The sequence below is a fragment of the Rhodopseudomonas sp. BR0G17 genome (assembly GCF_010907025.1).
Taxonomy (GTDB): domain Bacteria; phylum Pseudomonadota; class Alphaproteobacteria; order Rhizobiales; family Xanthobacteraceae; genus Rhodopseudomonas; species Rhodopseudomonas palustris_H.
Map to the genome: position 1 here is coordinate 1 of NZ_QUML01000015.1, position 115,343 is coordinate 115,343.

At 65.4% G+C, this 115,343-nt stretch carries 94 protein-coding genes and 2 pseudogenes (1 of these 96 running past the window's edge); 34 read left to right on the forward strand and 62 right to left on the reverse strand.

The window, feature by feature from the left end:
- Both DY467_RS26880 and fliP read left to right on the forward strand, forming a co-directional pair.
- Window positions 1–125, forward strand: a pseudogene (locus DY467_RS26880) (flagellar biosynthetic protein FliO); the annotation flags it as partial.
- On the forward strand, window positions 122–886 hold the full coding sequence (gene fliP / locus DY467_RS13500) for a flagellar type III secretion system pore protein FliP (protein WP_164636644.1): 765 nt from the start codon (window positions 122–124) through the stop codon (window positions 884–886). The pseudogene DY467_RS26880 and the gene fliP, both read left to right, overlap by 4 nt.
- Before the next feature lie 166 nt (window positions 887–1,052).
- Here fliP and DY467_RS13505 read toward each other — a convergent pair whose 3' ends face one another.
- Window positions 1,053–4,796 carry a tetratricopeptide repeat protein gene (locus tag DY467_RS13505; protein ID WP_164636646.1) on the reverse strand — a complete coding sequence of 1,248 codons (3,744 nt, stop codon included), beginning with the start codon at window positions 4,794–4,796 and terminating at the stop codon, window positions 1,053–1,055.
- Between the two features lie 474 nt (window positions 4,797–5,270).
- On the opposite strand from DY467_RS13505, the gene DY467_RS13510 reads away from it, so the two are divergent.
- Entirely contained in the window at window positions 5,271–5,600 is a 330-nt protein-coding gene (locus DY467_RS13510; RefSeq protein WP_107345601.1) for a GrlR family regulatory protein, read from the forward strand.
- A 10-nt stretch (window positions 5,601–5,610) separates the two neighbouring features.
- Here DY467_RS13510 and DY467_RS13515 read toward each other — a convergent pair whose 3' ends face one another.
- The 4 genes from DY467_RS13515 to fliL are packed head-to-tail and all read right to left on the reverse strand — an operon-like array spanning window position 5,611 to window position 8,509.
- Window positions 5,611–6,375: a MotE family protein gene (locus DY467_RS13515; RefSeq protein ID WP_107345602.1), complete on the reverse strand. Its 765-nt coding sequence runs from the start codon at window positions 6,373–6,375 to the stop codon at window positions 5,611–5,613.
- The gene (locus DY467_RS13520; protein WP_107345603.1) at window positions 6,372–6,803 is read right to left on the reverse strand and encodes a DUF6468 domain-containing protein; all 432 of its coding nucleotides are present in this window, start codon (window positions 6,801–6,803) and stop codon (window positions 6,372–6,374) included. The genes DY467_RS13515 and DY467_RS13520 overlap by 4 nt, the downstream gene beginning before the upstream one ends.
- Window positions 6,800–8,002 (reverse strand): flagellar motor switch protein FliM, encoded by a 1,203-nt coding sequence (gene fliM / locus DY467_RS13525; RefSeq protein WP_011159433.1) that lies wholly within the window; start codon window positions 8,000–8,002, stop codon window positions 6,800–6,802. Before fliM ends, DY467_RS13520 begins: the two co-directional genes overlap by 4 nt.
- 6 nt (window positions 8,003–8,008) lie before the next feature.
- Window positions 8,009–8,509, reverse strand: a complete 501-nt coding sequence (gene fliL / locus DY467_RS13530) for a flagellar basal body-associated protein FliL (protein ID WP_107345604.1) — start codon at window positions 8,507–8,509, stop codon at window positions 8,009–8,011.
- Between the two features lie 364 nt (window positions 8,510–8,873).
- Here fliL and flgF point away from each other — a divergent pair, with 364 nt between their 5' ends.
- From flgF to flgH, 4 genes are read left to right on the forward strand one after another with little or no spacing between them, the layout of a single operon-like run.
- Window positions 8,874–9,635 carry a flagellar basal-body rod protein FlgF gene (flgF, locus tag DY467_RS13535; protein WP_107345605.1) on the forward strand — a complete coding sequence of 254 codons (762 nt, stop codon included), beginning with the start codon at window positions 8,874–8,876 and terminating at the stop codon, window positions 9,633–9,635.
- A gap of 12 nt (window positions 9,636–9,647) precedes the next feature.
- Entirely contained in the window at window positions 9,648–10,436 is a 789-nt protein-coding gene (flgG, locus tag DY467_RS13540) for a flagellar basal-body rod protein FlgG (RefSeq protein ID WP_011159436.1), read from the forward strand.
- Window positions 10,437–10,447: 11 nt separating this feature from the next.
- On the forward strand, window positions 10,448–11,476 hold the full coding sequence (flgA, locus tag DY467_RS13545) for a flagellar basal body P-ring formation chaperone FlgA (protein WP_164636648.1): 1,029 nt from the start codon (window positions 10,448–10,450) through the stop codon (window positions 11,474–11,476).
- A gap of 5 nt (window positions 11,477–11,481) precedes the next feature.
- Window positions 11,482–12,240, forward strand: coding sequence for a flagellar basal body L-ring protein FlgH (flgH, locus tag DY467_RS13550; RefSeq protein ID WP_107345607.1), 759 nt, complete (start codon window positions 11,482–11,484; stop codon window positions 12,238–12,240).
- 264 nt (window positions 12,241–12,504) lie between these two features.
- Here the strand turns inward: flgH and DY467_RS13555 are convergent, their stop codons facing one another.
- Both DY467_RS13555 and DY467_RS13560 read right to left on the reverse strand, forming a co-directional pair.
- On the reverse strand, window positions 12,505–15,651 hold the full coding sequence (locus DY467_RS13555; protein WP_164636650.1) for a multidrug efflux RND transporter permease subunit: 3,147 nt from the start codon (window positions 15,649–15,651) through the stop codon (window positions 12,505–12,507).
- Window positions 15,652–15,663: 12 nt separating this feature from the next.
- Window positions 15,664–16,851 carry an efflux RND transporter periplasmic adaptor subunit gene (locus DY467_RS13560; RefSeq protein WP_349627637.1) on the reverse strand — a complete coding sequence of 396 codons (1,188 nt, stop codon included), beginning with the start codon at window positions 16,849–16,851 and terminating at the stop codon, window positions 15,664–15,666.
- A 154-nt stretch (window positions 16,852–17,005) separates the two neighbouring features.
- Between DY467_RS13560 and DY467_RS13565 the strand changes: the two genes are divergently transcribed.
- The gene (locus DY467_RS13565; protein ID WP_107345610.1) at window positions 17,006–17,569 is read left to right on the forward strand and encodes a TetR family transcriptional regulator; all 564 of its coding nucleotides are present in this window, start codon (window positions 17,006–17,008) and stop codon (window positions 17,567–17,569) included.
- Window positions 17,570–17,766: 197 nt separating this feature from the next.
- Window positions 17,767–18,048 (forward strand): DUF3551 domain-containing protein, encoded by a 282-nt coding sequence (locus tag DY467_RS13570; RefSeq protein WP_164571951.1) that lies wholly within the window; start codon window positions 17,767–17,769, stop codon window positions 18,046–18,048.
- Window positions 18,049–18,158: 110 nt separating this feature from the next.
- On the opposite strand, the gene dksA is transcribed toward DY467_RS13570, so the two are convergent.
- Window positions 18,159–18,569: an RNA polymerase-binding protein DksA gene (dksA, locus tag DY467_RS13575; RefSeq protein WP_107345612.1), complete on the reverse strand. Its 411-nt coding sequence runs from the start codon at window positions 18,567–18,569 to the stop codon at window positions 18,159–18,161.
- Between the two features lie 138 nt (window positions 18,570–18,707).
- Complete coding sequence (locus DY467_RS13580) at window positions 18,708–19,118, reverse strand: flagellar assembly protein FliX (protein WP_011159444.1); 411 nt, start codon at window positions 19,116–19,118, stop codon at window positions 18,708–18,710.
- Between the two features lie 297 nt (window positions 19,119–19,415).
- Here DY467_RS13580 and DY467_RS13585 point away from each other — a divergent pair, with 297 nt between their 5' ends.
- The 4 genes from DY467_RS13585 (at window position 19,416) to DY467_RS13600 (ending at window position 21,932) form a co-directional block, all read left to right on the forward strand.
- On the forward strand, window positions 19,416–20,537 hold the full coding sequence (locus DY467_RS13585) for a flagellar basal body P-ring protein FlgI (protein WP_107345613.1): 1,122 nt from the start codon (window positions 19,416–19,418) through the stop codon (window positions 20,535–20,537).
- Complete coding sequence (flgJ, locus tag DY467_RS13590) at window positions 20,537–20,872, forward strand: flagellar assembly peptidoglycan hydrolase FlgJ (protein ID WP_107345614.1); 336 nt, start codon at window positions 20,537–20,539, stop codon at window positions 20,870–20,872. The genes DY467_RS13585 and flgJ overlap by 1 nt, the downstream gene beginning before the upstream one ends.
- 17 nt (window positions 20,873–20,889) lie before the next feature.
- A complete protein-coding gene (locus DY467_RS13595) occupies window positions 20,890–21,381 on the forward strand; it encodes a hypothetical protein (protein WP_164636654.1) in 492 nt (163 codons plus the stop codon).
- A 179-nt stretch (window positions 21,382–21,560) separates the two neighbouring features.
- Window positions 21,561–21,932 carry a hypothetical protein gene (locus tag DY467_RS13600; RefSeq protein ID WP_164636656.1) on the forward strand — a complete coding sequence of 124 codons (372 nt, stop codon included), beginning with the start codon at window positions 21,561–21,563 and terminating at the stop codon, window positions 21,930–21,932.
- 114 nt (window positions 21,933–22,046) lie between these two features.
- Here DY467_RS13600 and flaF read toward each other — a convergent pair whose 3' ends face one another.
- The 3 genes from flaF to DY467_RS13615 form a co-directional block, all read right to left on the reverse strand.
- Window positions 22,047–22,415, reverse strand: coding sequence for a flagellar biosynthesis regulator FlaF (gene flaF, locus DY467_RS13605; protein ID WP_107345617.1), 369 nt, complete (start codon window positions 22,413–22,415; stop codon window positions 22,047–22,049).
- Between the two features lie 3 nt (window positions 22,416–22,418).
- On the reverse strand, window positions 22,419–22,799 hold the full coding sequence (gene flbT, locus DY467_RS13610; protein ID WP_011159450.1) for a flagellar biosynthesis repressor FlbT: 381 nt from the start codon (window positions 22,797–22,799) through the stop codon (window positions 22,419–22,421).
- 215 nt (window positions 22,800–23,014) lie between these two features.
- Window positions 23,015–25,675: a DUF1522 domain-containing protein gene (locus DY467_RS13615; RefSeq protein ID WP_164636658.1), complete on the reverse strand. Its 2,661-nt coding sequence runs from the start codon at window positions 25,673–25,675 to the stop codon at window positions 23,015–23,017.
- 519 nt (window positions 25,676–26,194) lie between these two features.
- Between DY467_RS13615 and DY467_RS13620 the strand changes: the two genes are divergently transcribed.
- Complete coding sequence (locus DY467_RS13620; RefSeq protein ID WP_164636659.1) at window positions 26,195–28,342, forward strand: O-linked N-acetylglucosamine transferase, SPINDLY family protein; 2,148 nt, start codon at window positions 26,195–26,197, stop codon at window positions 28,340–28,342.
- 11 nt (window positions 28,343–28,353) lie between these two features.
- Here DY467_RS13620 and DY467_RS13625 read toward each other — a convergent pair whose 3' ends face one another.
- From DY467_RS13625 to DY467_RS13700, 16 genes are all read right to left on the reverse strand, one after another.
- Window positions 28,354–30,156, reverse strand: coding sequence for a thiamine pyrophosphate-binding protein (locus DY467_RS13625; RefSeq protein ID WP_164636661.1), 1,803 nt, complete (start codon window positions 30,154–30,156; stop codon window positions 28,354–28,356).
- A 23-nt stretch (window positions 30,157–30,179) separates the two neighbouring features.
- Window positions 30,180–30,986 carry an SDR family NAD(P)-dependent oxidoreductase gene (locus DY467_RS13630; protein ID WP_164636663.1) on the reverse strand — a complete coding sequence of 269 codons (807 nt, stop codon included), beginning with the start codon at window positions 30,984–30,986 and terminating at the stop codon, window positions 30,180–30,182.
- On the reverse strand, window positions 30,983–31,933 hold the full coding sequence (locus DY467_RS13635) for a nucleotidyltransferase family protein (RefSeq protein ID WP_164636665.1): 951 nt from the start codon (window positions 31,931–31,933) through the stop codon (window positions 30,983–30,985). The genes DY467_RS13630 and DY467_RS13635 overlap by 4 nt, the downstream gene beginning before the upstream one ends.
- The gene (locus DY467_RS13640) at window positions 31,930–33,414 is read right to left on the reverse strand and encodes a PfkB family carbohydrate kinase (protein WP_164636667.1); all 1,485 of its coding nucleotides are present in this window, start codon (window positions 33,412–33,414) and stop codon (window positions 31,930–31,932) included. The genes DY467_RS13635 and DY467_RS13640 overlap by 4 nt, the downstream gene beginning before the upstream one ends.
- A 5-nt stretch (window positions 33,415–33,419) precedes the next feature.
- Window positions 33,420–34,475 (reverse strand): zinc-binding dehydrogenase, encoded by a 1,056-nt coding sequence (locus DY467_RS13645; RefSeq protein ID WP_164636669.1) that lies wholly within the window; start codon window positions 34,473–34,475, stop codon window positions 33,420–33,422.
- A 139-nt stretch (window positions 34,476–34,614) separates the two neighbouring features.
- Entirely contained in the window at window positions 34,615–35,667 is a 1,053-nt protein-coding gene (locus DY467_RS13650; RefSeq protein ID WP_164636671.1) for an alpha-ketoacid dehydrogenase subunit beta, read from the reverse strand.
- Between the two features lie 11 nt (window positions 35,668–35,678).
- Window positions 35,679–36,656, reverse strand: a complete 978-nt coding sequence (locus tag DY467_RS13655; protein ID WP_164636673.1) for a thiamine pyrophosphate-dependent dehydrogenase E1 component subunit alpha — start codon at window positions 36,654–36,656, stop codon at window positions 35,679–35,681.
- Window positions 36,653–37,312 carry a class I SAM-dependent methyltransferase gene (locus DY467_RS13660; protein WP_164636674.1) on the reverse strand — a complete coding sequence of 220 codons (660 nt, stop codon included), beginning with the start codon at window positions 37,310–37,312 and terminating at the stop codon, window positions 36,653–36,655. The genes DY467_RS13655 and DY467_RS13660 overlap by 4 nt, the downstream gene beginning before the upstream one ends.
- Before the next feature lie 8 nt (window positions 37,313–37,320).
- Window positions 37,321–38,358, reverse strand: coding sequence for a GDP-mannose 4,6-dehydratase (locus DY467_RS13665; RefSeq protein WP_164636676.1), 1,038 nt, complete (start codon window positions 38,356–38,358; stop codon window positions 37,321–37,323).
- A complete protein-coding gene (locus tag DY467_RS13670; protein WP_164636678.1) occupies window positions 38,355–39,293 on the reverse strand; it encodes an NAD-dependent epimerase/dehydratase family protein in 939 nt (312 codons plus the stop codon). Before DY467_RS13670 ends, DY467_RS13665 begins: the two co-directional genes overlap by 4 nt.
- Before the next feature lie 141 nt (window positions 39,294–39,434).
- Window positions 39,435–40,103, reverse strand: coding sequence for an SIS domain-containing protein (locus tag DY467_RS13675; RefSeq protein ID WP_011159463.1), 669 nt, complete (start codon window positions 40,101–40,103; stop codon window positions 39,435–39,437).
- A gap of 122 nt (window positions 40,104–40,225) precedes the next feature.
- Entirely contained in the window at window positions 40,226–41,146 is a 921-nt protein-coding gene (locus DY467_RS13680) for an FkbM family methyltransferase (protein ID WP_164636680.1), read from the reverse strand.
- Between the two features lie 155 nt (window positions 41,147–41,301).
- Entirely contained in the window at window positions 41,302–43,968 is a 2,667-nt protein-coding gene (locus DY467_RS13685; RefSeq protein WP_107346697.1) for a DUF1522 domain-containing protein, read from the reverse strand.
- A 307-nt stretch (window positions 43,969–44,275) separates the two neighbouring features.
- Entirely contained in the window at window positions 44,276–45,883 is a 1,608-nt protein-coding gene (locus tag DY467_RS13690; protein WP_107345629.1) for a flagellar biosynthesis protein FlgL, read from the reverse strand.
- A gap of 8 nt (window positions 45,884–45,891) precedes the next feature.
- A complete protein-coding gene (gene flgK, locus DY467_RS13695) occupies window positions 45,892–47,763 on the reverse strand; it encodes a flagellar hook-associated protein FlgK (RefSeq protein ID WP_164636683.1) in 1,872 nt (623 codons plus the stop codon).
- Between the two features lie 38 nt (window positions 47,764–47,801).
- Window positions 47,802–49,598: a flagellar hook-basal body complex protein gene (locus DY467_RS13700; RefSeq protein WP_107345631.1), complete on the reverse strand. Its 1,797-nt coding sequence runs from the start codon at window positions 49,596–49,598 to the stop codon at window positions 47,802–47,804.
- A 356-nt stretch (window positions 49,599–49,954) separates the two neighbouring features.
- Here DY467_RS13700 and DY467_RS13705 point away from each other — a divergent pair, with 356 nt between their 5' ends.
- Window positions 49,955–54,112 (forward strand): ATP-binding protein, encoded by a 4,158-nt coding sequence (locus DY467_RS13705; protein ID WP_246701539.1) that lies wholly within the window; start codon window positions 49,955–49,957, stop codon window positions 54,110–54,112.
- Between the two features lie 189 nt (window positions 54,113–54,301).
- Complete coding sequence (locus DY467_RS13710) at window positions 54,302–54,574, forward strand: hypothetical protein (RefSeq protein WP_107345633.1); 273 nt, start codon at window positions 54,302–54,304, stop codon at window positions 54,572–54,574.
- A 36-nt stretch (window positions 54,575–54,610) separates the two neighbouring features.
- Here DY467_RS13710 and DY467_RS13715 read toward each other — a convergent pair whose 3' ends face one another.
- From DY467_RS13715 to DY467_RS13725, 3 genes are all read right to left on the reverse strand, one after another.
- Window positions 54,611–56,104: a glycosyltransferase family 39 protein gene (locus tag DY467_RS13715; RefSeq protein WP_164636689.1), complete on the reverse strand. Its 1,494-nt coding sequence runs from the start codon at window positions 56,102–56,104 to the stop codon at window positions 54,611–54,613.
- Window positions 56,105–56,259: 155 nt separating this feature from the next.
- Window positions 56,260–56,757 carry a peptide-methionine (R)-S-oxide reductase MsrB gene (msrB, locus tag DY467_RS13720; protein ID WP_164636691.1) on the reverse strand — a complete coding sequence of 166 codons (498 nt, stop codon included), beginning with the start codon at window positions 56,755–56,757 and terminating at the stop codon, window positions 56,260–56,262.
- Between the two features lie 135 nt (window positions 56,758–56,892).
- On the reverse strand, window positions 56,893–58,353 hold the full coding sequence (locus tag DY467_RS13725; protein ID WP_164636694.1) for an NAD(P)/FAD-dependent oxidoreductase: 1,461 nt from the start codon (window positions 58,351–58,353) through the stop codon (window positions 56,893–56,895).
- A gap of 139 nt (window positions 58,354–58,492) precedes the next feature.
- Between DY467_RS13725 and DY467_RS13730 the strand changes: the two genes are divergently transcribed.
- A complete protein-coding gene (locus DY467_RS13730; protein WP_164636697.1) occupies window positions 58,493–59,023 on the forward strand; it encodes a SixA phosphatase family protein in 531 nt (176 codons plus the stop codon).
- Window positions 59,024–59,069: 46 nt separating this feature from the next.
- Entirely contained in the window at window positions 59,070–59,501 is a 432-nt protein-coding gene (locus tag DY467_RS13735) for a universal stress protein (protein WP_164636700.1), read from the forward strand.
- Window positions 59,502–59,522: 21 nt separating this feature from the next.
- Here DY467_RS13735 and DY467_RS13740 read toward each other — a convergent pair whose 3' ends face one another.
- Complete coding sequence (locus DY467_RS13740) at window positions 59,523–60,152, reverse strand: hypothetical protein (RefSeq protein WP_164636703.1); 630 nt, start codon at window positions 60,150–60,152, stop codon at window positions 59,523–59,525.
- A gap of 116 nt (window positions 60,153–60,268) precedes the next feature.
- On the opposite strand from DY467_RS13740, the gene DY467_RS13745 reads away from it, so the two are divergent.
- Window positions 60,269–60,706, forward strand: coding sequence for a hypothetical protein (locus tag DY467_RS13745; RefSeq protein ID WP_107345639.1), 438 nt, complete (start codon window positions 60,269–60,271; stop codon window positions 60,704–60,706).
- A 101-nt stretch (window positions 60,707–60,807) separates the two neighbouring features.
- Here the strand turns inward: DY467_RS13745 and DY467_RS13750 are convergent, their stop codons facing one another.
- Window positions 60,808–61,314: a YciE/YciF ferroxidase family protein gene (locus DY467_RS13750; RefSeq protein WP_011159479.1), complete on the reverse strand. Its 507-nt coding sequence runs from the start codon at window positions 61,312–61,314 to the stop codon at window positions 60,808–60,810.
- Between the two features lie 393 nt (window positions 61,315–61,707).
- Here DY467_RS13750 and DY467_RS13755 point away from each other — a divergent pair, with 393 nt between their 5' ends.
- A complete protein-coding gene (locus DY467_RS13755; RefSeq protein WP_164636706.1) occupies window positions 61,708–62,814 on the forward strand; it encodes a putative bifunctional lysylphosphatidylglycerol flippase/synthetase in 1,107 nt (368 codons plus the stop codon).
- Between the two features lie 93 nt (window positions 62,815–62,907).
- A complete protein-coding gene (locus tag DY467_RS13760; RefSeq protein ID WP_164636709.1) occupies window positions 62,908–64,983 on the forward strand; it encodes an SGNH/GDSL hydrolase family protein in 2,076 nt (691 codons plus the stop codon).
- Between the two features lie 145 nt (window positions 64,984–65,128).
- On the opposite strand, the gene DY467_RS13765 is transcribed toward DY467_RS13760, so the two are convergent.
- The 3 genes from DY467_RS13765 to DY467_RS13775 form a co-directional block, all read right to left on the reverse strand.
- The gene (locus DY467_RS13765) at window positions 65,129–65,800 is read right to left on the reverse strand and encodes a DUF2147 domain-containing protein (RefSeq protein ID WP_164636712.1); all 672 of its coding nucleotides are present in this window, start codon (window positions 65,798–65,800) and stop codon (window positions 65,129–65,131) included.
- An 89-nt stretch (window positions 65,801–65,889) separates the two neighbouring features.
- A complete protein-coding gene (locus DY467_RS13770; protein WP_349627638.1) occupies window positions 65,890–67,086 on the reverse strand; it encodes an O-antigen ligase family protein in 1,197 nt (398 codons plus the stop codon).
- 79 nt (window positions 67,087–67,165) lie between these two features.
- Window positions 67,166–68,506, reverse strand: a complete 1,341-nt coding sequence (locus DY467_RS13775; protein WP_246701540.1) for a glycosyltransferase family 4 protein — start codon at window positions 68,504–68,506, stop codon at window positions 67,166–67,168.
- Window positions 68,507–68,642: 136 nt separating this feature from the next.
- Here DY467_RS13775 and DY467_RS13780 point away from each other — a divergent pair, with 136 nt between their 5' ends.
- Window positions 68,643–69,695: a glycosyltransferase family 2 protein gene (locus tag DY467_RS13780; protein WP_164636718.1), complete on the forward strand. Its 1,053-nt coding sequence runs from the start codon at window positions 68,643–68,645 to the stop codon at window positions 69,693–69,695.
- Window positions 69,696–69,721: 26 nt separating this feature from the next.
- On the opposite strand, the gene DY467_RS13785 is transcribed toward DY467_RS13780, so the two are convergent.
- Both DY467_RS13785 and DY467_RS13790 read right to left on the reverse strand, forming a co-directional pair.
- Complete coding sequence (locus DY467_RS13785; protein ID WP_164636721.1) at window positions 69,722–70,999, reverse strand: chloride channel protein; 1,278 nt, start codon at window positions 70,997–70,999, stop codon at window positions 69,722–69,724.
- Between the two features lie 176 nt (window positions 71,000–71,175).
- A complete protein-coding gene (locus tag DY467_RS13790) occupies window positions 71,176–72,204 on the reverse strand; it encodes an NAD(P)/FAD-dependent oxidoreductase (RefSeq protein ID WP_107356640.1) in 1,029 nt (342 codons plus the stop codon).
- A 161-nt stretch (window positions 72,205–72,365) separates the two neighbouring features.
- On the opposite strand from DY467_RS13790, the gene DY467_RS13795 reads away from it, so the two are divergent.
- The gene (locus DY467_RS13795; protein ID WP_107356641.1) at window positions 72,366–72,821 is read left to right on the forward strand and encodes an acyl-CoA thioesterase; all 456 of its coding nucleotides are present in this window, start codon (window positions 72,366–72,368) and stop codon (window positions 72,819–72,821) included.
- Window positions 72,822–73,001: 180 nt separating this feature from the next.
- Here DY467_RS13795 and DY467_RS13800 read toward each other — a convergent pair whose 3' ends face one another.
- Both DY467_RS13800 and DY467_RS13805 read right to left on the reverse strand, forming a co-directional pair.
- Window positions 73,002–73,322, reverse strand: coding sequence for a 2Fe-2S iron-sulfur cluster-binding protein (locus DY467_RS13800; RefSeq protein WP_011159492.1), 321 nt, complete (start codon window positions 73,320–73,322; stop codon window positions 73,002–73,004).
- A gap of 96 nt (window positions 73,323–73,418) precedes the next feature.
- The gene (locus tag DY467_RS13805) at window positions 73,419–73,778 is read right to left on the reverse strand and encodes an Hpt domain-containing protein (protein ID WP_164570998.1); all 360 of its coding nucleotides are present in this window, start codon (window positions 73,776–73,778) and stop codon (window positions 73,419–73,421) included.
- 440 nt (window positions 73,779–74,218) lie between these two features.
- Here DY467_RS13805 and DY467_RS13810 point away from each other — a divergent pair, with 440 nt between their 5' ends.
- On the forward strand, window positions 74,219–80,296 hold the full coding sequence (locus DY467_RS13810) for an apolipoprotein A-IV repeat region-like domain-containing protein (RefSeq protein ID WP_164636724.1): 6,078 nt from the start codon (window positions 74,219–74,221) through the stop codon (window positions 80,294–80,296).
- Window positions 80,297–80,457: 161 nt separating this feature from the next.
- Window positions 80,458–81,258, forward strand: coding sequence for an NYN domain-containing protein (locus tag DY467_RS13815; RefSeq protein WP_107345652.1), 801 nt, complete (start codon window positions 80,458–80,460; stop codon window positions 81,256–81,258).
- A 102-nt stretch (window positions 81,259–81,360) separates the two neighbouring features.
- On the opposite strand, the gene DY467_RS13820 is transcribed toward DY467_RS13815, so the two are convergent.
- The 4 genes from DY467_RS13820 to DY467_RS13835 form a co-directional block, all read right to left on the reverse strand.
- Complete coding sequence (locus DY467_RS13820) at window positions 81,361–83,121, reverse strand: ABC transporter ATP-binding protein (protein ID WP_349627639.1); 1,761 nt, start codon at window positions 83,119–83,121, stop codon at window positions 81,361–81,363.
- Between the two features lie 188 nt (window positions 83,122–83,309).
- The gene (locus DY467_RS13825; protein WP_164636726.1) at window positions 83,310–84,203 is read right to left on the reverse strand and encodes an MlaD family protein; all 894 of its coding nucleotides are present in this window, start codon (window positions 84,201–84,203) and stop codon (window positions 83,310–83,312) included.
- 137 nt (window positions 84,204–84,340) lie between these two features.
- On the reverse strand, window positions 84,341–85,114 hold the full coding sequence (locus tag DY467_RS13830; protein WP_107345654.1) for an ABC transporter ATP-binding protein: 774 nt from the start codon (window positions 85,112–85,114) through the stop codon (window positions 84,341–84,343).
- A gap of 2 nt (window positions 85,115–85,116) precedes the next feature.
- Window positions 85,117–86,268 (reverse strand): ABC transporter permease, encoded by a 1,152-nt coding sequence (locus tag DY467_RS13835; protein WP_164636728.1) that lies wholly within the window; start codon window positions 86,266–86,268, stop codon window positions 85,117–85,119.
- 104 nt (window positions 86,269–86,372) lie between these two features.
- On the opposite strand from DY467_RS13835, the gene dgcA reads away from it, so the two are divergent.
- Window positions 86,373–87,368 (forward strand): N-acetyl-D-Glu racemase DgcA, encoded by a 996-nt coding sequence (dgcA, locus tag DY467_RS13840; RefSeq protein WP_164636730.1) that lies wholly within the window; start codon window positions 86,373–86,375, stop codon window positions 87,366–87,368.
- On the opposite strand, the gene DY467_RS13845 is transcribed toward dgcA, so the two are convergent.
- A complete protein-coding gene (locus DY467_RS13845; RefSeq protein ID WP_164636733.1) occupies window positions 87,338–88,546 on the reverse strand; it encodes an MFS transporter in 1,209 nt (402 codons plus the stop codon). The two genes, dgcA and DY467_RS13845, sit on opposite strands and share 31 nt — an antisense overlap.
- 76 nt (window positions 88,547–88,622) lie before the next feature.
- On the opposite strand from DY467_RS13845, the gene DY467_RS13850 reads away from it, so the two are divergent.
- Window positions 88,623–90,089 (forward strand): hypothetical protein, encoded by a 1,467-nt coding sequence (locus tag DY467_RS13850; protein WP_164636735.1) that lies wholly within the window; start codon window positions 88,623–88,625, stop codon window positions 90,087–90,089.
- Window positions 90,090–90,129: 40 nt separating this feature from the next.
- On the opposite strand, the gene DY467_RS13855 is transcribed toward DY467_RS13850, so the two are convergent.
- The 5 genes from DY467_RS13855 to thiD all read right to left on the reverse strand — a co-directional run bounded on the left by DY467_RS13855 (window position 90,130) and on the right by thiD (window position 94,628).
- The gene (locus DY467_RS13855) at window positions 90,130–91,125 is read right to left on the reverse strand and encodes a threonine/serine dehydratase family protein (protein WP_164636738.1); all 996 of its coding nucleotides are present in this window, start codon (window positions 91,123–91,125) and stop codon (window positions 90,130–90,132) included.
- Between the two features lie 47 nt (window positions 91,126–91,172).
- Window positions 91,173–92,228, reverse strand: a complete 1,056-nt coding sequence (locus DY467_RS13860) for a glycosyltransferase family 4 protein (RefSeq protein ID WP_164636741.1) — start codon at window positions 92,226–92,228, stop codon at window positions 91,173–91,175.
- Complete coding sequence (locus tag DY467_RS13865) at window positions 92,228–93,025, reverse strand: UDP-2,3-diacylglucosamine diphosphatase (RefSeq protein WP_164636744.1); 798 nt, start codon at window positions 93,023–93,025, stop codon at window positions 92,228–92,230. The genes DY467_RS13860 and DY467_RS13865 overlap by 1 nt, the downstream gene beginning before the upstream one ends.
- 53 nt (window positions 93,026–93,078) lie before the next feature.
- On the reverse strand, window positions 93,079–93,735 hold the full coding sequence (locus DY467_RS13870; protein ID WP_164636746.1) for a class I SAM-dependent methyltransferase: 657 nt from the start codon (window positions 93,733–93,735) through the stop codon (window positions 93,079–93,081).
- A 92-nt stretch (window positions 93,736–93,827) separates the two neighbouring features.
- A complete protein-coding gene (gene thiD / locus DY467_RS13875) occupies window positions 93,828–94,628 on the reverse strand; it encodes a bifunctional hydroxymethylpyrimidine kinase/phosphomethylpyrimidine kinase (RefSeq protein WP_164636749.1) in 801 nt (266 codons plus the stop codon).
- Window positions 94,629–94,766: 138 nt separating this feature from the next.
- On the opposite strand from thiD, the gene DY467_RS13880 reads away from it, so the two are divergent.
- A complete protein-coding gene (locus DY467_RS13880) occupies window positions 94,767–95,012 on the forward strand; it encodes an Lrp/AsnC ligand binding domain-containing protein (protein WP_107345664.1) in 246 nt (81 codons plus the stop codon).
- A gap of 7 nt (window positions 95,013–95,019) precedes the next feature.
- Here DY467_RS13880 and DY467_RS13885 read toward each other — a convergent pair whose 3' ends face one another.
- The 4 genes from DY467_RS13885 to DY467_RS13900 all read right to left on the reverse strand — a co-directional run bounded on the left by DY467_RS13885 (window position 95,020) and on the right by DY467_RS13900 (window position 99,403).
- Window positions 95,020–95,949: a c-type cytochrome gene (locus tag DY467_RS13885; RefSeq protein ID WP_164636752.1), complete on the reverse strand. Its 930-nt coding sequence runs from the start codon at window positions 95,947–95,949 to the stop codon at window positions 95,020–95,022.
- 34 nt (window positions 95,950–95,983) lie between these two features.
- On the reverse strand, window positions 95,984–96,433 hold the full coding sequence (locus DY467_RS13890; protein ID WP_164636755.1) for a c-type cytochrome: 450 nt from the start codon (window positions 96,431–96,433) through the stop codon (window positions 95,984–95,986).
- Between the two features lie 111 nt (window positions 96,434–96,544).
- Window positions 96,545–98,866 carry a xanthine dehydrogenase family protein molybdopterin-binding subunit gene (locus DY467_RS13895; RefSeq protein WP_164636758.1) on the reverse strand — a complete coding sequence of 774 codons (2,322 nt, stop codon included), beginning with the start codon at window positions 98,864–98,866 and terminating at the stop codon, window positions 96,545–96,547.
- Between the two features lie 243 nt (window positions 98,867–99,109).
- Window positions 99,110–99,403, reverse strand: a complete 294-nt coding sequence (locus DY467_RS13900; RefSeq protein ID WP_107345668.1) for a hypothetical protein — start codon at window positions 99,401–99,403, stop codon at window positions 99,110–99,112.
- A gap of 425 nt (window positions 99,404–99,828) precedes the next feature.
- On the opposite strand from DY467_RS13900, the gene DY467_RS13905 reads away from it, so the two are divergent.
- Entirely contained in the window at window positions 99,829–101,634 is a 1,806-nt protein-coding gene (locus DY467_RS13905; RefSeq protein WP_164636761.1) for a carbamoyltransferase family protein, read from the forward strand.
- Here DY467_RS13905 and murJ read toward each other — a convergent pair whose 3' ends face one another.
- The 4 genes and pseudogenes from murJ to DY467_RS26525 form a co-directional block, all read right to left on the reverse strand.
- Window positions 101,635–103,164, reverse strand: coding sequence for a murein biosynthesis integral membrane protein MurJ (murJ, locus tag DY467_RS13910; protein ID WP_164636763.1), 1,530 nt, complete (start codon window positions 103,162–103,164; stop codon window positions 101,635–101,637).
- Between the two features lie 205 nt (window positions 103,165–103,369).
- Window positions 103,370–104,521 (reverse strand): DegT/DnrJ/EryC1/StrS family aminotransferase, encoded by a 1,152-nt coding sequence (locus tag DY467_RS13915; protein WP_164636766.1) that lies wholly within the window; start codon window positions 104,519–104,521, stop codon window positions 103,370–103,372.
- Window positions 104,522–104,576: 55 nt separating this feature from the next.
- Window positions 104,577–105,572 carry a Gfo/Idh/MocA family protein gene (locus DY467_RS13920; protein ID WP_107356659.1) on the reverse strand — a complete coding sequence of 332 codons (996 nt, stop codon included), beginning with the start codon at window positions 105,570–105,572 and terminating at the stop codon, window positions 104,577–104,579.
- 151 nt (window positions 105,573–105,723) lie between these two features.
- Window positions 105,724–105,882, reverse strand: a pseudogene (locus tag DY467_RS26525) (UDP-glucuronate 5-epimerase); the annotation flags it as partial.
- 203 nt (window positions 105,883–106,085) lie between these two features.
- Between DY467_RS26525 and DY467_RS13925 the strand changes: the two are divergent.
- Window positions 106,086–107,045, forward strand: coding sequence for a lysylphosphatidylglycerol synthase transmembrane domain-containing protein (locus DY467_RS13925; RefSeq protein WP_164636768.1), 960 nt, complete (start codon window positions 106,086–106,088; stop codon window positions 107,043–107,045).
- Window positions 107,046–107,102: 57 nt separating this feature from the next.
- Complete coding sequence (locus DY467_RS13930) at window positions 107,103–108,101, forward strand: MraY family glycosyltransferase (RefSeq protein ID WP_164636771.1); 999 nt, start codon at window positions 107,103–107,105, stop codon at window positions 108,099–108,101.
- A 20-nt stretch (window positions 108,102–108,121) separates the two neighbouring features.
- Here DY467_RS13930 and DY467_RS13935 read toward each other — a convergent pair whose 3' ends face one another.
- Genes DY467_RS13935 through rfaD form a run of 3 tightly spaced genes read right to left on the reverse strand, consistent with a single transcriptional unit; the run spans window position 108,122 to window position 112,553 of the window.
- The gene (locus tag DY467_RS13935) at window positions 108,122–110,047 is read right to left on the reverse strand and encodes a polysaccharide biosynthesis protein (protein ID WP_164636774.1); all 1,926 of its coding nucleotides are present in this window, start codon (window positions 110,045–110,047) and stop codon (window positions 108,122–108,124) included.
- 31 nt (window positions 110,048–110,078) lie between these two features.
- Window positions 110,079–111,548 carry a D-glycero-beta-D-manno-heptose-7-phosphate kinase gene (rfaE1, locus tag DY467_RS13940; protein WP_164636777.1) on the reverse strand — a complete coding sequence of 490 codons (1,470 nt, stop codon included), beginning with the start codon at window positions 111,546–111,548 and terminating at the stop codon, window positions 110,079–110,081.
- Window positions 111,549–111,572: 24 nt separating this feature from the next.
- Window positions 111,573–112,553: an ADP-glyceromanno-heptose 6-epimerase gene (gene rfaD / locus DY467_RS13945; RefSeq protein WP_164636780.1), complete on the reverse strand. Its 981-nt coding sequence runs from the start codon at window positions 112,551–112,553 to the stop codon at window positions 111,573–111,575.
- A gap of 183 nt (window positions 112,554–112,736) precedes the next feature.
- On the opposite strand from rfaD, the gene waaF reads away from it, so the two are divergent.
- The 3 genes from waaF to DY467_RS13960 all read left to right on the forward strand — a co-directional run bounded on the left by waaF (window position 112,737) and on the right by DY467_RS13960 (window position 115,009).
- The gene (gene waaF, locus DY467_RS13950) at window positions 112,737–113,813 is read left to right on the forward strand and encodes a lipopolysaccharide heptosyltransferase II (protein WP_164636783.1); all 1,077 of its coding nucleotides are present in this window, start codon (window positions 112,737–112,739) and stop codon (window positions 113,811–113,813) included.
- A gap of 69 nt (window positions 113,814–113,882) precedes the next feature.
- Entirely contained in the window at window positions 113,883–114,470 is a 588-nt protein-coding gene (locus DY467_RS13955) for a D-sedoheptulose 7-phosphate isomerase (protein ID WP_164636786.1), read from the forward strand.
- The gene (locus DY467_RS13960) at window positions 114,467–115,009 is read left to right on the forward strand and encodes an HAD family hydrolase (RefSeq protein WP_164636788.1); all 543 of its coding nucleotides are present in this window, start codon (window positions 114,467–114,469) and stop codon (window positions 115,007–115,009) included. The genes DY467_RS13955 and DY467_RS13960 overlap by 4 nt, the downstream gene beginning before the upstream one ends.
- Here the strand turns inward: DY467_RS13960 and waaC are convergent.
- On the reverse strand, window positions 115,006–115,343 hold the 3' portion of the coding sequence (gene waaC, locus DY467_RS13965) for a lipopolysaccharide heptosyltransferase I (protein ID WP_164636791.1). 607 nt of this gene lie beyond the right edge of the window; only the last 338 of its 945 coding nucleotides appear in the window; its start codon lies beyond the right edge, outside the window; it ends in the stop codon at window positions 115,006–115,008. The genes DY467_RS13960 and waaC overlap by 4 nt on opposite strands.

Genomic DNA, 115,343 nt, shown 5'->3' on the forward strand with positions numbered 1-115,343 from the left:
CTTCCGAGCCTACCCCCGAAGAGCCGGCCGCAGCGGAGGCGTCCCCGGCCGCCGGTAAGACCGGGTTCGAGAGCCTCGAAGACGAAATGGCCGCGCTGCTCGGCCGCCCGAAGTCCCCTACGTGAGCGCCTCGGCCGGCCCGCGTAGAGTTTTCATCAGTTCATTGGTTCTGATCATCGCGGTTCTCGCGATGATCGTGCCTGCGCAGGCCCAAGACATCAGCATCAATCTCGGCGGCAATAGCCCCGGCGTCACCGAACGCGCGATCCAGCTGATCGCGCTGCTGACGGTGCTGTCGATCGCACCGTCGATCCTGGTGATGATGACGTCGTTTACCCGCATCGTCGTGGTGCTATCGCTGCTGCGCACGGCGCTGGGCACGGCCACAGCGCCGCCGAATGCGGTGATCATCGCGCTGGCGCTGTTCCTGACCGCCTTCGTGATGGGACCGACGCTGCAGAAATCCTATGACGAAGGCATCAAGCCGCTGATCGCCAACGAGATCGGCGTCGACGACGCGATGGTGCGGGCGTCCGGACCGCTGCGGATCTTCATGCAGAAGAACGTCCGCGAGAAAGATCTCAAGCTATTCCTTGATCTGTCAGGCGAGCCGCCACCGGCAACGCCGGAAGATCTGTCGCTGCGCATCCTGATGCCAGCGTTCCTGATCTCGGAGCTGAAACGCGCCTTCGAAATCGGATTCCTGCTGTTCCTGCCCTTCCTGATCATCGACCTCGTCGTTGCATCGATCCTGATGTCGATGGGCATGATGATGCTGCCACCGGTCGTGGTGTCGCTGCCGTTCAAGCTGATCTTTTTCGTTCTGGTGGACGGCTGGTCGCTGGTCGCAGGCAGCCTGGTGCAGAGCTACACCGGCGGCGGATAATCTAGCCGAGATCGACTGCGGATTGGCTCTCTTCTCCACGGCTCATTCCGGTGCACGTGCGAAGCGCGTGAACCCGGACGTTCAGCTCCGCACAACAACCTCGGGATTCCGGGTTCGCAGGCTTCGCCTGCGCCCCGGAATGACGGTGGGAGTCCGCAAGGAATTGCTACCGCGTCGCCTGGATGGCGCGGATCTTCGGCGGCACCTGGGGTAGCGTGCCGGTGGCGGTGAGGTCGGCGCCGGGCGGCGGGTTGGCGCGGGCGCTGGCATCGGGGAAGCGCTGCTTCATCTCGCGCAGGAAGCCTTCCAGGGTGTCGACGCTGGCAGCCATCTTGGCGATTGCGGCGAATGCGGCGCTATTGCCGGCGCTCGGCTGGCTGGCGATATCGAAGGCAGCGCGATCAGCCGGATCGGTCATCAGCGGCGCAAATTTCTCGCGGAAGCGATCGAGGCCGAGCGCGTCTTCGGCGAGCGCATAGCCGACCACGGCGCGGATCACGTCGCTCTTCTCGGCCGACGACAACGGCGTGAAATCCTTCCAGCGGTCGCCGAGATACAGCTCGATCTGCTCGGAGGATTCGCGCCAGCGCCGCGCCGCCCAGTAGATGTCGGAACGCAGCCGGATCGCCTCGCGTCCGCTGATATTGCTGATGATATCGAGCGCCAGATCATGGCGGCCGATATCGCTCTGCGCCCGCGCCTCGAGTAACAGGCGTTGCTGACGGAGTTCGCCGGCAAGATCGGCGATGCGCGACGAATGCAGCGCACCGATGGCGCGATCCGGCTTGCGGTTCATTAGGTAGATCATTGCCAGCTTGGCGGCGACCTGCGCCCGCGCCGCGCCTTCGAGACGCTTGTCGACCTGATACTGCAGAAGCTCGCTGGCCTGATCGAGCAGATCGACCGCGACCAGACGGTCGGCGAGCCGGCGGATCATCTCATCGCCGCGCCGGCCGATCGGGGTCAGCTCGCGATACTCGTAGAACATTGCGAGGGCTTCGATCGGCGGCAGATCGTCGCCCTTGCTGCCGAGGAAAATCTGCGCGAACAGCGCGCGGGCATCGTCCTGCGCCTTGCGGGCAGCTTCCGAATTCGGCGCAAGCTGAGTTGCAACCCGGGCCGCCTGCAGCGAATCCTGATAGCGGCCCGCATCCGCATACATCTTGGTCAGCAGCTGCTGGGTGTTCACTTCGAGCTGGTCGCCGCGCCAGTTCACCGACAGTCGCTCGAGATCAGGCAGCGCCTCCGCGGGTGTCAGTTCTTCGCGCTTCAGGCGCAGCACGATCTCGCGAAACCGCGCTTCGGCGGCGGCCTGCCGGTCGGACGACGCCATCGCGTCCTTGTACTTCTTCAGCGCCTCCGGCTCGCGGCCGAGCGCTTCGTCGAGCCAGCCGCGCATCACCGCGACCTGCGGCTTGATCTCCGGCGGGATGCCGACAAGATCGAAATCGGTGCTGAGCTTGGCGGCGCCCGAATAGTCACGCACTTCCAGCGAGGCCCGCATCGCCGCGGCGAGCACGGCACGCTGGATGTCCAGCGGCAGCGCCGTGATGGCGAACTGAACGCTCTTCAGCTTCTCGCGCGCCTCGGCCCATTTGCCCTGCCGCGCCAGCGCTACGCCCTTCCACATCTGCGCGTCGTAGGTCGAAGCAATCGCCGGATTGGCGACGTCCTTCAACGTCTGCTCCGGCCGCCACATCAGTGCGCTCGCGGCCGCATGGCCGAGCATGGTGGCGGCATCTTCCTGGCCGGGCTTGGTGGCGGACAGCGCAAGATCGAGCACGCCTTTGGCTTCGGGATAGAGGCCGCGGGCCATGTAGAACCGCGCCAGATCGAGCCGGGCCGGGAGCTTGTCGTCGCCGCCCGCAACGGACGCGGCGTTGAGACGCTCGTCGAGCATATCCTTGAAGCTGCCGGTCTGATCCTTCGCCCATTGCCGGACATCGAAGAACGGCTTCTCGGACGCGGCATCGCCGCCGCCACTCTCCGCGGCGGAGGATAGCGTCAGGCCCCCAGGCCGCGTCAGCAGCACAGCATCAGGAGTGGTTTCAACGGTGACGTCGTCGGACTTCAGCTCGACAACGACGCCGTGGATCGACTCCAGCAGATTGAACTCGACAAAGTTCTGCCGCTTGATGAACCCGCGCGGCGGCGGCAGCGCGGTGACCACCGTCAGCGTATCGCCGGCGTCGGGATCGGCGAGCTTCTGAACCTGGCCGAGCGCCGGCAACGACACTGAGACGCTGGCGCGGGTCGGGTCGGCGATGTTGCGTACCGCCGACAGCGGCTGCGACGCCGCGCGGCCGGCATCGGCAAGCGTCACGGTCCAGCCCTTGCCTGCACCGTCGTCTTCGGTAAGCGTCGCAATTTGCGGGCGGCTGAGCCGGATCCGAATTGCTTGTCCGTTGGCGAGCGGAAGGCGGCTGGCGTCGCTGACCACCGCACTGCCCTCGCGGCGGATCGCCGACAGATCAAACGCCGCGGTGTTGTCGAGCACCAGCCACAGCACATCACCGCGGCGGAACAGCGCCGCCGGCGTCGGAGCAGAAAACGCGAAGCTCAGGCGAAGCCCATCCGTATTCAGCCGTACCTCGACTGGCCGCCCCTCATTCGAGACCGGCTTGGCGGCAACTGCCGGCGGAGGCGAGGGAGCCTGAGGCGCAGCCGGAGCCGTCTGCGGCGGCGCGATGCTCGGCGCCGCAGGCCCCGCTGGCGCGGCCGCGACTTGGCCACCCTTGGCAGGCGGGCCGGCCGGCGACGGCGTCGCTGAGGGCCCCGCCACAGACGGAGATGGCGCAGCAGCAGCAGCAGCAGCAGGTGCAGGCTGCGGACCGGCCGGCGTCGCCGGCTTCATGGCCTTGGCTTCCACCGGAGCCGGCGCGGGCTTGGCCTCCGCCTTGTGATCGGCTTCCTTGGCCTCAGCCTTGTGGCCTGCGTCCTTCGCGTCGGGCTTGTGGCCGTTGTCGGCCTTGGGCTCCTGCTTCTGGATCTCCGCCTGCAGCGCCTTGGGATCGAGCTTGCCGATCTCCGGCAGCTTCAGCGCCTGCGGCCCCATGGTTTGACCGGACTCGGCGCCGCCCGGTTGGAAGCCGACATCGATGATGAAGTTCTTCTCTTCGCGGAACGAATGCACATCGGCGCCGCCGATCAGTGTGAAGTCGACGGTGGAATTACCGCCATCGATGTTCTGCGCGATCGAAGCAACACCCGGCGGCGAGGCGAGCTGCGCGTCGGCGAGGTCGAAGGTCAGTGGCGTGTTGAACTGCACCGACAGCTTGCGGTCGGTCAGCGTCGACGCCACCCGCACGTCGGACGGCACTTCAAATACGTAGCGCACGAAGGTCGGCTGCACCGAGGTCCGCACCCGGATCGGTGGCCGCTTCTTCACTTCCGCGGTGGCGCGTTGCGCCTTGAGGGCGCGCTCGGCCGCGCGGGCACGTTCGGCCAGTTCCTTCACGACGTCTTGCGGCAATCCGGGCGGCGCGCCGGTCCAATTTTCTGGCAGCAGGTCGACGAACAGCCGTTCGCCGGCCGCCATCGCGTTGACAGTGAGCTTCCGCGTCAGAGCCAGACGCAGTGCATAGCCGTCGGGATCAAGCCGCGCAGAGCCGATATAGCCGGGCGCGGAATCGGCGAGCTTGTCGACCGGAATATCGATCGGTCGCTTGAAGCGGATCACCACGATTAGGCCCGCAGTGGCGACGTCGGAGTCGACGTCCTCGGCCATCTTCAGCAGCAGCCGGCCGTATCCGCCTTTCGCTTCGAAGCTGGCTTCGCCGCGCACTTGCGCGGCCGCGGGCGCAATGGTCAGCGCGGCTGCGATCAGCAGCAGCAAGCCGGCAAGGCAGAGTCGTGCGACGCGCCCGACGAGCGCCTGTGACCAAACTCCAGCGGCAGCCATCCGCGCCATCCGTCGTGTCTTTCAGTCAACGACTCTGTCGTCTGCCGGTCCTAGGCGGCTTCGCCGCCAACAAAGATACTACGCTTCACGCATGCGCGTCGGCGCGGCGGAAGCGCGCAGAACCGCAGCCTGCCCCACTAGGGCACAAAAGCCGTTAACGGTGGTTTAACCATCGTCGACTGCGGCAGGCTCACCTGCTTCGGGCGGCATCGCGTCACAATCAGAGATTTAGATTGTCGAGGTAAACACGTTTTTGATAGTGATGCAGAAGGCGGGGAGCGCAACCGCCCGAACCATCCTTTCGTGTGACCGCGATCGCCGTGCCCTTCCCGCCCGCCGTTGTCGGCCGTCCTGACGGACGCCGCACGACGCGTCGACGCTTCGGATCGGCTCGCGCCACCGAGGAGCCATGGACGATGAAAGCTGCGCCCGCCGCCAATCTGGCGCGCGGATACGCCACTGGGAATTGGACTGACGACCGCCATGCTGCTGAAGGGTCTCTACAAGGTGGAATTCGAAACGCCGCGGCGCAAAGCGGTCGGCGTGATCTTCGCATCCGATGGCCGGCTGCACGGTGGCAGTTCGGCATTCGCCTATATCGGCGCCTACGAACAGAACGGCCAGACCATCCATGGCACCATCACGGCGCGCCGGCACACCAGCGATCCGGCGATCCAGTCGGTGTTTGGCGTCGACGAGGTGCGGGTCGACTTCCATGGCTCGACGATCGGCGACTACGCGCAGGTCGAAGGCATGGCGGCAGAAGCCCCGTCGCTCGGCTTCAAGGCGCTGCTGACCCGGATCAGCAGCTAAGCGCAGTTGATCACTGCCGCGGCGTCGGGCGGCCTTCGATCTTCGGCAGCACCGCGACCGATGCGGACACCGACGCCTTCCCGGTGGCGCGCCTTGCCATTTCGACGGTGAGCTTTTCGGCGGCTTCGGCCGACATCAGGCCGAGGATATCGGACATCTTTCGCGGCGCGATCTGGGTGGCGATTTCGATCAGCACCGGCATTTCCAGACGATCGAAGATCTTCGCCGCATCCTTCGGCTTCATCGACTCGTACATCGTGACGATGCCCTTGAAGCGCGCCGCTTCGGCTTCCGATTTCTCTTCGGTCGCCTTGCCGATCTGGCCCTCGGTCTCCTTCATCTCCTGGACCTTGGACTCGATCCGCTTCTCCGCAGCCTTGAGCAGGCTCTCGCGAATCTCGACTTCGCGGGCACGCGCTTCGAGCTCCTGGCGGCGCGCCTGCAGCCGCTCGAGGATCGCACGTTCGGATGGAGAAATCGCCGGGGTCTCGGGTTCGGTCTCGGCCGGCTTGGTCTGTTCCGGCGGCGCGACCGCGGGCTTTTCTTCTTCCTTCTTCTTCGGCTCGCCATGCACCGAGCCGGTGATGTCGGGATCGATCGGCTTCCGTCCGGGGAAGTTCAGGTTCTCCTGAGCCCATGACGGCTTGGTCGCGTTCGGATCGTAATCGAACACGTAGCCGCCATCGAGCACCAGTCCGGCGATCTTCAGCACAGCGAGGCCGAAGACCGCGACCAGAACAACCGGAAGGATGCGGATATCCCGAAGTGCGTTCATGCAGCCAAGCCGTTATGTCGCCTGCGTTCCGCAAAAGCCTGCGCCGCGGCCGCATTGGCCTGCGCCGCCGACACCGCTGCCGCCGGCTGCTCGCCGCCGGGGCGCGCCGCCGCGACGATCTTCGACAGGCGCCGCAGCACGTTGTCGCCCTCGCCGAGCTGCTTCTTGAGCTGGTCGGACAGCGCGGAGGCCGCGGCGATGTCACGACCGAGGTTTTCGTTGACCTCGCGCACCGTGAGCTTGAGGCCGCCGATCGCCCGTTCGGCGATCTCGGTGACGGTGATCAGCTCGCCGATCGTCGCCTTCAGCGATTGCTCGTCGGCCTTCAGCCGCAGCAGGCGTTTGTTGAGCAGCCAACAATAACCGACGGTGACGAGGAGCAGCACGGCGACCAGGCTTTCGATCACGATTGCGAAAATGTGGCTCATTGTGCCTCCATCATTTTGCTCTGCTCGTCGGTACGTTCGAACATGGCGTAGGTGGTGAGCGGCTTGCGCAGCGGTTTGGTGACGCGAATGGCGACGCGGTCGCCGACCCGGCCCATCCGGCCTTCGGTGAGCACGACGCTACCGCAGCGCACCGCTACGGTGGCATCGGCGCGCAGCTCCAGCGGCAGGGTGTCGCCGACCTGCAGCGCCATCAGTTGCCGCAGCGGCAGTTCGGCTTCGTAAAGCACGGCGTCGACTGAAATATCGGCCTGGACGATCTCGGTGGCGAGGTGGCCTTCCCAGACCTGATCACGGCCGAATTTTTCGCCCATGAACATCTGCATCAGCACGCCGCGGATCGGTTCGATCGTGGCGTAAGGCAGCAGCAGCTCGATATTGCCGCCGCGGTCTTCCATATCGATGTGCAGACGGACCAGGATCGCGGCGTTGGCGGGCCGGCTGATCGCGGCGAAGCGCGGATTGGTCTCGAGCCGGTCGATGCTGAATGACACCGGCGACAGCGGCCGGAACGCCTGTTCGGCGTCGGCGAGCACGACCTCGAGCAGCCGCTTCACCAGATTGGTTTCGATCGTGGTGTAGGGCCGGCCTTCGATGCGCAGTGCGGCCTGGCCGCGACGGCCGCCGAGCAGCACGTCGATCATCGAATAGATCAGGCTGGAGTCGACGGTGGCGAGCCCGAAGTTCTGCCACTCCTCGGCCTTGAACACGCACAGCACCGCCGGCAGCGGGATCGAGTTCATGTAGTCGCCGAACCGGACCGAGGTGATGCGGTCGAGCGAGACTTCGACGTTGTCCGAGGTGAAGTTACGCAAGCTGGTCGTCATCAACCGCACCAGGCGGTCGAAGACGATTTCGAGCATCGGCAGACGCTCGTAGGAGACCATCGCGGAGTCGATGATCGCGCGGATGCCGGAGTTCTCGTCGAGGTGCACCTCGCCGACGCTGAAGCCGAGGAGATTGTCGATCTCCTCCTGCGACAGCACCCGCTCGCCGCCGTTCTTGCCACCGCCGAGATCGCGGCCGCCATCCTCGACCATGGCGGCCCATTGCTCCGCCATCGTCCCGGTTAGTTCGTTCTCCGCTGCCGCCTTTGCCGCGGCCTCGGGATCCTCCGACGCCATGGAGGCTTCCCATTGGGCGGCAATTGCGTCCTGGTCGAGTTGGTCCTGGCCAGCCATGTCAGCTCACTGCACCAGCACTTCCTTGAACAACACAGCCGACACCTGCGCAGGCGCGATCGCCATGTTGACGCGCCGGGTCAGCTCTTCCTTCATCCGAAACATCCCGACCGAGCCGTTCAGGTCGCCCGAGCGCAGCTCCCGCAAGTAGGTCTGAAACAGGTCGGTGATCCGCGGCATGTTCGGCTTGATCTGCTCGGCGAGCTTTTCGTCTTTCACCTCGAGCACGACCTTGGCCTTGAGATATTGCACCCGCTCGCCCGGCGTACCGGCGAGGTTGACCATGATCTCCGGCACTTCGACGAAGTTCGGCGGCTTCACTTCCTTGGCGGCTTCGGCCTGATGCGCGTCTTCGCCGTGACCGGCGAACAGGAAGAAATAAGCACCGGCACCGCCGCCGAGCAGCAGCACGGCCGCCGCAGCGATGATGATCAGCTTCTTCTTGCTCTTTGGCGCCCCGCCTTCGGCGGCTTCGGCGCCTTCTTCCGGTTTCTCTGCGTCCGCCATCGGCCGAATCGCCCATATCCCAAAAAGCGAGCCGCAGCCGAGGCGAACCGTAAACGCGAGACTAACGCCGCCAGCGCCCAAGGCTCTGATGACACGACGCTATGGGGCAATGGTTAACGGAACCTTTCCACGGCGGTGGCGGGTAGGAAGATTTTGCCGGCCGGTATGGTCAACAAGTCCTTTATTGCCGGCCCGGCCGCTCCCTTAAAACTGTCAAGTTACTGATTTTGATGATTTTTCTGAGTTGGCACGAGCTTCGCTAGGTGTCTGGTGAGCCGCGCGCTTGGGAGAGCGCCTGCGGTTCGCACGATCCGCCACCGGTCTGGGAGGACTTGGCGGCGGGTCATTCAAGGGAGAACCACCGATGGAGAATGCTCTTCTCGTCGGACTGTCACGGCAGGTCGTGCTCGAACGGCAGATGGATGTCGTCGCGAACAACCTCGCCAATCTCAACACCAACGGCTTCAAGGCGGAGCGGTCGGTGTTCCAGGAATTTCTTAACACCGGCGCGCACGAGGACAATTTCGCGCGGCCGGACCGGCGCGTCAGCTTCGTGCAGGACCGCGCCACCTACCACGATCTGTCGACCGGCGCGCTGCAAGAGACCAAGAACCCGCTCGACGTCGCGATCGACGGCAAGGGCTTTCTGGTGGTGCAGACGCCGCAGGGCGAGCGCTTCACCCGCGACGGATCGCTGACGATCAACGCCCAGGGCCAGCTCGTGAACGGCTCCGGCTTCCCGGTGCTTGGCACCGGCGGCCCGATCGTGATCCAGCCGACCGACAAGGAACTGTCGATCTCGTCCGACGGCCGCGTCAGCGTGGTCGAAGGCACCTCGATCATCGACTCGCTGCGCGGCAAGCTGCGGGTGGTGACGTTCGACCGGCCGCAGAGCCTGATCAAGCAGGGCGGCAATCTGTTCGCAGCCACATCCGACCAAGGCACACCCGACACCAAGTCGATGCTGCGCCAGGGCTATGTCGAGAAGTCGAACGTCAACTCGGTCCTCGAAATGACCAAGATGATCGACGTCACCCGAACCTACACCCAGATCTCGGCAATGCTGCAGCAGGAGAGCGAGCTGCGCAAATCCGCGATCGAGAAACTCGCCGAAGTGCCGGCCTAACGGAGACTGACCATGCGCGCACTCTACACTGCGGCGACCGGGATGGCGGCCCAGGAGCTCAACGTTCAGGTGATCTCCAACAACATCGCCAACATGCGCACCACCGGCTTCAAGAAGCAGACGGCGCAGTTTCAGGACCTGATCTACGATCACGTCCGCCGGGTCGGCGCACAGGCGTCGGACCAGGGCACGATCCTGCCGGTCGGTGTCGACATCGGCGGCGGCGTCAAGACCGTCGGTACGCCGCGGCTGATGACCCAGGGCACGCTGTCGCCCACCGGCAACGATCTCGACCTCGCGGTGCGCGGCGAAGGCTTCTTCAAGATCCAGATGCCGGACGGCACCTTCGCCTACACCCGCGACGGCTCGTTCACCAAGGACAACACCGGCCGCATGGTCACGGCCAACGGCAACCCGGTGCAGCCGACCATCACCGTTCCGAACGGCGCGACCAGCATCACTGTCGCGGCCAACGGCCAGGTGTCGGTGACGATCTCCGGTTCGACCACGCCCACCGTGATCGGTCAGATCGGCCTGACCCGTTTCATCAACAAGGCCGGCCTGCAGCCGCAGGGCGACAACCTGTTCATCGAAACCCCGGCGTCCGGCACGCCGCAGGACGGCATCGCTTCTGCCGACGGTCTCGGCGACATCATGCAGAAGACGCTGGAGATGGCGAACGTCGAAGTGGTGACGGAAATCTCCGACCTGATCTCGGCGCAGCGGGCCTACGAAATGAACGCCAAGGTCGTCAGCTCCGCCGACCAGATGCTGCAATCGACCTCCAATATGTTCCGCTGAGGAGACGGCTGATGATCCGCGCTCTCCTCCTCGCCTCCACCCTGATCGCCGCTGCCGGCAGCGACGCAATCGGCCAGACCGCAGTGCCCGCGGCACAGCCGGAAGGCGAACTGCGCCCGAGCGAGGTGCTGAAGTCGCCGGTGCTGCGCCCGCATGTCGAAGTCACCGGCGAACTGGTCCGGATCGGCGACGTGATCGAGAACGCCGGCGCCGCCGCCGGCATCGCGATCTATCGCTCACCCGACCTCGGCACCACCGGCGCGCTGCCGACCGCGACCGTCCTCGCGGCGCTGCGCGCCCATCAGGTGATCGGCGTCGATACCCGCGACATCACCGAAGTCACCGTGACCCGGCTGGCACGCACGCTGGCGGCCAAGGAAATCGAGCAGCAGGTGGTTCAGACCCTGCAGCAACGCCACGGCCTCGGCGAGCCCGAAGACCTGACGGTGAATTTCGACCGCGACGTCGAGACCAAGACGCTGCCGGCGAACTACGCCGGCAAGCTGCAACTCGTCAGCGAGAAGTTCGACGCGCGCAGCGGCCGGTTCGACATCAGCTACGAAATCAACGGCGGCGAAGGTAGCGCGCCGGCCCGGATGCGGGCGACCGGCACCGCGATCGAAACCGTTGTGGCAACCGTGCTGACCCGGCCGGTGCAGCGTAACGAAGTGATCAAGGCCTCAGACATCACCGTCGAGCGCCGGCCGAAGAGCGAAGTCGCGTCCGATGCGGCGTCTCGCGATGCCGCCCTTGGCATGCAGGCGCGCCAGACGCTGCGCAGCGGACAGGTGCTGCGCGGCGCCGACCTGGCCAAGCCGGACCTCGTGACCCGCGACCAGGGCGTCACGCTGATCTATCGCGCGGCCGGCATCTACCTCACCGCGCGCGGCAAGGCGCTCGACACCGGCGCCGAGGGCGACGTCGTCAACGTGCTCAACCTGCAGTCCAAGCGCACCATCACCGGCACGGTGATCGGTCGCGGCCAGGTCGCGATCACCGTCATCTCTCCGCGCGTCGTGGCCGACGCGAAAACCGAGTAACGTTCATGTCCAAGCCTGTGCCGTTGCAACGCATCGTTCTGGTCGCCGCCCTGCTGGCGACGGGCGGACTCGCCGGGGGCTGCTCCTCGATCGATCGTCTCGCCGCGATCGGCGAACGGCCGGCGCTCACTCCGATCGAAAACCCGACCACGCAGCCCGGCTACAAGCCGGTGCAGATGCCGATGCCGAAGCCGGAGGTCGCGTCCTACAACGCCAACTCGCTTTGGCGTAACGGCTCGCGCGCGTTCTTCAAGGATCAGCGCGCCGCCAAGGTCGGCGACATTCTCACCGTGACGGTGAACTTCACCGACAAGGCCAACATCGCCAACGAGACCCAGCGCAGCCGCACCAGCAAGGAAGACTCCGGTATCACCGACTTCATCGGCAGCAAGACGATCACGACGCCGGCGACCGCAGTGCTGCCAGGCCGCATCCTGACCACCGACTCCACCTCGTCGTCAGACGGCAAGGGTTCGGTGCAGCGCCAGGAAGCGTTGCAGACCAACGTCGCCGCGGTGGTGACGCAGGTGCTGCCGAACGGCAATCTGGTGGTCGAGGGCAAGCAAGAGATCCGGGTCAACTTCGAAATCCGCGAACTGATCGTCGCCGGTATCGTGCGGCCCGAGGACATCCAGAGCGACAACACCATCGACAGCAGCAAGATCGCGCAGGCCCGCATCGCTTATGGCGGCCGCGGCCAGATCACCGACGTGCAGCAGCCGCGCTACGGCCAGCAGGTGATGGACGTGCTGCTCCCGTTCTGATCGTCATGACCTGACAACGAGCTCCCACACCCGGCCGCGAACCTAGGCGCGGTCAGGTGTTCCAACGCGGCCTCCTCCGGCTCTCCCTCCGGACGGAGGCCGCGGCCTTTTTACTGACCCGTGAGCGCTGCTGACGGTGAGTTGGTGGCCAAACATCAACGTCATGGCCGTGCTTGACCGACGACGTCTGGCTCGCGGAGAGACTGCAAAGACGTCGTGCCCGGGACGAGCCGGGCACGAGAGAGTTGGCGTTAGTACCTGCGATCACGCAACCGTTGTCGACTGCGGCTCGCTCTTGCCTGCCGCGTCCTTGCCGCCTGACGCTTTCCGCCGCTCCACCTTCTGCAGCACGAAGACGTAGAACACCGGCACGAACAGCACGGCCAGCACGGTGGCGGACAACATGCCGCCGAACACGCCGGTGCCGATCGCATTCTGACTGCCGGCGCTGACGCCACTCGCAAACGCCAGCGGCGTGACGCCGAGGATGAAGGCGAGCGAAGTCATGATGATCGGGCGGAAGCGGATCGCCGCCGCCTCGATCGCTGCCTCGCGCAGCGACTTGCCCTCGGCATGCAGGTCCTTGGCGAATTCGACGATCAGGATCGCATTCTTGGCAGACAGGCCGATGATCGCGATCAGGCCGACCTTGAAGTAGATGTCGTTCGGCATGTCGCGGAGCATCACGGCGAGCAGCGCGCCGATGATGCCGAGCGGCACGACCAGCATCACCGATAGCGGGATTGACCAGCTTTCGTACAGCGCCGCCAGCAGCAGGAATACGAACAGGACGCTGAGCCCGAGCAGGAACGGCGCCTGATTGCCCGACTTGATTTCCTGCAGTGACTGCCCGGCCCATTCGAAACCGAACCCGCTCGGCAACTGCTTGGCCAGCCGTTCCATCTCGGCGATCGCCTCGCCGGAGGAGTGGCCCGGCGCACCATCGCCGGCAAAGCGCACCGACGGATAGCCGTTGAAGCCGATCACCTGGATCGGCCCTTTCGACCATTCGGTTCGCGCGAATGCGGAAAGCGGCACCATCCGGCCGCTGGCATTGCGGACGTTCAGCTTGAGCAGATCGTCCGCCTGCATGCGGCGATCGTCCTGCGCCTGAATGGTAACGCGCTGCATCCGGCCTGCGTTGGGGAAGTCGTTGACGTAGGCCGAACCGAGGCTGGCGGTGATGGTGGCGTTGATGTCCGCGAAGGACACGCCGAGCGCGTTCGCCTTTTCACGGTCGATCACCAGATGCAGCTGGGCCGAATTGGCTAGCCCCTCGATCCGAACGCCCGCTAGCACCGGACTGGCGGCGCCTGCCGCAGTCAGGCGCGTCGCGGCATCGTCGAGCGCCGCGCTGCCGCGGCTGCCGCGATCTTGCAGGCGGAAGGTGAAGCCCGTGAAGTTGCCGAGGCCGTCGATCGGCGGCGGCTCGAACGCCATCACCGCGGCGTCGCCGATCTTCGCCAGTTCGACATTGGCACGCCGGGCGATAGCACCGGCGCTGTCGTGGCCGCGCTCGCTCCAATCCTTCAGCGTCACGAACGCTACCGCTGCGCTCTGCGAGTTGCCGGAGAAGCTGAAGCCCGAGACGGTGAACACCTGCGACACGCTGGGGTCGGCGAGGAACACCTTCTCGGCCTGCTCGATCGAGGTCATCGCGCGGGTCTGCGTCGCCTCGGTCGGCGCCTGCATGTCGACGATCAGATAGCCCTGATCCTCGGTCGGCAGGAACGACGCGGGCAACCGCAAGTAAGCCCAGCCGAGCCCCGCCAGCAGCGCCAGATACACCACCATCAGCCGCCCGGTGCGGCTGGTCGCCCAGCCGACGCCATTGCGATAACGGCCGGCGATGCGCACGAAAGTCCGGTTGAACCAGCCGAAGAAGCCGCCCTTCTCGTGGTGATCGTCTGGCACCGGCTTCAGGAACGTCGCGCACAGCGCCGGCGTCAGCGTCAGCGCCAGGAAGCTGGAGAACAGGATCGAAACCACCATCGTCAGGCTGAACTGCCGATAGATGATACCGACCGCGCCGGGGAAGAACGCCATCGGCAAAAACACGGCCGTGAGCACCAGCGTGATGCCGACGATCGCGCCCTTGATCTGCCCCATCGCCTTGATGGTCGCCTCGCGCGGCGACAGGCCTTCGGTCGCCATCAGGCGCTCGACGTTCTCGACCACCACGATGGCGTCGTCGACCAGGATGCCGATTGCCAGCACCATCGCGAACATCGTCAGCACGTTGATCGAGAAGCCGGTGACGAACATCACCGCACAGGTGCCGATCAGCGCGACCGGCACTACCAGGGTCGGGATCAGAGTGTAGCGGATGTTCTGCAAGAACAGGAACATCACCACGAACACCAGCGCAATCGCTTCGGCGAGCGTGTACAGCACCTTCTCGATCGACGCCTTGATGAACGGGGTGGTGTCGTAAGGAATCTCGTAGGTCATCCCTTTCGGGAAATACTGCGATAGCTCCTTCATCTTGGCCGTGACGGCCCTGGAGGTGGCGAGCGCATTGGCGGTCGCCGATAATTGGACGCCGATCGACGCCGCGGGATGGCCGTTCAGCCGACTGTCGGAATTGTAGTCCTCGCCGCCGACCTCGACCCGGGCGACGTCGCGCAGCCGCACGGACGAGCCGTCGCGATTGGCGCGTAGCACGATCGCGCCGAATTCCTCGGGCGTGCCGAGCTGGCCCTTGACCAGGACCGGCGCGGTGACTTCCTGCGACACCGGATTGGGCGTCGCACCAATCCGCCCCGCGGCGACCTGTGCGTTCTGCGCGGCGATCGCGGCTGAAACGTCGCTGACGGTCAAGCCGACGCCGAACAGCTTGTCCGGATCGATCCACACCCGCATCGACCGCTGCGTGCCGAACAACTGCGCCTTGCCGACGCCCTCGATCCGGCGGATCTCGCTGATGATGTTGCGGGTGATGTAGTCGCCGACCGCGATGCTATCGAGCGAGCCGTCGATGGTCTGCACCGAGATGAACATCAGGAAGGTGCTGGAGGCTTCATCGACCAGGATGCCGCGCTGGGTCACGGCGCTGGGCAGCCGCGACTCCACCCGGCGGATGCGGTTCTGCACATCCACTGTCGCCTGCGCCAGCGACGTTCCCGGCTGGAACGACACCTCGATCGAGATCTGGCCGGTCGCATCGGTGGTCGACTCGAAGTACATCAGGCCGGGAATACCGGCGAGCTGATCTTCGATCAGCCGGACCACACCCTGGTAGATCTCTTCGGACGACGCGCCCGGATAGTTCGCGGTGACGGAGATCTTGGCAGGGGCAATGTTGGGGTATTGCGCCACCGGCAGAAACGGGATCGCCAACGCGCCGGCGATCATGATGAAGATGGCGACGACCCACGCGAACACGGGCCGCGCGATAAAGAAATCGGGCATGACCGCCGAGCCTCACTTCGCCTGCGAGGCGGCGCTGGTCGTACCAGCGGCCGCCGCGTTCGGCCACGGCTTCGGATCGACCGCCGCTCCCGGCGACAGCGCCTGAAAGCCCTGCACGACGACGGCATCGCCGGGATGGAGACCGCTGGCGATGATCCAGCGACCGTCGACCAGCCGCGACGGCGTCACGGGGCGAAACTCGGCTTTGCGATCGACCGAAACGACGTAGAGCTGCGCCTGTCCGCCCGGATCGCGGCGGAGCGCGCGCTCGGGCACCGCCAGCGCATTGAGCTGCTCGCCCTGCACCAGCTGCACGCGAACATACATGCCGGGCAACAAATCGCCGTCCGGATTAGGAAACTCGCCGCGCAGCGTGACCTGACCAGTGGTGGCGTCGACAGAAGCTTCAGAGAACAGGAGGCGGCCGCGATGCGCGTAGCTCGCGCCGTCGTCGAACCGCAGACGCACCTCGGCCTCGATCGCATCGCCGGCCTTCGCTGACTGTTGCGCGGCCCGCTTCAACGCCAACAGCTCGTTGGCGGATTGCGTGAAGTCGGCATAGACCGGATCGAGCTGCTGAATGGTCGCCAGGCTTTCGCTGCCACCGACGGTGAACAGTGCGCCTTCGGTGATCAGCGCCCGTCCGATGCGGCCGGTGATCGGCGCACGGACTTCGGTGTATTGCAGATCGAGCTCGGCGGCCTGCAGGCCGGCGCGCGCGGAGGCCTCATCCGCCTCGGCCTGTGCCAGTTCGGCGACTGCCTTGTCGTAGAGTTGGACTGTGGTGACGTCGCGATCCTTCAGCCGGGTCTGGCGCTCGGCCTGCTGGGCCGCCAGCGTGCGTGTTGCCACCGCACGCTGCAGCGTCGCCTTGGCGCTGGCGACACGAACCTGGAACGGCGCCGGGTCCAGCCGGTACAGCACGTCGCCCTGCTTGACGATGGTACCTTGTTGGAACACGCGCTCGATGATGATGCCCGAGACCCGCGGACGCACTTCCGCGATCCGCGTCGGCGCGATGCGGCCGGGCAGATCGCTGACGATGCGCAGCGTCTCCGGCACGACTGTGACCACGCTCACCACGACCGGCGGCGCCTGCTTGTCGGCTCCTGCTTGTTTGCCGTCACCGCAGCCGGCCAGACTCACCACCACGCCAAACGCGCAAGCGGCCCGGAGGGCGGCCTTTGTCTTCGTCGTCACGCAACTCACCTTTGCTCCGCACGGCTGCGAGCCCCCCGGCCGCCGCAAACCGCTCAAAAGATACCATCCGGTTGGTATATTACATTCTTGACAATGACAACGGGGCGACGCCAGGATTCACCACAGTCGTTCTAAAGAAAGTTGTCTCGCCGCAATGAGCAGCGCCCATGAGCGAAAGAAACAACCGGAAGTCGTCCGCCGCGCCTTGATCGATTGTGCCGCCACTCTGGCGATGGAGCGGGGGCTACAAGCGGTAACGGTGCAGGCCGTTGCCGCCGCCGCAGGCGTCACAAAAGGCGGCCTATTTCATCATTTTGCGACCAAGGAGAAGTTAATCGAGGCGGTCTTCGACGCCCAGCTCGACATCTTCGGTGCCGCCGTCGAAGAGGCTCTACAGGATGATCATTCCAGTTACGGCTGCTTCACCCGCGCCTATGTCCGGGCGACCTTCAATCTCAGCGAACAAGACGATAGCCAGTGCGGCGGCGCTTTGGCGGTATCGATGATGACCGACCCGCTGTTGCGACCGCGCTGGTCTGCCAGAATGCGGGCATGGCTGACGAAGTATAAAAAGACCGACTCGGCACCGGCGCTGGAGATCGTGCGACTCGCCGCCGATGGCGCCTGGCTCGCCGACCTCAGCCACCTCGCCCCGGATCTTCGGATGGACCCCAAGAAGCTGCTGGCGCGACTGTTGGCAATGACTCGGAAAGACTGAGCGGGAAAGCTAAAGACCCGCGAGACGCACACGCCGCATCACGACCGATCACAACTCACTGGCCCAGACATCCGCAGACATGATCCGGCGCATCGACGGCATCCCGCGATCGTAGTTGTATCGCGTCCCGGGGACGCTACGTTCCGCCGTGTTCGGCGATTCCTGCGAGGAATGGCCGGGCCCAATGGAGAGATCAGATGACCAAGACCGGCGCCGCTTTGCTCGCGGCAGCGACCATCCTCACCCTGGCGGCGGCTCCGGCCTCGGCCCGCGATTTCCCCTACTGCCTGCAAGGCGGCGAATGGGGCTATCCGGGTAATTGCCAGTTCGACTCGTACCAGCAGTGCATGGTGACGGCTTCCGGCACCCGCGCCTATTGCGACATCAATCCGGTGGTAGCGTTCCGTGCGCAGCAGCAGGCCGCCGAGCCGCAAGACGTTCCGCCGCCGCAACAGCAGCCGCGCAAGCGCCGGCACTAATCAGCTGCGCTTATTTCGCGCGCGCAACGGCCCTAAACGCCAGCTCCAAAAAACAACGGCGCCGCTTCCTCTCGGAAGCGACGCCGTAAAACTTTGATCAGGCCACCGACCTATTCGTCGCGATACACCTTTTCGCGCTTCTCATGGCGCTCCTGGGCTTCGACCGAGAGCGTCGCAATCGGGCGCGCCTCGAGCCGCTTGAGAGAGATCGGCTCGCCGGTCTCTTCGCAATAGCCGTAGGTGTTATCTTCGATACGTTGCAGTGCTGCGTCGATCTTGGCGATCAGCTTGCGTTGACGGTCGCGAGCGCGCAGCTCAATAGCGCGGTCGGTTTCGGAGGAGGCGCGATCAGCCAAGTCGGGATGATTGACGTTCTCTTCCTGCAGTGCCTGGAGCGTGAGTTTGGCTTCACGCAGGATCTCGTCCTTCCAAGCCAACAATTTGGCGCGAAAATAATCGCGCTGCCGCTCGTTCATGAACGGCTCTTTCTCGGATGGTCGATAGTCTTTCAACTTTTCCAAGGGCAATCCATGATCCACATCAGGCGGTAAACACCCCGCCTGCGCGGCAGCTTATATAGCGCTGGGTTGTGACAGACAATATCGTCCGCGCCGATCGCACCGGAACGGCGGAATAGCTGGGGAACAGGAATCGCAGGCTTAGGCTTGGCCGGCTTTGGCGAGTTCGACCTCGACCCGCAGCTCGATCTCCGCCAGTACCGCGTCGAGGCCGGGATCGCCGGAGGAGTTCTTCAGTTCGGCCGCCGCCGCGCGCAGCCGCGCCACCGTTGCACCGTCCAGCATCCCCGACAGCAGGCCGATCTTCAGATCGTCGAGCGCATCGAGCGCTGTCCGTCCGCGCTGCACCGAGCGCTTGCGGCGTTCGGTGGCATCCTCCACCCCCTGCATGGCGAGCAGCGCATCCAGCGCCGCCGGCGGCCGCGGCGCACTGATCGGCTTGGCTTCCGATTGCGTTGGGGCGGTGGGGAGCGAAAACGTGCTCGATCCGGAGCGCCGGACAGTGCCGGAGCCGGTCGATGTGGTGGTGCCGTTCGGACCGTAAATGCGCATCGTATCTCTCGCCGTGTCCAGGCTCGCCGAGGAACAGCTTACACCCAGGGCGGCAACAGGGCTGAGGCCCCCGATCCGCAGCAAAGCGGTTTATGGTTAACGATGGGTAAACAGCCCGGCAAGAATTGCCGGTGACGGCAGTTTCGCCGCGGTTGGAACCCAAACGGAACTCCGGAGAAGGGAACTTCCCCTCGGAAAATCAACAAGTTGCTTCAGATTCGCGGGTGGCACAGGACTGGCAAGGAAAGACTGACCGCATCGTTCGCAACAGCGGCGATGGATCGACAGGAGCCGACAATGCCGCGCGTATCGACCCAACTCGTAAGGCTGGCTGCGGCGGCGCTGTGCGTGCTGCTCCTGTCGGGCGTGGGGGCCAATGCGACGTCGCGCATCAAGGACCTCGCCAATATCGAAGGCATCCGCCAGAACCAGCTGATCGGTTACGGCCTGGTGGTCGGCCTCAACGGCACCGGCGACACCCTCAACAACATCCCCTTCACCAAGCAGTCGCTGCAGGCGATGCTGGAACGTATGGGCGTCAACATCCGCGGCGCCACCATCCGCACCGGCAACGTCGCCGCCGTGATGGTCACCGGCAATCTGCCGCCGTTCGCCACCCAGGGCACCCGGATGGACGTCACCGTCTCGGCGCTGGGCGACGCCAAGAACCTGCAGGGCGGCACCCTGCTGGTCACCCCCCTGCTCGGCGCCGACGGCAACGTCTACGCGGTCGCCCAGGGCTCGCTGGCGATCGGCGGTTTCCAGGCCGAGGGCGAAGCCGCCAAGATCACCCGCGGCGTGCCGACGGTCGGCCGGATCGCCAATGGCGCCATCATCGAGCGCGAGATCGAATTCGCCCTGAACCGGCTGCCGAACGTGCGTCTGGCGCTGCGCAATGCCGACTTCACCACCGCCAAGCGGATCGCCGCCGCCGTCAACGACTACCTCGGCACCAAATGCGCCGAGCCGCTCGACCCGTCGACCGTCCAGCTTTCGATCCCCGGCGAGTTCAAGGGCAACGCGGTGGCACTGCTCACCGAGATCGAGCAGTTGCAGGTCGAACCGGACCAGGCCGCCAAGATCGTAATCGACGAACGCAGCGGTATCATAGTCATGGGTCGTGACGTCCGAGTTGCCACCGTGGCGGTGGCCCAGGGCAACCTGACGGTGTCGATCTCCGAAAGTCCGCAGGTGAGCCAGCCGAATCCGCTCGGCGGCGGCCGCACCGTCGTCACGCCGAATTCCAGGATCGGGGTCACCGAAGACGGCAAGAAGCTCGCCGTGGTCAAGGACGGGGTGTCGCTGCAGCAGCTGGTCGACGGCCTCAACAGCCTCGGCATCGGCCCGCGCGACCTGATCGGCATCCTGCAGGCGATCAAGGCCGCCGGCGCCATTGAAGCCGACATCGAGGTGATGTGATGACGATCGCCACGACCTACGGGCCGACCCTGCCGACCTATAACGGGCGGCCCGACTTTGCCCTCGCCGAAGCGCTGTCGAAGGTGCCGGCGCAGGTCCAGGACAAGGCCCAGAAGACCGCCAAGGACTTCGAGGCGATGTTTCTCAACACCATGTTCTCGCAGATGACTTCCGGGCTGAAGGGCGAAGGACCGTTCGGCGACACCGTCGGCACCGGCGTTTGGCGTTCGATGCTGACCGAACAGCATTCGCAGATGGTCGCCAAGGCCGGTGGCGTCGGCATCGCCACCGACGTGTACCGCTCGCTGATCCTGCAACAGGCAGCCCGCTCCTAAGCGCAAAGGACGACGCCATGACCGCGATGCAACGCCCGCAAGCCCAGCCCGCCGCCGTTCAACCGGTGGCAACGCCCGCCGACGCGCGCAAGCTCGCCGAGGGCCTGATCACGCTGATGGATTCGCTGCTGAAGGTGATCGAACACGAGACCGAGCTGGTCCGTGCCGGCAAGATCGCCGAAGCGATGCGGCTCGAGGTCGACAAGACCGAAGGCACCAAGCGCTACATCAGCGCGATCACGCTGGTGCGCGCCAGCCAGCCCTACATGTCCAAAGCGACGCCGGACCTGCTCGCGACGCTGCACCGGCATCACGAAGTGTTCCGCGCGATGCTGCAGGTCAACCTGACCGTGCTCGCCACCGCGCATGCGGTGTCGGAAGGCATCGTGCGAGGCGTCAACGCCGAAGTGCAGAAGCGCAACGCGCCGCAGACCTACACCGCCTACGGCCGTCACACCGGTCCGAGTCCGCGCCAGCTGACGCCAATCGCAGTCAGCCGTTCGCTGTAACGCCTCCCCTCACGACGACCTTGCAGGCCCGACGCGCATTGGCGCGAGATGTTGCACGCCTGCGCGATGCAAAGCTTTCGATTTAAATCATCGGAATCTTTGCAGGAGGAATTTCAGAACTGTTTGCCACGATGCTCGAGGAGGTGTGGGATTGACCTGATGGAGGCCAGGAGGCTGACATGAGTATCGATTTCAACATCAAGCCGGTGGGGGCGCCGGTGATCACGCCGATCCTCAGGCCGGAGCCTGAGGCGGTGCAAGCGGCCGTACCGACCGATCTGCCGGCGCCACAAAGCGTCACCGCGGCAGACGGCGGATCGGCGACGACTGCCACCAAGTCCGGAAGCAACCCTGCGTCTTCGATCGCCCGCCAGGTGATCTTCGATCAGGCTGCGGCCGAGATGGTGTACGTGGCGGTCGATCAGAACACGCAGTCGGTGATCAGCCAGTATCCTGATTCCTGGCAGCTCAAGGCACGCGCTTACTTCCGCGAACTCGATCAATCGAAGCCGCAGCGCATCGGATCGCTCGCAACCGACCGCGTCGCCTGACGCCGAGTTGGAATGAGACCGAATCTCCCGGCCCGCCGGTTGCGGGCGCGGGCGCTTTGCGCTGCGCAGAGGAAATGATGTGAGCAGAGCGCAAACACCGCAACGGCCATTGCGTTACGGACGGCCGCTGAGACCCGCGGCGATGTTGCGATTGATGTCGATCAGCGCCTGCAGGCGTTCGACTTCCGGCTTGATCTGCAAGGCGCTGGACTGGCTCATCACGAACACGCCGATGTTGGCGATGTTCTGCCGGATCTCGATCGACTGCGGATTGTCGTCGCGCATCGCCTCGGTGACGAAGATCGACCAAAGTTTGCGATTGAACAACAGCGCTTCCTGAAGTCCGATCGCACCCTTCTCGTCCCAGTTCGTGACGACGTCCTGCAATTGCTTAGCCGCCTTCAGCAGCGCCTGCGCTTCGATCTCGCGGGGAGATGCAGTCCTCTGCGCCGTTCTGGCGTAAGCTTGCGCGGCACTCGACATCGGCTACCTCGACAACAATTCTTCTTCACGCTTGATGAGGGGGCGCAGCTCTCTGAGTGCCTTATAGAGATTGCCGCTTAAGATATGATTACTGGTTGCTTCAATCGTTTCGCGGAAGCTCGGCACGGCTTCGATCAACTCTTTGATGAAACCTAGATACAAATCCTGATAAGCTGGGATGTCGTTCTGCAGATACATCATCTGCACACAGAGATAGATTCGCTTCACCGGCGTGTTCGCAGTCTCCGCGGTGAGAATGTCCTTCTCGCGCAGAATCGGCGCATCGCCGTCGATCAGAAACGTGGTGCGGGTGTCGGAGTTGGTGATCACGCTCTGGCCGATCACGATCCGCTCGAACGGCTTCAATTCGACTCGCAGAGGCATCGCTTCTCCCTTCGCATATGGTCACGGGACCGAGATCGACTCATCCTCCAGCCCTTTTTCCTTATGCGCAGGGTTTGCGAATCGATCCAGTACCAACGCGCCGTACTTTCAGGGGAAAAATGCAACGGGAGATTGCACGACGCCGAATCGCGCCGCCGCCCGGGACGTGGCCGCCCCGTGATCGCCGCCCCGGCGCGAGGCCGGGGCCGTTGCGATTACCGCAGCAATTGCAGGACGCTCTGCTGCGACTGGTTGGCCAGCGACAGCGCCGACACCGCGATCGATTGCCGGGTCGACAGCGCCTGACTGTTGGCCGCTTCTTCGTTGGTATCGGCGAGCGTCAGGTTCGCCGAGCCGGTCTGCAGCACGTTGATCAGGCTCTTGGCGAAGTTCTGGCGGATCTGCACGATCGACAGGTTTGAACCGTAGGACGACGCCTGCGAGCGCAGCGTGGTCGACGCGGTGTTGAGCGCAGCGAGCGTCCTGTTGGTCGCGGCGTTGTCGATGAAGTCGGTGCCGGCGACCAGCGTCGGCAGGCCAAGCGCTGCGGGCGTCAGCGCGGTGCCGACGATGGTCAGCGTCGAATTGCCGGTTTCGTTGAACACCAGCTTCAGCGTGTCGCCGTTCAGCAGGTTGACGCCGTTGAACGACGCGTCCTGCGACGTGGTGGTGATCTGCGCGATGACGTTGTTGTACTGCTCGACCAGCTTGGCGCGCGCCGCCTGCGAATTGAGATCGGCGACCGGCGGGTTCGGCGTGGTGAAGGTCAGGGTCGAGGTGATCGAGCCGCCGAGCACGCCGCCGTCCGCAGCCGAGCCGAGCGTCGACGACGCGTAGTCGTTGCTCGCCGAGATCATCAGCACGCCATTGGCGTCGACCTGCGCGGTGAGGTTGTTCGGCGCGAGCGCGGCGTTGAGCTGCGCCAGCGTCTTCACCGTGCCGCCGGTACCGTCGCCGAACGTGACGCTGACCGGCGTGCCGCCCTTGAAGGCGGTGAAGGTCATGGTCTTGCCGGAGACGCCGCCGGCGCCGGAGGCGCGCGACGCCTGGAACACCGTCGAGGTGCCGGTGTTGCCGGCGAGGCCGAGCGCCAGCATGGCATTGCCGGTGCCGCTGATGGTGAGGTCGGAGGCGCTGCCGGTCGAGATCTTCAGCGAGCCGCTCGACAGCGACGAATTGGCGGAGCCGAGCTGGGTCGTCAGCGTCGCACCGGTCTGCGACAGCGTCGCGGTCTGCACGCCGGTGGCAAGGTCGATCGCTTTCAGCACGTCGGCGACGGTGCCGCCCTGCAAATAGACGGTCGAATTGCCGAGCCCGTCGGTCTCGACGTGGCCAGTCACGCCGGTGTGGGTCGCCGAGGCGAGCGGGACCGGCGCGTTCTTGAAGGTGATGGTCTTGCCGTTGACGGTGAGGATCGAGCCATCGTCGATCAGCGTGCCGATCGTGGAGGGCCCGGTGATACGCGGCGCGTCGAGCGTAGTCGGGCCGGAACCAGTCGAGGTGGTGAGATTGAGCGACTTTAGCAAGTCGGCCGGACCGGTGACGTGGAGGTCAGCGCCGGTCGAAGAATTCAGCGTAACCACGCCGGTACCGCTGATCGAGGATGGCGTACCGTTGGCCGTGAAGGTCGCAACGCCGCCCGAGATGTTGGCCGACTTGACGCCGCTGGCAAGATCGATCGACGTCAGCACGTCGCCGACGGTGGCGTTGGTGAAGGTGTTGCTGGTGCCGAGATAGATCGTCGAATTGCCCTGGGAGTCGGCAACGATGTTGCCGAGCACACCGGACCCGACCAGCAGGCCGGCCGGCGACGGCGGATCGGACGCCTTGAAGGTGATGGTCTTGCCGTTCACCGTCAGCGTGGTGCCGTCGGCGATCGCAGCGCCCAGGCCGCCCACCGTGTTGAACAGCTTGGTGCTGGCAGTGATCGGCGACGCGGCGCCAGTGCCGAGCGATGTCGACACCGGTGCGCTGAAGCCGAGCTTGGCCAGCACCGTGCCACCCGAGGTGTCGGAGATCGACAGCGCGCGGTTGGTGCCGGTGTGCAGCTCGAGGTGGCCGCTGGCGTTGACCACCGATGGATTGCTGGTGTTGCCGTTGATGGTGTCGACCGTGGCGAGCAGCGCATTGATCGGCTGATTGACGCCGATCGTATAGTTGCCGTTGCTGTCGACCGTCGGAGTGCCGGTGGCGGTGAAGGTGATGGTCTTGCCATCGACGACCAGCACATCGCCGGCCTGCGGGCCGGTCGGAGTCGTGGTCAAACCGTTGGTGAGCGACGAGATCAGATCGGTGCCGGTCGCAGTCGCCGTCGCGGTGCCGGTGTAGAGCACACCACCCGTCGAGGTCGCATCGGTCGGAACGTTCTTGGTGACCGCGGTGCCGGGCAGCGAGCCGATGGCGCCGCCCAACGTGTCGGTCAGCGACACGCCGCTGGTGCCGCCGGCGGTGCCGTCATAGATCACGTTGCTGGTCGCGATCGCGCTGGCGAAGGTCTGGGTGCCGCGCAGATCGTTCGGAGTGGCGCCCGCGATGGTCGCCGCAACGTTGGATTTAGTGGAATAGCCGACGTTCGACTGCAGCGCCTGGTTGGCGATCGACTTGGCGGTGTCGATCAGCTTGTTGAGCGAGGTGATGCCGGTGTTGGCCGCCTGCAGGATCTGGACGCCGTTGCCGATGCCGTCGAGCAGGTTGTTGATGTCGCTGGCGCGGCTATCGAGCCCTGCTGCGGTGAAGAAATTAGTCGGATTGTCGAGCGCGGTGTTGACCTTCTTGCCGGAAGCAAGACGGTTCTGCGTCGTCGCCAACAGATCGGCAGTCGACTGCAGCGATAGCAGATTCTGGCGAACCGCTGCCGAGAGAACCACATCAGCCATGGTGCAAACCTTCCTGATCCGCGCTGGACGTCGACCTTCAGTCGCACGTCGCTGCTCGCGTCGAACGGTCGTTGCCGCTGCGACACTTGCCGGTTGTGTTTAGACGCCTGTTCTGGAGAGGGACCTCGGCTGCACGACACACGTGCGCACCGGATCAACGCGGCCGATTCTCGGCCTACCTTCTTCCTGAGCACCCGGGACTATGGCGGGGGCCATTTAAAATATGGTTAACAGCGTCTTAAGGGTAAAAAGGTCAATTAAATCAATAGATCGGGTGTTTGCCCGCGATCACCCCTGCCCGGTTAGCGACCAATTTATTAACTGATTCGCTCATTCGGGCACCGGCGATCCGACACCACCAAGCCGACCCGTGGACCGGCACGGGATTCAGACGGCCGGTCCAGCATGGTTTATGAATTATTTACACGGCTGACGGAGGATCACCCGCCTACGGGTTCTCTGAGGTGCGTCACAGGGCCTGAGGAGCTACCATCACTCCATCAGATTCGGATCCTTGAGATGCAGCCTGGACGCAGCAAGGCCATTCCCACCCGCAACACCTCCGACAAGGCTTACGAGCCCGCGCTGCTATTGATGCGCGCACGCGTGCTGCATCAGCAGGGCCAGCTCGACGAGGCCCGCTCCGCCTATAAGAAGGTGCTGAAGAAGGCGCCCGACAATTTCATGGCGCTGCACTTCTACGCGCTCGCCGAGTATCAGAGCGGCAACGCCGAGCTCGGCATCAAGACGCTGAAGCGCGCCCTGCTGATCGATCCGAAGGCGGCGCAGGCCCACTCCGACATGGGCAGCATGCTGATCGCCGTCGGCCGCTACGACGACGCGCTCGTGTCGTGCGACAAAGCGATCGCAATTGATCCGACGCTGATGCTGGCCCACGCCAACCGCGGCCTCGCCCTCACCGGCCTTGCCCGCTATGAGGACGCGATCGCCAGCTACGACAAGGCGATCGAACTGACGCCGGATCGCGCCGACACCTGGAACGATCGCGGCAACGCGCTGCACAAGCTCGGACGCTATCCCGAGGCGCTGGCGAACTACGACAAGGCGATCGAGATCGATCCGCTCAACGACGTCGCCTTCATGAACCGCGCCGGAACCTATAAGGAGCTGAAGCAACTCGACAAGGCGCTGGCGAGCTACGATCGCGCGCTGTCGATCGGCAAGCGGCCGGTCGTCGCCGGCCTCGCCCGTGCCGAGACCCTGCTGTTCATGCGCAACGTCAAGGACGCGCTCGCGACCTGCACCGCCGTGCTCAAGATCGAGCCGAACTCGGTCATGGCGCTGACGCTGCTGGGCAACTGCATGGCCTCGCTCGGCGATGCCGAGACCGCGATCGCCTTGCATAGCCGCGCGCTGGAGCTGATGCCGAACTACGAAGCGGCGATCTCCAGCAAGATCTTCTCGATGGATTTCTGCGCCGGCATCGGAGTCGAGCCCCAGCAGGAGGCCCGCAAGAGCTGGTGGACGCAAATCGGCGCACCGATCTATCGCGCCTGCGCCTCGCCGCCGATCAACGACCGCGATCCGGATCGGCGTCTGGTGGTCGGCTATGTGTCGGCCGACTTCCGTGCGCATTCGGCGGCATTCTCGTTCCGCCCGGTGATCGAACATCACGATCACAGCCAGTTCGAGGTGATCCTATATTCGGGCGTGGTGGTGCCGGACGATTCCACCCACACCTTCGAAGCAGCCGCCGACAAATGGCGGGATGCGACCCTGATGAGCGACCAGCAGCTCGCCGACCAGATCAAGCAGGACAAAGTCGATATCCTGGTCGACCTCTCCGGCCATTCCAGCGGCAACCGGCTACGCGTGTTCGCCCGCAAGCCGGCCCCGGTGCAAGTCACCGCCTGGGGCCATGCGACCGGCACCGGCCTGCCGGTGATGGACTATCTGCTCGGCGACCCGGTGGCGATCCCGGCCGAAGACCGCCATCTCTATGCCGAGGCGGTCTATAATCTGCCGTCGATCGTCATCATCGAGCCGCTGCCGCAGCAATGGAGCTCTGCGGAGCTGCCCTTCGACCGCAACGGCTACCTGACCTACGGCTCGTTGAACCGCATCTCCAAGATCTCCGACGCGGCGATCGACGTCTGGTCGCAGGTGCTCTCCGCATCACCGACCTCCCGGCTGATCCTGAAGGATCATCAGATCGACGACCCCGCGGTGCGACAGACGCTGCTGGAGAAGTTCGGCGCGCGCGGCATCGCGGCCAGCCGTATCACCCTGCTCGGCTCGAGCTCGCGTCAGGACCACCTCGAAACGCTGAAGCAGATCGATCTTTGCCTCGACCCGTTCCCCCAGGCCGGCGGTGTCTCGACCTGGGAAGCGTTGCACATGGGCGTGCCGGTGGTCAGCCGGCTCGGCCAAACCGTGCCCAGCCGGGTCGGCTGCGCGGTGCTGGCTGCGGCTGGCCTGCCCGACTTCGTTGCCACCGACGATGCGCGCTACATCGAGATTGCCAGCAAGCCTGATCTGGACCGGCTGCGCTTGATCCGCCGCGGCCTGCGCGATTTCATCCTGCAGCGCTGCGGCCCGGCTGCCTACACGCGCGCGGTCGAAGACGCCTACCGGACGATGTGGAAGCGCTGGTGCACCACCCCGTTCGACGAGGCCAAGGACCGGGCGCTGCGCCGCGGGCGTTGAGGCCGCCTGCGCTACACCCCCGCGCCGCCGCTGTGCTTCGGCGCCACACCGGGGACAAATGGCGCGATCAGCATTTCGCGCTTGATCAGTTCATCGTCGATCGACGGCAACTGGCTCTCCAGCGGCGCGCCGAACTTCAGCACCGGATACAGCTTCTGCGCCGGGTTGATCTCGACGTTACAGAACACCGGCCCCTTGCGGGCATAAACCTCGCGGAGCTGCTCGGCGATATCGGCGCTGCGGCTGATCGTGACCACCGGCAGATCCATCGCCTCGGCGACTTTGCGGAAGTCCACAAACGACAATCCGCTTGGTGCATCGACGCCGACATAGTGGCCGTCGAGCCAGGTCTCCAGCGTCTGCTTCTGGATGCCGTGGCCATGATTGTTGAACAGCATCAGCCGCACCGGCAGTTCGTGTCGCTTCAGCAGCGCCAGCTCACCGAGCGACAGCATCAGGCCGCCGTCGCCGATGATGCAGGTGACGCTGCCCTTCGCCTGCACCGCGGCGCCGATCGATGCCGCCAGCGCGTAGCCCATCGCGGTGTTGTTCCAGTCCGAGATCAACCGCTGGCCGCGCTTGATGCGAAAGCCGTTGCAGGTCCAGGTCAGGTTGCCGCCGGTGTCGACATAGATCAGCTCGTCGGCCGGCGCCGCATCGCTGAGCTTATCGACGAAGTCATAAGCGTCGACGAAGCCGGCATTGTCGGGAGCGGAGCCCGGTCGATCGTCCGGCAAGGCGATGCGCCAATGCGCGATCGTATTCAGCCAGGGCTCGCGCGGCGGCGCCGCCTCGACTGCGGCGAGCAGCTTCGGCACGAATTCGTCCAGTCGAGCCGCGATACGAGTCGCGATACGAATGCCGCGATCATCGAACTTGTCCATCTCGCCCCGACTGGCATCGACCATCACGATCGTCGCTTCGCGCGCGAACGACGGCAGAATGCCGCCGGTGACGTTCTGCGACAGCCGGCTGCCAAGGCACAGGATCATGTCGGCGTTCTGCACCGTGAAGTTACCGCGCCGCGGCCCATAGACACCGAACGGCCCAACCCGCAGCGGATGATCAGCCGCGATCAGATCGGTGGCAGCCCAGGTGGTCAGCACCGGCATGCCGAGGCGATCGACGAGTTGATCGAGCGCGGCTCCGATCCGCGGTGTCGCAAGCCCGCCGCCGAGGATCAGCGCGGGACGTTTCGCGCGCGCGATCAGCGGCAGCAGCGCCGCAATCTCCGCGTCGAGATCGCTCGGTGCGGCTGCAGGCTCGGGCGTGAAGCCCGGCAACGCGTCGGGATCAATCTCGGCGCGCTGCAGATCGTCCGGCAGATCGATCAGCACCGAACCGGGCCGTCCCTCGAACGCGAGATGATAGGCCTTCTCCAGATGATAGCGGATCGTGGTGGGATCGGAGATCTGCACCGCGTATTTAGTCACCGTGGCGAAAATGGAGGTGACGTCGGTCTCCTGAAAGCCGAGCTGACGGATCTGGTTCTTGCCCTTCAGCCGATGGGTCGCGACCTGTCCGGTGATCATCAGCGTCGGCACCGAATCGTAATAGGCGCAGCACACGCCGGTCAGCAGGTTGGTGGCGCCGGGGCCAGAGGTGGTGATGGCGACGCCGAGCTTGCCGGTGGCACGCGCATAGCCGTCCGCCGCGATCGCAGCCGCCTGCTCGTGCTGCGGGAAGATCGGCGTGACATCCGGATGGCGCTGCGCGGAGTCGAACATATGCACTGCTGCGCCGCCCGAAATGCCGAACACATGGGTGACGCCGCGCCGCGCCAGGAAATCGATGACGTAGTCGGAGAGCTTCACGCGTGTCCTCCTTGCGCGGCCGATCAATTGCCGTGCCGGCGCAACTTGTAGATGTTCGGATCAGCGGCGAGCCGATCGGTCAGCGCCGCGCCGCCATCGCGCCAGGCATCGTGCACCACCGAGAAATTGCGCCCGCCGGTCGCGGCGCGGCCTGCCTCAAACGCCCATTCGATGCAGCCGAAGATGTCCTCGTAGGACGTTCCCTGCGCGCCGCTGTCGAGAAACTCCAGCGTGCGGCGCAGATTGACGCCTGCGTCGTCGCCGGCATCAACGGTCTGGCGATGGATCTTGGTGTTGACCCAGCCGGTGCCGACCGCGATCGCGTGCACGTCCGCATACTCGTCGTCGAGCAGCTCGCACAGCTTCACCAGCATCACCTTGCCGAGACAATAGGCCGAGTAGTTGCGGAACGGGCCGTTGATGCCGCCCCCAACCAGGAACGCGACCTTGGCGGTCGAGGCTTGCGCACGCAGCGGATACAGCGCGTGCAGCAGCCGCATCTGAGCGACGGAATTCAGCGACAGCGACGCCGCCCACTCCTCGAAATCACGCCCGAAGAAATCGCCGATCGGCGACAATTGCCCCGCGGCACTGATCAGCCGCTCCCAGGGATTGCCGAGCGCCGCGATCTCCGCCGCCGCACTGCGCACGCTGCTGGCATCGGTCAGATCGCAATGCACCAGATGAATGCCGGCGTCAGCCTGCAGCTCGCTCAAATTCTCGCTCGACCGATACGTGCCGATGACATCGTAGCCCTGCGCGCGATAGAGCTGCGCCAGCTTGATGCCGATGTCACTGGAGATCGCCGCGATGATGACGCTGCCGCTCATCGCTGGCCCCCGTAGGTCTTTGCCGCAGCCTGGGCAAAGGCTTGCGCGAGAGCGCCGTTGTTGTCGGTCATCAGGCCATACCAGGGATCGTCGGTTGTCATTGCGAGCGAAGCGACGCAATCTAGGGGCTTCACTGCGCGGCGAAGGATTGCTTCGTCGCGGAGCCTGTGCTCGGACGGCGCAAAGCGCCGATCCGGGTGCTCCTCGCAATGACCGGGAAAGGCTGCGGACAACAACGACAGCGGAAAGTCGAGCTGCGCCAGCGCCAGGCTCGCCGGATTGCCGATGTCACGGTGATAGCTGCCGTTGTGGAACGCGAAGATCCGCCTCATGAAGACGGGCAGCACTTCAGTCGAGAAATCCGCCACAGGCTTGCCGAGCGAGGCGATGAAGTCGATCACCTCGGGCTCGACGATATACACCGCAGCGTTGGCGAGATTGCCCTTGGGATGGTGCGGCTTCTCATCCATCTCCAGCACGCGCCCAGCAGAATCGAGCGTGAGGATGCCGCAGCTCTGAGGCTGATCGGTGACGAAGCTCATCATCGTCATCGCCGTATCTGGGGGGCGCCCCGCATGGGCGGCGAGGAAGGCGCGCGGATCGAACAGGCTGAGATTGTCGGCATGGGCGAACAGCGTCGGCCCTTCCGTCAAGCGCTCCCGCTGCCGCAGCAGCGTGCCGGCGGTGCCGAGCAGCGTGGTTTCGGGCGCAAGGATCACGCGCTCCGCCCACGGACTGCGGCGGATGTACTCGCTCACGAGATCGGCGTGGTGATGCAGATTGACGACGATCTCCGAAAACCCGGCCTCACTCAGCATCTGCAACCACAGCCCGAGCAGCGGGCGCCCGGCGATCGGCATCAGGCACTTCGGCAGCACGTCGGTGAGCGGCGCCAGCCGCGTGCCGAGGCCGGCCGCGACCAGCAACGCCTTGGAGCCGCCGCTCACGTGTCGAGCTCCCGGATGATATCGCGGGCGGTGACTGGGATATTGCCGATCCGGCCGACCTGGCAGGCGGCGGCGATCGAGGCCAAGTACGCACTACGCCAGATGTCGGTGCCGATCGCCAGCGCCAGCGCGGCGCAGACGAAGAACGAGTCGCCGGCGCCCGCCGCGTCCTTCGGCGCGGTGTTGAACGCCGGCAGCCGATCGGTCACCACCGTGCCGGCGCTGCTGGTCTCGGCGTGCACCAACAGGCCCTCGGCTGCCAGCGTCAGGATCACGTTCTTGGCGCGTGCCTTTTCGCGCAAGGCTTCAACCAGCACGACGAGACCGGAGTCGAAATCGCGCATCGCCAGCCGCGCTTCGCGCTCGGTCGGCTTGATCAGCAGCATCTCGGTGAACCGCGAAATATCACCGACCTGCGACGATGATTGGCTGTCGGCAACCATCGGCACGCCGCGAGCGCGGCACGCCTGCCCGATCGCCTCGACCAACCGAGACGGCAGGCAGCCGTAATTGAAGTCGGAGAACACCACCAGATCAGTCGTCGGCAGCCGGTGCTCGATCGTCTCCAGCATCCGGGTCTGCAGATCGGCATCGACGTCGTGCTGCTTGAGGTGGCTGACGCGCAGCAGCGTCTTGTTGCCGGCGCGGAACCGCTGCTTCGTCGTGGTCGGCCGGCTCTCGTCGGTGAGGATGGTGGCGTCGACGTTGTAGGAAGCCAGCCGCTCCTGGGCAAAGTCCGCCATCGCGTCGCCGCCGCCGACGGTGAGCAGGCCGACCTGCGCGCCCATGCCGGCCGCATGACCGGCGACGATGCCGGCGCCGCCGACGAACAGTTCGCGCAGCACCGGCGTCACCACGATGGTCGGATCTTCCTGCGACAGGCCGAGCGGATCGCAAGCGATATATTCGTCGACGATCAGATCGCCGATCACCAGCACGCGCAGCTTCGGAAATCCGGCCAGCACGTTCTTCAGTTCGGCCAATTCGAAACGATGCCGACGCGGATAGTCGAGCGGCTTGACGATCGACGACGGATTGAATTCTCGGAACTCGCGCTTGATCAGATCGAGCGACGAGAACGCGACCTCGCCGGAGGAGAACACCAGGCGGCCGCCATAACCGTCGAGCACCGCCTTTTCGGGATTGTCGGCGCCCTCGTGCTCCTTGCCTTTCACAACGACATTCGGCTGCAGCGCCGCGATGAAATCCTCCGCAGCATCGTGCAGCAGAAAGGCGTGGTCGACCACGCCGATGGCGCGCACACCTTCGAGCCGCAGCTCGGCCGGCAGCATCCAGTCGTAACCCGTTTCGGCAGTGACGCCGACGACCAGATAGTCGCCGCAATCGGCGGCGAATTTCAGAAGCCGCAGATGGCCGGGATGAACGATGTTGAAATTACCGGCGACGAACACGATGCTGCGCCGACGACCCGCCTTTTTCCGGATCTCCGCAAGCTCGGTGCTGGTCTCGGGATGCGGCATCGGCATCACCTCAGCGACGGATCGATTTCGATCAGCGGGCGCACGCTGCGGCGATGCTCCAGATCGTCCAGCGCCTCGTTGATCTCGTCGAGCGCGTAGCGGCGGGTGAACATCGCATCGAGCGGCAGCTTGCCGTCGCGGTACAGCCCTGCCAGCAATTCGATGTCGCGTTCCGGCTTGCTGTCGCCGCCCCAGGTGCCGAGGATCCGCTTGCCGCAGATCAGTTCGAACGGATCGAGCGCGATCTTCTCACCGCTGCGCGGATGCGAGGCGAACACGCACAGTCCGCCGAACCGCCGCGTGGCGTCGAACGCTTGCTCGATGACGCGGGTGAGTCCAGCGGATTCAATCGCGTAGTCGACGCCGAGGCCACCGGTGAGCTTTCGGATCTCCTCGACCGGATCGCTGCGCGAGGCGTCGATCACCGTGGTGGCGCCGAGTTCGGCCGCCATCTTCAGCTTGGCGGGCTCGACGTCGACCGCGATCACCTGCTTGCAGGCGAACAGCTTGCAGGCCATCAGTGCGGCAAGCCCGATGCCGCCGAGACCGAAGATCGCCAATGTCGCGCCCGGCTGCGGCTTGGCGATGTTGATAACGATGCCGGCGCCGACCGGCAGCGCACAGCCGAACAGCACCGCAACGTCCATCGGCAGCCCGGCCGGCAGCGGCGTGACGCGGTTTTCCGCGACGACGGCATATTCGTTGAATGTCGTCACCGCGCCGGCGTTGATGACCCGCTCCCCGTTGGCGTAGCGCACGCCCTGGGTGTCGGCGCCCTGCCCCTTGATCCAGCCGAGAATGACACGGTCGCCACGCTTAACCTTGGTGACGCCCGCGCCGGTCTCGACGACAACGCCCGAGCCTTCGTGGCCGAGCATATGCGGCAGATAGCGATCCGGCCCGCGTCCGCCGCGCGCTTCCATCACCTGACTGTGGCAGACACCGGAGTAAGCCAGCTTGACCAGGACCTGCCCCGCTGCGAGCGGCGGCGCCTCGACCGTCTCGATCCGCAGCGGCTGATCGAGTTCATGCAACACCGCCGCCCGGAAGGTCACGGACATGGCGGCCTCCGCTGTGCAGACGCCCACACCATCCCCGTCATTGCGAGCGAAGCGAAGCAATCCATAGCGTCATGCCCGGCGCTGGATTGCTTCGTCGCTTCGCTCGCAATGACGTTGAGAGTCGGTGTCATCATCGCCCTCAAAACGGTCCTGAGAACCAGGTGCCCGGCACGTCGTGTGGGAAGGTGCGCTGGGCGACCAGAGAGGCGGTTTCGACGTCGCGGCCGAGCATCCGGCCGACGGCATCGGCGATGTGTTCGGCGCGGACGTGATAATTCTTGGTCAGCGCCGGGCTGGTCGCTTCCGGCACGTCGGGCGCGGCGAGGCGCTGCGGCGCGCTCTTGAGGCTGGCGAAGTGATCGGTGGCGATCCGCGCTACGATCTCGCCGGCGACGCCGCCGGTCAGATGCCCACTGTCGAGCGCAAGCAGCCGCCCGGTCTTCTGCACCGAGGTGATCACCGTCGGCCAGTCCAGCGGACGAATGCTGCGCAGGTCGATCAGATCGCAAGCGATGCCCTGAGCGGCGAGATGATCGACGGCGTGCAGCGCCTCCACCGTCATGTAGCTCATTGCCACGATGGTCACCGCATCGCCGCGGCGTACCAGACGCGCCTTGCCCAAAGGCTCCCGGACATCGCCGGCCGGGACCTCGCCCTTCATATTGTGCAGCCAACGATGCTCCAGGAAGATCACCGGATCGTCGTCGAAGATTGCCCCGAGCAGCAGCGTCTTGGCGTCCTCGGCGGTGGTCGGCATCACCACCTTCAGGCCGGGAATATGCGCGAACCAAGATTGCAGGCTCTGCGAATGGGTCGGTCCCTGGCCCCAGCCGCGACCGATGATCATCCGGATGGTGATCGGCACGCCGCGCTTGCCGCCGAACATGAAGCGCCATTTGGCGGCATTGTTGACGAGCTGATCGAGCGACAGCAGCGCGAAGTCGAGCCGCTGATGCGTCAGCACCGGCCGCATGCCGTTCAGCGCGGCGCCGATCGCAAAACCGGTCATCGCCGCTTCCGACGTCGGCATATCGAACACGCGATCCGGGCCGAACTGCTTATGCAGATCGAGCGTGGTGCCGAACACGCCCTTGGGATCATCCGTGCCGAGACCGAAGCAGATCACGTCGTCATCGGCCGCAAGCGCTGTGGCGAGCCCATCCCAGATGGCGGCGGCGAAGCTGGTTGCCATTCCGCCCTCCCCTAGCCTGCTGCCGACGCATAGACGTCGGTGAAGGCGTCTTCGGGCGGCGGGAACGGCGAGCTTTCTGCGAAGGCGAACGCCTCCTCAATCTCGGCATCGATTTCGGCCTGCATATCGGCCACATCGGCGTCGGTCACGATGGCTTCGGTGATCAGCGTGCGCTGCAGCGCCAGCACCGGATCGCGCAGCTTCCAAGCCTCGTATTCAGCCACCGAGCGATAGCCGAGGTCGTTGTCGTACATCGGGCCGCAATGTTCGCGCCAGCGATAGGTCTCGAACTCGTAGAACCGTGGCCCCTCGCCGGCCCGGATCGCCGCCACGCCTTCGCTGAGCGCCGCATACACCGCGCGCGCATCATTGCCATCGCCGTGATGCGTCTCAAGGCCAAAGCCGGCGACCAGCTCATACAACTTGCGGCCGGGCGGCTGCCGCACCGACAGCGGCGAATACACCGAGTAGCCATTGTTCTCGCACAGGAACAGCACGGGAAGTTTCTTCACCACCGCGAAGTTCACCGACTCGAAGAACACGCCGGTCTCCGGCACCGCGTCGCCAAGGAACACACAGGAGATCTGCCCGGTGTTGTTCAGCTTCATCGGATAGGACAGCCCGACGCCGACCGGCACCGTGCCGCCGACGATTGCGGTCGAGCCCATGAAGCCGACGCTCTCGTCGACCAGATGCATCGAGCCGCCCTTGCCGCGGGCGCAGCCGGTGGCCTTGCCGTAGATCTCGGCGATCATCGCCTTCAGGTTGCCGCCCTTAGCGAGATAATGCGCGTGGGCGCGATGGCCGCTCACCGCGAGATCGGTCGGCCTCAGCGCCGCGCCCGCCGCCGCGGCAACCGCTTCCTGCCCCACCGACAGATGCGTCGGGCAGCGAATCTTCTGCTCGCCGTAGCGCGCCGCGATGGTCTCCTCCACGCTGCGGATCCGCAGCATGTCGAACAGCAGGCGGCGCGAGGTCTCAGGGTTCATGGGATGAACCAGTAGTAATCGCCGGTGTAACCGATCTCGGCGAAGAACGTCTTCCACTCGTCGACATGCATGATGGTCTGCGCGGTCAGGTTCCACGCCATCATCCGGCGTTTCTCTTCGTCGTCGCGATAGGCATCGACGGTGATGAACGCGCCCTTCCGCGCCACCCGCTCGATCTCGCGCAGCGCGGTGGCGCAGTCATCACGAACGAGGTTGTGCACGGTGTTGATCGAGATCACCACGTCGAACGACTTGTCGGCGAACGGCAGCTTCGTCGCGCTGGCGACGCTGACATGCGGCTTCATATCGTCGATCGCGTGCTCGATCGCGTAATCCGAGACGTCGACGCCCTTCACGGTGATGCCGGGGATCAGCTCGGCCATATCGTGCAGCATGAAGCCCTTGGCGCAGCCAACATCGAGCACTGAAGACGACGCCGACAGGCCGAAATGCTGCTGGAAGGTCGGGATCACCGGCTGCCAGAACCGCGGCATGTAGTTGAAGCCGCCGTAGCCGTGGCGGCGGTCGCCATCGAAGAACTCCTTGCCGAAGCGTCGCGCAATCGCGCGATCCTCTTCCGATTTGGTCTGGCCGCGCTCGTCGACATTGCGCGTGGTGCGCGGATAGTTGACGAGCAGATCGATTTCCTGACCCATTGCGGCCCTCAAGGCTTGTGCGCGTAGTCGAACGGCTGGCTCTTCAGTTCCTCGAACCAGCGATCGATCCAGGCGATCGTCTGTTCGATGCCCTGCTCCAGCGTGATCTGGTCGGTCCAGCCGAGCTCGCTACGCAGCTTGCTGCTGTCGAGCTTGTAGGCGGCGTCCTTGCCGAGCCGCTCGCCGACGATCTCGACCTGTTCCTGGAACCGCGCCCCCATCATCGAGCAGATCATTTCGACCAGCGCGCGGATGGTGACGATGCGGTCCGTGGAGATGTGATAGCTGTCGCCGAGCTTGCCGTTGCAGGCGATCCGGCGGGTCGCATCGGCCACATCGGCGGCATGGATGAACGAGCGCTCCGAGGTGCCGCCGCCGTGCAACTGCAGCTTACGACCGAGCTTGATGAACAGGATGGTGCGCGGCACGATCCGGTACAGGCGCTGCCCCGGCCCATAGACATTGGCCGCGCGGGTGAACAGCACCGGAAAGCCGTAGGCGCGGAAGTACGAACGCAGGCTCATGTCGCCGGCCGCACGCGACACCGCATAGGGCGTCGACGGATCGAACACCGCGTCCTCGGTCAGCGTGCCGGTGGCGTTACCGTACACTTCCGGCGTCGTGACGTGGACGTAGCGCTCGAGAAAGTCGCAAGTCCGCAGGCGCTCGTGCAGCCGCACCGTCGACACCACATTGGTCATGAACCAATGGTCCGGGTTGGCCCAGCTCTCGCCGACCATGCTTTGGGCTGCGAAATTGATGATGCAGGGAAACCGCTCGGCGGTCACCAGCTGCATGATCGCATCGAGATCGTGGTTGAGGTCGAGCTTGCGAAAGCGGAAGCGATCGGCCTTCTTCCAACGATACGGCAGAAACGCAGGATGCGGCTCGTCGGAGCGGCTGATGCCGACGACGTCGGCGCCCTGGTCGAGCAAATAGCTGACCATCGAGGCGCCGGTGAACGAGTTCGAACCGATCACCAGATATTTGTCGAAGCCCGCGCGGGCCATCGCACACGGCGCGGACGCGGGAACGATTCCGGTCACGCTTGCAGGCTCCGCTGCATCCAGCGCAGGTTGTAGTGACGATCCTCGTTCTTCAATTCGCCACGCTGGAACTTGACGATGATCTCGCGGATCGCATCATTCACCGTCTTCTTCGGCTTGAAGCCGGTCGCCAGCAGCTTGTCGGAGTTGATCCGGTAGGACCGCGGATCGTTCGAGGCAGTGACGGTGATCTTGGTCGGCACCTGGGCGTCGACCATCTTGGCGATGTCCAGGATCGAGATGTTCTCGAAGCCGGCATTGTAGATGCCGCGCAGCTCGGGCCGATCGAGCAGCATCAGATACAGATCGGTGATGTCGTCGATGTGGATATTGGGGCGAACCTGATTGCCGCCGAACACGGTGATCTCGCCGTTGGTCAGCGCCTGCATGGTCAGCATGTTGACCGAGACGTCGAGCCGCATCCGCGGCGACGGCCCGCACACCGTTGCCGGGCGCACGATCTGCACCGCCATGTCGCCGGCGTAGCTCAGCATCACCCGCTCGGCCACCATCTTAGTTTTGTTGTATTCGGAGATCGGCTCCAGCGTCAGATCCTCGGTGACCTGCTCCTCGTCCTTGATGCCGTAGACGCTGCCCGAAGACGCATAGACGAAGCGCTGGATGCCGGCGCGCGCGGCACGGTCGGCGAGCTGCATGGTGGCGAGCGCGCTGATCTCCCAGGTCAGCTTCGGATCGAGATCGCCGCACGGATCGTTGGCGACCGAAGCCAGATGCACGATCGCGTCGATCCCAGTGAGGTCGATCGAGCTGGTATCGCGAACGTCCCCGCGCACTACGGTGAGCGCGGGATGCGGCGGCAGATCGTTGCCGAACCACATGATGTCGAACGCCACCACCTCATCGCCGCGTGCCAGCAGTTTGGGCACCAGTGTGGTTCCGACGTAGCCGCAGGCGCCGGTCACCAGGATCTTCATCGTGTCATTCCTACTGATAAGCCAGTCCCACGGCGCGCCAGAGCACGGCGCCGACGAATCACTGCAAGTCTGAAAGCAAGAGATACACGCATTTTTGCACGCCCTGATAGGGCCGCGCGGATCGTCGCTCGCCTGGTCCGGTCAGCCGGCCGCCGGCAGCGGCACGCGCTGGCCGCAGGCGAAATCGAGGATGGCATGGCAGATCGTCAGATGGCCGAGCTCGACAAAACCATATTGATCGGAGGCCAGATAGAAATTGATGTCGCCCTCGCGGCGCAGCGGATTGTCGGCCGAAAACCCGCTCAAGGTGATCACCCGACAGCCGCGCGCACGGGCCGCAGCGACGGCGTTGAGAATATTCGGCGAGCGACCGGACGAGGAGATCGCAATCAACAGGTCACCCTCTTGCGCGAACAGCTCGATCTGCTTTGCGAAGACCTGCTCGTAGCCGTAGTCGTTGCCGAGACAGGTCAGCATCGCACCGTCATTGAGACAGAGCGCGCGCATGCCGCCGTTCTTGGAATAGTCGGTGGCCATATGGCTGGCGATCGCGGCGCTGCCTCCGTTGCCGATGAACATCAGCTTGCGGCCATCGGCATGGACTTCGCGGGCCCAGGCAATCACCAGCGAGGCGGCGACTTCCTGCGCGAACGGCCGGCCTTCACAATCGGAGGCTTGCGCAGCGGCAAGGGTAGCCCGGAGGTGGTCGTAATAGCCGAGCATCTGCCGTTTCGACAGCAGCGGCGTCGCGGCGACATCCTCAGGGACGTCGTCGGGAATGGGGGCGGTGCTGTTACGCGACTGCGTCATCGGCGTCCTCGGCATTCCGAGCCATCACGGTTGCGCGTGATTCGTTAGCAATGTGTAAATCATGACCGGCCGCGGCGTCCGACGCCAATCGCCTCGGAATACTACCTGGCCATTGCGTGAGGTCATGACGGTGGCAGCCCCGGAATCGCGTCCTTGGCGGTGAGGAACGCGCTGCCCTGCTTGTAGGAGGTCGGCAGGTCGGCCAGCGTCTCCGCCCGGCGCCAGCCGGTCTTCTGGGTGAACAGTTTCACGCCCGCGCCGCGCGCATAGTCGAAGATCGCCGCGGCGTTGGCGTCGCTGCCGATCTCGAGCATGACGTCGATCGTCGCCCAGCGCTCGCGCGGCAGCGAGGTGATGATCACCGCCTCGTGGCCTTCGGCGTCGATCTTGGCGAAGTCGACCTTTGCGGCGATGTCATCGAAAGCGGCGAGCCGCACCTTGAAACGGTCGATCTCGCCATAGGGATCGAGCTTGGCGCCGGCGATATGGCTGCCGGTGGTGTTGCCGCGCAGCCGGAGGAATTCCGCTTCCCCCGCCTGCGCCGACACCGCCGCCTCATTGACATGAACGGTGGTGACGTCGTTGGCGCGCATATTGGCCTGAAACAGTGCGATGTGCTCGGGGTCCGGCTCGTAGGTTTCAACCGTAAAGCCGCAGCGCGCCATCACCAGGCTGTGCAGGCCGATATTGCCGCCGATGTCGGCGACGCGCCGATAGCGGCCACGGTTTTGCCAGTAGAACGAAAACAGGATCAGCTCGTCGAGGCCGAACAGGTCGAGCGAGTCCACCGCTCCCATTCGATGATACGGAAAGCTGATCGGCCCGAAAGGCCCGAACGACACGTCAGTGCCGCCGCGGGCGAACAGCGCCACCACCGCGCTGCGCGCGGCCGAGGCCAGCGCCGTATAGGCGGCCCCGCCCGGCGCGTGATGCCGCGCCAGCTCGGGCAGAGCGGTGATGATATCAGCGAGGATCCGGTCGGGCCCCGGCGCATGTGGCGCCGGCGCAGCACTGGAATCGGCCCTCGGAGCGGTATCGGTCATGCAACGGCGCCGTTGAAAAAGATGAGCCCGAATCACCTGCACCTTACTGCATCCCTGTCCGCAACACGAACTTCGGGACGGCCGCAGCCGGGGCAGAAAGAAAGGCGGCGGGGTCTCCCCCGCCGCCTTCAGTCGTTCGATCAGCTACGCGGCGATTAGCGGAGGAGCTGCAGCACGCCTTGCTGCGACTGGTTGGCCAGCGACAGCGCGGACACCGCGATCGATTGGCGGGTCGTCAGCGCCTGGCTGTTCGCCGCTTCCTCGTTGGTGTCGGCCAGCGTCAGGTTCGACGAACCGGTCTGCAGCACGTTGATCAGGCTCTTCGAGAAGTCCTGACGGGCCTGCACGATCGACAGGTTCGAACCGAACGCGGAGGCCTGCGACCGCAGGGCGGTCGAGGCGGTGCTCAGCTTGCTCAGCACCGCGTTGGTGGCGTTGTTGTCGATGAAGTCGACGCCAGAGCTCAGGTTCGACAGGCCGAGGCCGGTCGGGTTGAAGGTGACGCCCTGGATCGAGATCGTCGACTTGCCGGTCTCGTTGAACACCAGCTTCAGGGTGTCGCCGTTCAGCAGGTTGACACCGTTGAAGGAAGCGTCCTGGGCCGTGGTCTTGATCTGGTCGAGCACGTCGTTGAACTGCTTGACCAGGCCCGCGCGGGTGGTCTGGGCATTGACGTCGACCACCGGCGCGTTCGGCACCGAGAAGGTCAGGGTCGAAGCCAGAGTGCCGCCGATCACGCCGCCGTCCGAACCACCCAGAGTGTGGGAGGCGTAGTCGTTCGACGCTGCGATCGTCAGCTTGCCGGAGGCGTTGTCGATCGACGCCGTCAGGTTGTTGGACGCCAGCGCAGCGTTCAGCTGAGCGAGCGACTTGACGGTCCCGTTGGTGCCATCGCCGAAGGTGACGTTGGTGGCCGCACCGCCGTTGAAGGAGGTGAAGGTCAGCGTCTTGCCATTCAGGCTGCCGGCCGAAGCGCCACGAGCGGCGGTGAACGAGCTGGAGCTGCCGCTCGGGCCAGTGAGGCCGAGGGCGGCCAGCGCGTTGCCGGTGCCGGTGATGCTGAGGTCGGAGGCAAGGCCGGTCGACAGCTTCAGCGAGCCACTCGTGATCGACGAGTTGGCAGTGCCGTTGGCGGTCGAGATCGTCGCACCGGAGACACCCAGCGCAGCGGTGCGGACACCGGTGGCGAGGTCGACAGCCTTCAGGACGTCATCAATCGTGCCCTTCTGCAGGTACACGGTCGAATTGCCCTGGCCGTCGGTCTCGACGTTGCCGGAGATGCCCTGGTGGGTCGACGACGCAGTCGGAACAGCGGCGTTCTTGAAGGTGATGGTCTTGCCGTTCACGTTCAGCGTGGAGCCGTCCGCGATCAGCGTGCCCATCGTGGTGCCGCTGGTGGTGCGCTGCTTGGTGAGGGTCAGCGGACCCGTACCGGTGGCGCTGCTCAGACCGAGGTTCTTGAACAGATCGGTCCAACCCGTGACGTTGAGGTCGGCGCCAGTCGAGCTGCGGATGGTGGTGATACCACCGGTGACGTCCGAAGCAGTCTGGCCGGAGTTGGTGCTGATCGTCGCGACACCCGAGGAGATCGTCGCCGACTTGACGCCGTTCGCCAGATCGATCGCGGTGAGCAGGTCACCAACGGTCGCGTTGCTGAACTTGGTCTGGTCGCCGAGGTAGATCGTCGAGTTGCCGTTGCCGTCGGTGCCGATACGGCCGAGAACGCCGGTGCCCGTCGGGATGTTGTTGCCCTGCGGAGCGTCGGAGGTCTTGAACGTGATGGTCTTGCCGTTGACCGTCAGCTGGGTGCCGTCAGCGATTGCCGCGGTGGTAAGACCACCATGGGTGTTGAACAGCTGCGTCGTGGCCGAGATGTTGGCCGAGGCGGTCGCAGCCGCGGTGTCGACGGTCTGCGCGGTCAGGCCGAGCTTGGCCAGCACGGCGCCGCCGGCGTTGTCGGCGATCGTCAGCGGGCTGTTGGTGCCCGAGTGCAGTTCCAGCTTGCCGGCGGTGATGGTCGACGAGTGGCCGGTGTTGCCGTTGATATCGTCGATCGTGTTGGCCAGCTTGGTCAGGGTCTGGTCGAGACCGATCGTGTAGTTGCCGTTGCTGTCCTTGCTGGCGGCACCGGCCGTGGTGAAGGTGATGGTCTTGCCGTTCACCGTGATCGAGTCGCCCGCAGCCGGACCGGTCGCCGTGGTGGTCGAACCGTTGGTGAGGTCGCTGATCAGGTTGGAGCCGGCCGCGGTGGCGGCAGCGGTACCGACGCTGAGAACGCTGCCGAGAGCAGTGTTGTCGGCGGCGCCGAGGACGGTGACGGCGGTGCCGGCTGCGATGCTGACGATCGCGCCACCGAGGGTATCAGTGCCGGACGCAGCGGTCGCACCGCCCGCGGTGCCGTCGAAGATCACGTTGCCGGTGGCAACCGCGTTCGAGTAGCTCTGGGTGCCGCGCAGGTCGTCCGCGGTGGCGCCGGAGATGGTCGCCGACACGTTCGACTTGGTGGCATAGCCGGAGGTCGTCTGCAGGGCCTGGTTGGCGATCGACTTGGCGCTGTCCACCAGCTTGTTCAGCGAGGTGATGCCGGTATTGGCGGCCTGCAGGATCTGCACGCCGTTGCCGATGCCATCGAGGAGGTTGTTGATGTCGCTGGCGCGGCTGTCGAGCGAAGCGGCGGTGAAGAAGTTGGTCGGATTATCGAGCGCCGTATTCACCTTCTTGCCGGACGAGAGGCGGCTTTGGGTGGTGGCGAGCAAGTCAGCCGTGGCCTGGAGCGAAGAAAGATTCTGGCGAACGGCGTTGGATAGAACGATACCGGACATTGTGATGCTACCTTCCTGGTGTGCAAACGCGATCTTCTTGATCGGTCGCGGAACCTTGCCGGCCAGACTCTAAAAATGCGTAAAGGCAGAGAACCGGGTTTAACGGAAGGAAACGCCCGTAAAATCACTGGTTTGTGCAAGATGAGACGCGCGCGGGGGCGCGACCCGGAGCCTCGCAAGACTACGTGGTTTGCCGGGATCAGTGAGCGTTTAGGAGGACTTGTGCTGCAGCTGCGGCAGCTAAGCGGCGCCAAATCGGCTGCCGCGGGGCCGCCGGAGCGGCGGCCCGCCGTTCAGAGATAATTAACTAGAGAAACTTGACGAGGCTGAGCTGATAGAGTTGCGACGTGGTTTGATACGACGCCTGCAGCGAGGTTTGCAGCGCCAGGATCTTGGTCGCGACCTCGTCGTTATTGATGCCTTCGATCGAGCTCAGCATGGTCTGCGCCAGTGCCTTGCTTTGCGTCTGCCGGTTAGCCGTGGCCTTGATCGAAGCCTGGGCGCCGGCCAACTCCGCCTGCATATTCTGGATCGACTGCTGGCCGGGGACCACCGCCAAATTAGCGGCCACACGCTGGTTGAGCGCAGCGATCTTGCCGGAACTATAGGGATCGGTGGCCGAGGTGGTCACTGCGGCGAACACCGCCACGGTTTGGAGTTGCTTGCGCAGCGCCTGCTCATCGGCTCGGGCTCCGTATTGCACCGTGATGGCGTCATCGATCTTGGCCACCGCGGTGCCGCGAGCTGGGTCAGTCGCCGAGTCCGGCTCACCGTTATACCAGAAAATGGTATTAGCTTTAGTGCCGGCGACCTGCGCAGTCGCGGCTCCGAACGGCGCGGTACCGGCGACCCGCAGCGGCGGGGTGTTATTGAAGAAATCATCGCCAGCCTTGATCGCCGAGGCGGCAGCCAGCGGCCCATTGGCCATCTTCTTCACCGCGGCCGTGAGTGCAGTCTGCAGGTTGGCCGCAGTGACCGAGGGAGACGGCGCCACCGGGGGCACTGCGGTCGGCGTGCCCTGATCGATCGCAAAACAGCCGTCTGGCAGCGGCGTCTTTGACGACGCGGTCAGCGTAATCGTTTCCTGCGTCCCGTCGGGCATGTCGAAGGTGAACTTCACCGTGTCGCCCTCGTTCGGAATGACGCCGTTGAGGTCGATCGACATCGCCTTGGGATTGGGTGCCGCCGGCGGAGTGGTCGGCGGCGTCTCGGTCGGCTGCGTCACCACCGCGCCGCTGATCGTGGTCGCAACCGCGTTCAGCTTCATGCCGAACGGCGACGGCCCGATCGGGGTCGGAGTCGCATACGGATTGGCGGCGAAGTCCTCGCCGATCTGGACGGTTGTGACGGTCGCACCGGTCGACACGATCGTCCGGCCCATGCCGTTGGTACCGACATCGGCATCGTGGCGTTCGCTGATCACCTGCTTCAGCCCGGCGATCGCCGCGCCGTCGCCGTTCATGATCTTGTCGGCCGCGGTCACCGGCGCGGTGTCGGTGATCCGGCCGCCGAACAGATAGCGGTCGCCGACCTGCGCGTTCAGCATGTCGACCGAGTCGAAGAAGTCGAGCGACGCGGTCTTCTGGCCGGGGGTCTGGCCGGTGTTGTCCAGCGTCGAGCCGGCGCTCACCGCCGCGCCCTTCACCTCGCTGTTGATTGTCGCCATCCGCTGCAGCGACAGGTTCGCCACGCTGATGCGGGTGGTGATGTTGGTCATCGTGTCGCTGTAGCTGGCGATGTTCGACATCTGCGCCCGCAGGCCGATCGCAAGGCTGCGACCGGTGCCGTCGCCGGCATAGGTGTTCGAGATCCTTCCGCTCGAGAGCTGCTGGCTCAGATTTTCGAGCTGGCTGCGGAGATTGAGGATCCCGGTGCCGATGTAGGAAGTACGCCCGCTTACGCCGTCGATCGCCATGGCTCGCCTCAAATCGCCTGCATCAGGGACTGATACATCTGGTTGATGGTCGACATCACCCGCGCATTCGCCGCGTAGGCATTCTGCAGCGACAACAGATGCGCCATCTCCTCGTCCATGTTGACGCCGGAGGACGTCGAGAACTTCTGCTGCAGCGTGTTCAGCACCACGTTCTGGCCCTCAGACAGCTGCTGCGCCGCCGCCGCGTTGGAGCCCTGCTGGCTGACGAACTGCTGCAAATAGCTCAGTAGCGTACCCTTGTAAGGCGCCGCATCCGAGCCGATGCCGGTCTTTGCCGAGTACAGATACTTGCTGGTGTTGAGCTGCTTGACCAGGAAGTCCGGCCGCGTGGTGTCGCCGGCGGCCGTCAGCGGCGAGGTCGAATACACCACCAGCCGGGAGTTATCCTTGATCAGGTCGGCATTGACCGAGATCCGCTGCGCGTAGCCGGTCATCTGGCTGCCGTAGCCGTTGATTGCGCCGGTGTAGGCCGCACCGTTGTCATTGAACAGCGGCACCGACGCGGTGCCGCCGGTCAGCGACGTCTCGGTGGTGGTGACGGAGGCCGCGGTGATCGTCGAGAAGCCTGCGTTGTTGAGCACCGTGATGTTCGGCGCGGTGCCGCTGAACTGCAGGTTGCGGCTATTGAGTGCCGCATTGAGCTGCGACACCACCGAGCCGGACAGGCCAGAGAAATCGATCCCGACCGCGTAGTCGTTCGGATCGGCCGTGGCGTTCTGCGGCAGCGGCAGCACCGACGGATCATCGACCCGCACAACCGTCACCGTATTCTGCGCACCGGTCAGCGTATCGGTGTACGAGATGTTGACCGTGTTACCGGTCTTCATCGACGACAGATCCAGACTGAAACCCGCCTGGGTGCCGGAGGTGACCGCCGTGCCAGCCGTGGTCTTGTCCGACAGCGCGCTCGACAGTGAGGCGGCGAACTGATCGAGCTGGGTCTGCGCCTGCACCAATGTCTTGTCACGCAGCTCGACATAGGCGGCTAGCTTGCCGGATTTCAGCGAGCTGGTCAGATCGGACGAGGAGCCGTTGGCGTAGCCGACCCGGATCGAGCCGAGATCGCTGATCGCCGTGTTTGGATTCCACACCGTAGTCGGCGAAACCGTGCCCTGCGCATTGAAGCTCAGCGTCGCCGCCTCCATGCCGACGAGCTGCACGCCGGATCCGGTGAACACCGTCACCTGATTGGCGCCGTTAGTGACCACGCGGATGTCCATCAGTTGCGACAGTTGATTGATCGCCTGATCGCGCTGATCGAGCATCGCCGAGGTCGCCGCATCGGTCGATGTGCCGCCGAGCGGATTGGCCTGGATGTGGGTGTTGATGTTGGCGATCTGCTGCATCAAGTTGTTCGCGGTGGTTACCGCGTCGGCGATGCCGGTCTCGCAACCGGCGCGCAGCGTTTGGATGCCGTTCGACGTCGAATTCAGATTGCTGGAAATCGCCTGCGCGGCGTTCAGCACGGCAATCCGCGCAGAGGTGCTGTCCGGGCTGGTCGCCAGCGCCTGCAGCGCGGTGGTGAGGCCGTTGTAGGAATCTTCGAGCGTACCGGTGGAGTTCGGATCGCCGAACAGCCCCTGCAGCTGCTTCAGGAAGTCCGATCGCAGCGACGCGTAGGCGCCTCCTGAGGTCTCGGTTCGAAGCTGCGCCAGGATGTAGTCGTCGAGCTGACGGTCGACGCCGACGACCTTGACGCTGGTTCCGGTCTCCCCCGCATTCACCGCCGACTGGTTGACCGTCTTGCGGACATAGCCGGGCGTCTCGGCATTGGCGACGTTGGATGACACCAGCGACATCGTCGCCTGGTTCACCCGAAGGCCGGCCATTGCGATAGCGAGTGCGTCTCCGAGACTCATGACTACCTACCCGGGGTTTGGAGGGCGGATCGCACCGCCTAGCGCATCACGTTGAGCAGATCCTGCACCATGGTGTTGGCCGTAGTGATCACCTTGGTGTTCGCCGAGTAAGCCTGCTGCGTGACGATCAGCTTGGTGAATTCGTCGGCGATGTCGGTGTTCGACGATTCCAGCGATGAGCCCGACACCGAGCCGCCCTTGCCGTACAGAGGCTGGCCGGATTCATTGGTGATTTCGAAGGCGCCGCCATCGGTGCGCTTGAGGAAATTCGCACCGTTGAAGGTCGCGACCGAAACTTCGGCGAGGTCGATATTGCGGCCGTTGGAATAGGCACCGACCACGCGGCCGTCGTTGCTGACCGACACGCTGACGAGCTGGCCGGCCGAGTAGCCGTCCTGCTGCAGCTGGTTGACCTGGACGTTGCCGTTGGTGTCGGAAAACTGCGTCAGACCGCCGGTGCCGAACGCCATCGTCACGTCGCCCAGCGACACACCCGAAACCGTCAGACCGGTCAGCGTGATCTGGCCGATCACCGGGCTCATCTGGCCGTTGGAGGCAAAGGTGAAGTTGGTGTTGACGTTCTGCCACGCGGTCTGCGTGCCGGTGGCGTTCGGATTGACCTGATAGAACAGGTTCCAGACGTCGGTGTGGCCAGTGCCGAGCGTAGCGGAGTCGACCTTGGCCCAGCGGAACTGCACGTTCACCGGGGCGCCGTTGCCGTCGTAGGCGGTGGTAGAGCCACCCGAGACCGACTCGTCGAGGAACGTCTGGTTGTCGACGCCGGTCACCTTGCCGGTACCGACCGAACCACCGCCGTTGCGGACCACATTGACTGGGCTGGTGAGACCGAGCGAGGCGAACGCCGCAGCGCCGGACGTCATGGCCAGATCGCTGGCGACGCCGGTGTGCAGCACCACCGCCCCCGAAGTCACAGTCGACGCCGCACCACCGGCCGAAATCGCGTCGATCTTGCTCAACAGGTTAGCGATCGTGGAGTCGATCGGGATGTTGGTCGCGTCGTCCGTGCCGCCTGCAGCGGTGAAGGTAATGGTGGTGCCGTTGACCGTGATGGTGTTGCCCACTGCGAAATCGACGCCAATCGAGTCGCTGCCGGCGACGCCGCTCAGCTTGGTCGCGCCGGTGATCGGGACACCCTGCTTGTTATTGATCTGCAGGCCGGTCTTGGTGTTGTCGCTGAACGGCGGCGGGGTGGTGCCGAGAACCTGCGGGTTGGTGGCGAAATCGGCGGCGCGCAGCAGTTCCGATCCGGGGATCGACTTGTCGTGCTTGGTGGTCAGCGGATAAGAGGCCAGGTTGGCGCGGTAGCTGATCTTGGTGGTGGCCTGCGAGGGCAGGAAGTCGTTCTGGAATTTCAGGACGCCCGGGCTGCCGCCGACCGGGTTGCCGGTGGTCGGATCGATCTTGACGCCTTCCAGATAGTAGCCGGCGCCGTTCACCAGATAGCCGTTCTTGTCGAGCGAGAAGTCGCCACGGCGGGTGAAGTTATCGACGCCGGGGAAGATCGGGTTGTTGTCGCTGAACGAGCTCGGCTTCTGCACCACGAAGAAGCCTTCGCCGTTGATCGCCATGTAGGTCGACACCGAGGCGGACTGCACCGAACCCTGCGTGGTGTTGGTCAGGCGCGATCCTGCAGTCACCGAGCCGGCGAGCTGCTGGTTGTTGCCGGCCTGCGGGATCAGGTCGAGGAACGAGGTGTCGATGCGCTTGAATGCCGTGGTCTGCGAGTTGGCGATGTTTCCGGAGATGTTCTCCAGCGCATAGGAGTTGGAGCGCAGGCCCGCGACCGACGTGGTGAGAGCGCCGAAAATACCCATTACTGACTTCTCCCGATGCGGCCGCCCGTGGCGGCTGTTGACAGCAAGATCCAATGAGGCTTCCCGCAAGCCTCGTGCCAACGAACAAACCAACGTCATTTCAAAGAGTTGGAGATTAGCAACGGGTCCTGAGGCCGGGGCGGTTTTGCCGGGTCGGGCAACTATTGCCGAGACCATTTGGCGAAAGGGGCCCCTCTGACGGCGGGAACCAAACCCCAGCCCGCGCGTTGCGAACCGGGACAGCGAGGGGTTGATCGGGGGATCACTTGGCTGAAGATACGCCCGGCGGGCACCTGGGCCGCACAGACGCGGTCCCAGACAGTCTTTTTCTGGGCCGCGGCGAACTGGCGTCGCTGATGCGCGCGTTCGATTGGGCATCGACCCCGATCGGGCCGCCGGAGAGCTGGCCGCAGGCGCTCAAGACCGCGGTTCGCATCATGCTGACCTCGCAACAGCCGATCTGGATCGGCTGGGGCCCGGAGCTGACCTATCTCTACAACGATCCCTACAAGTCGATCATCGGCGGCAAGCACCCATGGGCGCTCGGCCGGCCGACCTCGGAAGTGTGGTCGGAAATCTGGGAGGACATCGCCCCCCTGCTCGCCAAGGCGACCAGCGGCCACGAGGGCACTTATGTGGAAGCCCAGCTTCTGATTATGGAGCGCAACGGCTTTCCCGAGGAGACCTACTACACCTTCTCGTACAGTCCGATTCCGACCGATGACGGCTCGCCGGGCGGGATTTTCTGCGCCAACACCGACGATACCCAGCGGGTCATCACTGAACGGCAACTGTCGCTGCTGCGCGACCTTGCCGCCAGTGCAGCCCAATCCCGCAGCGTCGGCCAGGCATGTGAACGCAGCGCTGCGGCGCTTGCCACCAATCCCCAGGACCTACCGTTCGCGTTGATCTATCTGACCGACCTCGGCGGCGATCACGCCGAACTGGCCGCTGCATCCGGGATCGATGCCGGCCACCCCGCGGTAAAGCCGACGCTGTCGCTCGCGGACGGCGACGAGCCATGGCCGGTCGCCGAAGCCTTCCGTCTCAACGCGCCGGTCGTGGTTCCGGATCTCCATGGCCGGTTCGGGATCACGTTTCCGACCGGCGGCTGGCGCCAGCCGCCGACCCGGGCGGTGGTGCTGCCGATCCCGGCCAGCGGCGACACCGGCCGGTCCGGCTTCCTGATCACAGGACTCAACCCGTTCCGGCTGTACGACACCGCCTACCAGGACTTCCTCGCCCTGGTCGCCGGCCAAATCTCCACAGCGATCACCAATGCCGACGCCTACCAGGAAGAACGCCGCCGGGCGGAGGCGCTGGCCGAGATCGATCGCGCCAAGACCGCGTTCTTCTCCAACGTCAGCCATGAGTTCCGCACGCCGCTGACGCTGATGCTGAGCCCGCTGGAAGAAGCGCTCGGCCGCGACGGCATTGCGGACGAACAGCGATCGCTCCTTGGCATCGCCCACCGCAACGGTCTGCGCCTTCTGAAGCTGGTCAACACCCTGCTCGACTTCGCCCGGATCGAAGCCGGCCGCGTCACCGCGCACTTCACCCCGGTCGATCTATCGTCGTTCACCGCCGAACTCGCTTCGAACTTCCGCTCCGCGCTCGACCGTGCCGGCCTGCGCTTCGTGATCGATGCGCCGCCGCTGCCGCAGCCGGTCTATGTCGACCGCGACATGTGGGAGAAGATCGTCCTCAACCTGCTGTCCAACGCATTCAAGTTCACCTTCGAAGGCGAAATCGCGGTCCGGGTCCGCACCGATCCGGACGCCCGTCACGCCGTGATCGAAGTCAGCGACACCGGCACCGGCATCCCGCAGGCCGAGATCCCGCATCTGTTCGAGCGCTTTCGGCGGGTCGAAGGCGCGCGCGGCCGCTCGATCGAAGGCAGCGGTATCGGACTGGCGTTGGTGCAGGAGCTGATCAAGCTGCACAGCGGCTCGATCGCCGTCGAGAGCGAGATCGGCCGCGGCTCGACCTTTCGCGTAACCCTGCCGTTCGGCTCCGCGCATCTCCCGGCCGAGCGGCCGCGACATGCCGCGCTCCAGGTCTCCACCAATGTCCGCGCCCAGGCCTATCTCGACGAGGCGATCGGCTGGCTCGATGACAGTGGCGATGCCGATCTGCCGCCAGCTTCCGGCGCGCAGGATCTCGGCGTCGTCACCCCGCCCGCCACAGGGCGACCTCACATTCTGCTGGCCGACGACAACCACGACATGCGCGACTACGTCGCCCGATTGCTCGGCGATGCCTATGAGGTCGAAGCCGTTGCCGACGGCGCCGCAGCGCTCGAAGCCGCAAAGAAACGCCGGCCGGATCTGGTGCTCAGCGACGTGATGATGCCGCGGCTCGACGGCCTCGGACTTCTAAAAGCGCTGCGCGGTGATCCAACGATGGCCGATCTGCCGGTGATCTTCCTGTCCGCCCGGGCGGGCGAAGAAGCCAAGCTGGAGGGGCTGGAAGCCGGCGCTGACGATTATCTCAGCAAGCCGTTCAGCGCCCGCGAATTGCTCACGCGCGTCCGCGCCAATCTCGACACGGCTGCGATCCGGCGGACGGCGCTGCGGACCGAATACGTGCTGCGCCAGGAAGCACAGGCTGCCCGGAAGCACGCCGAAGGCATTCTGGCCTCGATCAGCGACGGCTTCATCGCGCTCGACGAACAGTACCGGTTCACTTACGTCAACGCCGCCGCCGAACGGCTGATCAACAGCAAAGCCGGCGAGCTGATCGGCAAGGTGTATTGGGACGTCTATCCGATGATGCTCGGCACCGAGATCGAGCAGGCATATCGGCGGGCGATGACCGAACGCGTCGCATGCGAGTTCGAAAGCTATCATCCGCCGAGCAAGCGCTGGTTCGAATTGCGCGTGGCGCCGACCAACGGCAAGAGCATCTCGGTGTATTTCCGCGACATCACCGAGCAGAAGAAGGCCGAGGCGGCGCTGCGCGACATCAACGAGCAGCTCGAAGAGCAGGTGGCGCAGCGCACCGCCGAACTGCAGCAGAAGGAAGCCCGGCTCCGGACCATCTTCGCGGCGAGCTACACCTATCAGGCATTGCTCGACGTCGACGGCTTGGTGATCGACGCCAACCGCACCGCACTCGCCGGCATCGCCGCCGAGCTCGAGGACGTGGTCGGCAAGCCAGTTTGGGCCACGCCGTGGTTCGGCAGCACACCGGGGCTGCCTGAGATGGTCCGCAGCGACATCGCCGCTGTCGCGGCCGGCGAGACGGTGCGGCGCGAACTTCACGTCAACCTGCCAGCCAGCGGCTGGCGGTGGTTCGATCTGCAGATGCGCCCGGTGCAGGACACGCAGGGCAAGGTGATCGCGATCGTGCCCGAGGCGGTCGACATCACCGAGCGCCGCAAAGCCGAAGAAGCATTCCGGCAGGCGCAGAAGATGGAGGCGATCGGCCAGCTCACCGGCGGCGTCGCCCACGACTTCAACAACATGCTGACCGTGATCCGGTCGTCCGCCGATCTGTTACGCCGGCGCGAGCTGCCGCCGGAGCGGATCCGCCGCTACGTCGATGCGATCTCCGATACGGCTGATCGCGCAGCGAAGCTGACCGGCCAGCTCCTCACCTTCGCACGTCGCCATGCACAGAACCGCGAAGTGTTCGACGCGGCCGATCACATCGAGCACGTCTCCGACATGCTGAAGACAGCACTCGGCTCGCGTGCTGTGTTCAATCTCCACATCGCCGAGCGACCGCTGCCGGTCGAGGCCGATACCAATCAGTTCGACGCCGCGCTGGTCAATCTGGTGGCTAACGCGCGCGACGCGATGGACGGTCATGGCACCCTCACCATCTCGGTCACACGTTCGGCGCCGACACCCCAGGAAGCCGCCGCAGGCCGCGGCGGCTTCGTCGAGGTGTCGATCGCCGACACAGGCTGCGGCATTCCACGCGAGCAGATCGAACGGATCTTCGAGCCGTTCTTCACCACCAAGGACATCGGCCGCGGCACTGGCCTCGGGCTGTCGCAGGTTTACGGCTTCGTCCAGCAGTCAGGCGGCAGCATCAATGTCGACAGCGCGATCGGCCGCGGCACCACGATCACGCTTCGGCTGCCGCTCAGCGACAAACCGATCCAGCGCCGCAACGGCAACGGCACCAACGCCGTCGACAGCCGGCAGCGCGGCTGCATCCTCGTGGTCGAGGACAACGCCGAGGTCGGCGAGTTCTCCACCCAGCTGCTTCACGATCTCGGCTATCAGACCGTCCTCGCCGCCTCCGGCGAACAGGCGCTGGCGCTACTCGGCGACAACGCCAAACGTTTCGACCTGGTGCTGAGCGACGTTGCGATGCCGGGCATGGACGGCGTGACTCTGGGCCGGGAGATCAAGAAGCGCTTGCCGGAGCTCCCCGTGGTGTTGAACTCCGGCTACGCCCACATGCTGGCCGACGAGGACCACGGCTTCGAACTGCTGCACAAGCCGTACTCGGTCGAGGATCTGTCGAAAGTCTTACGCAAGGCGATGGCCGACCGGACCTGAGCGGCGTTCCGCCTCGCGGAACCGGCAAATGCACGGCAGATGCAACGTTCGCGTCAATGTGATCGCCAGCCTGTCGGGCCTGCGCTATCGCATTGAGGCAGATCATTTCTCCGGACATTCAAGCGTGGCATCGAGGCCCTCATTCCGGCCCGAGCATGTTTGTCCGCGAGCGTTGCGAAGAGCGTACCCATGACCGAGATCGAGATCGCCCAGCAGGTGCTGTCCTGCCTGCACCAGACCGAAACGGCGGAGCCGCATTCTGCAGTGTCGTCGCTGAAGGGATTGATCAGCTACATCCACGGCGCCGGCACCGTGCACTCCTGCGAGGTCGACGAGGCCCGCTCATCGACCTTCATGGCGATCTGCGAATATGCCAAGGCCCTGCATCGCGGCCTGCCGGCCGACAACCTGCGCCCCGCCGCGATCGATGCCGCCGAAAAATGGCGGGCGCTGGCGGGCTGATCCGCCGGTCGAGTCTTCTGAGCTAAATCCCGCCAGCTACTTGCTGCACGCTTTCGGCGCCACGAAGCGATAGAAATACTCTTTGGTTTTGCCGTTGTGGGTGCGCAGCACCGGCACATCGATGCGCTTCTCATCCGACATCGCCCGGCCCGGATAGGCAGCGGCAAAATGCGCCGGCACCTGCGGCAGCGTATAGACCAGCACCGCGCCCTGATCCTCCAGCTTGCGCTGGTCGAACCAGCGGGTCGCCGGAATGAAGTGAATGGTGACCGAATCGCCCTCCGGCCCGGCCGCGATGCCGATGCCGTACACCGTCTGGCGATCGCCGAGGAAATAGCCGGGGCCGCAACTGTACTGACTGCGCCAGTCCTCGAGGATCAGGCGCGCCGCGTCGGCGGTCGGCTCCTGCAGCCCGCTGTGCGAGGCGGGGCCGAGATAGGCGATCATCACCGCCGCGCTCATCACCGTATAGAGTCCCGAAAGCGTCCAACCGGTCTGCCGTTCGCAGGTGTCGCGCCGCGCCTCGTTCCAGCGCAGCAGCGGCGCCAGTGCCGGCACTGCAAGCAGCGAGAACGGCGCACCGTAGCGGGCGATGTACTCCAGCCCGAGCCCGATGATCATGCCGAGCAGGATCAACACCATCGCCACATCGATGATGACGATGAACTTCAGTTCGTCGCTGGCTTCGGCAAATCGCGGCACCCGCACATTGATCATCCGGCGGGCGCTCGACACCGCAATGATCACCGCACCAGGCAGCAGCATCGGCAGATAGCCGGCAACCAGGAGGCCGATGCGGCGGGCGGTATCGCCGATCGACCCGAAGCCGGTGAAATGCCGCTCGCCGTAAGCGATGGTGCTGCCGAATTTCACCGCGGTGATCACATGCGGCAGCAGCAGCAGCGTGGCGATCAGCATCGCCACATACAGGCCGGGCCGCGTCAGGCAGCGGCGGAACGAGGGCAGCGCGACGACGCCGATCGCCATCGCCAGAAACAGCACCGCCGCGTTGTATTTGGTCAGCGCTGCGATCGCGGCCCAAACGCCGAGCAGGATCCAATCCAGCCAGCGATTGTCCTGACGCGCACGCAGGAAGTGATAGACCACCGCCGGCCACGAGGTGAGCTGCAGGATATCGGCATTCAGCGCCCAGGATAGCGGCGCGAACACAGCGTAGAACGACGTCCCGGCGAGCACGACGAGGTAGATCGCCATCGTCCGTTCGACCAGCAACCGTAGGATCGCGTACAGATACGCGAAGCCGATGGCCATCAGCACCTGATTGGCGGCGACGATAGCGGTGCCGGATGGCCCGAACAGGCGGTCGACCACGCCGCCGGCCCACACCATCATCGGCGGATGCACCGGGGTGATCAGCGGGAAGTGGCGCCCCCAGGCGACCAGTTCGCGGGTGTCGTAGAGCGGCGTCGGAAATACGATCGCCGCGAGGACCACCGGCAGGACGATCGCCGCCGCGAGAATGGCCAGCAGGCTACGGGAGCCCCCCGGCTGCGACACCACAGGTTGCATCAGGGCCGGCCGCCACATTTCTGAAAGTTAATGTGCTCGGGATATGCGGGGGCGGCGCTCCGATTGTCAACTCAAGCGGGCGACTTCCCCACGCCAGCCGCGGCATTTGAGACGCGGAAACAAGCCTTTCGCGGGATTGTCACAACCGTGGAGCGTCAGCTCGCATTCGGCGTCGCCGGGTGGAAGGTCAGCGCGTAGCCATCCATGCAGTAGCGCAGCCCGGTGGGCTTCGGCCCGTCATCGAACACGTGGCCGAGATGACCGCCGCAGCGGCGGCAATGCACTTCGGTGCGCGTCATGCCGAGCGTGGAGTCGCTGCGTTCGCCGACCGCATTCGGCAGCGGCTGCCAGAAGCTCGGCCAGCCAGTGCCGCTATCGAACTTGGTATCGGACGAGAACAACGGCAGATCACAGCCGGCGCAGGCGAAGGTGCCCTTGCGATGCTCCTTGAGCAACGGGCTGGAGAACGGCCGCTCGGCGCCCTCCTCGCGCAGTATGTGGTACTGCATCGGCGTGAGCTGCTTGCGCCATTCCTCAGGCGTCTTCTCGATCTCGAACTTCTCGGCCGCGCGGGCGGCGTCCGGCCGCAGCCAGCGGAAACCGAACACGGCGGCAAGGGCGGCAGAAGCGAGCAGCATGCGGCGATCGATCATGGTGATGTTCCCTGCGTGACGGGCGCGGGCGCCCCGGCGGCACTTCCGTCAGGTACGAAGCTGCCGCGCCTCAGGTTACACCGCCGGTATTCGAGCCCGCTCACATTGTCGCGAGAACGTCGACGCAGCCGGAAGCTATTCCGGCGAAGGCGGCGGCACCGGCCGGCGCGACGGCGCATTGGGAGGGGGCACATTTGCGGCCTCGGCAGCCCGCAGCAGCGCGACGCGGGCGCGACGCTCCTCCCGCTTCACCTCGGCACGCGCATCACGGACCCGGGTCCGGGCGGCGGCACGCTCGCGGTAACGGGCCAGCGCGCCTGCGGCGAGCGCGCCCTCCCGGGTGGCGAAATACACCCCTTGCCCGACGATGCGGCCGATGGTGCCCCCTGCCCACACCAGATCGAACGGCGAAAACAGCTTCCAGCGCTCGTCGCTATGGGTCAGCCCCCAAGCGATCAGACGCCCGGCGATCGCGGTGGTGGCGAGCCCCTGCCGGCCGAATCCGCTGGCGACCCACAGCCCCGGCCGCAATTCGCCGATTTGCGGCATGCCGTGCACCGTCATCCCGACCGCGGCGCCGAAGGTCTGAGCTATTTCGACCTGCCCGAGCTGGGGGAACAGCGTTGCGATCCGCCGCCGGATGATTCCGGCGAGCCGCTGCGGTGCAACATCGAAAGTGGTCTCGCCGCTCGCCCACAGCAACCGGTCACCACCGACGATCCGGTAGTGATCGACCCCATCCGTATCGGCAATCGAGCCGGCGAACGCGATCGCCTCCGGTAGTTTCTCGCCGAGCGGCGCCGTCAGCGCTGCGGTGCGCCAAACCGGCAGCAGGGTTTCGGCGACGCGGGGCGACGGCGCGCCGAGATGCACGCTGCCGGCAAGCACGATGTCGGAAGCGCGCAGCCGCGCATTCGGCGTCGAGATCCGCTTGCGGATGCCGGCGAAATCGATGCTGACCGCCGGCGTTTCCTCAAAGATCCGTGCCCCGGCCTGGCGCGCCAGCCGCTCCAGGCCGCGCAAGTAACGGCGGCCGTCGAGCTGAAACGCGGTCGGGTAGTGAATGCCGTGAAAATAGCGGTTGGTCCGCAACACATCGCGGACCTTGTCGATCGGCCAGCCTTCGACTTCGGAGCCGAAATCGACGCCGAGCGTCTGCAGCCGCTCGACGAGACGGTCGCCGATATCGACATTAGAGACTTCCAGCGCGCCGTCCGACAGCGCAACGCCGGGCATCGTCTCCTCGGTGGCGCGAGCGCGGACGATCTCCATGCCCTCGCGGGTCAGCGCCCACAGGGCGCTGGCGTGATCCAGCCCGACCCGGGCGATCAGATCAGCGATCGGCACGCCATAACCCGGCGTCACCGTGCCGAGATTGTGCCCTGACGCACCCCAACCAATCCGCCCGCTCTCCAGCACGGCGACGCTGAGCCCGGCCTGCGCGGCTTCCAGCGCGACCGATAGTCCGGCGAGACCGGCGCCGATCACGCAGAGATCGACATCGAGGTCGAAGGTCAGCCGCGCATGCGGTTCCGCATCGGCTTCGGCGGACAAGCCGGCCGGTCCATTCGTCGCACTTGTCGGGAGCGAATCCATGCCGTTTCCTAAAAGAGCGCATCCGCAAACGAGGCTATCTTGCGAGATACGCGTTCAATACGGACAGCACGGACGGTTGTCACCTTGTCCTGCCGGCCGGTCTCGATTAATCCGCAAGCTCCGCCCTTGGAAAGAACTCATGCGCCGTCTGATCCTGCTGCGACACGCCAAAACCGAAAGGGACGCGCCGAGCGGCAAGGACCACGATCGCCGCCTGGAAGATCGCGGCCGCAGCGACGCTGCCGAGATTGCCGCCTGGCTCGCCGCCGAGCATCTGGTCCCCGATCAGGTGCTGATCTCGACCGCGACCCGGACCCGGCAGACCTGGGACGTTCTATCCGAACTGTTTCCGGCGAACCGCGAACCGCAGGTCGAGTACCTGCCGGAAATGTACAGCGCGAGCTCTTCGCAGTTGTTGCAGGCGATCCACGAGGTATCGGCCGGCATCAACCAGCTGATGCTTATCGGGCACAATCCCGGCCTGCACGAACTGGCGTTGGCACTCACCTGCACCTGCAACGAGGCCGAGCGGCGCAAGCTCTCCGGCAGCATGCCGACCGCGGCGGTGGTAGTGATCGACTTCCCGATCGCCGACTGGGCTGATGCCTCGTTCGGCACTGGCAAGCTGCAGCATTTCGTCAGCCCGAAAGTGTTGCGCGAAGCGATCTGACGGAGGACCATGGCGTCGCCCTTCCCCTGATCAGGAGGCGCCGGAGATGTTCAAGTCCATCCTCGTCCCGATCGACCTGGCCGATACCGCGCTGGCCCAGCCCGCGATCGCCACTGCCGCGAAGCTCGCCGACAGCTACGACGGCAAGGTGCGGCTGCTGCACGTGCTGGCGATCACTCCTGTGATGCTGGCCGAATATGTCCCTGCGGATTTTGACGATCAGCAGCGGCAGTCGGCCGAAGCTGCATTGGCGGAGATCGCCCGCACCTCAGGCATTCCGGCACAGCGGCTGTCGACCAGCGTGCGCCAGGGCGGCATCTACCACGAGATCCTCGAAGAGGTCGCGGCGGTCGGCGCAGATCTAATTGTGATGAGTTCGCACCGGCCGGCGATGCGCAGCTACTTCCTCGGCTCCAATGCCGGCCACGTGGTGCGCTACGCACCGTGCTCGGTGCTGGTGGTGCGGGACGGCACATAGCCCCGAGCGACACGGACCGCTTTACGGCAGCAGATCCTTCGGCACATCGTCGAAGGTGTAGCGGCGTGGGCGGTTGCGGCGGATGAAGCCGCCGATCTGCCAGCCGAACAGCAGCGCAAAGCCGGCCAGGAACAACGCGCCAGACCATGACCCCACCGCCACCGCGCGCGCCAGCAGTCCGGTCAGGGCGGCGGCAACCAGCGCGATCAGCACCAAAGCACCGGTATGGACCGCCGGCGGCAGCCCGCCGATCAGTTCGGCGCGGCTGCCGGCATCGCGCATCCGCCGGTGCAGCTCGATCATGAACGCGCGATAGGCCTGGTCCTGCGGCGCCATCAGCGCCACCGTCTGCCAGGTGGTCGACACGATCCGCAGCCGAGCGCCGGAGACGTCCTGGAGATCGGCCCGGTAGCGGCGCGACTGCATCGACACCGGCCGATAGCTCAACCGAACCTTCGCGATCGTCGCGTAGGGCCACAGCCCGGCTTTCGGGCCGATCCGCCAGATCAGCCCGTCATCGCCGAGTTCGAACTGCTGGGCAGCACCGATCAGCGAGGCCTTGTAGGCGTAAGCCGTGCCTGAATCGCCGTCCTCGTCTCGGTTGGATCGTGGCGTCACCCGAAAGCCCCTGTTGCCGGTACCGCCGTCCATGCCGGAGCTGGCGCGGCGATGCAATGCGGCGTTCAGCCCACCGGGTGTCGCCCGTACCGGATAACTTGTCGGCAGGGCCTCGGTTTTCTACAATTCGGTGACACACGGACCGGATCATGCCGAACACCGAAGCGCACTACCCTCGCCACCTGATCCTGGGTGGCGCCCTGATGTCCGGGCTGTTGATGGCGCTGGCGCTGCATATGCTCGGCCAGAGCGTCGGCCTCGACCTCGGAGGGCTGTGGCGCAACGACTCCGGCAGCTTCATGCCGGCGAGCGCCGCGCTGGCGTGGTGGCTGGTCGCGACCGGAGGCTTCGCCGGCGGTTACTTTACGGCGCGGCTGATGAATCATGCGGTCGCCGGACAGATCCCGCCGAAACTGCGCCAGTTTCTGATCGTGGTGCTGGTGTTGGTGCTGGCCGCCGCCGGTCAGGCCGCTTCGGCGCCGTCCGCGGTGCCCACCGCCGCCGGCGTGCTTGCCGGGCTGGCGACCCTGTTGCTGGGCGCCGCGATGGCATTCTGCGGCGCTTATTTCGCTTTACGCAAAGTCTGAACGCGACCGCGTCAGGACTGCTGTTGAAAACACCAAAGGCCACGCGGATATTCGCGCGGCCTTTGGCCTCATCGTGACGTCACATCTTTGTCGTAACCGGCTCAGCCGGCGGCGCGGAGATTGACCTGACTCTCCGCAAGCGTATTGAGCTTCTTGTCGGTCGCCTTCTCCTCATCGAGGGTCTTCTGCAGCACCGCGGCACAGTCGTTGCGGCCGAGCAGCTTGGCCCATGATACCAGGCTGCCGTAGCGGACGATCTCGTAGTGCTCCACCGCCTGGGCAGCGTTGATCAGCGCCGCATCGAGCACCTTCTTGTCCTCGACTTCGCCCGCGGTCTCATCGGCTTCCTCGATGATGCCGTCGATCGCCGGGCAGTCGATCGCCTTCGGCTGCACGCCGTGCATTTCGAACACCTGCTCCAGCCGCTTCACGTGCCCCTTGGTCTCATCCAGATGGGTCAGGAAACCCTGCTTCAGCATCGGATCCGAGGCCTTGTCGGCCATTTTCGGGATCGCCTTCAGGAGCTGCTTCTCGGCGTAGTAAATGTCCTGCAATTGGTGCACGAACAGGTCATCCATCGTCTTGATGTCTTTGGTGAAAAGTCCCATTGCGGATCCTCTTTCGGTTTGCGCCCGGCGGCTCTTTCCGAGCCTGCCGTGGCCGTCGCGGCGTTAACCAGCGGCAGCGATCACCGTTCCGGGTTCCATCCGCGCATCGAGTCGCAATGGCGCGCAGCGCGTCTGGCGCCTATATCGGACGGGCCGGCTTGGCGGGCTCCTCTCGGGGCCGCCATGCAGTCGCCGGACGGCTCGTTTGCGCCACGTCAAGGGCGCATTCCGCCGCCCGTCCCATGGATGAGCGGTCCGCACGCGACAGTACGGCGGATTGCACGACGGGCCGTTTATGCCCTAAGGAATTGCGCGGATGAGTAAGTCGGACGCCGGGAGCAGGGTCGCGCTGCAGGCGGAGTCCGTCGCGTTGCCGCCCCGCCGGGAGGACGAATGCATCGACTGCTGAGCGCGCTGGGGCGTGGCTTCAAGACGTATATCGGCTGGAAACGCGTCGGTATCGTCGCCAGCATCCTGATTATCGGCTTTGCGATTTCGTCGCTGATCCGCACCCTCAAGGGAGTCGATCACAACGTCATCCTGACCGCGCTGACCGACAAGAGCCCGGCCCAAATCGGGATGGCGGCGCTTTGCGTGGTCGGTGCGTTCTGCACCCTGACGTTCTACGATTTCTTCGCGCTGCGCACGATCGGCAAGCTGCATGTGCCGTACCGCATCGCCGCGATGTCGGCGTTCACCTCTTACGTGATCGGCCATAATCTCGGTGCCACGGTGTTCACCGGTGGTGCGATCCGGTTCCGGATCTATTCGGACTACGGCCTGTCGGCGATCGATGTCGCCAAGATCTGCTTCATCTCCGGCCTGACGTTCTGGCTCGGCAATCTATTCGTGCTCGGCATCGGCATGATCTGGCATCCGGCCGCCGCCAGCGCGATGGATCTGCTGCCGGACGAGATCAACCGGCTGATCGGCGTCGCCTGTCTGGCCGGTATCGCCGCCTATTTCGTCTGGCTCGCGACCGGCAAGAAGCGCCGCGAGCTCGGCCAGAACGGCTGGAAGGTGGTGCTGCCGTCGGCCAAGCTGACGCTTGTGCAGGTACTGATCGGCGTGGTCGATCTCGGCTTCTGCGCCCTGGCGATGTACCTGTTGATGCCGTCCGCCCCCTACATCGACTACGTGTCGCTGGCGGTGGTGTTCATCCTCGCCACCCTGCTCGGCTTCGCCAGCCATGCGCCTGGAAGCCTCGGCGTGTTCGACGCCGCGATGCTGGTGGCGCTGCCGATGTTCGCCCGCGAAGACGTGATCGCGACGCTGCTGATCTATCGCGTGCTGTACTTCCTGCTGCCGTTCGGGATCGCGATCTCGATCATGGGCGTGCGGGAAATCTGGCTCAGCGTGATCAAGCCATGGCAGGAACGCCGCAACGCCTGCAACGGCAACGAGCATGCGGCCACCGCCGCTCCGGCCACCGCGCCCGCCCGGGCTCCGGTCGGCCAGGTCCCGGTCGGCCAAGTCGTCCAGCGCTCCTCAAAGCTCTGACAGCGGCAATCGCTTGTCGACGCCGCGGAGGCCCATATTTTGGCCTCAACAGCGGCGTCAATGGCCGCGATCTCCTCATGGCCGCGTGGTGACATGTCCCGTTTCCGCTCCCTGGCGCTCCTGTTGCTGCTGACCGCGGCGGCGAGCGCCTCGTCGCTCCCTGCTTCCGCTCAAATCCCCCTGTTCGGCGGCTCGAGCAGCCCCGAACCGGCTGCGCCCGCCGCGCCCCCGGCGGCAGCTCCGGCTCCGACGGTGCCTGTCGCCCCGCCTTCCGCCGCACCGGCCGTTGCCGCGGTGCCGGTCACCGACGGCTCAATCCAGATCGCCTGGGAGGTCCGCAACCGCTTCCGGCTGTTCCGGGAGGAGCGCGATTTCCGCGAGCAGGTCGAGGCGCTGAACGGGCTGACAGTGCTGGCATCCGAGCAGACACTCGGCCGGCAGAGCGAAGGCCGCGGCTGGGCCCGCAACGTCGTCAACCGGCTGTGCATCGACCTCGCTGGGCGGGTCAACGAGCCGTGCACCCGCGATGGCGTCAAGGAAAGCTACCTGACCCCGACCGAGCACCCGGTGACAGTCCGCCTCGCCGGCGCCGTGCCGGTCGGCGCGATCTGCGCCTGGACGTTCGACGACGGCGACGGGCCGCGTAACGCCACCCAGGACTGCGCCGAGCCGATCAACTTCCGCGCCCGCTACGGCAAGCCGACGGTCGCCACGGTGGACATCACCAGCGGCGCCGACGCGCCGCTCCGCGTCACCACCCAGATCATGGTGCGGGATTTCTTCATCGCCGGACTCGGTGACTCGATCGGCTCGGGCGAAGGCAACCCGGACCGCGCCATCGCGCTGTCGGATGAAGGCTTCTGCTTCAAGTCGTATCTCGGCAGTGGGATTGGCCAGTTCTACCGGCCGAGCCGGGCCGGCTTCAAAGGCGGCCGCGCCTGCGAGGCGCCGGACACGCTGGCGAACTGGCAGCGCTATTCGGCGACCTGGTTCAACGCCGCCTGCCACCGTTCGCTGTACAGCTACCAGACCCGCACGGCGCTGGCGCTGGCGGTCCGCCATCCGCACATCGCCGTCACCTATCTGCCGCTCGCCTGCACCGGCGCCACGATCACCGACGGGCTGTTCGGCTCGCAGCGCGCCCGCGAGTGCTTCCGCACCAAATCCGGGACCTCGTGTCCGGGCAGCGTCGACGGTCAGCTCGGCGAACTGCGCGCCGCCCTCACAGCGGCGCACCGCCGTCAGCCGGACCGCACGCTCGACCTGGTGCTGCTGTCGATCGGCGCCAACGACATCAACTTCTCCGGCCTCGTCGCCGACGTCATCGTCGACTCACCGACCGAGCGCGCGCTGTTCCGACGCTCCGGCGTGATCGGCTCGGTGGAAGAATCGCGTACCGCACTGGCCCGCACGCTGCCGCGGGACTTCGCTCGGCTACGTGAGGCGCTGAAGCCGATGGTCGAGGATCTGTCGCGGGTGGTCTATGTCGCCTACGGCAATCCGGCGCTGTCGAACCGTGGCACACCCTGCCCCGGCGGCCCGGCGGGCTTCGACATCCACCCCTCGTTCAATGCCGATCCGACCCGGCTCGGCGCCGTCACATCGTTCGTCGACAATGAGTTCCTGCCGCGGCTGAAGGATCTGGCGCAATGCTCCAACGGCGTGCTGTGCCGTGATCCGTCGACCGAACGGATGACGTTTGTCGACTCGCATCAGCGGGTGTTCGCCGATCACGGCTTTTGCGCCCGCGCCGCCACCGATCCGGAATTCGATCGCGTCTGTTTCTCGCAGAGCGGCAACAGCTTCAACGCCGATATCGTCACCGCCGGCAACTCGCCGATGACCTGCGGCGCCGGGGCGAGCAACTACCGGGCTTACCTGCCCCGCGCCCGCTGGATCCGCGACGCCAACGACAGTTACTTCGCGGCGATGACCTATCCGCAGGGCCTCGCCGCCGCGATCCAGCCGGCCGATATCCATGACGCAACTTGGGGCGTGGTGTCGGCGGTGTATGGCGGCGCGATCCATCCGACCGCCGAAGGCCACGCCGCCATGGCCGACGCCGCTCTACCGGCGGCCGAGACCGTGCTGTCGCTGCAGCCCGGCCCCGACGTTACCAGCCAGCCGCTGCCCCCGCCCCCCGGCGCCATACCGCAGCGCATTGAGTAGGAATCGTTTGGTCGGACCGCTTTTGGAACGGGAGAGAGGTCCGACTCGACGAGGCTCAGCCTCCGGCAAATGAAAAGAGCGCCCTCCGCGGAGAGCGCTCTTGCAAGCTCGAAGATTTCTGACGTCCGATCCAGGAAGTGAAGCGCTACTTCGCCGGCGCCATCGCGCCGCCCTTCGGGGCCGGGGCCGGCGGAGCCTTGGCCTTGCCGGCCGTTCCAGGCGCAGCCACCGGCGGCTTGCCGGCTTGGGCTGCCTGCATGGCTGCCTGCTCTGGCATGAACTTGGTGACAATCTCCGGATCGAGCTGGGAGATCGCGGTGTCGGGCAACCTGAACCAGTCTTCGTCCTTGCCGAGCGCCGGCGTCATCAGATAGCCGCGCAGCGTCAGGGTCTGGCCGTCGGGACTGACCGTCAGCATCGCCTTCCACACGTCGCCGTTGCGCGGATCGAGGATGTTGCCGTTCTCATAGACACGGCCCTTCCGCTTCATGTCGCGGATCAGCGAGATGCCGAGGATGGGCTGGTTCTTGCGATCGTCCTCACACTCTTCGCAGATCGTCAGGTTGGGCTGTCCGGCCTGCGGAAAGCTCTTGGCAACGACCCCCTCGTACATGTTGTTGCCGCGATCGAGCATCAGCACCCAGACCACCGGCTTGCCGCCGGGCTTGCCGGTGTCGGTGCGTTGCCAGAGGCCGGCGGCGGTCGGTTCCGCGGCGACCGACGGGGCGGCCGCGGATAGCAACAGCGCGAAAGCCGCGACAGCAGCCCGCGCGACTAATCGGATCGGTCGATGTGTAGTCGGTCGATGTGTGATCATAGCAACACCTGAAACACCGCGATGGGACGACAATATGGCGGATCGATCCGGCAATCCAGTGAGCAGAGCGCGGCGGTTCGGGATCGATTCTATGACACAGCGATGTCAGCCGGCGGCGTAGCAGGTCGCTGAACGGGAACCCGCAGTGTCGCCAAGGCCGCGCCGAGACAGATCGCGACCGGCAGCCAGAACAGGATATAGAGATAGTTGAGATCGCTCGGAATGATCTCGTAGTCGACAGCGCTCGCTGCCAGGCAGGACGCGAGTAGCGCCAGCGCGGTCACTTCGCCGGACTTACGAAATGCCCGCCATCCGCTCGCCGCTGCGGCCAAGACCACTGCCGCCAGCGCCAGCGCCGCGATAACACCGCCGCGGACCGCCGCGCACATGAAGATATTGTGGCCGTTCATCACCTCGATGCCATTCGGCAGGATGACCCTGGTGTCGAACGCAAGTCCATAGCCGAGCCACGGCTTCAATGTGACCATATGCAGATACACCGGCCACAGCTCGAACCGCAGACTATCCTTCCGCTGCACCAATTCACCGGCAAGCGGCGTCAGCAGGGCAGCGACGGCCGCGATCGCCAGCAAAGCCGCGACCGCCACCGCGATCCGCCAATTGGCTGCCAGCAGCACCGCCACTCCGATGCCTCCCAGCGCGGCCATCAGCGAACCCCGACTGCCCGACAGCAGCACCGCTGCGAGAAGCACCAGCGCAGAAACAAACAGCAACACAAATTGCCAGGACCGCAGACGGCGGGTTGCCATCATCGCCACCGCGCCGACACACGGCATCGCGTACATCAGGCCGACGACGTTGGAATTGTAGTACAGGCTGAGCCCCTTGGTGCCCTGCAACCGCACCGTCAGCATCTCCGTCACCGACCAATGGCTAAACGTGCCGACGTCGCGGATCGCGGCCAGCGCAGCCACGGGTGCAAGCCACAGGAACAGCAGGCGAAGAAAATCGCCGTCGCGGCTGGCGAGATGAGCCACGATGGTGATGAACACCAGCACCGCTGCGACGTAACGGATGTTCTTCCACAGTAGCGATCCTGATACGCCATCACCGAACAACGACGTGGCGATGATGACGCCGAGGAAAGCAGCCGAGGCGAGGAAGACACTGGACTTGACGATCGGCGTCAGATTGCGCAGCGGCAGGGCGGTGATCAGCAGGGTCGGAAGCACCAGGAACCACAGGATGGTGCGGGCCAGCCAAATGTTGTGCATCACATACATCAGGCACATCACCAGCACGAACAACCGCTCGGGCGCTTTCACCGCCAATAGCCAGGCACGGCTCCGGTCAAACACCGAATGGGACGGTGACGAATGGGCGACAACTGACACCATAAGACCTCTATCTGGGGTGGGCGGTGGACCCCGTCGCGGCCAGGCCGCGTAGCACGTCGGCGAGTCGCGTTGCCGATTGGGCCCAGGTCACTGGGCGATAACCGGCGCGGATCGCGGCTTCGTGGTGGGCAAGTTGCTCAGGCGCCGCAATCAGGTCAAGGACGGCGGCTCGCCAGGCAGCGAAATCAAGCGGATCGAGGTGGCGCGCGAGGCCCGCGCCGGCTTCCGGCAGTGATGAGGCATCGGAGGCGAGGCAGTATTTGCCGAAGGCGAGGCTCTCGGATACCGGCAACCCCCACCCCTCATAGAACGACGGGTACAGCGTGAACAGGCAGTGCTGATACAGCCACGCCAGCTCATCGTCGCCGACGCGCGGCAGATGCAGGATCGATCTGGCAGTCACCGGATCATTGGCGATCTGCCACAACAGATCACTGCTGCCGAACCCCGGCTGACCAACGATCACCAGCGTCGGCAGGTCGGGCGTGTTCTGCTCGGTGAGCCTGTGCCAGAGGTGGTATAATAGATCAAAGTTCTTGCGCGACTGAATGGTCGAGACGCTGATCACGAAGCGCGCGGCCTGCGTATCGGTCAGCGCTTCCGGTCGCCGCGCCGTCTGCGGCGCAGGAATATCAGCGCCAAGATGCACAATTTCGACAGCGCCGCGCATCCCGCCGTGGCGCTGTGCGTAGCCGAGAATATCGCGTTTGGTCGCCTCCGAGATCGAGACGATCAAGTCGGCTTCCTTGATCAGGAACTGCGCGTAGGCGTCGAACTTGGTGACGAAATCGCCGCCGGCGAAGAACTGCGGCGCGACGGCCGGGATGAAGTCCTGGCACAGGGCCGCCACTTTGGTGCCGCGCTCGCGGCGCATCCGGGCAACCGTGGCAAAGTCGACCCGCGACCAGTTCTCACCAGCGAGAAAAAGCACCTCGCCGAGGCCGTCCCCTCCAAGTTTCGGCAGCGGCTCTGCCTGGCTGGTCTTGCGCAGCAGCGACGCCGTCGCGCCGCGGACTGCGGTCTTGACCGTGCGTTCGACGGACTTGCCGATCGGCTTCAGGACGGCGGCGATCCCGCTCGCCTGCTTCGACTTGGCCCTGCCGGCGACCGGCTTGCCGCTCAGGTCGGGCGGAGTCGCGACCGCAACGTAGTCGTTACGGAGCGGGTCATAGCGGCAGAACCGCAGCGCTGGAGCCATCTCGGCCGACAATGCGCGGATGTAACTTTGTTCAACCCGGAGGGTGCCGTTCATCTGGCCGGAGCGCGCCCGCGCACTGGTCGAGACATCCATCCACAGCCAGGGCTGATCGTGCCGGTCGGCGGTCTGATCCAAGGTGCTGTCCGTCATTTCCGAGATCGGCCCCTCGGCCGCTGACCGGCGGGTCTAGCGGGTCCGGCTTTGCAGCGTCAATGCCGGCCGCTTGCATTGCCAGCCCGCCCGCAGTCTAAGTTCCTCGCCGCCCACCTTCCAGGGCGGAACAGCGATGAGGGATGGCGTGCCGCCGGAGCAGCCCAAAGTCTCGGTGATCATGCCGGTGCGCGACGGCGGACGCTGGGTCGCCGAGGCGATCCGCAGCGTTCAAAATCAGACTCTCCACGATTTCGAGCTGTTGGTGATCGACGATGGCTCCGCCGATGCGACCCCCGCAATTTTGGCTGACGCGGCTGCAGCCGACCCGCGCATTGTCGTGCTCACCCAGCACCGCGATGGTCTGGTGGCCGGCCTCAATCGCGGACTGGCCGCGGCACGCGCCCCCTTGATCGCCAGGCTGGACGCCGACGACATCGCCCTGCCGAACCGGCTGGCCCGGCAGGTGGATTACATGGCGGCCCACCCCGATGTCGTGCTGCTCGGCGGCTGGGCCACCATTATCGACGAGAACGGCCAGCCGAAGGGACGCGAGATGCGCCCGAGCCCGAACGATCTTCGGGCGACGCTGATGAAGAAGAGCCCGTTCATCCATCCGACCGTCATGTTCCGCGCCGAAGCGGCGCGCCGGGTCGGCGGCTACCACGCCGCCTTCGAGGCCGGCGAGGATTACGATTTCTGGCTCCGACTCGCTGATATCGGCGAGCTCGCGATCATTCCGGAACTGCTGATCCGCTACCGCGAGCACGGCAGCAGCGTCACCCGCACACGACAGCTGCGCCAGATCTACTCCGCCCGCCTCGCCAAGCTCGCCGCCGCCGCCCGCCAAGCCGGGCAGCCCGACCCCTCGGCCGCGCTCGCCGCACCGCCAGAGTGGCATGATGCAAGCCCCGGCCCGTTCGAGCGCGACAGTTCGCGGCTGTTCCGAATGCTGGAGCTCGCCGACCCGGCCGCCGCGGCCCGCATCCCCTCCTCGGCGATCGATCTCGAAGCGATCGCCTCGCAGCTTGGCACCCTGACGGCGGGCGAGCGCAAATTCGCACAGGCGGCGCTGCTCAATCTGTTGCGCCTACCCCACGATGCGCCAGGGATCTCGCGCTTGAAACTATACTGGTTGCTGCTCAGGCTCGGCCCCTTAAAGGCAGCCAAGCTGCTAATCGCAAAGTAAGCCGCAGCGTCGTCGGTCACATCAAACTATTTCGCTGCAGGCTGCACAAAACGCTTGGCGAGAGCGTGGTAGATTCCTTCCTCGGCGATCAGCCGTGAGGTCGCGTAGGCGATCAGGGCGGCGGCCATCAGAGGGATCACCATCGCGTGGTTGTCGGTCATCTCGATCACGATGACGAAGGCTGTGATCGGCGCCTGCACCACGCCGGAGAAATAAGCCACCATTCCGAGCAGCATGATCGCCGCAATCGGCGTTGCCGGAAACAATGTCGCGACGTTGCTGCCAAGCCCAGCGCCGACGGCGAGCGAGGGCGAGAAGATGCCGCCAGGCAACCCGCTGACGGAGGAGAGCGTGGTCGCAAGGAATTTCAGCAAGCCGAAATCCTCGGGCAGCGCTGTGCCGCTCTCCAGCGCCGTCTTCACCTGGCTGTAGCCGGTGCCGTAGATCGTATCACCGGAGACGAAACCGCAGACCGCAACAGCCAGGCCGCAGAGCAGCGCCACGATCAGCGGACGACGATTGAACGCGGTGCTGGCGCCGGCTGCCACAACGCATCGGATGAACAGGCCGCCGGCCGCTCCACCGACGATGCCACACGCGGGAATGGCCAGCCAATCGATGCCGCCGCGCAGTCCCATCGCGCTGGTGCCGAAATACGTGTAGTTGCCGAGCAGAGCGATCGACGTCAGGCCGGCTGCCACCACCGCCGCAATAATCAGCGTGCTCGATCGCGTTTCGAACGAGCGGCTCATTTCCTCGATGCCGAAGATGATGCCCGCCAGCGGCGTGTTGAATGCCGCGGCGACGCCGGCCGAGGCGCCGGCCAGGATCAGCCCGGGCTGGCGGCGCGGCGAGAAGCGGCCGAGCGCGAACATGATCGAGGCGCCGATCTGCACCGTCGGCCCCTCGCGGCCCACCGAAGCGCCGACCAGAAGACCGAACAGCGTCAGCAGGAATTTGCCGATCGCGATCCGCAGCGACACCAGCTTGGCACGCGCGGTCTGGTCGGTGAGGCGCCGCGCCGCGATCGCCTGCGGAATACCGCTGCCCTGCGCGTTCTGGAAGAAGCGGTTGGTCAGATACACCGACAGCAGAAAGCCGAGCGGCGTCACCAAAAACGGCAGGTAACGCGAGTGGCCGAGCAGGTCGGCGAAGACAAGCTGCGCCCAATCGGCAAGCTGGGCCAGTACTGCCGCCGCGGCGCCGACCACGACGCCACCGAGCAGAAAGATCGCCCGCCGCCGCGACCGCGTGGATGCGATGATCAGGATGCGTTTGTGGCGATGGGACAGAGCGAACTTCATTGCCGTGATCAGCAGCTCGGAAAGACTTGAATGAGACGTCTTTCTTGACGCCCATCGCTCAGGCAAGTCCAGCGCACCCCGGCGTCACTTTGACGTGACCTGCGCGGGGTAGGCCCCAAAAACAAAAGAGCGCGCCGACCGGGCGCGCTCTTCAAGGATCAAATAAGTCGGCGGTCTTAGTTCACGCCCAGCTTCTTCTGCAGATTGGTGGACGAGGTGGTGTACTGGAACACCACGCGCTTGTCCGGGTAAACGTACTTGACGGCCTTCTGCGCCATCAGCGCACCCTCATGGAAGCCCGAGAGGATCAGCTTCAGCTTGCCCGGATAGGTGTTGATGTCGCCGATCGCGAAGATGCCGGGGACGTTGGTTTCGAACGTGCCGGTATCGACCGGGATCAGGTTGTTCTCCAGATCCAGGCCCCAGTTGGCAACCGGCCCGAGCTTCATCGTCAGGCCGAAGAACGGCAGCATCGCGTCACACTTGATCTGCGCCGTCGAGTTGTCGTTCAGCTTCACGGTCGCGCCGGTGAGCTGGCCGTTGTCGCCCTGCAGCTCGGTGATCTGGCCGATCTTGAGATCGAGCTTGCCGCTGGCGACGAGCTGACGCATCTGCTCCACCGAATGCGGCGCGCCGCGGAAATCGTCGCGGCGATGTACCAGCGTCATGCTCTTGGCGATCGGGTTGAGGTTCAGCGTCCAGTCGAGCGCGGAGTCACCACCGCCGACGATCAGGATATCCTTGCCGCGGAAGTCTTCCATCTTGCGCACGGCGTAGTGCACCGAAGTGCCCTCATAAGCTTCGACGCCCGGCACGGGCGGACGCTTCGGCAGGAATGAGCCGCCGCCGGCCGCGACCACCAGCACGGTGCATTCGAACACCTTTCCGGCGTTAGTGGTGACTCGGAACCCGGGGTCTCCGATCTTCTCGACGTTTTCGACCATCTCGCTGAGATGGAAGGTCGGGTTGAACGGCTTGATCTGCTCCATCAGCGCTTCGGTGAGGCCGTGGCCGGTCACCATCGGAATGCCGGGAATGTCGTAGATCGGCTTCTCCGGATAGAGCTCGGCACACTGGCCGCCGACCTTGTCGAGAATGTCGACGAGATGCGCTTTGACGTCCAGCAGGCCCAGCTCGAACACGGCGAACAGTCCGCACGGACCCGCGCCAACAATCAGCACATCGGTTTTGATCGTTTCGGTCATCTTTGTTTTCTTTGTCAGTTGAAGATGTTCGGACGCGGGCGGTCCGGTCGCGGCCTGTCTAACCAAGGCCGGCAGGGGAGAAAAGACATAAATGGATATTGGTATCTTGTTCTAGCGCAAGTTTTGCGTTCAATGGTTCTAAAAAGCCCGGAGAATGGCCCTTGACCGCACGATCTCGTGACCACGCGCTGCCGCAGCTCGCTGATTTCCCCTTCCGTCTCGCCGACAACGTCCGCTTCGCCGACCTCGACCCAAATAACCACGTCAACAATGCAGTTTACGCCAGTTATTTCGAGACCGGCCGGGTCACGCTGATGAAGGATCCGAACGCCGGACTGATCCCGCCGGGACTATCTTGGGTACTGGTGCGGCTGGATATTCACTTTCGCAGTGAGCTGCACTGGCCGGGCAAGATCGAGCTCGGGCTCGGCCTGGTGAAACTCGGGCGCACGTCGACGCATTTCGATCAGGTGGTGTTTTCCGAGGGAGTCTGCGTCGCCTCGGCGCGCGCCGTAACCGTGCTGGTCGACGAGAGCAGCCGTAAGCCGACGCCGCTGACCGAACAGATCATCACCAATCTCGGGCCGTGGTGGCGCCGCGGCATCGAACACGATTGATATCAGCGGCGCTGCTGCTGAGCTTTGAAATTAGCCGAGACAAAATGGCGGCTGCGCGCGCCCAACGAACCGGGCAGCCGCCGCGCTGAGCGCGGCAGGCTTAGTTCTGAGAAACAGACTAATACCAGAGACTGTCGCGCAGCGGACCGCGCGACACGCCTCCGATAGCAATAGCGGAAATTAGGCTTGGCGTTCGGGCGTGGTGACGATCAGCCCGTCGAGTTCGTTCGAGACCTTGATCTGGCACGACAGCCGCGAGTTCGGGCGTACGTCGTAGCCGAAGTCGAGCATGTCTTCTTCCATCGGCGACGGGCCGCCGACCTTCTCGCGCCAGGCTTCGTCGACATAGACGTGGCAGGTCGCGCAGGCGCAGGCGCCGCCGCATTCTGCCTCAACGCCAGGGATGGCATTGCGGATCGCCGCTTCCATCACGGTCGCGCCTTCTTCGACTTCGACAGTGCGGGTTTCACCGGTGTGATCAACGAAGTTAATCTTGGCCATGATTGCTCGTCGGACGCTTTGCTCGTTTTATGAATTATGGGCTGACGCGCCAGTCCTATAGCGTCTCGGCCGACGTTCCGCCAGCCGTTACGCCTTTCAAAAGCCAGGACGAGTCGGGTTGAAGCGGTCGTCAATCGCGGCCCGGGCATGATCGACCGCAGCTTCCAATACGGCGAGCGGTTCCGCCGCATCCTCGCCGCGGCGCAAGGCGTCCTCGAGACTCGCGGCGGCTTCCGCCACGGCGAACGCCCCGATCGCGCGGGCCGAGCCCTTCAACGTGTGCGCGAGCGCGGCGGCGTCGGCCGGCCAGGAGGCGAGCAGCGCCATCAGGCTTGCGGCCTGCGCGGTGAACAGCAGCAGCACTTCCCGCTCGAGCGCGGCGTCGCCCAGCGTCATCTTATAAAGATGCGCGTCATCGATCGGCTCGAAGTCCGGAACCAGCGGCGGCGATGGCATCCATTCGATCCGTTCGACCTGTATCGGCACGTTCACCTCGGCACAGAATTGCGGTTTTCCACATCTCGGCAATCCAGGCCGAGAAGCGAACCACGAGTCTAGTTAACGCATCCTTGCAGGTGCAGCCGCACCGTTTTGGCACAACGTCGCCGAGTTGCCGCGATGATGTCGCTAAAATGCCACCGTTACCGCTCGGGCCGGTAGGATTTTTGCGTCCTCCGAAGGGCTTAGCCGGGTATGCCGTTAACGATGATTAAGAAAGTCTTAATCCGAACCATTTCATTCGCGCGATCGAGCCAATAGGATGTTTCAGGAAGTGGCGGACAAAAGCGCGGTGGGAATGGGGTTCAACTTCGCCGTGCTGGGGGAGCACCGAGGGGCCTTTCTGCGGTCTCCACTGAACCGACGTCCCCGGATGCGTAACAAGGGCGTAAATCAAGATGGCGAACAATCCTAAGAAGATCAAAGATCCGACCGAAGTCGCGCTGTCGGCGATTCAGGAAGCCCTGAATATCCCCGACGCGCCTCCGGCCGGTGACGATCAGGCCGCCGGGCCAAAGGAAAGTGTGCCAAATTCGGACAGCCCCGAGCCCAGCTTCTCCGAGCTGACGGAGCTGGCCGGGGAGCCGCGGATCACGCCGCCGGCGCCGAGCTTCGAGCCGGCCGCCGAGCGCAGCTTCGCCAGCCGCCCCGCCAACGACGACCGCGAGACCATCGGCCAGCTGCTGCAGTCGCTGCAGAAGGGTCGCACCACCCGTAACGTCTATACGCTCGCCACCATTTTCGCCGGCGTCTGGGTGTTCGGCGGCATCATTCTGACCGTCAGCTTCCTGCCCGCCCTGCAGGCGCTGGTCGGCCAGGGCAGCGGCGGAACGCTGGCGCTCGCGGGCCTCGCCGCGCTGTTCTTCGCGCCGGTGATGCTGTTCTACTTCCTCGCCAGCCTCGCGTGGCGCGGCCAGGAGCTGCGGATGATCGCGCAGTCGATGGCGCAGGTCGCAATCCGTTTCTCCGAGCCCGAAATCGCCGCCAGCGACTCGGTGGTAACCGTCGGTCAGGCAATCCGCCGCGAGGTCGCCGCGATGGGAGACGGCGTCGAGCGTGCGATTGCGCGCGCCAGCGAACTGGAAGCGCTGGTCGCCAACGAAGTGTCGGCGCTTGAGCGCGCCTATTCGGACAACGAAGTACGCATTCGCGCGCTGCTGCAGGACATCGCGCATCAGCGCGACAACCTGGTCGGTCAGGCCGAGCAGGTTCGCAGCGCCATTTCCGGCGTGCAGATCGACCTCCGCCACGACATCGCGCTGATCTCGGACGCGATCGCCAGCCGCGTCGACGAAGTCGCCAAGAGCATCACCAGCGCCCTGGAAGAGCGTGGCGCCCATATCACCAGCGCCCTCAGCCACGCCGGCGACAACATGATTCTCGCGCTCGGTGAGCGCGGCGGCGAACTGCTCGACCGCCTCGAAGAAGCCAGCGCCGAGACCACCCGCGCGGTGCTCGATGCCAGCGAGCGGCTGACCACCAGCCTGAACTTCAAGACCGGCCACGTGCACGCCGAGTTCGTCGAACTGGCCGATCGCGTCCACGACATGATGAACGAGCGGCTCGACCGCATCACCACCGATTTCGAGCAGCGCTCCTCGACCATCATCGACGGCATTTCGGAGCGCACCGAGCAGGTGCAGGATTCGCTGAAGAACTCCGGCGACTCGCTGCTGCTCGAACTCGAGCTGCGCAGCACCGATCTGGTCAACAAGATCGACGACGCCGGCCATCGCCTCGCCGATCAGATCCTGACCAGCGGCGACAAGGCGAGCGAAGCACTCGACGTCACCGTCAACACGCTGGTCGCCAAGGTGGTGAGCCAGACCGAAGCGACCCACGACACGCTCAGCATCCAGATGAGCGCGTTCGACGACCTGGTGAAGCAGCAGGGCACCGAGCTGGCCGAGAAGTTCGCGCGCGACAGCGGCACGCTCGGCGCACTGATCACCCGCCACATCTCCGAATTCGACCGCACCGTGAAGACGTTCGGCGGCGAGATCGTCGAGCGGATGGGCCAGCGCACCCAGGACATCAACGAGACCCTGAAGACCTACGTCGACAATTTCGATCAGCGCGTCGCGACCAGCTCCGGCGAAATCACCGCGCGGCTGGACGATCGGCTGCATCAGTTCGAAAGCCTGTTCGACACCCGCGTCGGCAGCCTCGACGGCACGATCGACAACCGCCTCAAGTCGCTCGACGACACCGTCGGCAATCATCTCAACTCGCTCGAACGCATCCTCGACACCCGCACCGAAGCCGTCACCGGCAACATCGACGGCCGCATCGAGAAGCTCGCCTCGACGCTGTCGACCGGCGCCGCCAACGCGGTGGAGGCGATCGACTCGCGGATCGTGCAGCTCAGCACCACGCTGTCGACCGGCACCTCGAGCGCGGCGGACATCATCGACGGCCGCATCGCGACCCTGACCACGACGCTGTCGACCGGCGCCGCGAACGCCGTCGAAGTGATCGACGACCGCATCACCACGCTCACCACTACGCTGTCGACCGGGACGGTGCAGGCGATCGAAGCGATCGATTCCCGGCTCACCCACCTCACCCACTCGCTCACCGACGGCACCGCGCAGGCGATCGACGCGATCGACCGCCGCATCGGCGCGGTCACCGAGACCATCGACAGCCGCACCGCCAATCTCAGCACCACCGTCAGCGCACGTTTCCAGGAGATCCACGACGGCCTGGAGAACCGCGTCACTGCGGTGATCAACGACGTCGACCTTCGCGTGTCGCAGTTCGAAGACCTGCTCGGCTCGCGCATCGAAGCGGTCGCCGGCCGGTTCGAGAGCAGCGGCCGCGAGGCCAGCGAGATGCTGATGGCGCGTGCCGAAGAGCTGTCGCAGGGCATCAAGACCAACGTCGCCGACGCCGAACGCACCCTCACCCATCTGGTGGTCAGCACCAGCGACACCATCCGCAGCAGCACCCAGTCGGCACGCGACTCGATGCTGTCGGTGTCGAACGATGTCGGCGCTCAGCTGCAGGTCACCTCGGCGGAGATCGAACGCGCCCTCACCACGGTCGGCACCACCGCGGCCGCGACCGTCGTGTCGAGCGCCACCGAAGCCCAGGCCAAGCTCACCATGGTGTCGAGCGAAGCCGCGATGCAGTTCCGCTCGCTGTCCGACGACATCGAACGCACGCTGTCGGCCGCCGGCACCGCCACCGTCGCTACCGTGCTGGCCGGCGCCCGCGAGGCCCAGACTACGCTGGTCGCGACTTCCACCGACGTCACCACTCAGGTGAAGTCGCTGGCGTCCGACATCGAGCGCACCCTCAGCGAAGTCGGCGGCCATGCGGCTGCGTCGCTGCTCGGCAGCGCGCGCGAAGCGCAGAGCACGCTGACCTCGACCTCGACCGAAGTCGCCACCCAGGTGAAGTCGCTCGCCTCGGAGATCGAGCGCAGCCTGACCGAAGCCGGCGGCAGCACCGCAGCGTCGGTCCTGAGCAGCGCCCGAGAGGCCCAGACCGCCCTCACCACCACCTCGGCCGACGTCGCCAATCAGGTGAAGTCGCTCGCCGTCGACATCGAACGCACCCTCACCGGCGCCGGCGACACCACCTCGGCCTCGGTGCTGGCGAGCGCCCGCGAGGCTCACGCCACGCTGGTGTCGGCTTCGTCCGAAGTCACCGGGCAGATCCGCTCGCTGTCGACCGACATCGAACGCACGCTGTATGCGGCCGGCAACGCCACCGCCGAAGCCGTGCTCAGCGGCGCCCGGTCGGCGCAGTCCACCCTGGTCTCGGCCTCGGAAGAAGCCTCCGACAAGGTCAAGTCGCTCAGCGACGACATCCAGCGCACGCTGGTCGCGGCGTCGTCGGAAGCGGCCAACCAGGTCACGACCCTCACCGCCGACGTCGAACGCCGGCTGTCCGCTTCGGGCGCCAACACCATCGAGACCATCGTGGCCGGTGCGCGTGAAGCGCAGAACACCCTGGTGGCGACCTCGACCGAAGCCGCCAACCAGGTGAAGTCGCTGGCCAGCGACATCGAACGCACGCTGACCGCCGCCGGCAGCGCAACCGCCGGCACGCTGCTGGCCAGTGCGCGCGAAGTGCAGACCACCCTGGTGTCGACCTCGACCGAGTCGGCCGATCAGGTTCGGTCGATCGCCGCCGATGTCGAGCGCACGCTGGTGGCTGCCGGCCGCAGCACCGCAGACTCGATCGTGGCGAGTGCCCGTGAGGCCCAGACCTCGCTGGCGACCGCGTCGGGCGAAGCCGCCAACCACGTCAAGTCGCTGGCGATCGATGTCGAGCGCACGCTGACCAGCGTCGGTGCCGCCACCGCCCCGACCATCCTCGACAGCGCCCGCCAGGTACAGTCGACGCTGACCACCAGCTCGGTCGATGCCGCCGGCCAGATCAAGGCGCTCTCTGCCGAGATCGAGCAGACGCTGTCGGCTGTGACCGCCAACACCACAGACCACATCCAGGTCAGTGCCTCGGCGGCTCAGGCCACCTTGGTGGCGATGTCCAACGAGGTCAGCGCCAAGATCAAGTCGACCTCGGCCGACGTCGAGCGTTCGGTGTTCGCCGCCAGCGGCAGCTTCGGCTCGACCATCACCGCCAAGAGCGAGGAGATCGTCGGCTACGTGCAGCAGCAGGCCGAGCGGCTGTCGCTGATCATCGACGGCAAGCGCGGCGTGCTGGTCGAAGCCATCGCCGGCAAGACCAGCCAGCTCACCACCGAAATCGATCGCGTCACCAGCGATGCGCTGAACGCCATCGAGTCGCGCGGCAAGACCTTCTCGCACTCGATCCTGACCAACGGCACCGAAGTCGCCCGCTCGATCACCGGCGCCGGCGATCTGGCCACCAATGCGATCAACAAGTCGCTCAAGGACCTCGACCTCGCGTCGCGGTCGGCGATCGAACAGTCGCGCCAGGTCTCGATCACCGCGGTCACCGAGATGCAGGAGACCAGCAAGATCCTGCGCACCGACACCGTGGCTCTGTTCGAGCGGCTGCGTGAAGGCAACATCCTGCTGCAGGAAGTGCTCACCGGCGCCCACGAGAACCTCAACTCGCTGGAGCGCGCGCTGGTCACCCGCGTCGCCGACTTCGTCACCACGATGAACGAGGTCAACGCCCGCAGCGGTGCTGCTACGCAGACGCTGGAAGACCAGCTCACCGGCTTCCACACCAAGACCGCCCGGGCGCTGGAAGATCTCGGCGCGCTGTCGGCGCAGTTCGAAGCTCATGGCCACGCTTTGGCCGAGGCTGCCGACCTGCTCGAGCACAGCAACCGCCAGGCCTCGACCTCGGTCAGCGATCGCAAGGAAGCACTGGAATCGCTGGTCACCACCCTCGATCTGCGCACCGCCGATCTTGACCAGCGGCTCGGCCGGTTCACCAGCCTGCTGGATGAATCGCTCGCCGCCGCCGAGGAGCGCGCCCGCGACGTCGCGCGGATCGTCGCCGAAACCGCCGGTGCCGGCTCCGCCAGCATCACGCAGCAGTTCGAAGCGGTGCGCAGCGCCGCCGAGCAGGAGCGCCGTCTCACCGTCGAGGCGATGCATCAGGTCTATAAGCAGGGTACCCAGGAAGCCGACGCGCTGTTCAAGCAATCGGCCGATCGCTTCACCTCGATCGTCCAGGGCATCAAGCAGATGGCCGCCGAGATGCAGCACGAGCTCGAATCCACCCGCGAGGAGCTGCGCCGCGGCGTGCTCGAAATCCCGCAGGAGGCCGCCGAGAGCACCGCGCAGATGCGCAAGGTGATCGTCGACCAGATCGAGGCGCTCGCCGAGCTCAACCGCATCGTCGCCCGCCACGGCCGCGGTATGGACGTGGTGACGCCGACCCGCGCCGCCACCGCGACCACCCGCGAGGAAGAGCCGGTGCTGGCCACCGCCAGCGTTGGACGTGCCGAAACGGTCGCCGCCCGCCCTGCCCCGCGCAGCCGGGAATCCAGCGCCGCGACGCTGCCGCCGCCGGACCTCGGCATGCCGGTCGGCCCACGCCGCACCGAAGCGCCGCCGGTCGCGCCGAGCAACGCCGACCAGGGCCGTGACGGCTGGCTGTCGGAGCTGCTCAACCGCGCCGACACCAGCGCCGAGCGTGAACCGCCGCGCGGCCGCGCCGCCCAGCAGGCTCAGGCTGCGATGAGCGGCAATCCGCTGGAGTCGCTGTCGCTCGACATCGGCCGGCTGATGGACCGCAACCTCGCGCTGGAGATGTGGGAGCGCTACCAGCGCGGTGAGGCGAAGTCCTTCACCAAGCGGCTCTACACTCCGGCCGGCCAGAAGGCGTTCGACGAAGTCGCCCGCAAATATCGCAGCGAGCGCAGCTTCAAGCAGACCGTCGATCGCTATATCGCCGAGTTCGAGCGCCTGCTCGACGAGGTCGCCCGCGACGACAACGCCCCGCAGGCCCTGCGCGGTCACCTCTCGTCCGAGACCGGCCTGGTCTACACGCTGCTGGCGCACGCGGCGGGACGGCTCGGGTAAGCCAGCACTCTGCCCGGTCCGGGCAGTGGCTTAAGTAAGTGATGCAAAGCGGGGGCCGGCGGCCCCCGCTTTTCGTTTGGCGTTGTCGAAGCGGAGCTGCCTCGCTATCTCACGATGAGACACGCCCCAGTTTCCGATCCGCATCAGGCCGAGAACGCACCATGCCTTCTGAACACCGCTCGCCTCGCCTTGCCGTTCTGATCGATGCGGACAACGCATCGGCAAAGATCGCCGATGGACTGTTCGAGGAGATCGCGAAAATCGGCGAAGCCAGCGTTCGCCGGATCTACGGCGACTTCTCCACCTCGCGCTCGAAAGGCTGGGCCGACATTCTGGCGAAACACGCCATCATCCCGCAGCAGCAGTTCGCCTACACCACCGGCAAGAACGCCTCCGACATCACGCTGGTGATCGACGCGATGGACCTGCTTCACAGCGGCCGCTTCGAAGGCTTCTGCCTGGTTTCGTCCGACAGCGACTTCACCCGTCTCGCCTCGCGGATTCGCGAGCAAGGCGTCGATGTATTCGGCTTTGGCGAACAGAAGACCCCAGAGAGTTTCCGGCAGGCGTGCCGGCGCTTCGTCTACACCGAGAACCTGATCGCAGGAGCGAGCGACAGCAAGGGTACGGCATCGACGGCGAAGCCGCTTCAGCCGCCGAGCGCAGCCACTCCGATCATCGAGCGGGTGATCAAACAAATGGAAAGCGAAGACGGATGGGTGTCGCTCGGTGAAGTCGGCAAGCACCTGTCCAATCTGGCTTCCGACTTCGACCCCAGAACCTTCGGCTTCCGCAAGCTGAGCGACCTCGTTCGCAAGACCAACGCGTTCGAGTTGGAGCATCAGGGCGGCCACGCGATGCGGATTCGCCTGAAGCCGCACGGCGCCCCGGCCGAAAAGCCGACATCCCGGCGGAGGCGCTCCGCGAGACCGAACCCGCCCACGGGCGGCGCCGAGTCCTGAACGGTGGGCGCGAGATCCGCGCGCCAGCTCGACGCGGGCATCTGCGCCGGCAATCGGATAGATCCGTGCCACCCGCTGCACCGAGATGAGCGGCGACTGCGTTCAGTGGCTGCCGACCGTCTGGTCCTCACCGGCCACCCGGCTCGCGCTGAGTTCAACTACGGTGTCCATCGGCGTCAGCAACGATCGGCGATGGGTGATTGCCAGCACCGTGACGTCGCAAGCAATCGCCCGGATGTGGTCCATGATGTCCCGTTCGGTGTCTTCATCCAGGGCTGAGCTGACTTCGTCGAGAAACAAGATCGCCGGGGCGCCGTACAGAGCACGCGCGACCGCAATCCTCTGGCGCTCCCCGCCGGACAGTTTGAGACCGCGTTCGCCCACCGCCGTATCGAACCCCTCCGGCAGGGCTTCGATCAGCTGAAGGATCGCGGCCTTGCTGGCCACGTCTCGCAACCGCGCTTCGTCCCGCTCCCGGCCGAGCAGGATGTTGTCCGCCAGACTCTCGTTGAGCAGGATCACCTCCTGCGGAACGACCGCGATCATCTTGAACCAATCGGCGCGCGCGATCTGCCGTATCTCGGTGCCATCCACCGTGATCCGGCCTTGCTGCGGCTCAATGGACTTCAGGGCGAGCTTGAAGACGGTCGACTTTCCCGCGCCGGTCTCGCCGACGATGAACGTGATGGTGCCGCGCCCGGCGGAAAAACCGATACCTGATACGCCTCGCCCATTCCCGTAATCGTAGCCGACCTCTTCGAACATGATCGTGCCATCGGAGATGCTGAAGGAAGCCGACGACCGATCGTCGTGTTCTTCCGGAGCATTCCAGAAGCGCGTCAGCGGCACCAGTTGCGCGCGCGATCGGGCGAAACTGTCCATGGTCTGCGCGATCATTTCGAACGGGGTGTTGAGCTGCAGCAGGAGAGCGTTGAACAGCACGATGTCCCCGATGCTGACGGCCCCAGCCTGATATTTCGGTAACAGCAGCGCGAAATTGATCGCGAACTGGGCTGTGAGACCAAGACCGAGCAGAGCCGAAGTTCCTGTCCGCCTGAGCATGTAGGCCCGCCAGCCGTCCCTGACGGCAGCTGCGCGATCGGCGAAGCGCCGGCTCATCCAGGTCGAGCCACCGAGCTGGCGCAGGGTTTCCATCGCGTTCATCGCGTTGCCGGCGAACCGGGCGTTGTCCTGGCTAGCGGCCATCGCAGCGTCCAGAAGTTGCTGCGACCCTCGCGTCGAGCCTAGTGTGACGAGAACGACGACCACGCCGTAGACCGCGACCGCGAGGACGATCTGCAGATCGAGCAGATAGCCGAGCGTGACCAGCGTCAGCCCGACTTGGGTCGCGCTCGGAAGCCAGACGATCAGAGCGATGTTCGCGATGGTCGTCAGAGCGCCTCGTCCCTGGCCGACTGCATTCTGGATCTCGGCGGGATTGTGCTCGATGAAGAACTCGGAGCGCTTCCGCAAGATTCGCGCGAACAGCTCGGTGGAGACGAAATATCCGAGGTTCTCGGAGATGATGACCGAGAGATACTGGACCACCCGGCTCAACACCGACGCGATCCCGATCAGCGCCGCATAGGAGAACAGCGCGTACAGCAGTTCGCCGGACGCGTGGTCCTTCGGCAGTTGGTCGATCGCCCGGGAAAATAGATACGGCGCCGCGACGCTGGCTGCGCTGGAGATCAGGACGACGGCCACGACGACCGAAAGCGACCGCCAATCCTCTCGCGCATGGCTGCGCAGTATCGCCACGGCAGGGCTGGGACCAGAACTGTCTTTGTTCATGCGGCCCTCGCGCGTTGGAGCGTTGTCCAGGGAGGGGCTGTAATAGACGTCAGAGATCGCGATTTCCACCGTCTGCCGATCGGTTGAAACGATTCAAGGCAGATTCGCGAAACCGGTATGATCGCGTGGGTTGGCCGGACGCGGGCGAAACAATCAACCAAGCGTGCGAAGGTCATCCTTTGAGGCTCGCTGCGCGGGCGCCTCTGGATGACGATAATCCTCGCTGAGGACCGTCTGTTCGACGCGAAGCTCGCGCCCTACTGCGGCCTTCGCCGCGGCGGGCGCGGCTGTTCGGCGCGGGCGGCGGTGGGCGGCGCTCCGGTCGGCTGCTCCTGCTGAGCGGTGTTGCTCGGCCCGAACAGCACCCTGGTCGGGTTGCGGTCGAAATTGTTCACCGCGCGGCTGATGTCGGCGAGCGTCCGACGGCCGTCGAGGATCAGGGCGCCGGAGCGCTTGTCGAGATTGTCGGCGAGTTCGCGGAACGACTTCACAGCCTGGAACAGCTCGCCGCCGTCCTTGCCGCCGGCCAGCGCGTCGATGCCCTGCATCACGCTGTCGGTCTTGGCGATTACGCCGTCGACCCGCGACATGATGCTGTCGATCTTGTCGGAGCTGCGCGCCAGGCTCGAGGTGAAGGTCTGCAAATTCTCCAGCGAGGTCTTCACCGACTCCTGGTTCTCGGAGACCAGGCGGTTGACGTTGCGCAGGGTCGCCTTGATGGACTCGGAGATGTCCTGCAGCAGCTCGGGATCGGCGGTCAGCACCGGGGTGCCGTCGTCGTCCAGCGGCACCGGCGGCGCGGTTTCCGAGCCGCCCTTCAGCGAGATCGCGGCGACACCGGTCAGGCCCTGGAATTCCAGGCCGACCTGGGTGTCCTTGCGGATCGGTGCGGTGTTCTCGACCATCGCCAGCGCCACCACGCGGCGCGGGTTGTCGAGCTTGACCGACACCACCTCGCCGACCCGGACGCCGTTGAAATTCACGCTGCCGCCGTTGCGCAGGCCCGAGGCCGCGCCTTCGAACACCACCCGCAGCGGACTGCGCGCCTTGGTGGTATGCAGGCTCTGAAACCACAGCACGAACCCGAACGCCGCGGCGATCACCGCGAGGGTGAACGTCCCGATCAGGAAGTAATTCGCACGCGTTTCCATTCGCCTCTACTCCAAACCAATCTGCGGCGCCGCCGGCTCATCAGCCGCCGCGCCACGCGGCAGGCTTTGAGCGCAGAATGCGGAAGCAAAACGACGCAGCCGCGGTGCGGCGGTCGAAATTTCCTGACGCACCCCGATCATGGCGAACCGACCACCGCGCGAGCGCGCTTGCCGTGAAAATAAGAACGCAGCCACGGATGCTGCGAGGCCTGCATGTCGGCGATGGTTCCGGCTGCGATCACCTTGCCATCCCCCAGCACCGCGATGCGGTCGCAGGCGGTGTGCAGGCTGTCGAGGTCATGGGTTACCATGAAAACCGTCAGGCCCAAAGTCCGCTGCAGCGTCCGCACCAGCTCGTCGAAATCGCCGGCGCCGATCGGGTCGAGGCCCGAGGTCGGCTCGTCGAGGAACACCAGTTCGGGATCGAGCGCGAGCGCGCGGGCGAGCGCCACGCGCTTGATCATGCCGCCGGACAGTTCGGACGGATAGCGGTCGATCACTTCCGGCTTCAGTCCGACCATCACCAGCTTGGCGATGGTGATCTCATCGAGCAGCCGTTGCGACAGCTTCAGATATTCCCGCACCGGGAACTGGATGTTCTGCCGGACGGTCAGCGACGAGAACAGCGCACCCTGCTGAAACAGGATGCCCCAGCGCCGCTCGACGCCGCGCCGCTCGGACTTGCTGGCCTTGTCGAGATCGATGCCGAACACCTCGATGCTGCCGCTCAGCTTCGGCACCAAGCCGATGATGGTCCGGGTCAGCACCGACTTGCCGGCGCCGGAGGGGCCGACGAAGCCGAGGATCTCGCCGCGCCGGACGTCGAGATCGAGCCCGTTCAGCACCCGCGTCGCGCCGAACTGCACGGAAACGTCGCGCACCCGGATGATCGGATCGGCCGCACCCGTCATCGTCAGATTCCAATTCCCGCAAAGAAGATCGCGAACACGCCGTCCATCACGATCACGAAGAAGATGCTCTTCACCACCGACGCGGTGGTGTGGCTGCCGAGCGACTCGGCGCTGCCCTGCACCGCCAGCCCCTCGACGCAGGCGACAATGCCGATCACGGCGGCCATCACCGGCGCCTTGATCATGCCGACGGTGAAATGATCGATCGAGATCGCGTCGCGCAGCCGCAGCAGGAACGCTTCCGGATCGACGCCGCCGTACAGCCAGGCGACCAGCCCGCCGCCATACAGCGCCGCCATCGCGCCGAGGAAGGTGAGGATCGGCACCGCGATCACCAGCGCGATCAGCCGCGGCACGATCAGCACGTCGATCGGATCAAACCCCATGGTTCGCAGCGCGTCGATCTCCTCGCGCATCTTCATCGAGCCGAGCTCGGCCGTGTAGGCGCTGCCCGACCGGCCCGCCACCATGATCGCCACCAGCAGCACGCCGAGCTCACGCAGCACCAGCACGCCGAGCATGTCGACCACGAACACGTCGGCTCCGAACTTGCGGAAATGGAAGATGCCCTGCTGGGCGACGATGCAGCCGATCAGAAAGGTGATCAGCAGGATGATCGGCACCGCGCGCCAGCACACCTGCTCGAGGTGATGCACGGTCGAGGTCAGGCGGAACGAGGTCGGCCGGACGATCACGCGCAGCACGCCGGCCATCACCGCGCCCATCATGCTGATCAGCGCGACGATGTCGTCGAAGAAAGCGTACATGGTGCGGCCGAGCCGCTCGATCGGCGCGCGCAGCGATCCGCCGCGCCGTGGCGCGGGTCCGGTGTCGCCGACCTGACGCACCTCGTCGACCAGGCTGGCATAGTTGGTCGACAGCCCGGCGATCCGCGCCTCGGTACCGTCTTGACCGAGATTGCGGCGCATCCGTTCGATCAGCCACGCGCCGAACGTATCGAGCCGCGAAATTCCGGAGACGTCGATGAAGACGTTGGGCTTGGCTTCACCGATCTTCTCAGCTTCCGTGACCAGCCGCTCCAGCGCCGGCGCGAACCGCGCGGTCCATGTTCCCGAAGCGCGCAGCGCCAGCTCTTCGCCACGCGCGATCCGTTCGAGCGACGGACCGCCCTCCAACGCTATCTGCTGTGTCATTTTGAGCCAATCCGGGTTCGAACGCCGCCTTGCGGGCCAAGCTCATTACCAGCCATACTTGTCAGCTCCGGGCAACCCTCGGTTTGAGCTGACAAGGCCTGCAAATGAACTCCCTGATAGCGCCTGAACTGACCGGGCGCATCGAACGCTGGCCGATCGCCGGCGCCTTCACCATCAGCCGCGGAGCCAAGACCGAAGCGATCGTCGTGGTGGCAGAGCTGCGCAGCGGCGACCATGTCGGCCGTGGCGAATGCGTCCCCTATGCGCGCTACGGCGAAACGCCGGAAGCGGCGCTCACCGCACTGGAGGCGATGCGCGCGCCGCTGGCGGGCGGTCTCGATCGCAGCGCGCTGCAGGCCGCAATGCAGCCCGGCGCCGCGCGCAATGCACTCGACTGCGCGCTGGTCGATCTCGAAGCCAAGATCAGAGGAAAGCGCGCCTGGGAGCTGTTCGGCAGCGCTGCGCCCCGCCCCGCCACCACCGCCTACACCATCTCGCTCGGCACGCCCGAAGCGATGGCCGAGGCGACCGCCAAAGCCGCGTCGCGGCCGCTGCTCAAGATCAAGCTCGGCGGCGACGGCGATGACGCACGGATTGCGGCGGTACGTCGCGCCGCGCCGAATGCCGAACTGATCGTCGATGCCAACGAAGCCTGGACGCCGGACAATCTCGCCCGCAACCTCGCCGCCTGCGCCGATGCCGGCGTGACGCTGGTCGAGCAGCCGCTGCCGGCCGGGCATGACGAGGCGCTGGCCACCATCGCACGCCCAATCGCAGTGTGTGCCGACGAGAGCGTGCACGACCGCACCTCGCTCGCCGCGCTGCGCGGCCGCTACGATGCGGTCAACATCAAGCTCGACAAGACCGGCGGCCTCACCGAAGCGATGGCAATGGCACAGGACGCCCGAGCGCTTAGCCTGCAGATCATGGTCGGCTGCATGGTCGCCACCTCGCTGGCGATGGCCCCGGCGATGCTGCTGACGCCGTTCGCCCGCTTCATCGATCTCGACGGGCCGCTGCTGCTGGCGCGCGACCGCGACGACGGCCTGCGCTACGACGGCAGCACGGTCTATCCGCCCGAACCGGCGCTGTGGGGCTGATCGGCGCTTGCCGGCGCAAGCAACCGGTGACGCATCACCACCAGCACAATGGCACCCGCCAGCCCCATCGCCGCCATCAGGTCGTACACGGCGAGGCCATGTCGCGCGAACACCGCGCCGGAGGCGATCGACGCGGCGCTCATGACGAAGCCGGCGGCCGCAGTGTAGTAGCCCTGCCCGCGCGCGATCACATGGCCGGGCACATGGCGCACCAGCAGCCCCATGGTACCGACCTGGGTGAGACCAAAGGTGAAGCCGTGAAGTAACTGCACCACGGTGAGCACCGGCAGCGACGGATCCTGGGCGGTGATCGACCAGCGCAGCACCGCGCTCAGTGCGCCGCCAAGCATCAGCCACATCGGCGACCAGGTGAACCGCGGCGATAGCGCGAACACCACGATCTCGGCGACGACGCCGAGCACCCACAGCACCGAGATCGTGGTGCCGCTGAGACCGGCGCCCTGCCAGGCGATCGACGCGAAGGTGTAGTACGCGGCATGGCTGCCCTGGATCAGCGCCGCCGCGACCACGATCGTCAGGAACGTCGGATTGCGTAGCAGCGAGGCGCCGCGCTGCGGCGTCGCCGATTTCGCCGGTGCATCCAGCGGCCGCAAGCCAAAGCCGGCCAGCGCACCGACCCAGGCAAATGCGACGATCAGCCAGATCAGTTGCTCCGCCGCCACCAGATCCGCCAGCACGCCGCTCACCAGCGCGCCGGCGATAAACGCCGCCGAGCCCCACAACCGCAGCGGCCCGTAATTCAGCCCGTAGCGCGCCACGGCCTTCAGCGCGTAGCCGTCCGTCAGCGGTACGATCGGCGTCCAGAAGCAGGCGGTGAGCACGAACACCACGAAGATCAGCAGCGGAGCACGTAGAATCCCGAGGAGGGTGAATCCGAGGGCAGTGATCACCGCGGTGATGATCATCGCGGCGCGGATCGCGTTGCGCCGTTCGGCCGCGGCAGTGATGAAAGGCAGAAGCGTGAAGCGCGTCACCGCAGGCGCCGCGACGATCAGGCCGATCAAAGAAGCCTCGATTCCAACGGCCTTCAGCCACACCGTGAAGAACGGCAGGTAGGTGCCGGCGACCGTGAAGCTGGTCGCGTAGAACACGGCGAGCCGAGACGCGAATCGCTTCGCATCCGGTGATGGGATGGGGATTTGTGATTCGGGAGACATCAATTCAATTGCGATTCGACGCGGATCGTGGTGATCGTTATCGTGACGCGCAGTGAATTGTGCAACGAGTCCCTTGATGACCGACGAAGCCTTCGCCCTTTCGCCGATCTCCGCCCGCCCGGTGATGCCGAGTGATGCGGACTACGATGCGATCCGCGAAGCGTTCATGGAGACCTCGCGGGGCCGTTGGTTCCTCACCGAATACGCCAAGCGTAACCGCAACGCCGACACCAGCATGGTGCTCGACGCGGTGGCGCGGATCGAGCAGACCCTCGCAGCGCAGAAGCAGGCCCAGGCCGAAGCCGCCGTGGAGTCGCTGGCGGCGATCCGCGCGGTGATCGGCGAGGCGCGCGCCAGCGTCGCCAAGGCGATCGCGACGCTTGACGACACCGCGACCCTGGTGGCTGCGCATCGCGGCGCCCGCGCGATCAGCGAGGTCGCTTCGACCTTGCGCGAATGCGGCGCCGACTCCCGGATCTGCGATCTGCTCGACCAGCAGGTCGCCGCCATCGACAGCGGCCATCGGCTTGTCGCAGGAATCGATCGCGATGCGATCGACGCGGCATTCGACCGGATGCTGCAGCACGTCGCCGCAATCTCCGGCGTCGCTCCCGAAGCCGCGGCAAGCCGAGCCGCGCCGGAGACGACCGCCGCAGCGGCTCCTGCCGCTACACCGGCGATGGACGAGCCCGCCGCCGCGCCGCAGGCGTTCGCTGAGCCCGAAGCCGTCGCGCCGCAGCCGGCCGCGGCTGAGCCCGTTCCACCACAGGCGGCTACTCCGCAGTCTCCCGCTCCCGAGGGGGTAGAACCGGCTTCCGCTCCGCAGGCGCGAGCTGCTCCGGCGTTCGTGGTGGTCAAGGGCACGCCGTCGGAAGAACTCGAATTCGTCGAAGCCGAAGACCAGACGCCCGCGCCCGCTGCAGTGGCGGCGGCGGTGGCCCCTGCCGAAGCTCCTGCCGCCGTCGGTGCAGCTGAGCAGTCGGAAGCCGCTCACCTGCTCGACGAGGTGGTGGCGCTGGACGCCGAGGGCCTGGAAGACGATGCGGTGCTCGATCTGGTCGCCCGCGAGATGTCGGCGCCCGAGGTCTCGGAGCCATATCGGCCCGAGGATGATGCCTATGCGGCGGCGGCGGCCAGCACCGCCGCGGAAATCGAATCCGACATCGCAGCACTGCAGCAGGCGCTGAGCGAAGAGATCGCAGTGTCGCCGGAGCCGATGGCGATCGACGACGCACCGGCTTCCGGCGCCGAGGCGTTCGATGCGGAGCCCGAGCCTGACGCCGCGTTCGAACCGGTCGGCGAAATCGGTGAAGCCGCGCCCATGGAGGCCATGGCCGAGCCGATCGCCATCCATGCGGCCGCTGCACCGGTGGCAATGGCTACCGCTACCGTCGCCGGCGAAGTCGCGGCTGCTGCGCCGGCCTCGCTCGGCGCTGCGGCAATCGCCAGCGGCGCAGTCGCGGCTCCGCCGCCGATGCGCAGCGACGCGCTGGTGCCGATCCGGCGGATGAGCCAGGCCGAGAAGATCGCGTTCTTCTCGTAACCAGTGGGCGCGGCGAACGCGTTCACGAAATCAGGCGAAATCAGGCAATCAGGCGGCTGAACAGGTCGGCATCGACATTGCCGCCCGACAGCACGATCGCGACGGTCTTGCCGCGGACGTCTAGCTTCCCGGCGAGCAGCGCCGCCAGCGCCACCGCGCCGCCCGGCTCCACCACCAGCTTCAGCTCGCGGAATGCGAAGCCGACCGCATGGCCGACCTCGACATCGGATGCCGCAACGCCGCCGGCGAGCAGCACGCGATTGATCGCGAAGGTGACCTCGCCGGGGATCGACATCATCAGCGCGTCGCAGATCGTGCGTCCGCCGGCCGGATTGGACTCGCGCCGACCCGCCACCAGCGAGCGGGCGTGGTCGTCGAAGCCCTCCGGCTCGGCCGACATCGCCAGCGCCTGGGGAAACCGCGCTTTGACAGCGAGCGCCGTGCCGGCGATCAACCCGCCGCCCGAGGCCGGCGCCACCACCAGATCCGGCGCGATGCCCAACGCGGCAAGGTCTTCGCCGATCTCGCGGCCGACCGTGCCCTGCCCGGCGATCACCATCGGATCGTCGAACGGTCGCACCAGCGTCGCGCCGCTGCGCTCGGCGATGTCGCGGGCGATCGCCTCGCGGTCCTCACGGTCGCGATCGTACAACACCACCTCGGCGCCATAGCCGGCGGTGCGCTCGCGCTTCGAGGCCGGGGCATCCGACGGCATCACGATGGTGGCGTGGACGCCGAGCAGTTGCGCGGCTGCGGCAACGCCCTGCGCATGGTTGCCCGAGCTGAACGCCACCACGCCGCCGCCCCGGGCCTCTGCCGGGATCGAGGCCAGCTTGTTGAAGGCACCGCGAAACTTGAACGAGCCGGTGCGCTGCAGGACTTCGGGCTTGAGGAACACCCGCGCCCCGGTCGCGGCGTCGAGCGCCGGTGATGAGAGCAGCGGCGTCCGCACCGCAACCGGCGCGAGCACCTCGGCAGCCGCATCGATATCGGCGACGGAAACGGGCAGCACAGGGGAATTGGTCATGGCCGGCATCTAACGCCGCGTTGCGCGCGCCGACAAGGTGCGATGATACGCGCGCCTCAGGCAACCATCCGATGCGGCTTGGCACCGTGAGGATGGAGCCGGTCTGCGTCCAACATCGATACCCGGCGGACGTTGTCGAGGAAGGCGTGCGCGGAGGCTTCCCAGGTATGATCGGCGGCGAACGCCAGACACGCCTCGCGCGAGATCTCCAGGGCGCCGAGACACGCCGCGCGCAGATCCTCGCTCAGCACGCCAACCGGGGAATCACCGATCACGTCGCGCGGCCCGGTCACCGGAAACGCCGCGACCGGAACACCGCTCGCCAGCGCCTCGAGCAGCACCAGGCCGTAGGTGTCGGTCTTGCTCGGAAACACGAAGACGTCGGCGGCGGAATAGACCTTCGCCAGCGCCTCGCCCTGCTTGGCGCCGAGGAACACCGCGTTTGGGAAATCGCGTTCCAGGGTCGCCCGCGCCGGCCCGTCGCCGACCACCACTTTGGTACCGGGCAGATCGAGCGACAGGAACGCTTCGAGGTTCTTCTCGACCGCGACCCGACCGACCGACAGGAACACCGGCCGCGGCAAGCCGAGATCGGCATCCTCGCGCGGATGGAACAGATGCCCGTCGACTCCGCGCGGCCACAGCACGACGTTGCGGAAGCCGCGGCCGCGCAGTTCATCGGCGAGCGCCGGCGTCGCCGCCATCACCGCATGGCTGGCGCCGTGAAACCGGCGCAGCAACGACCACACCCAGGACTCCGGGATCGGCGCGCGGGCGGAGACGTATTCAGGAAAACGCGTGTGGAAGCTGGTGGTGAAGCGCAGCCCGCGCTTGCGGCAGTAGCGTCGCGCCGCCAGCCCGATCGGGCCTTCGGTCGCGATGTGGATGCAATCGGCGTGCGCGGCATTGATCAGATGCGCGACCCGGATCGGATTGGGGATCGCGATCCGCAGATCCGGGTAGCTCGGCAGCGCCACCGTCGGGAACGTTTCAGGCGTCAGGAACACTACGTCGACCCCAAGCGACTTCGCCGCTTCGGCCATCATCGTCAGTGTCCGCACCACGCCATTGACCTGCGGGTGCCAAGCATCGGTCGCGATCAGGATGCGCATCAGGCGGCCCGCGCAGCGACCGTCGGCACCGGCAGATTGCGCTTAAGCAGATCGGTCCAGGTGATGATCTCGAACCGGCCGTCCTCGTGCTCGGCAAGCGCCGTGCAGCTTTCGACCCAGTCGCCGCAGTTCATGTAGTTGATGCCGTGGAAGTCACGGATCGCCGCGGTGTGGATGTGGCCGCAGATCACGCCATCAGTGCCATGACGGCGCGCTTCCTGCGCCAGCGTCTCTTCGAACGCGCCGATGTAGTTGACCGCGTTCTTGACCTTGTGCTTGGCCCACTGCGACAATGACCAATACGGCACGCCGAACCAGCGACGGAACGCATTGACGACACGGTTGAGCCGGATCGCGAGGTCGTAAGCCTTGTCGCCGACATGGGCGAGCCACCTGGCGTTCTGCACCACGAGATCGAAGATGTCGCCGTGGATCACCAGATAGCGGCGGCCATCGGCGCCGGTGTGGATCGCGTTCTCGACAACTTCGATGCCGCCGAAATGCGTGCCGTAGTAGTTGCGCAGAAACTCGTCGTGGTTGCCGGGCACGTAGATGATGCGCGCGCCCTTGCGGCCCTTACGCAGCAGCTTCTGCACGAAGTCGTTGTGCGACTGCGGCCAGTACCAGCTCGATTTCAGCGCCCAGCCGTCGATGATGTCGCCGACCAGATAGATGGTGTCGGCATCGTGGACGCGGAGGAAGTCGAGGAGCAGATTGGTCTGCGATCCTCGCGCGCCGAGATGGACGTCGGAAATGAACAGGGTGCGAAAGCGTCGTTCCGGACCGTCGTCGCTCATCGGTCTTGTCCCATCCAAGGCCGCCCGCGGGCGGCGACGTTTCGAACCCGCTCTCAGGCCGCCATCGGCGTGGAAGTCCGCTCGAAACACACCAGCGTGTAGATGCCGAACGGCTTCAGCTTGCGCCGCTCGACCAGGATCGCGTCGGAGGTGGCCTGAGCCCAGGCCTGCAGCCGCGCGAACGGAAACTCCGGACGCAGACCCAGCGCGCGGGTCTTCTGCGCCGCCCAGCGCTCGACCGCAGCAGCCACACCGACTTCCGAGTACAGATGATTGACCAGGATGATCCGCCCGCCCGGCTTCACTACGCGGTGGCACTCCGACAGCACCTGCTCGGGATTAGCGACCAGCGTGATGACGAATTGCGCGACGACGCAATCGAACGTCGCGTCGGCGAACTCCATCGCGTGCGCATCCATCTGGCGCACGTCCTTGACCCACGGATAGCGCCCGGTCGCCATCTTGGCGCGCGCCTTCTCCAGCATCGGCTCGCACAGATCGATCCCGGTGATTTCGGTCGTGGCGTCGTAATCGTCGAATGATAGTCCGGTACCAACACCGACTTCGAGAATCTTGCCGCCGTGCGCGCGCGCTTCAGCGGCCGCGGCGCGTCGTCCCTTCACCATCACCGGTCCGCATACCGCGTCGTAGATCGGAGCCCAGCGAGCGTAGGCGGTTTCAATCAGGGACTTGTCGAGATCGGGAGTCATCGGTTCCGTTCGAATCGTAAATTACTTACGAATTCGGATTATCAGCGGAGTACGACGACTGGACGACAGCGCACGGTCGGCCGGTTTGGGCCTTAGTCGAAGCCGTGGAAATGATGGATCGGACCGTGGCCGTGCCCGACCGACAGCTTGTCCGCCGCGGCGATGGCGGCACTCACCCACTGCTTGGCGGCGGCTACAGAAGCCTGCAACGACTGGCCTTTGGCGAGATTGGCGGCGATCGCGGAGGACAGCGAGCAGCCGGTACCGTGGGTATTGTTGGTCATGATCCGCGGCGCGGCCAACGCTTCCACCTCGGTTCCCACGAACAGGTAATCGGTGCTGGTCGGCCCGGTACCGTGTCCACCTTTGATCAGGACCGCTTCGCAGCCGAGCGCGAGTAGGCGCCGTCCCTGGCGTTCAATTTCGGCCGGCTCGGCGGCAACCGGCTCGTCGAGCAGTGCGGCGGCTTCGGGCAGGTTCGGCGTGATGAGGCGGGCACGCGGGATCAGCGTGGTGCGCAGCGCCTCGACGCAGTCGTCGGCGATCAGCCGGTCGCCGGAGGTCGCGACCATCACCGGATCGAGAACAACATTGGCGGCGTGCCAGCGATCGAGCCCGTCGGCGATCGCGGCGATCACGCCGCGCTGCGCCACCATCCCGATCTTGGTGGCGGCGACTGCAAGATCGCTGAACACCGCATCGATCTGCGCGGTGACGAACGCGGCCGGCACATCATGGATCGCGGTGACGCCGCGGGTGTTCTGCGCCGTCAGCGCGGTGATCACCGAGGCGCCATAGACACGGTTCGCCGAAAACGATTTGAGATCGGCCTGAATGCCGGCGCCGCCTCCGGAGTCGGAGCCGGCGATGGTGAGTGCGATCGGAATGGCCATCAACGTGCTCGATTGAATAAGAGGGCGGACCGGCAGCCGATCGCGGTCGTAGCGCGCCCACGCCGCAGCGGCAAGAGCTTGCGCCGACAGGGTGTTTTGGGCTTGATGGCGCAAATCAAGCTGCCGGAGAGACCCGCGATGGTGCCGTTTTTCGTCCAGATTAAATGCCAGCTCGGCCAGTCTTACGCCGTCGCCAACGCGATCGCCGAAGCCGAGATCGCCTCGGAGATCTATTCGACCGCCGGCGACTACGACCTGCTGGTCAAATTCTACGTCGATCGCTCGACCGATATCGGCCATTTCGTCGCCGACAAGGTCCAGGTGATCCCCGGCATCAAGGACACCCACACCATCATCACCTTCAAGGCGTTCGGCCCGAAGTGATCGCCGGTTATCCGGCCTTGGCTTTGCGCGGGGGCCGGACCGGCCCTTGCACCGGCGGCAGCGACTTGATGTAGGCCGCGATCGCCTCGCGGTCATCCTTGCCGAGTTGCGAGGTGTTGCGGATCACCTGCGCCATCGAGCCGCCGGCACTGTCGCCTTCCGGCGTCATACCGGTCTCCAGGAAATAGGCGATGTCGCCGGCGCTCCAGTCGCCGAGCCCCTTCTGGGTGATGTTCGGCACCCAGCCCCTGCCCTCGGGATCGGGCCCGCCGGCAAAGCGCTGTGCCGCGACGATGCCTCCGAGCGCGTTGCGCGGGCTATGGCACTCGGCGCAATGGCCGAAGCTGTTCACCAGATACGCGCCGCGATTCCACTGCGCCGATTGCGCCGGATCGGGCGTGAACGGCGTGTCGTCGAAGAACAGCAGCTTCCACAGTCCGACTGCGCGGCGGATGCTGAACGGGAACGGCACGTCGTTCGGCGGAGCCCGCCCGGCCACCGCCGGCAGCGTCTTGATGTAGGCGAACAGATCGCGGACGTCGTCGAGCCGCGCGTGTGCGTAGGACGGATACGGAAACGCCGGATAGAGATGCACGCCGCCGGGCGCGGTGCCCCGCATCACCGCGCTGACGAAATCCGCCTCGGTCCATTTGCCGATACCGTCATTCGGATCAGGCGAGATGTTCGGCACGTAGAACGTGCCGAACTCCGACTTCAGCCCCAGCCCGCCTCCAAGCCTGGTGCGATCGTCCTGCTTCGGCGTGGCGTGGCACTCGGCGCAACCGCCGGCGTAGAACGCGGTGCGGCCGTTCTCGACGTTGGCAGTGCGCGGCGGCAGGCGGTCAGCCGACACCGTGGCCGGCATCGTCAGCAACCAGAATGCGGCGATGCCGATGATCGCCGCGACCACGATCACGGCTCCGAGTGTCCTGGCCACGGCCGATTCTCCGCTGCCGGCGGCGCTTGCCGCGTTAGCCTTCCTTCTGGCGGAAGTTCTCGTGGCAGCTGCCGCATGCCTTGCCGATCGGCTGCATCGCGGCCTTCAGCGTGTCGACGTCCTTGACCTTGCCCTTGGCGCCGTCGACCGCCTTGGCGAAGTCGGAGATCTCGCCGTCGAATTTGGCGCGCTCGGTCCAGATCTTCGGCGAGGCGCTGTACTTGCTGTCGAACGGCTTCAGGCCCTTGGCGCTGTCCGGGAACAGCTTGGGGAGGTCCTTGGCGGTTTCGTCGAACTGCTTCAGCGCCGCATCGACCGCGGCCTGATCGTAGGGCTTCTCGCCCTTGGCCATGGCGCCGAGCACCATCATGTTCCGGCCGTTGTCCTTCATCAGTTTCTGGGTCTTATCGACCAGATCCTGCTGCGCCATCACGGCGGTCGCCGTCAGCAACACCGCTCCGGCCACGATCACAGTTCGCAACATCGCAATTCCTCCCGCTTGGTTGTTTCAACTCCGTCACCGGCCGCCGGTTCGGCGGCCTTCGCAGCGGTGGCTTGACGCCACTCTATTAGGTCTCGTTCGATCGACCCGGCTTTACAGCCGGTGGCGGCGCTCGTGTTCGCGGATCGCCATCCACACCCGCTCCGGTGTCGCCGGCATGTCGATGTGGTCGATCCGGTATTCGCGCCACAGCGCGTCGATGATCGCGTTCATCACCGCCGGGCAGGAGCCGATCGCCCCCGCCTCGCCCGCCCCCTTCACGCCCATCGGATTGGTGGCGCACGGCACGTTGTGTGTTTCGAAGGTGATCGGCGCGCCATCGGCCGCGCGCGGCAGCGCGTAGTCCATGAACGAACCGGTGACGAGCTGGCCGTCCTCGGCGTTGTAAACAGCCTGCTCCATCAGCGCCTGACCGATGCCCTGAATGGTACCGCCGTGGACCTGGCCAGCGAGCAGCAGCGGATTCAGCGTCACGCCGAAATCGTCGACGATCACGTAGTTGACGATCCTGATCTTGCCGGTCGCCGGATCGAGCTCGATCTCGACCAGATGCGTGCCGTTCGGATAGGTGCCGTCGGCGCTGGCGAAGGTTGCGCTGGCGTTGAGCTTGGCAGGATCGACGCCGGGCCGCTTGGCGAGATCGGCGAAGCTGATCGAGCGGTCGGTGCCGGCGATCCGGATGGTGCCGTCGCTGATTTCGAGGTCGGCGGCGCTGGTCTCGAGCGCATCGGCCGCGATGTCGCGGAGCTGCTCGCCGAGCTGATGGGTGGCGCGCTGCACGCTGACGCCGCCGGACGGGATCGACGCCGAGCCGCCGGTGCCGAGGCCGGTGGCGATCCGGTCGGTGTCGCCCTGCACCACGCGCACCCGCTCCTGCGGCACGCCAAACTGCTCAGCGACGATCTGCGCATAAGCGGTCTGGTGGCCTTGCCCGCTCGACTGCGTGCCGATCAGCACGGTGATGTCGCCATCGGGATCGAGCACCACCTTGGCGGTCTCCTCGCCCATGGTGCCGCAGACCTCGACGTATGAGGCGAGCCCGATGCCGCGCACCAGTCCCTGCTTCTTGGCCGCCTTGGCGCGCTTGGCGAAATCCTTCCAGTCGCCGATCTCCATCGCGCGCTTCAGATGCGCGGCGAAGTCGCCGGAGTCGTACACTTTTCCGGTCGCGGTCTTGTAGGGGAGCTTGCGGGGCGGAATGAAGTTCTTGCGCCGGATCGCATCCGGCGACATCGACAGTTTGCGCGCGCAGGCATCGACCAGACGCTCGACCACGTAAGCAGCTTCGGGACGTCCAGCGCCACGGTAGGCATCGACCGGCACGGTGTGAGTGAACACGGTGCGGATGCGGCAGTGGAACGCCTGAATGTCGTACAGACCCGGCAACATGCCGGCGCCGCCGTAAGGAATGTACGGGCCGAAGGTCGACAGATAGGCGCCGACGTCGCCGATCAGATCGACATCCATGCCGAGAAATTTGCCGTCTTCCGCCAGTGCCATCCGCGCGGTGGTGACATTGTCGCGGCCTTGCGAGTCGCCGACGAAGTGATCGCCGCGATCAGCGGTCCACTTCACGGTCTTGCGCAGTTTCTTGGCGGCGACCGCGAGCAGCGCGTATTCGCGATACGGAAACAGCTTGGTGCCGAACCCGCCACCGACATCCGGACAAATCACCCGCATCTTCTCGACCGGGATCTTCAGCACGGTCTGGCACAGGATATCGCGCAGCCGGTGACTGCCCTGGCTGCCGACCGTCAGCGTGAAGTGATCGCGCTTGGCATCGTATTCGCAGACCGCCGCGCGGGTCTCCATGTAGTTGGTGACGATGCGCGGGTTGACGATGCGGATTTCAGCGACCGCATGCGCTTTGGCGAACGCCTCGTCGGTCGCGGCCTTGTCGCCGATGCCGGCATCGAACAGCACGTTGCCGGCGTGGTCGGGCCACACCTCCGGCGCGCCGGGCTCGACCGCGCGCGCGGCGCCAACTACGGCCGGCAGCGGCGTCCACTCCACCGCGATCGCTTCCAGCGCGTCGCGGGCATGCGCGAGCGTATCGGCGACCACAAAGGCGATCGCATCGCCGACATGGCGGACCTCATCGCGCGCCAGGATCGGATAGTCGGGCGCCTTGAACGGCTTGTCCGGCAGATTGAACAGGCACGGCAGACCGCCGAGACCGGCGACGTCATCCGCGGTCAGGATCGTCAGCACGCCGGGGAGGCCGCGCGCCGCACTCGCCTCGAGCTTGAAGGTGGCATGGGCATGCGGCGAACGCAGCACCAGCGCGTAAGCGGACGAAGCCGGCGCAACGTCGTCGGTGTAGCGGCCTTTGCCGCGAATCAGAGGATCGTCCTCCTTGCGCAACACGCTCTGGCCGACGCCGAACTTGGTGGGAGCCAACTTGGTTGGAGCCATGGGACCGTCACCTCCGATGCGATTGGAAAGCATCTTGCAGCGGATCGATGACAGGAGCAAACGCGCCGGCGCGAGCTTTGCGACCGAACACCGAAATATGAACCCAGTGGCAGCAATCTGCACATTTGCGCCTGCAGCGCGCTCGCCCGCGCCCGGCGCAAAAAGAAACAGGTGCATCGGCTGCCCGATACACCTGTTTGGAAGCTCACGCAGGTCGGGGCGTCTCCGCCCCGCCGCGGCGAATTAGTAGCAGATCACCCGGCCATAAACCGGATTGAACACACACCCGCCATAGCCACGATAGTAGCCACGGCCACGGCCGCGATAATAGCCAGGACCCCAACCACGGCCACGGCCGTAATAGCCGCGTCCACGGCCGCGACCGCGGCCGCGCTGGGCCTCAGCCTTGCCGGTGCTTGCGGTCAGGAACAGCGCCGAGGTTCCGACGAGGCTGAAGCCGTAAATCGCCGTCAGCGTGACGGCGGCGAGAACGCGCGTCGTCCATCCCTTGCGGGCCTTGGAAGCAGTTTGAGCCATATGGATTGTTCTCCCGGTCGTTGAGCAGGTTACCGTCAGGTCCCGTTGTTGGTGGGGTCGTGCGGGAAGACGGTTCAAATGCGCGGGGTCAATGCGCCCCCGTGATCGGCCTCGGCGGTCAAGCTTATGATCAAGCTAGGGTTTTGGTCAAGCCGCGATCGGCGCTGAACGCGGCGAGATGCTGCCAAACGTCGAAGCGGCCGAGATGTTCCAGCCACGCCGAGGCCCGCTTTCTCGCGTGCAGCGCCGCATGGGCCGGACCGATCGTTCGGGGAACACGACGCTCCGGCTGGCGTCTCACCGATGTCCAACTTTACTGGTCCAGCTATAGTGCCATTCAACTGAACCGCATCGCGGTGCGGATCGACTGTCAGGTGACGACCCTCGCCTCACCCGCGCCGCCCCCGCGCACAACAAAGCAGCCCATGTCCCGTCAGCACACTTACATCCTCGGCCTCAACACCTACGACCACGACGTCAGCGCCTGCCTTCTGCGTGACGGCGAAATCGCGTTCGGCATCGCCAAGGAGCGCATCACCCGCGAGAAGCACGCCTCCGGCTTCTACAAGGAAGTGGTCGACTACTGCCTGAGCGCCGAAGGCATCACCATGGCGGACGTCGATCTGGTGGTGCGCAACTGTTACATCCTGCCGGTGCCGGAGATGGAAGACCGCCTGATCTTCCAGGACATGCCCGGCTTCCTGCCCGAACACGAGCGCGGCACCGCCCGCAGTCACCCGCTGTTCCGCAATCACACCAACAAGGTGGCGACGATCTCACATCACCTCGCGCACGCCTACAGCGCGTTCGCGCCGTGTCCGTTCGAAGAAGGCGTGGTGATGATCGTCGACGGCGTCGGCAGCTACCGGGCCGATGTCGCCGAGCAGTTTCCCGGCGACGACGCCTCGCCGCTCGCCCGCGAATCCGAGAGCTACTACAAATTCAGCGGCACCAAGCTGGAGTGCCTGAAGAAGGTCTGGATGGAGCAGGAACGCGGTTTCCTCAGCGACGAATTCTACAACATGCCCGGCCTCGGCGCGTACTACAGCCGGGCCTCGACCTACGTGTTCGGCGACTGGAACAAATGCGGCGAGCTGATGGGGCTGGCACCTTACGGCCGCCCCGACGCGATCCCGCCGATGCTGCAGTTCGAGAATAACAAGCTCACCGTGCCGCGTTGGACGCCGGAGCTGGATCAGCCCTACATCATGGACAGCCCCGGCAAGTGGGAAGACAGCCCTTCGATGCGGCACTGGGAAGATCTCGCCTGGCGGGTGCAGGACGACACCGAGCGGGTGCTGCTGGAGCGCGCACGCTGGCTGCGCGAAACCACCGGCGCCAAGAACCTGTGTATTGCCGGCGGCGTCGCGCTCAACTGCGTCGCCAACGGCCGGATCGCGCGCGAGGCGGGCTTCGAGAATGTCTGGATCCAGCCCGCGGCCGGCGACGACGGCATCGCGATCGGCTGTGCCTATTACGGCCATCTGGCGATCCAGCAGAAACAGCGCGGCTTCGAGATGAAGCACGCTTACGTCGGCCGGTCTTATGCGGATGCTGAAGTCGAAGAAGCGACCCAACGTTTCTTCGTCAAGCCGCAGATCAACGTGGTCCGCTCGAGCGAGGTCTATAAGGAAACCGCGCGGCTGCTCGCCGATCAGAAGGTGATCGGCTGGTTTCAGGGCCGCTCTGAATTCGGCCCCCGCGCGCTCGGCCATCGCAGCCTGCTGGCCGATCCGCGCAGGGCCGAGATGAAGGACATTCTCAACAGCCGCGTGAAGCATCGCCAGCCGTTCCGCCCGTTCGCGCCGATCGTCCTGAAGGAGCGCGCGGACGAGATCTTCGAGGGCAAGGGCGACTCGCCGTTCATGCTGATGGCCAAACCGGTGGCCCCGGCATGGCGGGACAAGATTCCGGCCGTGGTCCACGTCGACGGCTCCGCCCGCGTGCAGACGGTGGACGAAGAGACCGCGCCCGACCTCTATTACATCCTGAAAGAGTTCGAAGCGCTGACCGGCGTGCCGGTACTGGTCAACACCTCGTTCAACATCAAGGGCGAGCCGATCGTCGAGACGCCGCGCGACGCGATGGCCTGCTTCCTCACCACGGGAATCGACCATCTGGTAATGCACGACACCATCGTGTCGAAGAACAAGGCGCACCGCTTCATCAATCCGGTGCTGCAGGTGTATTCGGACGTCACCAACCTGGTGCGGTCGACCACCGCGGCTTGATCAGCCGCGCAGCAGGCGCTTGATCCAACGCGGTCCGAACAGGATCAGGATCGCGGCGCCGTAGGTGACGGCGCCGACCGCGATCAACAGTGCCAGCGCGGCTTCGCTGCGCAGCGCTGGCAGCAATGCGAGATACGGCGGCGCGAACCAGGCGGTCAGCCACAACGCGGCGCCGAGCAGCACGCCGATGATGCCGAACTTCAGGATCGCGCGCACCAGTTCGCGATCGAACTCCAGGTAACCGGCACGCACCGAGAAGAAGATCACCAGCAGCAGATTGATCCAGGCGCCTGCAGCGGTCGCGAGCGCCAGACCGACCTGCGCCAGCGAGCCCATCAGGGCGAATTTCAGCACGACATTGGTGGCGACGCCGGTCAGCGCCGCCTTCACCGGAGTCGCAGTGTCCTTGCGGGCATAGAACGGGGCCACCGCGCTACGGATCAGAACGAACGGAATTAGCGCGATCGCATAGGCGGCGAGCGTGGTCCCGGCGGAGATCGCATCGGCGCGGGTGAAGGCACCGCGCGCGAACATCGCCCGCATGATCTCGTCCGGCACGGTGAGAAATGCGGCGACGAACGGCACCGAGAACAACAGCGTGAATTCGAACGCGCGGCGCTGCGACGCCTTGGCGCCAGCATCATCGCCTGCGGTAAGCTGCCGCGACATCTCCGGCAGCAGCACGGTGCCGATCGCAATCCCGATCACGCCGATCGGCAATTGGTTGAGCCGGTCGGCATAGTACAGTGCCGACAGCGCGCCGGCCGGCAGGAAGGTGGCAATGATCGTGTCGGCGAACAGCGCAAGCTGCGTGCCCATCGAGCCGAGCGTCGCCGGGCCAAGCGCCCGGAAGAACGCGCGGACATCCTCATCGAGCTTCGGCCGGGAAAACCGCGGCAGGCCGCCGTGCAGCGACAGGTCGCCGGCGAGCAGAAAGTACTGCAGCACGCCCGAGATCAGCACGCCCCAGGCGGCGGCATGGCCGGCGCTCGGGAAGAACGCGGCAAGCGCCAGCGTCGCCATCATCGAGATGTTGAGGAAAATCGAAGCCGCTGCCGCCGAGGCGAAGCGCTGCATCACGTTGAGGATACCGCCGTACAGCGTCACCAGGGTGATCAGCAGCAGATAAGGAAAGGTGATCCGCGTCAGCTCGATCGCCAGCGCGCGCTGCTCCGGATCGTCGGTGAAACCCGGCGCCAGAATGCTCATCATCTGCGGCATGAACGCCAGCGCGACGGCGAGCAGCACCAGCTGCGACAGAAACAGCAGCGTGAAGATGCGGTCGGCGAACAGCTTCGCCGAAGCCTCGCCCTTCTCGCCGTGGACATGCGCATAGGCTGGCACGAAGGCAGCGTTGAACGCGCCCTCGGCGAAGATCGCCCGGAAGTGATTTGGCAGTCGCAGCGCGACGAAGAACGCATCCGCCACCGGACCGGCGCCGAGGATCGCCGCCAGCATGATGTCGCGGGCAAATCCGGTCAGACGCGACAGCAGGGTGAAGCCGCCGACGGTGAAGATACGCTTGAGCATGAGGCGCTTCTACAGGAAGTCGCGACAGCGCAAAACAGGAATGGCTGGCTACGGTCCCCTCACACCGGAGTCATTCCGGGGCGCGCCCGTCAGGGCGCGAACCCGGAATCCCGGTGTGGTGAAGGCAGAGTTTCAGGGTTCGCTCGCTATCGCGAGCGCCCCGGAATGACGGGGAGGCTCAGTGCCCGACCCGAACGACGGTGCCTTACCGCCCCAGCGCGCCGCGCACCGCGTGGATCACGCGATCCTGCGTCGGCGCATCAAGATAGGCGTGCATCGGCAGCGCAATGACGTCACGCGACAGCCGCTCGCACACCGGCAGGCCGCCGTCGGCAACCGGGAAGCCGCGATATGCGGTCTGCTGATGCATCGACTTCGGATAGTAGATCGCCGTCGGGATGCCTTGCGCCTTCAGCGCTGCGGCAAAGCCATCGCGATCGACGCCGTGCGGCAGGCGAATAGTGTACTGCGCCCACACCGAGGTGCAGTCCTCCGCGAGCCGCGGAACGGTGACGACATCCGCCAGCGCCTTCGAATAGCGCTCGGCCACCACGTTGCGCCCGGCGATCTCGTCCTCGAAGATCGACAGCTTCTGCAGCAGGATCGCCGCCTGGATGGTGTCGAGCCGGCCGGTGAGGCCGAGCCGGACGTTGTCGTATTTATCGCTGCCCTGGCCGTGGACACGAACGCTCTTCAGCGCTTCGGCGAATTCGGTGTCGTCGGTGAAGATCGCGCCGCCGTCGCCGAAACAGCCGAGCGGCTTGGCCGGAAAGAAGCTGGTGGCGGTGGCGAGGCCGAAGCTGCCGAGCTTCTTGCCGCGGTGGCTGGCGCCGAAGCCCTGCGCCGCGTCGTCGAGCACGAACAGCCCCTCATCCGCCGCAACCGCGCCGACCGCGGTGTGATCGGCAGCCTGGCCGAACAGATCGACCGGAATGATCGCGCGCGGCTTCAAGCCGAGCTTTTTGGCGGTGCCGATGCCGCGCTTCAGCGAGGCGATGTCGATGTTGAACGTGACCTCGTCGACATCGACGAACAGCGGCGTCGCGCCGGTCAGCGCCACGGCTTCACCGGTTGCGCAGAACGTGAACGACGGACAGAGCACCGCGTCGCCAGGACCGATGCCCTTGGCCATCAGCACCATCAACAGCGCATCGGTGCCGCTGGAGCAGGTCACGACGTGACGCGCACCGGCAAAGGCGGCGAGCTTGGCCTCCAGCTCGATCACTTCCGGACCATTGAGGAATTGGCAGTGGTTCAGCACCTTGCCGACCGCCTCGTCGATACCGGCCCCCAACCTGCGGCGCTGAGCGCCGACGTCAATGAAGGGCACCGGGTCGTTGCGGAGATGCTGATTCATGGGTCCTGCCGGGTTCGGATGACGGGAAAGCGCTGAGAAGGGTCGCTAAGTCGGTCTAGCCGGCGGCGCGGCGGGGCGCCGTCGCGCTCGCTGCGGGCCGGGCCGGCTGATCGAGGCACTTGATCGCGATTTCGAGGCTGGCGACGCCCTCCTCGCCGGTGACCGGCGGCGGCAGCTTGGCGCGAACCGCATTGATGAAGCCGATCAGTTCGGCGCGCAGCGGCTCGTCGTGGCCGACCGGCAGATGGCGCATCGAATAGCTGCCGTCGGCCTTGAAGCCGAAGCATTCGGTGACCTGACGGGTCAGCAGATCGCCCATCACGTATTTGCCGCGGGTCGCAACCGTCACGGTGCGTGCCTTGAACGGCGTCAGCCAGTTGGTGTTGATGTGCGCGAGCACGCCCGAGGCAGTGCGGAATTGCAGCAGCGCGATGTCCTCGCGCTCGGCGATGGCGCTGGAGAGCTGCGGCTGCACCTCGGTGATTTCCGAGTCGGTGAACCAGCGGATCAGGTCGATGTCGTGGACCGCGAGGTCGATGACGACGCCGACATTGGACATCCGTGGCGGGAACGGGCCGACCCGGGTGATGCCGATCGACAGGATGTCCTCGTCGCGAATCGCCTGCTTGATCGCCGCAACGGCCGGATTGAAGCGCTCGACATGGCCGACCATCAGCGTGACACCAGCCTTCTCGGCGGCGGCGACGATCTCGCGGCCTTCGGCCACCGTCGAGGCGATCGGCTTCTCGACCAACACGTGAATACCGCGACCGATGCAGGTCAGCGCCACTTCATGGTGCAGGTGGGTGGGGGCCGCGATGGTCACCGCGTCAACCCCGGCGAGGAGCAATTCGTCGAGCGTTGCGAAGGTCTTACAGCCGATCAGCTCGATCGCGCGGTCGCGATGCTCGGGCATCGGATCGACGATCCCAACCAGCGTCACTCCCGGCAGTCCCGCCAGCACCCGGCCGTGGTTGGTTCCCATCACTCCGGCGCCGATGACGCCGATCCGGAGTGAGGGGGTCTTGGCCGTTTCAGTGCTGGAAGTCATGGCATCGCGCCTTGGAAATTGAAGGTGCGGCTTCCTAGCACGCGGCCACAGATGTGGCGAACGTTCGGGAAACCTACCCAAACACGTTTTGATTCAATTGATTACACGAAACGTCAAAGCTGCGAATTAGACGCAGGAAACTACACCCGGGGTAGTCGCGAAACCAGGTCACGAAAGCGCGGACCCCATCCTCGATCCGGGTCGAAGGCCGGAAGCCGACGTCCCGGACCAGGGCTTCGACATCCGCAAACGTCGCCGGCACGTCGCCCGGCTGCATCGGCAGCATCTCCTTGACGGCAGGCCGGCCGAGCGCGGCTATCGCCCGGCCGGCATCTCGCTTCCGCTATCACGATCCAATGTGTGGCTGTTCAGCCAGCTGCGCCCCCAGCGGCAGAGGGCAAGGAGCCGCTATTGCCAGATCGGACCCAAGTCCCTACCAAGGCAGCGACTTTCGTGATGGCCGGGCGCCGCTCGCTCTTGACGACCTGTTAACTTCCGACCCAGCGATCTCTCATGCGCCGGTTTCTGCTTTCAGCAGCCAAGATCTTGGTTTCGGCGGCGCTCTTGTATCTGGCGCTCCGAAAGACCGATTTTGCCGCCCTCGCTGCACGGATCGATGCGACGAGCTTGGGCTGGCTGGCAGCCGCCGTCGCTGCAACGATCTTCCAACTGTTCGTCAACGCCGTGCGCTGGCGCGCGATCGGTGCGTGCTGCGAAGCACCGCTGACCACGGGTCGATCGATGCGCTACGCGATGATCGGCTCGTTCTTCAATCAGACATTGCCTTCCGCGATCGGCGGTGACGCCGTGCGTGTCTGGCTGCTGGCGAGGGCCGGTGCCGGCTGGCGCGCCGCCACCTATTCGGTGTTCGTCGATCGGGCGACCGGATTGATCGCGTTGTCGGCGATCATCTTCGTGACGCTGCCGTGGACGCTGCGATTGATCGACAATGCCGACGGGCGTCTCGGACTGATGCTGCTGGATTTTGCCGCGCTCGGCGCGGGCGTCGTGTTCCTGGCCTTGCCGTTTCTGCGGTTCGGTCTGCTCGACCGGATCTGGGCCACCCGCCATATGCGCGGCTGCTCTGAAGTCGCCCTCAAGGTTCTGTCGACTCCGAAAAGCGCAGCGATCCTCGTCGCCACCTCGTTGATCATTCCAGTTCTCGCGGTGGTGATCGCCTGGTGCGTGGCTCGGGCGATCGAATCGCCGAGCAGCTTCGTGCAGCTGTTTGAGCTGGTCCCGCCGATCATGCTGATCACCATGATCCCGATCTCGATCGCCGGCTGGGGCGTACGCGAAGCCAGCATGGGATTGGCGTTCGGCTATGCCGGCCTCAACCCCAGTGACGGCGTCGCGGTGTCATTGCTGTTCGGTGCCGTTTACTTCGTCGTCGGAGGAATCGGTGGTCTGATCTGGATCATGAGCGCCGAAAAAGCCGCCAAGGGCGATGCGCCGATCGAAGTTCCGGAATAGCGCGATGCGCAGCGCCACGGGCGACAGGATGTTTTTCAGCGTCAGGCTCAACGACTAATGGGGACGAACTTGGTCGCGCTGTTCGTGTTCATGTCCGCAGCGGTCGGATGTGCCGTGCTCACCTGGGTGCTGATGCCGCTGTTGGCCCGCTACGCGCTGGCCCGCCCGAACGCGCGCTCGTCGCACAAGATCCCAACGCCGCAGGGTGCCGGAATTGCCGTCATCGCCGCAACATTGGTCGTCACGACCTTGGCTCTCGGCACGACCACGCCGGCGCTACTGCCTTTGTTTGCCGCAGCCATCATCATTGCCATCGTTGGTGCGATTGACGACATCCGACCGATCCCTGTGCTGCCACGCTTTGCGCTGCAGGCGCTGTGCGTCGGGGCGGTCGTGCTCACGCTGCCCGCCGACCAGCAGATCATCCCTGTCCTGCCGCTGTGGTTCGAACGCGCGGCATTGCTGATCGGCGGGTTGTGGTTCGTCAACCTCGTCAACTTCATGGACGGACTCGACTGGATGACGGTTGCCGAAGGCTTGCCGGTCACGGCCGCCCTGGTAGTGTTCGGCTTGCTGGGCGCGCTGACGCTTTCGCCGATTCTGCTTGCCGCGGCGCTCGGTGGAGCGCTCCTGGGTTTTGCTCCATTCAACCGGCCAGGCTCCGCCAAAGTCTTTCTCGGCGACGTCGGCAGTCTGCCGATCGGCCTTCTGCTCGGCTGGTGCCTGCTGCAGCTCGCCTTGCAAGGGCATGTCACCGCGGCACTGCTCCTACCGCTATACTATCTCGCCGACAGTACCCTGACGTTGTTGCGGCGAATGCTGCGGCGCGAACCGTTTTGGCTGGCGCACCGGTCCCATTTTTATCAGCGAGCCACCGACAACGGCTTTTCAGTACGCGAAGTCACGAGCCTTGTCTTCCTGACAAACCTAGCGTTGGCGTTGCTCGCCGGATTATCGATCGCGCTGAAGTCCATCGCCGCCGATGGTGTGCTGCTTGCCGTCGGCGCCACGGTGGTCGCGGCGCTGTTAATGCGGTTTGCACGTCGCAAAGCGTGACGCGTCAGCCACGATATTCGCTACCGCGCAGGCGAAGTCGGCTCGGTTCGAAATTCAGGTACCGCCCCCTTCAAGATCGCCACAACGTCATCCTGGCGGCCTGCCGAAATCGCCGTCTCGAGTGCGGCGAGTCCCTGGCGCAGCGTCTGGAGAGGCAACTCGTTCGGACACGCGGCCATGATGCCGGGAACGCCGATTTCGGTGGTCGGCTCGTGCTCGGCGAACAGAATTTCGTGCAACCGTTCACCCGGTCGGACGCCGGTGAACACGATCTCGATGTCGTAACCGGGCTGCAGACCCGACAGCCGGATCATCCGTTCTGCCAGTTCGACGATCTTCACCGGCTGGCCCATGCTCAGCACGAACACAGACGCGTCGGCATGCTTTGACCTAAGAGCGTGGGTCGCAGCAGTGATGACAAGGTCGCAGGCCTCGCGGATGGTCATGAAGTAGCGCACCATGTCCGGGTGCGTCACTGTCACCGGTCCACCGGCTTCGATCTGCGCCTTGAACTTCGGCACAACCGAGCCGTTCGACGCCAGCACGTTGCCGAACCGCACCGAGATCAGCCGCATTGCCGGCTTGTCACCCGGAGAAGTGGTGAGTTCACGATCGAGCGCCTGGCAATACAGTTCGGCGAACCGCTTAGTGAGGCCGAGCATCGACACCGGCTCGATCGCCTTGTCGGTCGAAATCATCACCATCGCCTCGGCGCCAGCGGCGCGCGCCGCGTCGGCAACGTTGACCGAGCCGAAAATGTTGGTCTTGACGCCTTCGCCCCAGTCGCGTTCGAGGATCGGCACATGCTTCAGCGCCGCGGCGTGGAACACTAGGTCGGGTTTGAAATCGTTGAACAGCTGAAATATACGCGCGCGATCGCGGATGTCTGCGATCCGGCCCTCGATTTTTGTGCTGCTCGCCCGGGCAGCCAAGGCTTCGGTTGCAGCGTAAAGCGCGGGTTCCGAATGCTCGATTACCAGCAACCGGGCGGCACCAAAGGTGGCGACACGGTCGCACATTTCGTGCCCAATCGATCCCCCGCCGCCCGTGACAGCTATCGCTTTTCCGCGAAGCAGTCCCTCCAGCCTAGTATAGTCAATATTTACACTGGGCCGCAGAAGAAGGTCCTCCACAGCAACCGGTGCCAAACGCGGTGCATCGCGACTTTCTTCAAGCGAAGGCAACCGACTGACTGTCAGCCCCAGCTTGCGCGCCTTTATCAAGATCGCCTCGGGCTCTGCGTCTTTCTCAAAAGCTGACGGCGTCATCACCACATGGCGAATCGGCTTATTTCGACCAGCGAAGTCCTCCACGACATCTGCCAAATCGTCGAGCCCACCAAGCACGGGAATGCTGCGGATCGACTGCCCACGATCTGATGACGCGGGGGACAGAATGCCGACCGCCCAAAGTCTGTTGACCGCTCCACTTTCAATACCTCGCAGAAACACCTCGGCATCAGCAGCCCGGCCGACCAATAGCGTCGGCGCCGCATCCATCCGGCGAGCCTTGTTTCGTGTGCGGGTGTAGCGGAAGTAGCGATAAGCGAGGCGGGAACCTGCGAGGAAGAATACCTCAAGAAACCAATACAAAACGATCGTGGTTTTCCCGAGGAAGAACGCACCGTAGATATTCGGCGCAAGAAAAATGTAGTCAAGCACGAGAAGTGCAACTGTCAAAGTGGTCGCTGCCCTCAAAATGTTGAGCAGGTCAGGAATCGAGATGAAACGCCACTTGGTCGTGGTGAGCTGAAAAACATAGCAAACAAAGAAACTGAAGAAGACGAAGTAGGGCAGAACGTTCAGCAACAGCGGCAGACGATCGACCAGATTCTCGCCATCGAACCGAAGATAGAAACTGAGAAGGACTGCCGCTGCGGTAGCCAAGGCATCGTGGGCAGCGATCAGCCAATTCCGATACGAAAACGAAGAAATAGGTGCCAACATCGCTCGCCCTGCAATCAGATAGTATGAATAATTATTGCCCCTCGCGCGCCCGCGCCACCAGCGAAGTGGTGCTGAAACCCGGCAGCACGTCGACCAGCAGCACGTCGCCGCCCTTGGCCGTAACGATCTCGTGGCCCACCACCTGCTCGCGGGTGTAGTCGCCGCCTTTGACCAGCACGCTCGGCTCGATCAGCGTGATCAGCCGCAGCGGGGTATCTTCTTCAAAGATCGCCACCAGGTCGACGGCTTCGAGCGCGGCCAGCACCTCGGCGCGGGCGCGTTCGTGCTGCACCGGCCGGCTCTCGCCCTTCAGGCGGCGCACCGAGGCGTCGCTGTTCAGCCCGACGATCAGACGGTCGCAGGCACCGCGCGCTGCGGTCAACACCTTGACGTGGCCCGGGTGCAGAATGTCGAAGCAGCCGTTGGTGAACCCGACCCGAAGGCCTTCGCGGCGCCACTGCTTCAGCCGTTCGTCGAGCTCCGCATCGCTGCCGATGATCTTCTCTTCCGCCGCCAGCGAGGCGTGCGGCAGGATGCGCCGGCGCAGTTCGGCCGGCGTCACCACTGCAGTGCCGTTCTTGCTGACCGCCACCGCCGCAGCCGCACTCGCCGCCCGCATCGCGGTTGCCCAGTTCGCCCCGGAAGCCAACACCACCGCTAGCACAGCCGCCACCGTATCGCCGGCGCCGGAGACGTCGCGCACCTTTACCGGCAGCGCCGGCACGTGAATCGGTTCGCCCCCGCGCGGCACCAGCGTCATGCCGTGCTCGCTCTTGGTCACCAGCATCGCCTCACATTCGGCGAGCGCCATCGCGTCCTGAGCCGCCGTGGCAATCTCGTCATCGGTCGCTGCTGCGCTTCGCGTCGCCGCGGTAAATTCCTTGCGGTTCGGCGTCAGCAGCGTGGCGCCGCGATAGATTGCGAAGTTGGCGCTTTTCGGATCGACGATCACCCGCTTGCCGAGTTTTTTAGCGGCATCGATCGTGTCGCGAATGACCCGCGCCGTCAGCACGCCTTTGGCATAGTCGGACAAGAGCACGATGTCGGCACGGGCAAGCTGCGGCAGGATCGCATCGAGCAGGCGCTGCTCGACGTCCGTAGCGGCCGGCGCCGCCGTCTCCCAATCGGCTCGCAGCATATGGGTCGAAAAGTGGTCGGAGACGAACCGCACTTTCCGGGTCGTCGGCCGCGAGGCATCACGGACCAGCACCGGCTCGATCCGCGGCTCGCTGCCTAGCTCGGATTCCAAAAAACGCCCTGTAGCGTCATCACCGATCAAGCCGACGAAGATACAGCGCGCGCCGATCGCCGCGATATTGCGAGCGACGTTGCCGGCGCCGCCGATGTTGGTCTCGCTGCGTTGAACCGCGATCACCGGTGCCGGAGCTTCCGGGGATATCCGCGACACCTCGCCATAGACGAACTCGTCGAGCATCAGATCGCCGACGCACAGAACGGTCTGACGAGCGATCGCTTGCAGCAAGGCGTCGAAGCTGAACATCCGAATCCAAACGGTTGCGTGCGATCAGCGGAAGCGATCGCTGCGGTCGAGGTAACCAGTGACGTAAGACGTGACTGCTTCTTCGAGCGGGGTGAATCCGCCGTTGTAGCCAGCGGCACGCAGCCGGTCGCCCTCGCTCTGGGTGAAATATTGATAGCTGCCGCGAATCTGTTCCGGCATGTCGATGTACTCGATCTGCGGCGGCGTGCCGAGCGCCGCATAGGCGGCCAGGATCAGGTCGCGGAAGCTCCGGGCATGGCTGGTGCCGACGTTGAAGATGCCGCTGACGCTGGGCGAAGCGAACAACCACATCATCACCCGCACCACGTCGTCGACATAGATGAAGTCGCGGCGCTGGTCGCCGTCGGCAATGCCGTCACGGTGCGACTTGAACAGCTGGACCACCCGGCCGGACTTGATGTCGTCGAACCGCCGCGCCAGCACGCTGGCCATGGTGTCCTTGTGATATTCGTTCGGCCCGAACACGTTGAAGAACTTCAGGCCGGCCCATTGCGGCGGCAGCTTGTGGCCTTTGGCGGCGCGCTCGGCGACCACCAGGTCGAACAGATGCTTGCTCCAGCCATATAGGTTCATCGGCCGCAGCTGTTTCAGCGCGGCCAGCGAGAAATCATCGTCGAACCCGTGTTCGCCGTCGCCATAGGTCGCCGCCGACGAGGCGTAGATCAGCGGCGTGCCGGTCTCGGTACACCAGTCCAGCAGCCGCAGCGACAGTCGGAAATTGCTCTCCATCACCATGTCACCATCGGTGGCGGTGGTCGCGGAGATCGCCCCCATGTGGAAAACCGCGTCGAGCTTGCGGCCTTTCAGCCAGTCGGCGAGTTCCGCCGGCGGCACGAAATCGGCCAGCTGCCGCTTGGCGAGGTTCCTCCACTTGCCGTCATGGCCGAGAAAGTCGGACACAGCGACGTCGGCCCGCCCGGCCTCGTTCAGCGCCGCGACCAGATTCGATCCGATGAACCCGGCGCCCCCGGTGACCAGCAGCATGACTTCTCCGCCTCGATTTGCGCGGCCACCTTTGCCCCACTCCGCCCGGGCAGGCAACTTCAACCCTGAATTGCTGTGAATGCGGAATGGGCTCGGCGCGAAATGCCGGCTGGACGCGGGCCGCCGTAGGCGCTAACCGGCTGGGCCGATCAGCCCCTGCTAGGCAGGGCAACAGAACAAGCGATGAATTACGAATCACTCAAAGCCAGCCTGGAGACTGCGCCGGACCGCAACGAGACCAGCCCGGTGCTGCTGGTCCCGTATATGTGGATCGGCGATTTCGTGCGCTGCCACACCGTGGTGCGGGTCCTGAAGGACCGCTGGCCGAACCGGCCGGTCGACGTCCTCACCACCACGCTGTGCGCGCCGCTGGTCGACTACATGCCCGGGGTACGCCAGGGCATCGTCTGGGACCTGCCGCGCAGCAAGATCTCGCTGTCTGAAGAGCGGGCGCTGGCGGCGAAGCTGCGGCAGCAGGGCTACGGCGCCTCGGTGGTGATGCCGCGTACCTTCAAATCGACCATCGCACCCTGGCTTGCCGGTATTCCGAAACGCACCGGCTTCATCGGCGAGGTCCGTTTCGGCCTGCTCAATGACTGGCGGCGCGGCGAGAAGGCGTTGCCGCGGATGATCGACCGCTGCGCCGCGCTGGCGCTGCCGCCGCTGCCGGAACTGCCGCTAGACTGGCCCGAGCCGCAGCTTCAGGTGCCGGAAGCCGAGATTGTGGCCTGGCGGCAGGCCAACGGTCTGCACGGCCGGACCGTGGTGGCGCTCGCGCCCGGCGCCGTCGGGCCGGCGAAGCGCTGGAGCTACTACGTCGAGGCCGGCAAGGCGCTGGCCGACCGCGGTTTTGAGGTCTGGGTGGTCGGCGGCCCCGGCGAAACCGCCAAGGCGCAGGAGATCGTCGCGGCTGGCGGCCCGCACGTCCGCGATCTCACCGGCACAGACCTGCGCAACGGCATCCTGGCGCTGGCGGCGGCCGATCTGGTGATCTCCAACGATTCTGGCCTGCTCCACGTCTCCGCTGCGATTGGCAGCCGAACCATCGGCATCTTCGGACCGACCAGCCCCTGGCATTATGCCCCGCTCAACCCGATCGAGACGGTGATCCAGGCGCCTGGGGATATCCCCTGCCGACCCTGCCACAAGCCGGTCTGCCGGATGCAACATCACCGCTGCATGCGCGACATCGCGGTCGAGGACGTGACCGCCGCGGCGCTGCGCGCGCTGCAGGCCGCCGGCATCGCACCGGCGGTCTGAGCCCTTGGCTTGCGCCGGACCCGGCCCTGGGCTTTACCAGAGCCTTCAGTTTCAGCCTTCAGGTGTGACGTGAGTCAGGACAAGATCGCCGCCCATTTCCAGCTCTCGCTTGCCGCGATGACTGCTGCCGCCGGCGATGCAGCGCTGCTGGCCGCATCGCGGGCGATCGCTGCGGCATCGATCAAGGCACTGCAGCAGGGTCGCAAGATTCTGCTCGCCGGCAATGGCGGCAGTGCCGCCGATGCCCAGCACATCGCCGCGGAGATCATTGGCCGCTACAAGCGTGACCGCGCCGCCTGGCCGGCAGTGGCGCTGACCACCGACACTTCGGCGCTCACGGCAATCGCCAACGACTATGGCTTCGAGCGCGTGTTCGCCCGGCAGGTCGAAGGACTCGGGCAACCCGGCGATGTCTTCATCGGCATCACCACCTCCGGCCGCTCGCCGAACATCCTCGCGGCCCTCGAAGTCGCACGCCAACGCGGCCTCGTCACCGTCGGCATGACCGGCCCGAGCGGCGGATCGATGGGCACGCTGTGCGATCATCTTCTGATTGCGCCTGCCCCCGAAACCGCGCTGGTTCAGCAGATTCATCTGATGGCCGCGCATGCGATCTGCGACGAGATTGAAGTCGTGCTGGGCAAGCCGGCGCCATGACCGCGTCCACGCCGCGCCGTCCCGCCGCCTTCCTCGATCGCGACGGCGTCATCAACTACAACGATCACTATGTCGGCACGCGCGAACGCTTGCGCTGGATGCCTGGCATCGCCGCGGCGATCCGGCAGCTCAACGCCGCCGGCTACTACGTCTTCATCATCACCAACCAGTCCGGCGTCGCCCGCGGCATGTTCAGTGAGGACGACGTCCGTACTTTGCATCGCTGGATGCAGGATGAATTGCAGGCACAAGGCGCGCAGATCGACGATATCCGGTTCTGCCCGCATCATGTCGAAGGAACGATCGATGCCTATCGGGTCCCATGCGAGCATCGCAAGCCGGGCCCCGGCATGATCCTGGATCTCGCCAAGGCTTGGCCGGTCGACATGACCCGCAGCTTCGTGATCGGCGACAGCGCAAGTGATGTCGAAGCCGCGCAGGCTGCCGGCATTCCCGGGTTTCGCTTCGAAGGCGAAGACATCGACGGCTTCGTCAAACAGGTGCTGATCGAGATGCGGCGCGCCGCTGCATCCAACTAACCGAGCAGCTGCTCAGCCACCTCGATCGCCTGCCGCGTCGAGGGGCCACCGCTTTTGCCGCCGAGCACTCGCAGCGGACCGCTCCCGACCGGGCCTGTCAGTCCCGGATCAGTCGCAACATAGATCCCGACCAGCGGCACCCGATACGCGGCGGCCAGATGCAGCAAGCCGGTATCGACGCCGACCACGAACGTGGCGCCGGCGATCACGCCGGCAGTGAGATCGAGCGGCTGACGCGGCAGCACGCGACTTCCGGGAATCGCGCTCGACAGCCGTTCGGCGGTCCGCCGCTCGGTATCGGTGCCCCACGGCAGCACCGGTTGGAGCCCGCGGC

Excerpts from the sequence above, each read along its gene's own strand:
- DY467_RS13505 (WP_164636646.1), bottom strand. The coding sequence starts at position 4,796 with ATGGCGCGGATGGCTGCCGCTGGAGTTTGGTCACAGGCGCTCGTCGGG.
- DY467_RS13510 (WP_107345601.1), top strand. The coding sequence starts at position 5,271 with ATGCTGCTGAAGGGTCTCTACAAGGTGGAATTCGAAACGCCGCGGCGC.
- DY467_RS13515 (WP_107345602.1), bottom strand. The coding sequence starts at position 6,375 with ATGAACGCACTTCGGGATATCCGCATCCTTCCGGTTGTTCTGGTCGCG.
- DY467_RS13520 (WP_107345603.1), bottom strand. The coding sequence starts at position 6,803 with ATGAGCCACATTTTCGCAATCGTGATCGAAAGCCTGGTCGCCGTGCTG.
- fliM (WP_011159433.1), bottom strand. The coding sequence starts at position 8,002 with ATGGCTGGCCAGGACCAACTCGACCAGGACGCAATTGCCGCCCAATGG.
- fliL (WP_107345604.1), bottom strand. The coding sequence starts at position 8,509 with ATGGCGGACGCAGAGAAACCGGAAGAAGGCGCCGAAGCCGCCGAAGGC.
- flgF (WP_107345605.1), top strand. The coding sequence starts at position 8,874 with ATGGAGAATGCTCTTCTCGTCGGACTGTCACGGCAGGTCGTGCTCGAA.
- flgG (WP_011159436.1), top strand. The coding sequence starts at position 9,648 with ATGCGCGCACTCTACACTGCGGCGACCGGGATGGCGGCCCAGGAGCTC.
- flgA (WP_164636648.1), top strand. The coding sequence starts at position 10,448 with ATGATCCGCGCTCTCCTCCTCGCCTCCACCCTGATCGCCGCTGCCGGC.
- flgH (WP_107345607.1), top strand. The coding sequence starts at position 11,482 with ATGTCCAAGCCTGTGCCGTTGCAACGCATCGTTCTGGTCGCCGCCCTG.
- DY467_RS13555 (WP_164636650.1), bottom strand. The coding sequence starts at position 15,651 with ATGCCCGATTTCTTTATCGCGCGGCCCGTGTTCGCGTGGGTCGTCGCC.
- DY467_RS13565 (WP_107345610.1), top strand. The coding sequence starts at position 17,006 with ATGAGCAGCGCCCATGAGCGAAAGAAACAACCGGAAGTCGTCCGCCGC.
- DY467_RS13570 (WP_164571951.1), top strand. The coding sequence starts at position 17,767 with ATGACCAAGACCGGCGCCGCTTTGCTCGCGGCAGCGACCATCCTCACC.
- DY467_RS13580 (WP_011159444.1), bottom strand. The coding sequence starts at position 19,118 with ATGCGCATTTACGGTCCGAACGGCACCACCACATCGACCGGCTCCGGC.
- DY467_RS13585 (WP_107345613.1), top strand. The coding sequence starts at position 19,416 with ATGCCGCGCGTATCGACCCAACTCGTAAGGCTGGCTGCGGCGGCGCTG.
- flgJ (WP_107345614.1), top strand. The coding sequence starts at position 20,537 with ATGACGATCGCCACGACCTACGGGCCGACCCTGCCGACCTATAACGGG.
- DY467_RS13595 (WP_164636654.1), top strand. The coding sequence starts at position 20,890 with ATGACCGCGATGCAACGCCCGCAAGCCCAGCCCGCCGCCGTTCAACCG.
- DY467_RS13600 (WP_164636656.1), top strand. The coding sequence starts at position 21,561 with ATGAGTATCGATTTCAACATCAAGCCGGTGGGGGCGCCGGTGATCACG.
- flaF (WP_107345617.1), bottom strand. The coding sequence starts at position 22,415 with ATGTCGAGTGCCGCGCAAGCTTACGCCAGAACGGCGCAGAGGACTGCA.
- flbT (WP_011159450.1), bottom strand. The coding sequence starts at position 22,799 with ATGCCTCTGCGAGTCGAATTGAAGCCGTTCGAGCGGATCGTGATCGGC.
- DY467_RS13615 (WP_164636658.1), bottom strand. The coding sequence starts at position 25,675 with ATGGCTGATGTGGTTCTCTCGGCAGCGGTTCGCCAGAATCTGCTATCG.
- DY467_RS13620 (WP_164636659.1), top strand. The coding sequence starts at position 26,195 with ATGCAGCCTGGACGCAGCAAGGCCATTCCCACCCGCAACACCTCCGAC.
- DY467_RS13630 (WP_164636663.1), bottom strand. The coding sequence starts at position 30,986 with ATGAGCGGCAGCGTCATCATCGCGGCGATCTCCAGTGACATCGGCATC.
- DY467_RS13640 (WP_164636667.1), bottom strand. The coding sequence starts at position 33,414 with ATGCCGCATCCCGAGACCAGCACCGAGCTTGCGGAGATCCGGAAAAAG.
- DY467_RS13645 (WP_164636669.1), bottom strand. The coding sequence starts at position 34,475 with ATGTCCGTGACCTTCCGGGCGGCGGTGTTGCATGAACTCGATCAGCCG.
- DY467_RS13650 (WP_164636671.1), bottom strand. The coding sequence starts at position 35,667 with ATGGCAACCAGCTTCGCCGCCGCCATCTGGGATGGGCTCGCCACAGCG.
- DY467_RS13655 (WP_164636673.1), bottom strand. The coding sequence starts at position 36,656 with ATGAACCCTGAGACCTCGCGCCGCCTGCTGTTCGACATGCTGCGGATC.
- DY467_RS13660 (WP_164636674.1), bottom strand. The coding sequence starts at position 37,312 with ATGGGTCAGGAAATCGATCTGCTCGTCAACTATCCGCGCACCACGCGC.
- DY467_RS13670 (WP_164636678.1), bottom strand. The coding sequence starts at position 39,293 with ATGAAGATCCTGGTGACCGGCGCCTGCGGCTACGTCGGAACCACACTG.
- DY467_RS13675 (WP_011159463.1), bottom strand. The coding sequence starts at position 40,103 with ATGACGCAGTCGCGTAACAGCACCGCCCCCATTCCCGACGACGTCCCT.
- DY467_RS13680 (WP_164636680.1), bottom strand. The coding sequence starts at position 41,146 with ATGACCGATACCGCTCCGAGGGCCGATTCCAGTGCTGCGCCGGCGCCA.
- DY467_RS13685 (WP_107346697.1), bottom strand. The coding sequence starts at position 43,968 with ATGTCCGGTATCGTTCTATCCAACGCCGTTCGCCAGAATCTTTCTTCG.
- DY467_RS13690 (WP_107345629.1), bottom strand. The coding sequence starts at position 45,883 with ATGGCGATCGACGGCGTAAGCGGGCGTACTTCCTACATCGGCACCGGG.
- flgK (WP_164636683.1), bottom strand. The coding sequence starts at position 47,763 with ATGAGTCTCGGAGACGCACTCGCTATCGCAATGGCCGGCCTTCGGGTG.
- DY467_RS13700 (WP_107345631.1), bottom strand. The coding sequence starts at position 49,598 with ATGGGTATTTTCGGCGCTCTCACCACGTCGGTCGCGGGCCTGCGCTCC.
- DY467_RS13705 (WP_246701539.1), top strand. The coding sequence starts at position 49,955 with ATGCGCGCGTTCGATTGGGCATCGACCCCGATCGGGCCGCCGGAGAGC.
- DY467_RS13710 (WP_107345633.1), top strand. The coding sequence starts at position 54,302 with ATGACCGAGATCGAGATCGCCCAGCAGGTGCTGTCCTGCCTGCACCAG.
- DY467_RS13715 (WP_164636689.1), bottom strand. The coding sequence starts at position 56,104 with ATGCAACCTGTGGTGTCGCAGCCGGGGGGCTCCCGTAGCCTGCTGGCC.
- msrB (WP_164636691.1), bottom strand. The coding sequence starts at position 56,757 with ATGATCGATCGCCGCATGCTGCTCGCTTCTGCCGCCCTTGCCGCCGTG.
- DY467_RS13725 (WP_164636694.1), bottom strand. The coding sequence starts at position 58,353 with ATGGATTCGCTCCCGACAAGTGCGACGAATGGACCGGCCGGCTTGTCC.
- DY467_RS13730 (WP_164636697.1), top strand. The coding sequence starts at position 58,493 with ATGCGCCGTCTGATCCTGCTGCGACACGCCAAAACCGAAAGGGACGCG.
- DY467_RS13735 (WP_164636700.1), top strand. The coding sequence starts at position 59,070 with ATGTTCAAGTCCATCCTCGTCCCGATCGACCTGGCCGATACCGCGCTG.
- DY467_RS13740 (WP_164636703.1), bottom strand. The coding sequence starts at position 60,152 with ATGGACGGCGGTACCGGCAACAGGGGCTTTCGGGTGACGCCACGATCC.
- DY467_RS13745 (WP_107345639.1), top strand. The coding sequence starts at position 60,269 with ATGCCGAACACCGAAGCGCACTACCCTCGCCACCTGATCCTGGGTGGC.
- DY467_RS13750 (WP_011159479.1), bottom strand. The coding sequence starts at position 61,314 with ATGGGACTTTTCACCAAAGACATCAAGACGATGGATGACCTGTTCGTG.
- DY467_RS13755 (WP_164636706.1), top strand. The coding sequence starts at position 61,708 with ATGCATCGACTGCTGAGCGCGCTGGGGCGTGGCTTCAAGACGTATATC.
- DY467_RS13760 (WP_164636709.1), top strand. The coding sequence starts at position 62,908 with ATGTCCCGTTTCCGCTCCCTGGCGCTCCTGTTGCTGCTGACCGCGGCG.
- DY467_RS13765 (WP_164636712.1), bottom strand. The coding sequence starts at position 65,800 with ATGATCACACATCGACCGACTACACATCGACCGATCCGATTAGTCGCG.
- DY467_RS13775 (WP_246701540.1), bottom strand. The coding sequence starts at position 68,506 with ATGACGGACAGCACCTTGGATCAGACCGCCGACCGGCACGATCAGCCC.
- DY467_RS13780 (WP_164636718.1), top strand. The coding sequence starts at position 68,643 with ATGAGGGATGGCGTGCCGCCGGAGCAGCCCAAAGTCTCGGTGATCATG.
- DY467_RS13785 (WP_164636721.1), bottom strand. The coding sequence starts at position 70,999 with ATGAAGTTCGCTCTGTCCCATCGCCACAAACGCATCCTGATCATCGCA.
- DY467_RS13790 (WP_107356640.1), bottom strand. The coding sequence starts at position 72,204 with ATGACCGAAACGATCAAAACCGATGTGCTGATTGTTGGCGCGGGTCCG.
- DY467_RS13800 (WP_011159492.1), bottom strand. The coding sequence starts at position 73,322 with ATGGCCAAGATTAACTTCGTTGATCACACCGGTGAAACCCGCACTGTC.
- DY467_RS13805 (WP_164570998.1), bottom strand. The coding sequence starts at position 73,778 with ATGCCATCGCCGCCGCTGGTTCCGGACTTCGAGCCGATCGATGACGCG.
- DY467_RS13810 (WP_164636724.1), top strand. The coding sequence starts at position 74,219 with ATGGCGAACAATCCTAAGAAGATCAAAGATCCGACCGAAGTCGCGCTG.
- DY467_RS13815 (WP_107345652.1), top strand. The coding sequence starts at position 80,458 with ATGCCTTCTGAACACCGCTCGCCTCGCCTTGCCGTTCTGATCGATGCG.
- DY467_RS13825 (WP_164636726.1), bottom strand. The coding sequence starts at position 84,203 with ATGGAAACGCGTGCGAATTACTTCCTGATCGGGACGTTCACCCTCGCG.
- DY467_RS13830 (WP_107345654.1), bottom strand. The coding sequence starts at position 85,114 with ATGACGGGTGCGGCCGATCCGATCATCCGGGTGCGCGACGTTTCCGTG.
- DY467_RS13835 (WP_164636728.1), bottom strand. The coding sequence starts at position 86,268 with ATGACACAGCAGATAGCGTTGGAGGGCGGTCCGTCGCTCGAACGGATC.
- dgcA (WP_164636730.1), top strand. The coding sequence starts at position 86,373 with ATGAACTCCCTGATAGCGCCTGAACTGACCGGGCGCATCGAACGCTGG.
- DY467_RS13845 (WP_164636733.1), bottom strand. The coding sequence starts at position 88,546 with ATGTCTCCCGAATCACAAATCCCCATCCCATCACCGGATGCGAAGCGA.
- DY467_RS13850 (WP_164636735.1), top strand. The coding sequence starts at position 88,623 with ATGACCGACGAAGCCTTCGCCCTTTCGCCGATCTCCGCCCGCCCGGTG.
- DY467_RS13855 (WP_164636738.1), bottom strand. The coding sequence starts at position 91,125 with ATGCCGGCCATGACCAATTCCCCTGTGCTGCCCGTTTCCGTCGCCGAT.
- DY467_RS13860 (WP_164636741.1), bottom strand. The coding sequence starts at position 92,228 with ATGCGCATCCTGATCGCGACCGATGCTTGGCACCCGCAGGTCAATGGC.
- DY467_RS13865 (WP_164636744.1), bottom strand. The coding sequence starts at position 93,025 with ATGAGCGACGACGGTCCGGAACGACGCTTTCGCACCCTGTTCATTTCC.
- DY467_RS13870 (WP_164636746.1), bottom strand. The coding sequence starts at position 93,735 with ATGACTCCCGATCTCGACAAGTCCCTGATTGAAACCGCCTACGCTCGC.
- thiD (WP_164636749.1), bottom strand. The coding sequence starts at position 94,628 with ATGGCCATTCCGATCGCACTCACCATCGCCGGCTCCGACTCCGGAGGC.
- DY467_RS13880 (WP_107345664.1), top strand. The coding sequence starts at position 94,767 with ATGGTGCCGTTTTTCGTCCAGATTAAATGCCAGCTCGGCCAGTCTTAC.
- DY467_RS13890 (WP_164636755.1), bottom strand. The coding sequence starts at position 96,433 with ATGTTGCGAACTGTGATCGTGGCCGGAGCGGTGTTGCTGACGGCGACC.
- DY467_RS13895 (WP_164636758.1), bottom strand. The coding sequence starts at position 98,866 with ATGGCTCCAACCAAGTTGGCTCCCACCAAGTTCGGCGTCGGCCAGAGC.
- DY467_RS13900 (WP_107345668.1), bottom strand. The coding sequence starts at position 99,403 with ATGGCTCAAACTGCTTCCAAGGCCCGCAAGGGATGGACGACGCGCGTT.
- DY467_RS13905 (WP_164636761.1), top strand. The coding sequence starts at position 99,829 with ATGTCCCGTCAGCACACTTACATCCTCGGCCTCAACACCTACGACCAC.
- murJ (WP_164636763.1), bottom strand. The coding sequence starts at position 103,164 with ATGCTCAAGCGTATCTTCACCGTCGGCGGCTTCACCCTGCTGTCGCGT.
- DY467_RS13915 (WP_164636766.1), bottom strand. The coding sequence starts at position 104,521 with ATGAATCAGCATCTCCGCAACGACCCGGTGCCCTTCATTGACGTCGGC.
- DY467_RS13920 (WP_107356659.1), bottom strand. The coding sequence starts at position 105,572 with ATGACTTCCAGCACTGAAACGGCCAAGACCCCCTCACTCCGGATCGGC.
- DY467_RS13925 (WP_164636768.1), top strand. The coding sequence starts at position 106,086 with ATGCGCCGGTTTCTGCTTTCAGCAGCCAAGATCTTGGTTTCGGCGGCG.
- DY467_RS13930 (WP_164636771.1), top strand. The coding sequence starts at position 107,103 with ATGGGGACGAACTTGGTCGCGCTGTTCGTGTTCATGTCCGCAGCGGTC.
- DY467_RS13935 (WP_164636774.1), bottom strand. The coding sequence starts at position 110,047 with ATGTTGGCACCTATTTCTTCGTTTTCGTATCGGAATTGGCTGATCGCT.
- rfaE1 (WP_164636777.1), bottom strand. The coding sequence starts at position 111,548 with ATGTTCAGCTTCGACGCCTTGCTGCAAGCGATCGCTCGTCAGACCGTT.
- rfaD (WP_164636780.1), bottom strand. The coding sequence starts at position 112,553 with ATGCTGCTGGTCACCGGGGGCGCCGGGTTCATCGGATCGAATCTGGTC.
- waaF (WP_164636783.1), top strand. The coding sequence starts at position 112,737 with ATGAATTACGAATCACTCAAAGCCAGCCTGGAGACTGCGCCGGACCGC.
- DY467_RS13960 (WP_164636788.1), top strand. The coding sequence starts at position 114,467 with ATGACCGCGTCCACGCCGCGCCGTCCCGCCGCCTTCCTCGATCGCGAC.